Raw genomic sequence first — 115,343 nt, forward strand, 5'->3', positions numbered from 1 at the left:
CTCTTTGAAGCTTCGCCCTTGTTTTTTATGTTCATAGATCTGAACTTTATCTTCATAAGTTAATTTCATAATAAAAACACCCCAAAAGTTAGATTTTTTTCTGTCTAACTTTTGGGGTGCAGTTCAGTTCAGCTCTGGAGGATTTTTGACTCTTCTTGACAAGAAAACGATATTTTGTTAATATCATTAACAAAAAGAAGGAAACTATGAATAAGAAAGAACTGCATAAGTTTAATAATCGTTTTAACAGCTTTGTTTTAGCCTTTGAACGGTTGAAAAAGGATCAGCACAGGAATAGTATTGATAAATCAATCACTATTAATGAAGTCCATTTGATTGATCTAATAGGTCGGAATCAGCCTGTGAATCTAGTGAAATTATCTGAGTTACTTGAAGTATCAAGGAGCGCTATTACTCAGAGTGTTAGACGTTTAACCAAGAAAGACCTCGTTGCTTTTGAATTTGCACAGGATAATGAAAAAAATAAATATCTGATATTATCCAAAAAAGGGGTTGAAGTTTTTAACATCCATAAAGAGCAGCAAGAACATATTGAAAAAGCCATTTTTTCAGTTTTAAGAAACTATAGTGATGAGGACCTTCAAATGGTTATGAAACTGATGGATGATGTTGAACAGGTATGGCGAGAATTACCGTGGTAAAAATCACGGTAATTTTAAAACTACATTGTTAATCACATTAACAAAAAAAGAGGAAGATATGAATATACAAATTGAACTTATCTCAGAGTCTGAGTTAGCAGACGAATCTTTTAATATTGTCATCAATGGCTTAAAACCAAGAGAAACATATCGAGTCGAGATGTACCTAACTGATTATTATTGTATCAATGCTCCCATGCTTTTAGCTCATGATGTTTTATGGAGATCAATAGGGACTTTTGTATCAGATAAGTATGGTATTATTGATATTTCACAAACTCCATCTTGTTCTGGCTCTTATGAAGGCATTTCAACAATGGGACTATTTTTTAATGCTAAGCCCTTGACCAATGAGAGAAAGAAACTTCCAAACTCTCTTTCTGAAATTCCCTTATTAGATCATTTTTTTGTGGATATCAAAATTATGCAAGAAAATACTATCATTGCAGAGAGAACTTTCACAAGACATTACATGAGTTCGCAAATTAGTCATCAAGATATTTACGGGAAATATTTTCAAGGGAGACTCTTCTATGATAAAAAGGCAATAAAAACACCAGCATTGATTATTGTGAGCGGTAGTGAAGGACGGATTGAAAAGGCACAGAATATAGCTCAGCTTTTATCTTCTAGAGGTTATATTTGCCTAGCAGTTGCCTACTTTGGTTTAGAGGGGTTACCAAAACATTTGGAACGTATTCCTTTAGAGTGCCTTGTGGAAGCAAAGGATTATCTACGTCAGCATCCCCAAGTAGATAGTGAAAAAATTGGAATCTATGGACGGTCTAAGGGAGCAGAATTCGTTTTAGCTGAGGAGAGCCTTTTTAATGACGTTCAATGTTTGGTACTAAATTCACCCTCTGATGTGGTATATGAAGGGATAAAAGGGAAATGGAACTCTCATACTTCTTCTTGGACGCATTTGCAAAAGGAACTTCCCTATCAAAAGTTTCGACTTGGAGATTATCTATTCAGTAAATTTTTTAGAAAAACCTTCCCCAAAGATTGCTCTGCTAGGATAGATATTGGTCAAATGCATTCACCAATCTTATTGCTCGGAAGTACTGTTGATGAAATATGGGATGCCTCGTCAGCAATAGCCAATATTGTCTCACATTATAAAGGCCACCACATTACATTTAAAAAATACCATGAAATAGGTCACATGTTGACAGTGGCTTATCAACCCAATCATCGCTATCGAAAAGATTGGCGTTTATTGATGAAAGAGAGTGAGGATTCTTGGTTGGCTACGATTCATTTTTTTGATAGGCATTTGAAGAAGCAATAACATAAGATTATAAATATGCTATAATAGTCCCAACTAAGATAAAAACACAGTTCTGGTTGGTAGTCCAGACGTAGGCAAGCCTATCAGTAACCTTCCTCCTTGGTTGTCCATTCTTAGGGATAGATTTAAGGAGGTGCTGTCGTGGAAACAATTTCAATTGGATTGACAGTTTATTTTGAAGATGGATTTTGGCATGGTTTGTTCGAACAAGTGTATCGAGAAACTTATCAAGTTTGTCGTGTGACATTTGGTCAGGAGCCAAAAGATGATGAAATTTTAGAGATCTTACAGACTCAGTTTACTCATTTATCTTTTAGTCCAGAAGCTACAGTTAAGCAACATGTAAAAATCAAGAATCCTAAACGATTACAGCGAGCTGTGAAGAAACAAGTAAAGAAGAAAATTTCTTCCAAGTCGAAAGAACTATTGCAGTTGCAGTATGAGGAAAGGAAAAAGATTTCAAAACATCAATCTAGTGTCCAAAAGCAATTGCTCAAACAAGAGAAATTTGAACGCAAACAGCAAAAACGAAGGGAGAAGCGTAAAGGACATTAACCCTTATCTCTCTCATCAAAAAAGCTTCGGTAGGAAGAACCTTACCGAGGCTTTTTAACATGTTGAAAACGATTGTTGAATATCTGGATGATTTTCCCAATCAGCTCGATTGTAGCTTCCTGTAATAGTGTGCTCTTCAGAAAAGAGCAGAACCCGTTCCACAATCGGAGCGATTTGCTCGAAATGGTGGGAGGAAATAACAATCGTTTTTCCTGCTGTTTTGAGTTCTTGCAACAAGGCGACAATCAGCTTCTGGTATTTGGGGGAGAGGCCGTTAAAGGGCTCGTCAAAGAGCAAGAGACTAGGATTCATGGTGAGTACACTGGCGATAGCGACTAGCTTCTTTTCGCCACCAGAAAGATGGTAGGGAATGCGATCTCTTAGGTGTTCAATCTCTAGAAGACCGAGCGTATCCTTAACGCGTTGTTCGACTTCGGACTCGTCTAAGCCTAATTGACGTGGGCCAAAAGCCAGTTCATCATAGACGCTTGTATTGAACAATTGGGTATCGCTGTTTTGAAAAATGAGTCCAACCTGCTGGAAGAGTTGCCCAGCACGATGGGGATCTTTCAAGAAGTCTTTGTCAATGGTCCAATCCTTGAAGTGGTACTGACCAGACGAGAGGGGCAAGAGCCCAACCAGAATTTTAAAGAGGGTCGATTTTCCAGCTCCGTTTGGGCCCATCAAGCCCACGGTTTCCCCTTTTTGAATCTGGAGTTGAATATCGTGGACACCAGTTTCTTCGGTATAGTGGTAATTTCCATCCTGAATGGTAATCATAGGGCTTCCTTTCTAGCCAAGTAAGGTCGTGAAGGTCGTGAGAACCGCCAATTCCAATAGGAAAAAGACGTCTTCCTTCTTCCAGTGGAAGGCTTCTTTGCGCTTTGTATCCATACCATATCCTCTCAGTAACATGGCCTCGTAGACCTCTTTGGTATGGTTCTTCGTTGATAGATACAAGAGACCCAGAAGAGAGCCAAAGAGATGGAGGTTCACTTTTTGACCAACGGTCCGGAGTTGGACGCACTCAATTTGTTGGTGAAGGTGTTTTCCCAAAATATAACTATATTTCAGCGTAATATCAATGGTCTGGACAAAGGTCTTGGGGACATGTAGCTGCCTTAGGGCCTCAACCAGTTGGATGCTTGTGGTAGTGGCTAAAAAGAGAGAAATATTGAGGACAATCATCCCTGCACGTAGCAAAAAAAGCCCTCCATTTTGAAATCCTTGAAATAAGATGCTAGGCAAAATCACAATTGTGGAAATCAACAGCACCTTGAACAGGACCTTAAAGAGGTGGAGTAGGACCTCTCCAGGAAGCATGGCAATGTGCATTAACAAAAGGATGCCGATCAACCACAGTTGGATGGGATGGTGGGCAGTCGTAATGAGAATGGCTAAAATTAAGAAGGAAACGAGCCGCATCCAAGACGAAGTTTTGGCCTTGAATGCGGGCGTCGTTTGTTTCATTTTGCCAAGAAAGTGGCGCAATGTTTGAAGATTCATTTGTAAATAGTGATGGCTTTTGGATGCTTCAAGAATCGCTTGCTCTTGATGAAGCCAGTCAGGGAGTTTACGCATGAGAAGTCTTTTCTCCGTTCATTGATCGAATGATTTTACTGATGATATAGAAAATGAGAACAGCTGTAATGGCTGATAGAATATAGCCAATCGCAATTTTTGTTCCAGGAATGGTGTAATCATTGAACAAGGCTTCAAAAGAGAATCCATTTTTGATCCCTGTTGGGACTTTGCCATGAAGCAGGCTACCCAATTCTTCAGTAGACCATTCACCAAAGGCTGTCCCATCTGCGAGAAGTCCAAGTGGGCTGAGGATGATCAAAGCAAGGAGTACCCAGCGAATTTTTTTAACAAATGAAGTTGTATTGACTGTACTTGGTGTGTACAACTCTGTAGGAGCGACTTGTTTGACAAAACGGTAAATCACAACGGTGAAGAAGACTTCGACCCAACCTGCGACAAGGAGGTGAGCACCCAACATAGCAGGCACCGTGATACTCAATCCATAAGGATTATAGAGTGGCTGACCAGCTTCTGACGCGATGAGGGGTTGCAAGCCCAATTCAACACCAGCTAAGAAGGCAGCAGCATTGATCGAAAGGAAAGAACCGATAATAACGCCAAGCGTTTCCTGATGGTGCTTGCGGAACAAGTTATAAATAGCATAGCCAACAAAAGGCATCACAATGGCCATGTTGAAAATATTGGCCCCAAGAGCGAGAATGCCTCCATCTCCAAATAAGAAGGCCTGTAGGAGTAAGGCGACCGTCAGCGCTAGAGAAGCCGCATAGGGACCTATGAGAATGGCAAGAAGGGTTCCTCCGACAGCGTGAGCGGTCGTTCCACCAGGAACAGGAACATTAAACATCATCAATAAGAAGGACAAAGAAGCAGCGATCCCAAGCATCGGAGCTAGCTCTTTGTTTTCTTTTAATTGGACCTTGACTTTTTTGACAGACAAGACAATAACAGGAGCAGCAGCAACCGCTAAAACTGCACAACTTGCAGGACTAAGGTAATTATCTGGTATATGCATAACAAATTCTCCATTAGTATGATTTAATTTCGTTAACAGATTACCACATTATAAAATCAGGTGTCGTTGCAAAACGAGTCCAACATTTGTTACACTTGCTAGAAAGAGGGAGAAAAAACTAGTTTGAAGGGATAGAAAGGCTTTTTAAGGTGAATTTAGATAAAATTATTGGTTCCATATCGAAGCAGTTGACAGATGTAACGAACAGTGATACAATGGCTGTGATATTTCGATATAGAAATAAAAAGGAGACGAAATGGACAAGATGCAAGGGGGCTACCAAGCTTTACAAATACGCTTGTTAAATGGGCGTATCTTTCAAAAACTGCTGAGCAAGGAACCAGATGCCCAATACCGAAGTGAACAGGGGAAAATTTTAACGATTTTGTGGAAGCAAGAGTTGGGGTGCGCTACTGCGACCGATATCGCTCTTGCGACTGGATTAGCTAATAACACCTTGACCAGCATGGTTAAAAAATTGGAAGAACAAGGCTTGGTTACGATTCAACCTTGTACGCAGGATAAAAGGAAAAAATATATTTCTTTGACAGACCTCGGTTGGGCACAAAAGGAAATCGGAGACCGTGTCAGCAAAGAACTGGGAGAGATTTTCTATCAAGGATTTTCGGATCAAGAAATCCGAGAATTTGAGGCCTATCAAGAGCGGATTATCACAAATCTAAAAGCTAAAGAGAATGACATCTAGGGAAAGGAAGTAACAGTTATGATTGGTATTACAGGGGTAACAGGGAAATTAGGTTCTTATGTGGCTAATCTTGTAGATAAGAAAGGAATCGCTCCAGTTCATCTAGCACGAAGCCCAGAGCGTGCAAAAATCTATGCGTCAGCGGAAATTCGTAAAATAGTGTATGCCAATACACCAGAGGTGGTTGAGGCCTTAAAGGGTATTGATATCTTGTTGATGGTTTCTGCTCGGGAAAATCCAGAGCGTGTCAAGGAACACAAGGACTTTTTAGATGCTGCAAAGCTAGCAGGGGTAGAGCATATCGTCTATACCTCCTTTTATGGGGCAGATGAGAAGGCAACTTTCACCTTGTCTCGAGATCATGCCCAGACGGAAGCCTATATCAAGGAGTTAGGGTTCACCTACACTTTTTTGAGAGATAATTTTTACTTGGACTTCCTGATTGATATGGCGCTTGAAAATGGAGAGATTCGTGGTCCGGCAGGCAATGGTCTTGTGTCAGCTGTTGCCCGTAAGGACACATCTAGTGTTGCAGCAGAGATTCTTTTACATGCTAAGAAATGGGAAAATCAAACCTTGAATTTGACAGGGCCAGAGGATCTTTCCATGGAAGAAATCGTAGCGCTTCTCTCAAAAGAGAGCGGTAAAACCATCGCGTATGTAGATGAATCAGTAGAAGAAGCCTATGAGTCACGGAAAAAATGGCCAGCACAAACTTGGGAGTATGATGCCTGGGTCAGTACCTATACAGCGATTAAAGCTGGAGAACAAGCTGGGGTTTCAACAGATGTCGAAAAAGTCCTAGGGTATCCAGCAAGTAGCTTATTGGATATTCTTAGAGACAGAAAACTTATTGAGGAAAAATATGATTGAATACAAACATGTAGCCTTGCGCTACACGGAAAAGGACATTTTGAAAGATGTCAATCTCCGCATTGAAAATGGAGAATTTATGGTTCTTGTGGGACCTTCAGGATCTGGAAAGACCACCATGATCAAGATGGTGAACCGTCTCTTGGAGCCGACGGATGGCAATATCTATATGGATGGGAAACGCATCAAAGAATATGACGAACGGGAGTTACGTCTCAGTACCGGCTATGTCCTTCAAGCCATTGCCCTATTTCCTAACTTGACCGTTGCTGAAAATATAGCATTGATTCCTGAGATGAAGGGCTGGACTAAAGAACAAATCACTTCTAAGACAGAAGAACTCTTGGATAAGGTGGGTCTCCCTGCTGCAGAGTATGCAAATCGCATGCCTAGTGAATTATCTGGTGGGGAGCAACAGCGGATTGGTATTGTGCGCGCTATCATTGGAGAACCAAAAATTCTATTGATGGACGAACCTTTTTCAGCCTTGGATGCCATCTCTCGCAAGCAGTTGCAGGCTCTTACAAAAGATTTACATAAAGAATTCGGCATGACGACCATCTTCGTAACCCATGATACGGATGAGGCCTCAAAATTAGGGGATCGAATTGCAGTGTTGCAGGATGGAGAAATTCGTCAGGTGGCAGACCCTGAAACAATTTTACAAGCGCCTGCGACAGACTTTGTCGCAGATTTGTTTGGAGGTGCTCACCATGTCTAAACTACTTACAACTTTTCAAGAACGTTTTGGGGACTGGCTTACAGCCCTTGGACAACACTTACAATTGTCTCTCTTGACCTTATTGGTCGCTATTTTTCTGACGATTCCGCTGGCAGTTTATCTAAATAGCCATAAAAAAGCAGCGAACTGGGTGTTACAAGTTGCGGGTATCTTCCAGACCATTCCCTCAATGGCTTTGTTGGGTCTCTTTATTCCTTTCATGGGGATTGGAACCTTACCGGCCCTTACAGCTCTAGTCATTTATGCTATTTTCCCGATTTTGGAAAATACAATTACAGCCTTGAACGGCATTGATCCTAGTCTTGAGGAGGCAGGGATTGCTTTTGGAATGACCAAGTGGGAGCGACTCAAGAAGTTTGAAATTCCACTGGCCATGCCTGTCATTGTATCGGGGGTTCGTACAGCAACCGTTATGATCATTGGGACAGCGACTTTAGCCGCTCTTGTTGGAGCTGGAGGATTGGGTTCCTTTATCCTTTTGGGGATTGATCGTCGGAATGCTAGTCTCATTTTAATCGGCGCAATCTCATCAGCCATTTTGGCCATTCTATTTAATGTTATTCTCAAATGGTTGGAAAAGGCAAAGTTGCGTACGATTGTTGCTGCTTTTGCGGTAATGCTCCTTGGTTTGGGAGCGAGTTATGCTCCAAGCATGATTCCTCAGAAAGAAAAAGAAAATCTAGTTATAGCTGGGAAATTGGGGCCTGAGCCTGAAATTCTCATGAATATGTACAAACTTCTCATTGAGGAAAATAGTGACATGACAGTGACGGTTAAGCCTAACTTTGGGAAGACAGATTTCCTTTATCAAGCGCTTAAAAAGGGTGATATCGATATCTATCCAGAATTTACAGGGACCATTACAAGCTCTCTCTTGCAACCAGCTCCTAAAGTCAGCAACGACTCCAAAGAAGTTTTCGAGGTTGCGCGTGATGGTATAAGGAAACAAGACAATCTCGTCTTGCTCAAACCCATGGCTTATCAAAACACCTATGCGATTGCTGTTCCGAAAAAGATTGCAAAAGAGTATAATCTGAAGACGATTTCTGATCTCAAGAAAGTTCAGGACAAGCTTAAAGCTGGTTTCACGTTGGAATTTAACGACCGTGAGGACGGAAACAAAGGGCTTCAATCAGTTTATGGACTAAATTTTAATGTAGCTACCATGGAGCCGGCCCTTCGCTATGAGGCAATCCAACAAGGCAATATCCAAATAACAGATGCCTATTCAACAGACCCAGAAATTGCTCAATATGATCTAGTTGTTCTAGAGGATGACCAACACCTCTTCCCACCTTACCAAGGAGCACCCCTCATGAAAGAAGCTCTTCTTAAGAAACATCCAGAATTGGAAGGTATTCTTAATAAGTTATCTGGTAAAATCACAGAGAGCCAAATGAGTCAAATGAACTACCAAGTGGGAGTAGAAGGAAAACCTGCTGCCAAAGTAGCGCGTGACTTTTTGGTCAAACAGGGATTATTGAAGAAATGATGCAGCAAGAGGAAATACAAGAGACTCTTTTGCGACTCTGTGAGCACTATGGAGAACAAAATTGGTGGCAATCGGAGAACAAACTGGAAGATCTGGTATCGACTATTTTGATCCAACGGACAACAGAGAAGAATGCTAAGTTGGCTTTAGCTGGTTTGATGGATGTCATGACAGTAGAGGGGATCCTGGCTTTACCGCTAGAAGAGTTACAGGAACGTATTCGGCCTGCCGGATTTTTTAAGCAAAAATCTCAAACGATTAGGGGACTTCTGATATGGTTAAGAGAAGTTGGTGGTTTTGAGGTTCTGTCCAAGATTGGAACAGAAGATTTACGGAAGCAACTGTTGGAGTTAAAAGGGATTGGACCAGAGACTGCAGATGCACTTTTACTTTATCTTTTTGATCGTCCAGTTTTTATTTCGGATGAATATGCGAGAAGACTTTTTCGACGCTTAGGATTTGGAAACTATGATACCTATAATGACATGCATGCTGTTTATGGTAACGTCTTGGAAGGGCTCGCTCTCAAACAATGCCAGGAGATCCATGCTGTCATTGATGAACATGGGAAAGCTTTTCGCAAAAGTAAAGGCCAGTTAGACGAAAGTTGGTTACGATAAAAAAGAGCCCGGGACAGTCGTTCCCTGACTCCACAAAAGCAACGGATTTGCCGTTGCTTTTTGCATGGTTTCGATAGCCTTAGTAAAATAGAATTGGTCAATAAGTCATTTAGAAAATCGATCTCATGCATATGAAAAAGTGATGAATACAGTAGAGAATAGTCACTTCTACACTCTCTATCATCACTTTGGCTGCCCTTTTTAACCCCTAAAATGCTTTCAGCAAGCTTTTGTTATAGAGGGAGAGACCTTCTCTTCAAAAACTCTCCATTGAGTCTAGCTTAAAATTGTGTTACAATAAGCCTTGAAAACGAATGAAAGTATATGGAAACAAGTATGAAAAAAAGACCAGTGATTGGAATTACAGGAAATGAAAGACCCTTCCCAGATGATCCAGACGCGAACATGAGTTATGCGGCGACTGGTTTTGTCGAAGCGGTCAAAGAGGCGGGAGGAATTCCCTTGATCTTGCCAATTGGAGATGCGGACATGGCCAAAGACTATATATCGATGATTGATAAGCTCATCATTACTGGTGGTCAAAATGTCTTGCCCAAGTTTTATGGAGAAGAAATCACCATTGATAGCGATGACTACCTCTTAAAACGTGATCTTTTTGAGTTGGCCTTGATTGAGGAAGCGCGTGCGGCTAAAAAAGCTATCTTTACCGTCTGTCGTGGGACCCAACTCTACAATGTTGCATTGGGTGGAACTTTGCATCAAGATATTGAGGATCATTGGCAGGACAATCCAGGTCAGTATACCAGCCAAGAGCTGGTGACCAAGGATCAGACGGTTTTACAAGAGATCTATGGTAAGACCAGTCGCATCAATTCCTTTCACCACCAAAGTATCAAAGACTTGGCAGATGGCTTAGAAGTAATCGCGCGGGATCCCAAAGACGACGTCATAGAGGCGGTTCAATCCATAGATGAAAGTCGTTTTCTCGGCGTTCAATGGCATCCGGAATTGCGTTTTGACAAGAGTCCAGCAGACCACAAACTCTTTGAATATGTCGTGAATGACTTATAATGAGGACCAGCTCTCTTAGGAATTTTTCTAAGGGAGCTTTTTCTTTAATCTGCGTAAGAAAGACTGTAAATTGTGCCTAGGTTTTGGGGGGATATTCGTTACAATAGAGCTAGTAGAATGAGGAGGATTAGGACATGTTTCAATTTCCAAAGGATTTTTTATGGGGGAGTTCGACCTCGGGTCCACAGACAGAAGGGCGTCTAGATCAGGATGGAAAAGGTGACAATCTCTGGGATTACTGGTATAGGATCGAACCCAATCGCTTTTATCAAGGGCAGGGACCAGAGAAAACATCCACTTTTTATGAACACTGGGAAGACGACCTGGATCTCTTGTTAGAAACTGGGCACACCGCCTTTCGAACCTCTATCCAGTGGTCCCGTATTTTCCCAGAAGGCCGAGGGGAGATCAATCAAGCAGGTGTCGATTTCTACCGTCGTGTCTTTGAAAAGATTAAGGAAAAAGGGATTCACCTCTTGGTCAACCTCTATCATTTTGATTTGCCGATGGCTCTCCAAGAGCAGGGCGATGGTTGGGAAAACAAGGAAACCGCCTATGCTTATCAAGAATATGCGCGTTTTTGTTTCAAGACCTATGGGGATCTGGTCGACCAGTGGATCACCTTTAATGAACCCATTGTACCTGTGGAGTTTGGTTATTTTTATGATGCCCATTTTCCTCATAAGGTAGATGCAGCTACAGCTGTAAAAGTAGCCTACCACACCCAGTTAGCAAGCTCTCTAGCGGTCAAGGCCTGTCACGAGGTGGATCCCAATTCCCGGATCGGGATTGTGCTCAATCTGACACCAGCCTACCCTCGGAGCCAGCATCCAGAAGATGTTAAAGCCGCTCGTATCGCCGAGCTCTTCCAAGCCAAATCTTTTTTAGATCCTTCTGTTCTTGGCCATTATCCTCAAGAATTAGTGGAGATCTTGCGGGAGCGTGATCTCTTGCCAGATTATGATCCCTTTGAGTTGCGCTTGATGGAGGAAAATACCGTCGACTATCTAGGTGTTAACTATTACCAACCACTCCGTGTAGCAGCTCCTCGTTATGCTCCGAATCCAGCTTCTCCCCTACTCTTTGAGCAATTTTATGAACCCTATGTCATGCCAGGTCGCAAGATTAATCCCCACCGTGGTTGGGAAATCTATGAGCAAGGCCTGTATGACATTGCCAAAAATATCAAGGAAAACTATGGCAATATCGAGTGGATTTTGACAGAAAATGGGATGGGGGTCGAAGGCGAGGAAAAATTCCGCGAGAATGGGGTGATCCAAGATGACTACCGGATTGACTTTGTCAAAGACCATCTTCGTGAGCTCCATCGGGCTATTCAAGATGGTGCCAATTGTAAAGGCTATTTGATCTGGACCTTTATTGACTGCTGGTCTTGGCTCAATGGCTACAAGAACCGCTATGGCTTGGTTGAATTGGATCTCGAAAGTCAAAAACGCACCCTCAAAAAATCCGGCCATTGGTTCCGTGAATTGAGCCAGCAGAATGGATTTGAAGAGTAGAAAAAGCAACCTATCAACCAAGATGTTGATAGGTTTTTCTTAACCCTTCCTTAACTAGACCAATTTTCTTATATTTCCTAGTTGACAAACTGGAAAAAGCATTGTATACTGACTCCAATGGTTACTTTTTTGGTAAATTAGACTAGACCAATTTACAGTAACTGAGAAATCGACCATGGGTCGTTTGACTAAGTAAAGGGGAAAGTATAGCAAGACTATATCGTAAAGACTATGTGCGGAATCGTTGGTGTTGTAGGAAATACAAATGCTACTGATATTTTGATTCAAGGACTTGAAAAGCTCGAATACCGAGGTTATGACTCTGCAGGTGTTTTTCTGGCTAGTGAAGGCAAGAGCCAATTGGTAAAGGCAGTTGGTCGCATTGCAGAATTGTCAGCTAAGGCAGAAGGTGTCGAAGGGGAAGCGGGAATTGGACATACCCGTTGGGCCACTCATGGAAAACCAACTGAGGACAATGCTCACCCACACCGTTCGGAGACAGGTCGTTTTGTTTTGGTACACAATGGCGTCATTGAAAACTACCTTGAAATCAAGGAAGAATACCTGGCTGGTCACCATTTCAAGGGGCAAACAGATACAGAAATCGCAGCCCACTTGATCGGAAAATTTGCTGAAGAAGAGGGCTTGTCTACGCTTGAAGCCTTCAAAAAAGCCCTCCACATCATCCGTGGGGCCTATGCTTTTGCTTTGATGGATGCGGAAGATCCAAGCACCATCTATGTAGCGAAAAATAAGTCACCACTCTTGATCGGTCTTGGAGATGGTTACAATATGGTTTGCTCTGATGCTATGGCCATGATTCGTGAAACCAACCAATACATGGAAATCCATGACCAAGAGTTGGTCATTGTCAAGGCTGACAGCGTTGAAGTACAAGACTATGATGGAAACGTCAAAGAACGGGCAAGCTACACGGCTGAACTTGACCTTTCTGATATTGGAAAAGGGACTTACCCATACTACATGCTCAAAGAAATCGATGAGCAACCAACTGTCATGCGTAAGTTGATCCAAGCCTATACAGATGAATCTGGTCAAGTAGTGGTAGAGCCAGCTATCATCAAAGCGGTTCAAGAAGCAGACCGCATCTACATTCTTGCAGCTGGAACTTCTTACCATGCTGGATTTGCTTCTAAGAAAATGCTAGAAGAGTTGACGGATACTCCAGTAGAACTCGGTATCTCCTCTGAGTGGGGCTACGGCATGCCACTTCTCAGCAAGAAACCACTCTTCATCTTTATCAGCCAATCTGGTGAAACAGCCGATAGCCGCCAAGTATTGGTCAAAGCCAATGAAATGGGCATTCCAAGCTTGACAGTGACCAATGTTCCAGGATCTACTCTTTCACGTGAAGCAGACATGACTATGTTGCTCCATGCTGGTCCTGAAATTGCGGTCGCTTCCACCAAGGCTTATACGTCTCAAATCGCAGCCCTTGCCTTTCTGGCTAAAGCTGTTGGGGAAGCCAATGGCAATGAGAAGGCCAAAGCCTTTGATTTGGTGCACGAATTGTCTATCGTTGCCCAATCGATCGAATCAACCCTTTCAGAAAAAGAAGTGATCGACGAAAAAGTTCGTGGCTTGTTGGAAACAACCCGCAATGCTTTCTATATTGGACGTGGCCAAGATTACTATGTTGCTATGGAAGCCAGTCTGAAACTAAAAGAAATTTCTTACATCCAATGTGAAGGCTTCGCTGCGGGTGAGTTGAAACACGGTACTATCGCTCTGATCGAAGAGGGTACACCGGTTATCGCCCTCTTGTCTGATCCAGTCCTAGCCAGCCACACACGTGGAAACATCCAAGAAGTGGCAGCACGTGGGGCTCATGTCTTAACCATTGCAGAAGAAAATGTCGCTAAAGAGACAGATGATTTGGTCTTGACAGCGGTTCACCCTTACCTCTCTCCAATCTCAATGGTGGTACCAACCCAATTGATTGCCTACTTTGCAACCCTTCATCGTGGGCTCGATGTTGATAAACCACGGAACCTTGCTAAGTCTGTAACAGTTGAATAAAATTATCTATATAGAAAAAAACATCCTCGTTAGGTTTTTCCTAGCGAGGATGTTTGCTTTATTTATCAAAACCTTGCAAGGCTTTGAGGCGTTCTTCTGTTTGTCCCTTGGCATCTAGTTTTTTACCTTGGTAAACAGCAGATTCCCATGATCCATACATTGGATTTGGGAAGATGATGAATTTTTCACCGAATTCTTTTTGCAATTCGTCCAATTTCTTGTCGCGATCAGCTTCAGAGGTCTTAGAGAAGTCTGCAAAGTCAACCAGGTTGTCCCCAAAGAGCAAGACAAGATTGGTCTTTTCTTGTACAGCTTGGCGACGGCCTTCTTTTGATTTGACGCCATCTTCTAAGAACATGAGGTGGTCACGTCCTTGAACAGGAATGCCTTCTTTTTCAAGGTTCTTGATGGTATCATCTACTTGAGAGGTTGTACGGTCAGAAATGTAGTAGATTTGAACCCCGTTTTGATCCGCATATTGAAGAAAATCTTTGGCACCTGGCACCGCTTTTGCGGCTGCTTTTTTCACCCAAACATCCCAGTCTTTAGGATTGAAGGCCGTACCATCTTTGACGTTTTGAACTTGGTAAGGGCTGTTGTCTAAAACAGTTTCGTCCAAATCCAAGACGATGGAATAAGGCTTATCAGAAGGAGTTTGGAGGATCTCTTTCAAACGGCCAGTAGCGACATTGTAGCCTTGTAAATACAAAGCCTTGGTTTCTGCTGCCTTTTGGTACCAGAGAACAGACATGGTATTTTCTTGTGAGCGCTGTTGATCATAGGTCATCGTCACCTGATTTTTAGTGCTGCTTGCTTTTGTCTCTTGCGTTTTAGTGGTGTTGCTTCCACAACTCGTCAGTAAAATGACAGAAGCAAGAGCAGAAACGATGGTAAAGGTGGTTTTTGTTGTTTTCATAAACCGTACACTCCTTAAAATTATTCTACAAAAATTATACTCCTTTCAATCTTGCCTGACAAGAAAGAGGAGAAGGGGATCCAGGGAATGGTAAAATGAATAGGAAGAAAGAAATGTTGATATGAAGGGCTTTTTCACCTCAATAGATGCCATTTTTCAGCTTAAAAGAAGGGGTATAGTTTTATGCTATAACCGGATCAAGAAAAGATCAAAGCAGCCTTTTTCTTCTAAAATGAAAGAATAAAGAAAGATACTCGCAAGTCCCTATTTTCAAGGACTTGCGTTTTTTTGATGCCTTTCTCAATAAAGAAATTTTAAGGCCTTGATAGGGAAAATATATTAGTCAGCCACTTTTCGAGGTGATATCATGGTTACAAATTCCAGAAGGGAAGTAGTCAATCTTTCTGTTGGAGAAATATTGAGGAGGATGTACAGTATGAGTAAAAAAGAGTTGGTTCTTCGGGCCATTCGAGGCGAAGCAGTAGAGCGAATCCCTGTAGGATTTTGGCTCCATTATGTGACCCAAGAAGAAAAAGAATTGGGGCTAGACAATCCGTCTGTAGTTGAAAAAAGTATTAAGGGGCACCAACACTATGTTGAAGAAATTTCCCCAGATTTTGTCAAGATTATGAGCGATGGCTTCTTCCGCTATCCGAGTGCTCTTTATTCGAGAGAGATCACATCAATCCAAGAATTGAAAGATATTCAACCGATTGGAGAGCATCATCCTTGGATTGAAAAACAAATTGAAGTGGTCAAGGAAATTCGATCCCATTTCCATGAAGAGATTGCTTCTTTCTACAACATCTTCTCGCCCATTTCTTATTTGAAACGCTGGTTCCGTACGGATCAATCTCGTGGAGACCAAGTGATTGCAGACTTTATCAAGGAAGATCCAGAAACCTTGGCCCATGTCCTTGATGTCATCGCAGGAGATATCGCCATTCTTAGTCGCCGCTTGATCCAAGAAGCAGGTGTTGAAGGGATTTACTTCTCAACCCAGCAGGTCCAAGATGAGCGCGTAACCCAGGAAGAATACCGTAAGATCATTGAACCTAGTAACATCGCTGTCCTAGAAGCTGCCAATGAAGCTGGAGGTATCAATATCCTTCATATCTGTGGTTTTGAAGGGGCCAGCAATGAAGTGGAGCTCTTCAAGGGTTATCCAGCTCAAGTCATTAACTGGGCGACCCATCATGAAGGCCTGAGCCTAGCCGCAGGTCGTAAACTTTTCGGCGATCGTGCCGTTTTGGGTGGCTTTGTCAACGGCAAGAAAGGTTTGCTCTACCAAGGGGAACGAGAAGGTATTGAGCAAGAAACGCGTCGCTTGGTGGCAGAAGCCGGAAGTCGTGGTTTGATCCTTGGGGCAGACTGTACCGTGCCAGATGATTTCCAATTGGAACGCTTAGATTGGGTGCGTCAAGCAGCTGTATTGTAAGAAGAAAGGAGAGGGAGATGAAAAAGATCAATGTATGGTGTATCCTGGTAACCGTTTTGTTTTTGCTTCTAGGGCTCAGTAAAGTAGCTCTAGCAAGCAGTCAGGGGAAAGCAAAAAAAGATCCAGATATGGCAAGACTGGAGAAGATTCCAGCTCATAGTTTCTCCCTCATCCGCCCATCTGACCTAGCAGGAATTCTACTCCTTGAAGATCAGTGATAAAAAAAGATGAAGAGCTTGATAAAAAATATATATTAGTCAAACAATTATCGAAGTGATAAGATAACAAACAAGAAAAGATTAGAACGAGGTAAGAACATGTCATCAAAAAGAGAATTAGTGTTAAAAGCTTTCAAAGGAGAAGCAGTTGACCGTGTGCCAGTTGGATTTTGGCATCATTTTACAACAGAAGAAGAATGGTTGAAAGGATTTTCTAATCCGGAAATTATTGAAAAAAACCTCAATGGCCATAAAAACTTCCTTCACAAGGTCAAACCAGACTTTGTCAAACTCATGAGTGATGGTTACTTTGCTTATCCAAATCCAAGCATTCACAAAGGCCTTGAAAATATCTCTGACTTAGCAGGGATTGAACCACTCGGAGCAGATCATCCATGGATCACAGAGCAAGTAGAGCTCGTTAAAAAAATCCGTGCCGGTTTTGAGGAGGACATTGTGGCTATCTACAATATCTTTGCTCCAGTGACCTACTTCAAATGGTTGGTCGGAGAAGTTTCAGGAGGAGATGACTTGATCGCAAACTTCATCGATCAAGATGCAGCAACTCTTAAAAAAGTATTGGATACAATTGGCCAAGATATTGCAAGTTTGAGCCAACGAATCATTAAAGAAGCAGGAGCAGACGGGATCTACCTCAGTGTTCAAAGCATTCAGGATGCACGTGTCAGTCAGGAAATTTACAAACAAGTCATCGCGCCGAGTGAACTCCATGTCTTAGAGGCAGCTAATGAAGCCGGTGGCGTAAATATCCTTCATATCTGTGGCTACGAAGGAGCTCGCAATGATATCTATCTCTTCACAGACTACCCAGCCCAAGTCATTAACTGGGCAGTCGGACCAGAAGGAATCAGCCTAGCAGAAGGACGCGAAATCTTCGGTGGACGCACGGTTCTTGGTGGCTTTGAAAATGGTAAAAATGGTCTTCTTTACACAGGAGATAAGGCTGCGATCCAAGCAGAAACCAAACGCATCATCGCAGAAACCGGAACCACAGGTTTGGTCATCGGTGCCGATTGTACGATTCCAAGTGACATTGATGAAGAACGAATCGAATGGGTTCGTGAAGCTGCAGCAGAATAAGGAAAATAGAAAAGGGAGAACAGAGTATGAGTAAAAAAACATGGATTATCGGTGGGGTAGCAGTACTTGCCATTGCAGGTGCAACCATTCTTGGACGGAGCTTGAACCATGCAAACGACAGCAAAGGCTCAACAGGAACGAACAAGGTAACAACCTTGAAAGTAGCCCACACTCAAAACTATGTACCGTATGATTTCGTTGATGAAAAAGGAGAATCAGATGGCTATGAAGTAGCCGTTCTCAAAGCCATTGACGAAAAACTACCAGACTACAAGTTTGAGTACACTGGAACAAGTGATGACGATCTCTTAATCGGTCTAGAATCTGGTAAATACGATATCGGAACCAAAGGAGCTTGGTATACCGAAGAACGTGCTAAGAAATTTATCATTCCAAAAGAACCAATTGGAGCAAGTATCATCGGATTTACCGTACGGAAAGAAGATGCGAATAAATACAAGAACATCGATGACTTCGCTAAAGAAAAAGGAAAATTGGTTCCAATTTCACCACAAAATGCGCAGTGGAATGTTATTAAAGAATACAATGAAAAGCATAAGGACCAACAAATCGAATTAACAGCTGCGGAATCTTTCAAAGTCGCAGATGCCTATGCTTGGGTTCTTGAAGGACGTTACGATGCCTTCTTTGACATCAAACTTTCCTTTGAAAAAGCTGTCACAGATAAAGATGGTTCTTACCACCAATACGCGGACAAACTTAGCTGGTTTGCCTACAAAGGAATTCCAACTTACCCATTGATCCATAAGGATAAGAAAAACGAAAAATTTGCGGAAGCATACAGCAAGGCTATCAAAGAATTGGAAAAAGATGGGACACTTGCTAAATTGTCGAAAAAATATTTCGGTGAAGATGTCTTCAGTTATGTAGATAAAGAGAAATAAGATGGAACTGGGTGCGCATAGCCCCAGCTTCCTTATTTCTATCCGGATACAGAAAGGAAAAGAAACATGGTCTCATACGACATTTCCAAGGTCTGGTCATTTCTTCCAACCTTGGTCCAAGCTCTACCAGCGACCTTAGCTTTGATGGTGTTAACGACGCTTCTTGGTTCTGCATTTGGCTTGGTTTTGACTTGGGCACAAGTATCAGAAGAGAAGGTAGGAGCAAGTCTGGCAAAAGGCTATGTCTTTACCTTGCGTTGTACCCCTCCAATTGTCTTGCTCTTTTTGGTCTTTTATGGACTGCCCCAATTTTTGAACTGGTGGTTGGGCATTGACATTGACCACTGGTCCAAGTTTGTCTTTGTCCTTGTGGCCATGTTTCTTCTCTTTGCCGCGATGATTTCTGAGGTCTTTAAGGCAGCCTATTTGGCCATTCCCAAAGGTCAGATGGAGGCTGGCTTGAGTATCGGCTTGACGCCAGCTCAAACCATTTGGCGGATTGTCCTTCCCCAAGCCTTTCGCGTGGCTCTTCCAAATATGACGACGGCTATCTTGAACCTCATGCGCGACGCCGCTTTGGCTTATACTATTGGCTTTATCGATATCATGGGAGCAGGAAATAATTTGATCAGCCGCAATCTCGGAAATTATTCCCTCGAGACGTATACAGCCGTAGCAGTGATCTACTGGGCAATTGCCCTTGTGATCTCCTTCTCCGCTCAACTCCTTGAGAAACGACTCAGTGTAACAGAAAGGTAGCTTATGGATTTCAATTTTATTAGTAAAGCATTTCTAGCCACCTTGGGTGGTGTTCCAGTGACCCTTCTGATCATGGTCGTATCGATTCTTTTGAGTTTCTTTCCAGCCCTCTTTTTGGCACTCGGTCAGATCTATAAGGTCAAAGGTGTTCGCAGTTTCTCAGTGATTTACTTAGCCTTTATCCGCGCGACGCCTCCGATTCTCTTGATTCTCTTCTTTTATAGTCTCTTTCCCAGCCTCTTAAATAGCTTTTTTAAGAGTATTGGCAGTCACTTTAATGTCTTTGAGATCAATCCCATTTACTATGCCTTTATCATCTTTAGCTTGATGACAACGGGGAGTCTTGCTGAAATTCTACGGTCAGCCATTCTGACTGTGGATAAGGGTCAGCTAGAAGCAGCGCAAGCCATTGGTTTGACCAATCGCCAAGCCTATATCCGCATTGTTTTTCCACAAGCTCTGCGTTCAGCCCTACCCAATCTGTGTAACCTGGTCATCAACTTGGTCAAAGGAACCTCCCTTGTCTTTGTCATGACCATCAAGGATATCACCGCCATTGCCAAGGTCGAAGCCTCTTATGGTTATCAATATTTTGAATCCTATCTCGTGATTTTTATTCTTTATATTGTCATTTGTGGGGTGATTCAGTGGGGATTCAATCTCTTAGAAAAACGCCTGACACTCGCATAGAAGAAGGAGAAATAAGAAGATGTTAGAAGTAGAACACGTATCGAAAAAATTTAAGGACCACCAAGTCCTGGTAGATGTTAATCTCAAGGTCAACCAAGGGGATGTCGTCGTTATTTTGGGTCCATCTGGATCAGGAAAAACAACTTTCCTTCGTTGCCTCAACCACTTGGAAAAGGCGGATACAGGTCACTTAACCCTAGGTGGAAAAGCATATGACCTCTCAAAACTCAGCAAAAAGGAAATTTTAGAAATTCGTCAAAAGACAGCCTTTGTCTTCCAGCATTACAATCTATTTGCCAACAAAACAGCACTTGAAAATATCTTAGAAGGCCTGGTTGTAGCTCGTAAGATTCCAAAAGAAGAAGCCATCCAACGGGCGGAATCCGCCCTTGAAAAAGTCGGTCTCCTCGCTTACAAGGATTACTATCCTTCTCAATTATCAGGTGGTCAGCAGCAACGGATCGGAATCGCACGTGCCATTGCAGTGAAACCAGATGTGATCTTGCTGGACGAACCGACTTCAGCGCTAGACCCAGAATTGGTTGGGGATGTCTTAGATGTCATGAAACAGCTAGCCCAAGAAGGAGTGACCATGGTTGTCGTAACGCATGAGATGGGCTTTGCGCGTGATGTGGCCAACCACGTTATCTTTATGGATGGCGGACACATCATCGAAGAAAATGAACCGCATGAATTCTTTAATAGTCCAAAGGAAGAGCGAACCAAACAATTCCTTTCACGGATTTTATCTGATGCTACTTATAGCGTCGAATACATGATTTAACAAGAGACACACCTAGTAAGGGTGTGTTTTTTAGGTTCTGGAAAAAATTTTTAAAAATTGGCTCATTTTTTAAAAATCATTACGAATAATATAAGTGAGAGGGAAATATGACTGATAAAAAACAACGATTTGTACTACTATTCTTACTGACTTTATTTCTAGGAGGTTGCGGCCTTTTTACGGATAAAGCTGCTGAGAGAAGAGAAATGATTCAGATCGCAGAAAGCACGAAAATGGAGCGGACGCTGAAACACTTGTTAATCAGTATCGATCCTAAAGCTTTCACTTCAGAAGGTGTCATTCACTCCTATACCCTGATAAAAGGTGAATTGGAATACAATCCAATGGGAGGTATGAACGTCTCTCTCGTTATCAATGGCGATAAAAAGTTAACGATCGATACGACTGTTCAAATGGAAGATTCAGGACAGTTCGAAGCAGGTAGTTACGGTATTTCAGCAAAATTAAGTGATCTGTTAAGTAAAGCAGAAGAGACTGGGAAATAAACTCATTTAGGTAAACACCCCTAATCTAATATAGTTAAATAGAAACATTTATGGATCAAAACCAATATGTTACATCAATAGCTAGTGCTTGTAACGATTTGGCAACATTTTTTAACAAAAGTAACATTTCAGGTATGAATAGAATTTTGTATAATAAATTCTAAGAAACCTGAAGAAAGAATGGGAAGAAGATGAAAAAAAGTAAATTTATTGTGTTGATAATGGTAGTATTTAGCCTGAGCTTAGGGGGATGTAGCTTTTTTAATGGACAATCTGCCAAGAAACAAGAAATGATTCAAATTGCAGAGAGTAAGAAGATGAAAGTGGCGATTGAAAATATGTTAAAGGATATTGATCCTGAAGCATTAACTCCGCAGGGGAAAATACACTCGTATAAAATCTTGGAAAATCAATTGGAATACAATCCAATGGGTGGGATGAATGTATATTTGGAAGTCAATAATGATGAAAAACTAACTATTGATACTACTGTTCATATGGAAGATTCGGGAGAATTTGAGGCTGGAAGTTATGGTATTTCTGCAGAGTTAAGTCGTTTACTGAGGGGAGATGAATATGGTAAATAACACAAATTTTTCAGACAGACAGCATGTAGAAGCATCATTAATTGAATATAGATCATTAAAATTAGGAAAAAATCAAAAAATTAAAGAAGGTAGTGAATATGTTGGCAATGTTTCTCACATCTATGATAGTATAAATGGCAATGAAGAACAAGTCTTCGTACTAACGGATAGTGGCAAGGGTGTTGAACAAGATCCAGTCCCCTATACTGCTTCAGATGAAGAACGTGCCCAAATCCATGACGTGACTGTCTTGATGAAGGGATCTGAAACTGAAATAAGTACACAAAAATTACTCCATGATACATATACGGATTGGGTAAAGACAGATTTGCCAGCAGCTTCCAATATTTTGAACCCTGGTGGTGCGAGCGAGTATGCAACAGAATATGCGAAGAATTATGCGCGAGATAAGGCTAAGGATAGTTTTAATAATTTTGTAGAAGCTTTTGAAGATGCGATTATTCCTACTTCTGTTAATCTTCCTCCGGAGGCCACACCCTTAGGTAGGTTTATGAAAAAAGCGCTGGATAATCCTGTCAGCAATTTCGTACAGGAAAAAGCATCAGATGTGGTCGGCTTTTTTGCAGAAAGAACAGCCGACGAACAGGTTAAATTTCCCGCTTTAGTGGGAGCTGCTTTTTTAAAAAAATACAATGATGAAAACGGGACTTTCCCGCCTCCGCAATTTAAAGATGCTGCAGCTCATTTGAAAGAGGTGATCCGAAAATACCCCAATGCCAAGATCGATCTATACGGTCACTCTCTGGGGTCTATGAATATTCAGTATGCGCTTGCCTGCTTGACGGAAGAAGAAGCGTCTCATATTGGGACTGTCCATCTATACAATGGCCCTAATGCCTATTCCATCTTAACACCCGAGCAAAAAGCGCGTATAGATTCGCTGAAGTACAAAATCTACAACCACATTGACCATAAAGATTTGGTTAGCTTGGGCTATCAGGATTCTGGAAGTAAGGAATCCAGTGGGATTGTCAAGCACCTCAAAACTAAGAATTTGATAAATACTGGCCTGCAGCACATGATGCATGGTTATATCTATGATAAGGATGGAAATTTGGTTCTTGAAAAGGGAACGGAAGCCATCACTCGCAAGGAAATCATTGAAGAGCGGATGAAGGTTTACTATCGCCTAAAGGATAAATTGCAAAAAACAGGTGGTGGACTGAGCTCAAGTGAACGGATCTATCTGGATGCTTTGCAGGCGCGCTTGGCTTCTGATGAGCTGATTCGAGTAGTGGATGAAGGGCTGGAGCAAGCTCATAAATCTAAGGCACAACTGGATACAGATTTAGAAGCTTTGGAGAAAGTATTACATACCGTTCCGAAAGGCTTCATTCTCAATCTTGCGGAAGTAGAAGAGGCCTATGCACAGGCTGGTGCAACAAAGCAAACAGTTGTCACTGAAGTAAGAGAAAGATTCGACAACCGTTTGGCTGCATATCAGTCCTTATCAAATGAATTTCATGCTTTAAACGAGCAAGTGAATGCAGGAATTGAGCTCTTAAAAGCAAAAGACCAAAAAATAGCAGGAGAAATGAACCAGTGGGAACAACTAGCTTATTAATTTCATCTACTCTTTCGAAAAAGGAAAAGAAACTAGATCACTTGGAAAGAGAGTTCCAAAAAGCGCGCTTGAAGCTAGATGAAAAGCGTTGCCTAGTGGAAAGAAAACAGCAGCTCTTCACCCAGATGCTGGAAGAAGAGTATGCGATGGCAGCTTCCTTCTTACAAGAGCAGGAGGTTGATGTCAGTTGTGAATGGGAGTCCCTCCATCGCTGTATCGAAGAGTATGATCTCGAAGCTAGAGAAGCTGCACATGTAGTCTTAAAACAGATCGAAATCGAGGAAGAGAATTTATGGCAATCCTACCGGAAAGATAGATACCAACTGGAAGAGGAGTTTGCACAAGATAAAGTTTCATAGTATAGAAGAGGAGGAAGTATGGGTGATAGTCCAGTCAAAGATTTCTTTGATTTAGATATGAAAGATAAGATGAGGATCATCGAAAGCCGAAAGAAACTTGAAAAAGATTTAATCCGTGTTGTCTATGCGCCCGTTTTATTGACCTGCAAGGCAGGAGTTGAGAAACGTTACAATGATGGCTTGACTGCGATTACAACAGTAGCCGAAGAAGACGTCCAGGTAGTTGGAAAACAACTGGATCAGTCCATGGTGGGGCAATTTGCTAAAAATGTACAGACAGTTATTCAAGAAAAAGCTGGGAAATTTAAATCTATCTAGCCAAGAACTTCTATTTAAAATGGAATCTGGAGTGACTCCAGATTTTTTTAATAAATTTTAAAAATTATGTAAAAAAGTGTTGACAAAGAAATCAGTCTGCGTTATAATAATTTATGTAAACAAAAAGAGGTTGGGAAAACCTACTGGTTTACAAGATCAATAGTGGAAAGGAGATGGTGATATGCTATTTCCAGAATTAAGACAACTAATTGATAAAAGGAAAAATAGAAACTGTTAGCCTGTAGGGCTATTATTAAATAAATGAATTAAAATTATGTAAACAATTAAGTAGCAGCCAATTGGTCTGCTAATTTTCAAGAATGAATTAAAATTATGTAAATTAGAGGTATACAATATGAATAACAACTTTAACAATATGGATGATCTTTTCAATCAACTAATGGGAAACATGGGTGGTTTTCGTTCTGAAAGCCGTCGCTACATGATCAACGGTCGTGAAGTGACACCTGAAGAATTTGCTATTTACCGCCAAACTGGTCAACTTCCAAATGAAGGAAGCGAGCAAGTGCAACACCATCAAGGTAAAGGAATGAAACAAGATGGGATCCTTGCGAAGCTCGGCCGCAACTTGACCGAAGAAGCTCGTGAAGGAAAATTGGATCCAGTCATCGGACGTAATAAAGAAATTCAAGAAACTGCTGAAATCTTGTCTCGTCGTACCAAGAACAACCCTGTCCTTGTAGGGGATGCTGGTGTTGGTAAAACAGCAGTTGTAGAAGGTTTGGCACAAGCTATTGTGAACGGGGATGTTCCAGCTGCTATCAAGAATAAAGAAATCATCTCGATTGATATTTCTGGTCTAGAAGCTGGTACGCAATACCGTGGTAGCTTTGAAGAAAATATTCAAAATCTTATCCAAGAAGTCAAAGCTATGGGAAATGTTATTCTCTTCTTTGATGAAATCCATCAAATCCTTGGTGCAGGTAGCACAGGTGATGGTCAAGGCTCTAAAGGTCTTGCGGATATCATCAAACCTGCTCTTTCACGTGGGGAATTGACAGTCATTGGGGCAACTACTCAAGATGAATACCGTAACACCATCTTGAAGAATGCAGCTCTTGCTCGTCGTTTCAACGAAGTGAAAGTCAATGCTCCATCAGCTGAAGATACGTTCAAGATTCTCCAAGGGATCCGTGATCTTTATGAAAAACACCACAATGTCATCTTGCCAGATGAAGTTTTGAAAGCAGCGGTTGATTATTCGATCCAATACATTCCACAACGTAGCTTGCCTGATAAGGCCATTGACTTGGTCGATGTGACAGCTGCTCACTTGGCAGCCCAACATCCAGTAACAGATGTCCATGCTGTGGAACATGAAATTGAAGAAGAAAAAGCTAAACAAGAAGCTGCAGCTGCTAAAGAAGATTACGAAGCAGCTCTTAATGCAAAAGTTCGTATCGAAGAACTTGAAAAGAAAATTGAAAACCATACGGAAGACCATAAAGTAACGGCAACAATCAACGATGTGGCTGAATCTGTAGAACGGATGACGGGTATTCCAGTGTCACAAATGGGTGCAACTGATATCGAACGTTTGAAAGATATGGGTCACCGTTTGCAAACTAAGGTTATCGGTCAAGATAAAGCCGTTGAAGCAGTGGCACGTGCCATCCGTCGGAACCGTGCAGGATTTGACGAAGGGAACCGCCCAATCGGTAGCTTCCTCTTTGTAGGTCCGACTGGTGTCGGTAAAACTGAGTTGGCTAAACAATTGGCACTTGATATGTTCGGAACCAAAGATGCGATCATCCGTTTGGACATGTCAGAATACAGCGACCGCACAGCCGTTTCTAAATTGATTGGTACAACAGCTGGTTATGTTGGTTACGATGATAACAGCAATACCTTGACAGAACGTGTTCGCCGTAACCCATACTCAATCGTCCTTCTCGACGAAATTGAAAAGGCAGATCCTCAAGTGATCACCCTTCTCCTTCAAGTCTTGGATGATGGTCGTTTGACAGATGGTCAAGGGAACACGGTCAACTTCAAGAACACTGTGATTATCGCCACTTCAAACGCTGGCTTTGGTTACGAAGCCAACTTGACAGAAGCTGCGGATAAACCAGAACTCATGGATCGTTTGAAACCTTACTTCCGTCCAGAATTCTTGAACCGTTTCAACGCTGTTATTGAATTCTCACACTTGAGCAAGGAAGACCTTTCTAAGATTGTTGATTTGATGTTGGTAGATGTCAATAAGACCCTTTCTAAGAAAGAAATCGACTTGGCAGTGAGCGATGCAGCCAAAGAATATATGACTGAAGAAGGTTATGATGAAGTGATGGGTGTTCGTCCACTCCGTCGGGTAGTTGAACAACAAATCCGTGACAAAGTGACAGACTTCCACTTGGATAACTTGGATGCTAAACATCTTGAAGCTGACATGGAAGATGGTGTGCTTGTGATCAGAGAAAAAGACACAAAGAAGGAAGAAAACACTGATAAACAAGCAGATTAAGGCGAATTAGTTTGTGAAAAATAGAGACTGCTATCATATAGCGGTCTTTATTTTTTCTTCCCACCTGGGGGAAATTATTCGCCGTATAAAGCGAAAAAGACCCTATTTGGGCTAAAAAAACATCAATAATTAGTGAAATTAATCCAATTTGAGCAAAATTATTAATAAATAAAGAAAATAAGTATATAATCTATACAAGAATAAAATTTGAGGAATGGAAGTAAGATGAGCAATACAATTGATATCTACTCAACTCCCGAATACAGAAAAGTGGAAGCCGTTGTTCAACTGATGGTTGACGGTCGCTTGACGAGCTATCGTGTCGCAACTGAAACAAACATCAGCAAAATGAGCTTGGCGACTTTGACGAAGGGAACGAGTAAAATCAAAAATATTACCTATCAAACGGCTTTGGCCTTGATTGATTGGTATGATGAGAATCATGAAAAGTATGGCATTACGATTGACTAGTCAGTAGCCCACTTTTCGTGGTTTTTTTCTTTTTCATCAAAACTTGCCTCCTCTCTGAGACTGGAGTCTGATTTTGCTTGAAGAGGATGGGACAAACTTGAAAAGACGGGCGAAATTTGATATAGTATAGCATATATGAAAATTAAAGGAGAAACATATGCAAGGCGGAAGTTTGCTAATTATGCTCGTTCTTATGGTCGGTTTGATGTACTTCATGAGCCGTAGCCAAAAGAAACAGTATCAAAAACGGATGGAAAGTTTGAATAAACTTCAAAAAGGAAATGAAGTCATCACGATTGGTGGCTTGTACGGAACCATCGATGAAGTCGACACAGACCGCAAGACCGTTGTCTTGGATGTTGATGGTGTCTACCTGACCTTTGAATTGGGAGCGATCAAAACAGTTCTTCCTGTATCAGAAGGAATCTCAGCCACTGCTACAGAAGGTGCTAGCTCAGATGCCGATTCAGCCATCGAAGAATAATCATTAAAGAAGAGGCAAGGGCCTCTTTTTTGGTGGGCAAATAGGACGATGTGATGAAGGAAAGTCCTGCTGGTTCAAAAAAGAGGCCAGAGTCCCTATTTTATGGGGATTTATGGTATAATGAAGCGATAAATATTGAAATAGGTAGAAAAACATGTTTCGTTTTAAGAAAAAAGAAAAAATCGAGATACCTTTAGAAGTCCCGAAACACATTGGGATCATTATGGATGGCAATGGTCGCTGGGCGAAAAAGCGGATGCAACCGCGTGTCTTTGGTCATAAGGCGGGGATGGAAGCTCTCCAAGAAGTGACAATTGCAGCAAAAAATATGGGGGTTCAGGTCTTGACTGTCTATGCCTTTTCTACGGAAAACTGGACACGCCCTGAAGATGAAGTCAAGTTCATCATGCACTTGCCGGTCGAGTTTTATGATCGTTTCGTCCCCGAATTGCATCGCAACAATGTCAAGATTCAAATGATCGGTGATACCAAGAAATTACCAAAAGAAACGCTGGAGGCTTTGGAAAGAGCAGAAGCGATGACCCATCTCAATACAGGCTTGATCCTGAATTTCGCACTCAATTATGGTGGGCGTGCTGAGATCACTCAGGCTGTGAAACAGATCGCCCAAGAAGTTTTGGATGCGAAGTTCAGTCCAGAAGATATCACAGAAGAGATGATCGCAGATTCTCTCTATACCGAGAGTTTGCCACGTGTCCTAAGGGATCCGGATTTGATTATTCGTACCAGCGGAGAGATCCGTTTGAGTAATTTCCTTCCTTGGCAGGCTGCATACAGTGAGTTGTATTTCACAGATGTGATGTGGCCAGATTTTGGAGAGGAAGCACTAAGAAGTGCCATAGTAGAATATAGCCATCGCCATCGGAGATTTGGTGGTGTTTAGGAGAAGATGATGACGAAAGATTTACAAAAACGTGTGATTTTTGGAGGAATTGCCCTGCTCTTTTTCATTCCAACAGTAATGGTTGGAGGGGTATTCTTCCAGATTGTGATTGGCTTGATCGCCATGCTAGGGGTTCATGAATTGCTCAAGATGAAGGGGCTTGAGACAGCGACCTTTGAAGGAGCGCTAGCCATGTTGGCGGCCTTCGTCTTGACTTTGCCGATTGAGGACTACCTCCCTTACCTTCCAGCAGATGGCAATATGATTGCCTATGGTTTGGTTGTCTTGATTCTCATGGGGACAACTGTTCTTGCTCAGAATTACAATTATGAAGATGTGGTCTATCCCATTGCCTCTAGCTTTTATGTTGGACTTGGCTTCCATTCCTTAGTAGATGCGCGAATCGCTGGTATTGATAAGGTTTTGTTAGCCCTCTTTATTGTCTGGGCTACTGATTCAGGTGCTTATCTGGTAGGAAGTCGGTTTGGGAAACGCAAGCTCATGCCTGCGGTTTCTCCTAATAAAACGATTGAAGGCAGTCTTGGGGGAATCTTGTCTGCAGTTGCGGTAACTGTGATCTATATGATCGTGGATCGTTCTGTGGCGGGTGGACATGGTTTTCTTGCGATGATCTTCTTTACCATCCTCTTTAGTATTGCAGGTCAGTTTGGAGATCTGGTAGAGAGTGCGATTAAACGCCACTTCGGTGTGAAAGATTCTGGGAAATTTATTCCAGGACATGGTGGTGTTCTAGACCGCTTTGATAGTTTGATTTTTGTCTTTCCCTTGATGCATTTCTTGGGCTTGTTCTAAGACAGAAGAGATAGAAAGGAAACCACGTATAGAACGATGCAGTTTATTGCCTTTATTGTTATTTTTGGAGTGATCGTTCTCGTTCACGAGTTTGGTCATTTCTATTTTGCAAAAAAATCGGGCATCTTGGTGCGAGAATTCTCGATCGGGATGGGTCCAAAGATCTTTGCCCATATTGGTCAAGATGGAACAGCCTATACCATTCGCATTCTACCTTTAGGTGGCTATGTGCGTATGGCTGGCTGGGGTGAGGACACAACTGAGATTAAAACCGGAACGCCTGTCAGCTTGACGCTAAATGAGGCTGGTAAGGTCGTCCGGATCAATCTTTCAGGAAAGAATCTGGATCAGACAGCCCTTCCCATGAATGTTACCCAGTTTGACTTTGAAGATAAATTAGAAATCACGGGCTTGGTTCTCGATGAGACCAAGACTTATGATGTCGATCATGATGCGACTATTGTTGAGGAAGATGGGACAGAAGTGCGGATTGCGCCGAGAGATGTTCAGTATCAGAATGCCAGCATTTGGGGACGGTTGATCACCAACTTTGCGGGTCCTATGAACAACTTTATCCTCAGTATTGTCGTCTATTCACTCTTAGCCTTTATGCGCGGTGGTGCGATTGATTACTACAGCAACAATGTTCAGGTGGCACCCGATGGGGCGCTAGCTAAGGTTGGTGTTAAAAGCAATGTTCAGATCCTTCAAGTCAATAACGATACCGTTAGCAACTGGGATGAGCTGACAGATGCTGTCGAGAAAGCAACCAAGGACAGCAAGACGGCTCCTGAATTGACCCTGAAAGTCAAGACAGACGGCCAAGAAAAAGAAGTCAAAGTGAAGCCAACCAAGTCAGGGAATCGTTACTATTTGGGTGTGACAAACGGCCTCAAGACAGGATTTGTGGATAAACTCTTGTCTGGTTTTACAGATACCTGGAATACAGCGACACGGATTTTGGGAGCTTTGAAAGATATCATTTTCCACTTTAGTCTCAATAAACTGGGTGGTCCGGTTGCAATCTACAATGCCAGCTCACAAGCTGCTCAATTAGGGATTCCGGCAGTCTTGTCTCTTATGGCCATGCTCTCTATTAATATTGGGATCTTCAATCTAATCCCGATTCCGGCTTTGGATGGTGGGAAAATCTTGATCAATTTGATCGAGGTCGTCCGGAGAAAGCCACTGAAACAGGAAGTAGAAACCTATATGACGCTTGCAGGTGTAGCTGTAATGGTTATTTTGATGATTGCTGTCACCTGGAATGATATTATGAAATTATTTTTGAAATAGAAAAGGATATTGTCCATGAAACAAAGTAAAATGTTGATTCCAACGCTTCGCGAAATGCCAAGCGATGCCCAAGTCATTAGCCATGCTTTGATGTTGCGTGCAGGTTATGTTCGCCAAGTATCAGCTGGTGTCTATTCTTATCTGCCCTTAGCAAATCGAGTAATTGAAAAAGCAAAAGGCATCATGCGCCAAGAATTCGAAAAAATTGGAGCAGTAGAAATGCTTGCTCCAGCCCTTTTGAGTGCGGATCTCTGGCGTGAATCTGGTCGTTACGAAACTTACGGGGAAGACCTTTATAAGTTGAAAAACCGTGAAGGCTCTGACTTTATCTTGGGTCCAACTCACGAAGAAACCTTTACCGCTATTGTGCGCGACTCCGTAAAATCTTACAAACAATTGCCGTTGAATCTCTACCAAATTCAACCAAAATACCGCGATGAAAAACGCCCACGGAACGGTCTTCTTCGGACCCGTGAGTTCATCATGAAAGACGGTTATAGCTTCCATGCTAACTACGATAGCTTGGATGTCACTTATGATGAATACAAGGCGGCTTATGAGCGGATCTTTACCCGCAGTGGCATCGACTATAAAGCCATCATCGGTGATGGTGGTGCCATGGGCGGAAAAGATAGCCAAGAGTTTATGGCTGTTACGCCTGCTCGTACAGACTTGGACCGTTGGGTTGTTTTAGACAAATCAGTGGCTTCCTTTGATGAGATCCCAGCAGAAGTCCAAGAAGAAATCAAAGCAGAATTGCTCAAATGGATGGTCTCTGGTGAAGATACCATTGCCTATTCAAGTGAATCAACCTATGCTGCCAACTTGGAAATGGCTACTAACGAATACAAGCCAAGTAACCGTGTCGTAGCGGAAGAAGAAGTGAAACGCGTAGAAACACCAGGTGTCGAATCGATTGATGAAGTAGCTGCATTCTTGAATGTTCCAGAAGAAGCTACTATCAAGACTTTGGTTTACGTCGCAGATGGTGAGCCTGTTGTTGCCCTTCTCGTAGGTAATGATCAGCTCAATGAAGTGAAGTTGAAAAACTACCTCGGAGCAGATTTCTTTGAACCTGCAACCGAAGTGGAAGTGAAAGAATTATTAGGAGCTGATTTTGGCTCTCTCGGTCCAGTTGATCTTCCTGAAAATGTTAAGATTATCGCAGACCGCAAGGTTCAAGATAGTCGCAATGCAGTAGTCGGTGCCAATGAAACAGGCTACCACTTGACTGGTGTCAACCCAGGACGTGACTTTACTGCAGAATACGTCGATATTCGTGAAGTTCGTGAAGGCGAAATCTCACCAGATGGGAAAGGGGTCTTGAACTTTGCACGTGGGATCGAAATCGGTCACATTTTCAAACTCGGCACACGCTACTCAGCTAGCATGGGAGCAGATGTCTTGGACGAAAACGGTCGTGCGGTTCCAATCATCATGGGCTGCTACGGAATCGGTGTCAGCCGTCTTCTTTCAGCCGTTATGGAGCAACATGCACGCCTCTTTGTCAATAAGACTCCAAAAGGGGAATACCGTTACGCTTGGGGGATTAACTTCCCTAAAGAATTGGCGCCATTTGATGTGCATTTGATTCCAGTCAATGTCAAGGATGAAGCAAGCCTTGCTTTGACCGATCGGATCGAAGAAGCTTTGGTGAATAAAGGCTACGAAGTCTTGGTGGATGACCGAAATGAACGCGCTGGTGTCAAATTCAGCGATAGTGATTTGATTGGGCTTCCAATCCGCGTAACAGTTGGTAAGAAAGCAGCTGAAGGTATCGTAGAAGTGAAAATCAAAGCAACAGGAGATACCATCGAAGTTCATGCAGACAATCTCCTTGAAACCCTTTCAATCTTGAACAAATAAGAAAAAGCTTTCTGAGCTCTCACCAGTGTGGTGATGAAACTCAGGAAGCTCTTTTTATTTTTCTTCTTTGAGGCCTTGATCTTTGAAATAGGTAAAGAGATCTTGAGGTTTGCCTTTGAGGTATTTCAACATTTGGGAGTTTTGTTCCCCTCCCTGTTTCTCAATTATTTTGGCAAACTCTTCTTTTTTGATTTGAGAAAAGTCAATATGCATGATGTTGGTATATGTTTTTTTATCATCAGCAATTTGAATGTCTGGATGCAGTCCAGCAACGTTAGTGAATTCATTTTGGGAATTATTACTGTCGATACCAGATTTAAAGGTTTCTTTCAATTCAGCAACATCTGATTTTTGCATATCTTCCGGTATTGGTGCAACTCCCATGATGGTCATGGAAACAATCTCATCATTTTTGTAGCCAATTTGAATTTTGTTTTGGTAGTGATCACCGAGGTCACGAACAAAGGTCTTGGTTTGGATTTGCTCCTTTTTGGTTTGAGTGGCCTCTTGCTTGGGAGAAGCGGCAGTAGTTCCTTTGCCTTGTTGGCCTTGGCTACAAGCGGTAAGAGCTAGTAGACAGACAGAGGCAAGTAGAAATTTTTTCATATATACTCCTTATAGGTTAATGGTGTTCGATCTTGTATGAAACAAGTTTTGAACAGGTTTCATTATACCATAAAAGTTTTAAAAATGAAAAAATATACAAAAAACTTCAAAATTTGCTTTTAAAAACACCTAAAATCAACAATTTTTATCTATGTGTTGAGTTAATATAAAAGGACAGAGTGTCTTCTTTTCTTCTCAGAAATAATACTAGTTGGAGACTACTGGGGCAAGGAATTCAGAAAATATATTACATATTTATGACAAAATGTTACACAATTGTAACAAAGTTACAATGTTTTATCAGTTAGCCCTCTAAACTTGACATTCTGGCAATATTTCATTAAGATATTTTTAAGTAAATAATACAAACAGGGAGCAAAAGGTAAAATATACAGTTATCTGGCATTTTACTAATTCGTACTAAAATGTATTGTTTATGAAAAAAATATAAGGGTATCAGCCCAAAAGGAGAAACATATGGCTCAAATTAAATTAACTCCAGAAGACCTACGTGCTTCAGCACAACGCTATGCACAAGGTTCTCAAGAAATCGATCAAATCCTTACTACTTTGACTCATGAACAACAAGTCATCGACGCAAACTGGGATGGATCTGCATTTGATAGCTTTGAAGCACAATTCAACGAATTGTCTCCAAAAATCAAACAATTCGCTCAATTGTTGGAAGACATCAACGGTCAATTGATCAAAGTTGCTGATATCGTTGAACAAACTGACCAAGATATCGCTGCACAAATCCACTAAGATAGTCTTGGAGGTGATCTTACTTCTTGTAGGTAGATCACCCTTTTGTCTTTTGATATATAGAAAATAGGGGTTAGATTCTTAATTCCTAACCCCTATTTTGTATCTATGAATTAGAAAAAGGAAAAGGTATGGAAGTTAAAAATAAAAAATGGTTAAAATACATCGGTCAGAGTGCGGTTGTGCTCCTTTTGATGGGATCTGTAGTGGGTCTTTATACGACGGTTCAAAAGGACCAAAAGCAAAACGAAGCCAAGACCGTACAAACGACAGAAAACACCAAGCTCAATATTGCAGTTGTCAACGAAGACAAGGCGGTTAAACTGAATGATAAAGAATACAACCTTGGGGCTAGCTATGTAAAGAATATCGAGCGGGATAATTCGCAAAACTGGTCTGTACTCCCTCGTGGAGCTGCTGAGTCAGGGCTTGCAGATGGCAAGTACCAGTTGATGATCGTTATTCCAAGTGATTTCTCAGAGAAGGTCTTGGAAGTGAACGCGGTTAATGCAGAGAAGACAACGGTGACGTATAAGGTCAATGCGGCTGGAAATTCTCAGGTTGAGAACGAGGCCAATAAAGTCGCTAAAGATATCGTTTCAGACTTGAATAGCCAGTTGGTTGATATGTATATGGTCAGCATTTTGAGCAACCTTTATACAGCTCAGAAGAACGTGGAAACAAGTAACAAAATCCAATCGACCAACATTGGTTCATACCGAAGCAACTTGCTGGATTCGGCCTTGGATTCCAAGAATATCTTTCCAAGTCTCTATAGCTTGTCTACGTCTTCTGTCGAGTCGAATAATGCCTTGAAGACAGTCCTTGAGTCTTATACACAGGCTTTTGATCAATTGACCCAATCTCAGGATCAGTACGGTCAAAACTTCGACACATTGATCAAGCAACGCTCTGAGGATAAGATCAGCCATGAAGAGTTCATGAACCAGCTGATGTCTATGAACCAGTCTGTTGTCAGTGAAAAGACCCAAGAGTTGTATAAGAATCTACAACAAAACCAAGAAGCAATTACCAAACAATTGAGTCAACCAACTGAAACAGAAGGAGATGCTTCAGGGACCAAGACCTATGCAGGCTTGACAAAAGATGTGAATGATCGTGTGGCAGACCTCGAAAAAGGGATCAAGGCAGAACGCGACAAATTAGATGAGCACGAAAAGAACATCGAGTCTTCTGTAAAAACGAAGATCCTTGACTATTATGGTCTAAAAGAAGGAGACAAAGTCACTCTTCGTACCTTGCTTGGAAAACCAAAAATCGAAACTATCAGCAAGGCTCGAGATAAAGCGGATGATGACATTCGTCAAGCGATTGAAAAACTTCCGTCTTTAGACCCTGCTAGTCTTAATCTGAATAAGTATGGGAATCTCAACGCAGCGATTAATTTTGATAGTGCTTTTGCTGGAACGAAGGCGCAAGCAAAAGGGAATGCCGATGAATTAAAACGATTGGCTGCAGAAGTGGATGCCAAATCAACGGCAGTTGCGGATGTCCTCAATGCTAAATCTGGAAAACAGAAGGTTAGCATCCAAGTGCCAGCAGGAGTCAAGGTTGATACTTGGACCTATGATGGACATACTTATGCAGGTAGCGGCGAGCAGGAAGTCGAACTGAAAGATGGCAAACAAATTCAAATTCACCTTGTTGAAGATGGAGGAGCTATGCCAAGCGCGATTGATGTTGAAGTCCTTGTGAATGGAGTTTCTTCAACCAGTGTGACCGTATCTGCAGAAGATTTGAAAACAGCTGTCGCTAACTATGCATCGAAAGCTAGTGAAATCGCCTTGGATTATCAACGCGCAGGAGCATTGATCGATGCCTACTATCCAGAAGATGAAAAGGGAGATCGTCATTCGCTCTATGATCCAATCGAAGATATGGATTTGACAAACGCTTTGGTCGACATCGTGAAGGCTGCTGTTTCAAGTAACATGAAGGACTACCGTAAGAGTATTGAAACGGATGAATCTGGGGATGCAACGAAGAGTGTGAAAGCCCAGTTAGATGGTACACTCCAACAGTTGCAAGACTTGGGACCACAATTGCAGGCCAATCTTCAAGCGATCGAAAACACCAACAAGGATCTAACCCAAAATATCAACGATCAATTGACGCAATATGCAGAGCTTCAAAAACGTTTAGAAGAGATCTCAAAATCACAAGAAACAGTGACACAGGCTCAAACCAAGACCGATGCAGATTTGTCAGCCCTTGGTTCTGAATACACGTCATTATTGAGCTCGACAGAAGGCGTTAAGAGCTCATCTCGTAGCAATGTAGAAGCTGCTAACTCTACCAATGAAATCTTTAGTCAATTGAACAAAGAATTGGAAAAAGCCCAAGGCAATACAGAGAAATTGTCTAGCGATGCAGAGAGCTTGATGGGTGAATTCGACAAGGAATTGTCTGAAAACGGGAACTTCGTCGAAGCCTTCCGTAAGGTCTTCAACAATGCCTATGAAAACGGAGTGCCGAATGAAGTCTTGCTTGACTTCTTGTCAAATCCAGTTGCAGAGAAATCGTCTTCTGTGAAAGCGACCATCAACGTCTACCGTCCATTTATCTGGATCTTTATGTTGGAAGTCTTGAGCCTCTTTACAGCTTATCTCTTTGCGACTCAGCCAATCATCCGTAAGGTTAAGGATCGTTTCAAATTGGATCGCTTGCAAGAATCAGATCTCTTGTCTGTCGGTGTCCTTGTGGGACTTTCTCTCATCCTTGGACTGGTGATCGGAATGATTTCAAGTATTCAACTCTCTGTTGGTCGTGAATATGTACCTTCATGGGTATTCTTAGCGGTTCTAGCAAGCTTTGTCTTGGTACAACTGCAATACCTTCTCTTGAAACACTTCCGTGTGATTGGAATGGGACTGGCCTTCTTCATGTTGATCAGCTATGTCTACCTATCAAGTGCGATCGGAACGACCGCGACCTTGTCAGGCCTTCCAGCACTGGTGAAAAATGTTAACCTCCTTTCTATTTTAGAAGGACAGTTTGCGGGTTACTTTGATGGACAAACAGCCGGTATCGGCGTCTTCTTCGGATTGTTGGTCTTCTTCGGACTTTTGGCGGTTGCCAATATCTTCATTCCAAAGAAGTTTACTCAAACAAAGGAAATTGAATCAAGCTTATGAAAAAAATGATGTATCTTCTCTTTGTCTTTAGTCTCATTCCAGTAGTTGCTGTTTCTGCAGATGATTTTATTGATAATCGTCTGCAGGTCAACAACTCACGTCTTGAGACAGAGAAGGAAAAGACACTTGGGGGCCAATTGGATGCGACTGAGTCTCTTTTCAATGAGAAGGATCAGAAAAAAATAGCAGATGAAAAACGCAAGCAAGAGAAACAATTGACCGATTCAGACGGCCAGTTGTTTTCTGCTATAAAGGGAAAGAAAAAAACAGGGCCTGAAGCGGACCTGTTCCAGCCTGAAAATCAAAAATTATCTAAATTTGAGTCCAATGTGGAGGACAATTCGGCTAGTTTGTCGGATTTTATTCCAGCCTTGCAAATGCTGGCTTGGAGTGTCCTTCTCTTTGGGATTGCTGGCTACATTTCCTATCGAATCTATAGAAAAGAGGCCTAAATGGACCAACATATCAATGTCACCTTCCGTATGAATGGTGCAAGCCATGACCTCCGAATCCCAACACGGATGGAGGTGCGACGCTTGATTCGGGAATTGGATCAGATCTTTGGGTCTGCCATGGAGCCTAGAAGCAAGTATCAGTTGCGCGTGGTAAATAAAGGCATCTTGCTAGATGAAGGCAAGGTGGTACAAGAGTATCCGATCACGAGTGGTGATCTGATCGAGATTGAGGAGTGGTAAGGTGAAAGAAGAACAATTTACACTGGAAGAACAAGTCTTCCGTTTTGAAAAAGAAGAAACGAGCTGGCGGCTGGACCTCAAGCGTTCAGAAGTGGATAGCCAGGATTTACGCAATTTATGGATTTTGGATCTCCATCATCCCCTGTTTTTAGAGCAAAGCATGACAGCGGATCAAGACCAGATTCATCTGACCTATCAGACAGACGCGCTAGGCTTGAGTGCAGAAGAAATCCAGGCATTACCGGTTTCAGACCGTCTGCGTCTAGCTATCAATGTCTTGGATTTGGCGCCAGCCTTGGAGCTTCCGGTGACCTTTATGTTGCATCCTATCAATTTGTTTGTGACCAAGGATGCGCAAGTCAAGATCGCTTATCGCGGGGTGCCGGGAATGATGGTGCCACGCAAGTGGGATCAGGTTGAATTCTTGCGGCAGGCCAAGTGCTATGCGGTCACTCTTTTTGGGGACTGGGATTTCATGGAGCTCTATCAAGGCACACTTGAATTAGAAGATCTGCCTGATTTCTTGGTAGAAATCCGTGATGCTGCTAGCTTAGAAGAGATGAAAGCTCTCTTAGAGAAAGCCTACCAAGAACGCAAGGAAGAGGAAGAAAAGACCTTGACCTTGGTTTCAAGTCGTCAACACCGAATCTTTAAGTTGGCAACAGTATGGCTTTCAGCTGTAGTGGCCCTCTTACTCTTGCCCTTGATTTATTTGGTCTTTTTCCAAGCCCCCTTTAAAGAAAAGTTGCTTCAAGCGGATACTGCTTTTCTTAAAGTAGACTACACCGGTGTGATCGATGAGTTGGAGGGAGTGGCTCCAAGCAGTCTTCCAACGACACAGAAATACGAGTTGGCGACGTCTTACTTGCAAGGCTTGAATTTCTCAGAGGACCAAAAGAAGGTCATCCTCAACAACGTCACGCTCAAATCAGACAGTCTCTATCTCCACTACTGGATCTATATCGGCCGTCATGACTTTACCCAAGCGCTGGATACAGCCAAGCGGATCGACGATTCAGACTTGATCATCTATGCCCTTCGTAAAGAAATCAAGGCGACACGTGATAGCGAAAAACTCTCTGGTGAACAGCGCGAGAAGAAACTCTCTGAGCTAGAGGGCGAATACAAGAAATACTGGGATGCCCGTTCTAAACTCTTGGAAGCAGAGACAGATGAAACCAAATCTTCTACTAGCAGCTCAACAACGGCTTCATCTACGGAAGGTTCCTCAACAGAAAGCTCGTCTTCTACAACTGCAAGCTCGACTGAGTCTAGCGAACACAAGGAGTAGTCTATGAAAAAACGTATCATACTCTATAAAAAAGGTTTTCGCTATGAGTTAGCGCTAGAAGAGGGAAAGACAGCCACCGTATCGAATCAAGAAATAGCTCAGTTGACCCTTGCTTCGCAAGAAAATCCCCTTCATTTCCAATGGAGTCAAGGAGAAATCTTCTACCAGTATGGTGAAGACAAGGGTGTGCTTGGAAATAGCAAGATCCTTGGAGATGTGGTCTGCTACTTGGCGACAGGAGAAGTCCATACCTATGAACTGCTAGACAAGGAAGAAATTCTCGTAGCAGATGAAAAGGGTGCGGATGTGCGCTTGCACTATCCAGTACGCTTTCTCCTTGTGAGAAAAGAGCAGACTTGGACTTGCCAGCTCTTATCCGGAAAACTCTACCATAACCACAAACTAGTCAGTGAAGCAACGTTTCCACTAGCCTTTGGGGATGAGCTTGCCATTGGAGATGTGACCTTTAAGCTCTATCCGGAAGAATTTGGCGTGGAAGGGGCTGTCGAAGTGAGTCCTTATCTGGTGCCGCGTTTGCATTCACGCTATGACTTTTACAAGGACTATCCAGAGTACCACCGGTCTCCGCGGATCATCTACCGGAGTTCGGAAGACAAGATCTTGATCAATCCTCCGGGAGCGGAGCCTCAAAAGCCATCAGATGAACTCTTGAAGTTAATCATGCCACCCCTCATCATGGTTGGGGTGACCCTCTTGATCACCATTTTCCAACCGCGGGGGCTCTACATCATCGCGACAGTATCCATGTCTGTGGTTAGTGTGATCTTTTCGGTCCAAGGATTCTTCAAGAATCGTAAGAAATACAAAGAAGACAAGAAAGAGCGCGTGGAGCTCTACCATCTCTATCTCAAGGACAAGGCCAAGGACTTGGAACAGCTATCTCGTAAGCAGCGAGAAGGCATGTTTTACCATTTCCCAGCGATCGAAGATTTGACCAAGATGGTCAAACGCTATGACTCGCGAATCTACGAAAAAACACCGCTTCATTTTGACTTTTTGGCTTATCGTTTGGGCTTGGGCAAGGTTCCAACCAGCTATGAGCTCAAATATGGTCAGGAAGAGCGCAGTGGGAAGAAAGATGCCTTGGAAGAAGAAGGCTATGCTCTTTTCCAAGCTCATCAAAAGATCGACAATCTTCCGATTGTAGCCAGTCTTAATCGGGGACCTGTAGGGTACGTCGGTCCTCGTCCTATCGTGCTAGAGCAGTTGCAACTCCTGGTTTCCCAATTGGCTGTCTTTCACTCCTACCATGATCTGACCATTATTCCGATCATTCCAGAAGAAGAAAAAGAAAGCTGGGATTGGATGCGCTGGTTGCCCCATGCGACCCTGCAAGATATGAATGTCCGTAGCTTTGTCTACAATCAGCGGACACGCGATCAGGTCTTGAACAGTCTTAACCAAATCCTCAAGCTCCGCAAGGCGCAAAAAGAGGAAGAAAAAGCCAATGATACCAAGATCTTCCACCCGCACTATGTGGTCCTCATCACCGATGAAACCTTGATTTTGGACCATGTCATCATGGAGTTCTTCCGTGAGGATCCGACAGAGCTAGGATGCTCTATCATCTATGTGGCAGATGTGCTCTCATCTCTTTCTGAAAATATCCAAACCGTTATCTCCATCAAGGACCGCAACCAAGGGCAATTGCTCTTGCAAGAAGGGGTTCTTCGTGAGCTTGACTTCCAATTGGATCACTTCCCTGAAGGTTATGACAAGGAAGCCATCTCGCGTGGCCTTGCCCCTCTCAAGCATATCCAACAGCTTAAGAGTTCAATTCCAGACTCGGTGACCTTCCTTGAAATGTACCAGGCGGAAACTTTTAATGACCTCAAGGTCTTGAGTCGTTGGGAGAGCCATGCCCCTTACCAAAGTTTGGCAGTGCCGATTGGTCTGCGCGGGAAGGACGATTTGGTCTACCTCAATCTCCATGAAAAAGCCCATGGACCACACGGTTTGATTGCAGGGACAACCGGTTCTGGTAAGTCTGAAACCATTCAGTCTTATATCCTGAGCCTTGCCGTCAACTTCCACCCACACGATGTGGCTTTCCTCCTCATCGACTACAAGGGTGGGGGAATGGCCAACCTCTTCAAGGATCTGCCTCACTTGCTTGGGACCATCACCAACTTGGATGGCGCCCAGTCCATGCGGGCCCTAGCCTCTATCAATGCGGAGATCCATCGTCGGGAACGCCTCTTTGGTCAATATGGGGTCAACCATATCAACCAATACCAAAAGAAATTTAAACTCGGTGAAGCGACAGAACCGCTTCCTCACCTCTTCTTGATCAGTGATGAGTTCGCCGAACTCAAGGTCAACCAACCAGACTTCATCAAGGAATTGGTCTCTATCGCACGTGTCGGGCGTTCCCTCGGGGTGCACTTGATCCTTGCGACGCAAAAACCTTCTGGGGTCGTGGATGACCAGATCTGGTCCAACTCCCGCTTCAAGCTAGCCCTCAAGGTGGCAGATCGTGGGGACTCTATGGAGATGCTGCGGACGGCAGATGCGGCTGAGATCACCCAGACCGGTCGTGCCTACCTCCAAGTCGGAAATAACGAAGTCTATGAACTCTTCCAAACCGCTTGGTCAGGAGCAGACTACCAGCCTGAGAAGGACCAGCTAGGGATCGAAGACCATACTATCTACTTGATCAATGAACTGGGCCAATACGAAGTCCTCAATCAAGACCTCTCCGGTCTGGATATGGCAGAAGAAATCAAGGAAGTGCCAACAGAGCTGGATGTCATCGTGCAAGAAATCAATCACTTGCACCAAGAAGAAGGTATCGCAGCTGTGGCCCAACCATGGTTGCCACCCCTCAAAGAGCGGATCACGCTGGATGAGTTGGAAAAGGTCGTGCCGATCGAGGCTTGGCAAAAACGGACAGCTCCAAGCGTCCTGATCGGGGTCGCCGATATCCCTCAAGCGCAAAAGCAAGAAGCTGTCGCCATCGATCTGTCAAAAGATGGGAATATCCTCCTTTACGGAAGTCCAGGTACAGGAAAGACCACTTTCCTACAGACAGCCGCAATGGATCTGGCTCGCAAGCAGAGTCCAGAAAATCTGACTATGTACCTGCTGGATTTCGGAACCAATGGTCTAGCACCCTTGACTCAATTGCCACATGTGGCTGATAGTCTCTTGCTGGATCAGACGGAAAAAATCCAGAAATTCATCCGAATCATCAACCGCGAGTTGGATCGTCGCAAGAGGCTCCTGTCTGAGCATGGTGTCGGCACCATCGCCCTCTACCGTGAAGTGACCGGTAAGCAAGAGCCAACCATGGTCATCCTCATGGATAGCTATGAGTCTATGAAGGATGAGCCTTATGAGACAGACCTCTTCAAGCTCTTCATGCGGATCTCCCGTGAAGGTCTCAGCATCGGTGTGCACCTGATCATCACAGCTAGCCGTCAGAACAACCTACGGGCTCAGCTCTATTCTAACTTCAAGCACCAGCTGACCTTGCCACAAAATGATATCTCTGAAGTCCGCGGTATCGTAGGAGCAACCCCACTGGCTTCTACGATGGAAGACATCAAGGGACGGGCACTCATGAAGCGTGACGAAGTCGATGTCGTCCAGTTTGCCTTACCAGTCGCAGGGGACAATGATATCCAAATCATCAACAACCTCCGCGATCAAGTCCAAAGCCTCAAAGAGATGTGGACAGGCCGCACTCCAGCAGGCATCCCAATGGTGCCAGATGAGTTGACAGAAGCAGCCTTCTATGGACGTGAGGATGTAGCAGCCTTGCTGGATGAAGGAAAAGTACCACTCGGATTGGATATGGAAACAGTTGAGCCTGTGACATGGGATCTCAAGAAAGGCAACCTTCTTTATCTAACAGATAAGGAAGAGCAGATGACACAATTCGTCAAACAAATCGCCCACAGTAAGCAAAAGGTGATTGTGTTGGCGCCAGCCTATAATGAACTGCCAGAGATGGAAGGTGTGACAATTCTCTCTACGAAGGAAGACTATGTAGCTGGAATCAAGAAAATGGAAGAAAATATCCAATTGAGATTGGAACAGCAGAAATCGCAACATGAAGCAACGATTGTACTATACAATCAACTAGAACTTATGAATGATCTAGGTATGGATCTTCAATCTAGTCTGAACTATGTCCTTGAAAAAGGGGCGCGTGTAGGCTATGCTACCGTAGCTATGAGTGGTAGTCAGTTGAATCGAAAAATTGACGAAGTATCAAAATCTATCAAGCTCTATAAACAAGCGATCGTGGCCATGCGGATTACAGACCAAAGTGTCCTAAATGTTATCAATCGACCAGTTCGTGAAGAACCACTTGATAGCCAGGTGAACTACTATGTAGAAGATGGATTTGTAAGAAAAGTGAAAGTATTAATGAAATAGAAGGGGATGAATTATGGCTAATCAATCGACATTAAATGCCTTAACAAGAGCATCTATTGAAGCAAGTATTGAAGTTACTCGATTATCAGGGGAAGTTTCAAAGTTGAGAGCTATTCATACAAAATTGAACAAACAGTCAACAACTATAAAGTATGAGGTGACACTTTCTGAAAATATTGCAGGTGATAAGTATGACGATGAAGAGCACCAAGAAAAAGCAGATTTAACCGCCTTAGAAAAAATATTAGTGACAAAAAAAGAGGAAATTCTAGGATTACTGAGTGCCAAAATTAAACAGGTAGAAGCAGATTTAGCAACAGCTAATACGAAGGCAACGAATGCTCAGAGTGCATTGATAGCAGCTATGAACTCATAAAGGAAGTGAATGTATGACAGTAAAAGTAAAGAATATTTCTGGTTTAGAGAATTATGCAACTAGCATCCAGGGGTTCGCTGGTAAATTCGAACTAGCTGCTAACGATACAGTTCGTGAATTCAATACGAGTCTAGAAGGTGAAAAAGCAGAGGCTATTAATGCATTCTTTAGTGTATTAAATAATATCCAAACGACCATATTTTCTACAGCTCCTGAGGCTATTCGAACTTACGGGCGTCATATATCCACTTTCACAGATGCGATTAAAGGGTTGGGGTTCTCAAGTTTAGCATACACAGATGATGATGCAATGACTACTCTATTAAATTCTCTTACTACACCTCAACGTAATGAGATTACAATTGTTAAGGATAATTTAGTTACTGTGCTGGATGAAGCTGTTGAAGCTATGGGAGAAGGAGATTCTAGTTTAGGAAGCTTTGATCCTGTAGCAGATATGTATATAGCAACTGAAATTCTTGCCCGATCAGGGACTCATACAGGAATAATACTGGCAGATTCTGTATTAGCAGATAATGTTAACGGTTCGGCCGATTTGTTTACGAATTTAACGAACCAAATTCATAATTTTAAAGCAGTAACTAAAGTATGTGTTCCAAGTATTTTAGAGGGTATCAAGAGTGGAAATCTCACTAAAGATAAGATGGTTTACCTTAATAGAGTAAGTACGGATGCTGATGTTAGGATCTTAAATGCACAATTAAAGGGAAATACAGCAGAAATCGCAAATATAATGTCTGAGGACCCTGCTAAAGTTTCTGACGGGGCGTATAAAAATGTAGCGGAAGATATGACTTCTTGGATGGATGGAAGTAAATCAGGAATTAAAAAAATACAGTTATTTCTAAATGCGCTTGAAAAAGTTGATCAATCCAAAGTAAAAGAAATAGCAACGAATCTTGGCAATGTACAGGTGATTTTGAAAAAACTTCATGCTGCAGATATGCAAGCATTTGAAAAATCTCCTGATTATAATGAAGCTGAATGGGATCAATACAAAAAAGAGTTGAAACAAATGAATGATTTGTCAGGTCTATTAGCTTCAATACGAGTGCTTAAAATTGGAACTGAACATAAAAGGGAAGAAGTATTAGGGAATAGTACTGATCACAAAGTAAAAGATCTTTATACTCGTAATGGATTAAAAATCGCTTTAAATAACGCGGAAAACTCGGAATGGGTGCTAACTAAGAAAACAATTGAAAAAGGAGTCATAAAAAATGCTAGTGATCCGATTAAAGACTTTGATAAAGTTAAAAATGTACCATTTAAAGAAACTACAAAAGAGCATATTTCTCATTTTGAAAATGGTACTTTAGGTTCACTTAGTGGAAAATATAAGAAAGAGTTGGAACAAATTGCACAGGAACAACAAAAAGTAGAAGATGAATTTTGGGCCTCTGTAGGGAAAAATGGTATAAAAACGATTTTAGAATTCGTTGGAGGGCCAGTAGCGTCAGGAACATTCAGTGTATTTACAGATTTAAGAAATTCAAAAATTGGAGATGGTGTAGAAAATACACAGAGTGTATTAGAAGAAATAACTTCAGGACGTTTAAAAACAATTATTAAAAATTCAGGGAATTATGGAGTTTCTCCTTTATCAAATATGTTACAAGATTTTATGGAAAAAAATAGCAAAATCGAGGAATTTAAAAGAGAAAAAAATGATAAAGAGAAGACGATTTATGATATTTTGGTTGGTCAGGGAGGCTGGACATTATTTGAACGTAATTCTGGGAAAACTAAGGTTGCTTCTCATAGCTCACGACTTTATACAGACTATGGAGCATACAAACGAATAGGAGAGCTTAACCAAAATGGAGTAATGGGATTTGTGGAAGATCAACAATCAAAAAAAACAGAGTCGTCACTGGTTACAAGAGCCAAAACTATAATTAATAAACGTTTTAAGGATGACCCTCGTATGAGAGATTTCCTTTTAGGAGTACATCCTGAGGAGAATAGTTTTAATGCTGAGAGCGCATCTCCGGAAGAACGAGTCTTTCATGCAATGACAGAAGCAGTAGGTGAATTATTTAATGATAAGCCATTAACTGTGCAGAATATGACCTCAGAACAAATTTTTCAAATGTATGATGCATTGATCGAAATTGAAGGAGGTAATGTTTTAACCGACTTTGATAATTATTTTAACGAAAAGTATGGTAACTAAGGAGGAATTAAAATGAAAAAAAATATATTTCTTACTGTCTCATTCCTTTTAGTGATTTCAATTGTTATTTTCGGACTTTTTACCTATCAACATCACCAACAGTTGGAAAAAGCCAAACAAGAACGTGAAAAATATGAAAGATCACGCTATTATACTGGAAAATGGGAAATTGATTCCTATCGTTTTATAGAAGATGGTAAAGGAGTAGTAGTTCATTGGAAGTCTCTAACTCCGGAAGAAGATAAGCTATTTGCTAAGTACAATCCAAATGTAAGTGAGAATTTATTGGGTGCTCATGGAGCATCTAACAAGCGTTATATTGTTCGTTACTATTTTTATAATTCAACTCATCGGTATTCGCAAAAATTACCAAAAGAGGATCCGGATGTGTACTTTAGTCTTTCTATTTATCGAATCAAAGATAAAGAATTAGAGGAGAGCAAGGTAGATCTTTATAAGTTAGTAGGAGATTATAATTCTAAATACATACCAGAAAAAACAGGCGGTATTGAGGAGATAAATGGTAAAGATTATTTACCTATAAAAGTTTACGAAAGAGATTGGGAACTTTCGGAGAGTAAAATTTTATGGCTAAATCTTGAAACGAAGAAAATTGAGTGGGAAGATTCAAAAGAACAAGGTGGATCTAATACGCCTTCTGTTGCTTTAGGACAATTAAAGGTTATTCTAGACAATGCTACGGAACCCTTTAGAACTACCAATGCATATGATGACTCATATCAGAATCAACTAACATTCTTTCCTAATAATTTAAAGGGGAGTGTTATAGAAAAGTCTGATCCAAGGGCTTACCAATTACTCCGTAAAAAGAATTCTCAATTATATATTCTGCTTGATGCTAAATTAAATTATGATACTGTCTACGGAAATGTCCAGCAGTTTATCGACTTGTATCAACTCTTTGTCCCCGCTGATACTAATCTCTACGAAGGAATCACGATTCCAGCAGAATTGAGTACGGATGGACAAGTCCATCAAGTGAATACCAAAGAAGAGTTTGAAGCTTATTATGATGTTGATAAAGATTTAGCATTAAATAAAGAACGCCGGGTATTGATAGAACAGGAAAAGAAAAGGGGGTAATATGGATAAGAACCTAAAGAATATTAATCCTGATAATTTAAATAGGGTAAATGGTGCTTTTCGTGATCTGAGCTCTGAGTTAGAAAATAATGCTTCTGATTTCATTGAGTCTAGTGCTACAGAACAAATTCAAAATGCAACAGATAGTTTAAAAAAATTATCTTCTGAAATGAAGGAGACAATTGGATCTTTGGATGAATTCTTGTGTAATGTTGGTGAATCTTTCAGAGTAGCAGATGACTCTATGGCTAATTCAATTGGTCAGACTATGTATACGAAAGCGCCGGAGACTGGATTGCAACGTCAAGAACGGTATATCCAAGGAGGAAAAACGACATCTGATCAACATTTTCGTCGAAAAATGGTGGAGAATACCAATTCACAATTCAACGATTTCCCTGCATAGCACAACCCATTTTATGAAAGAGTAGTTTTTTCCGAAGGTAATTATATCAAGTGAGATGTTTTATCCCACTGAAAAATCAGGATACAAAAAGGTATTGTCAAATAACGGATAAGTATTTTAGTGATTTTAGCTATTGGAGGTTCTCCTATCAATGGAAAAACAAAATAGACAACAAGAGAAGTTGGACGTACTTTACAAGGATCAGATGAGGTTGGATCTGCAGTTAGAGGACAATCAAGATGAGCAAAAAGCGCTTCGTCTGTTGCGTGAAGATCTTGAGTATTCTCAAGGAGATGCTCTCTATCAGCTCAATGATTTACTCTTGATGGGGGTAACACCTTCTCACCGCTCCTTTTATATCCAACTACTAGAACAGATGGATGAGACAACTCGAAAACTCTTTTTAGATTTAGACGAGCAGGAATTGCAACTTAAACAGCAGTATCGTGAGACAGAGCGTCAGCTTGAAATAGTTCAAAAGAAACGCTCTCAACTCTTAAATGAGCTGACTGAAAAAGAAGCGAAGCAAAATAGATTTTAGAGAGAACCGCGGTTCTCTCTTTTTTCATCCTCTTAACTCTCTCTAACTAGTAATTAATTTGATTTTCAAAGTAATTTCAGGTATGATAGTAAGGTAATATTTTTTAGTGGTATTTGTTTTTTACTTAACTAAATGAAGAAAGAAAATAACATTTAAAAATATTTTGGTATTGGATGAGTGAGATTACATTAAAGATCTGAGTTCAATCCGAGCAAAAGGAAAAGTTAACTTCAAACAAAATAGAACGAATTACAAAATGGTCCTAGCTTTATAGAGTTTTCTGTAACCATTCATGTGACTTTGTCATACATGAGGTGAAAGCTCTAAAGAAAGACCGAGTTTCGTATTTGGCTTGTTTGATGAAGATTTATTTTTTAAATCTGACGACTTTTCAATAGTAGACAATGAAACAGGATGTGCGATAAGTAGAGGTTCGCGTCAGCAATTTATTATTGGCAATAACGAATAATAATTAGGTCAATAAAGACTTTATTTAAAATATTAGTATTCGACGACTTCCTTACCGAACATCCCCCTTCAACGAAAGGATAGTAATTTTCTATGGCAATTCAATCAAATGATACAGTTCATTCCTATGCGGATAGTATTGTGTCTGCTTCAAACTCAGTGAGCTCTGCTACTGGGACAAAAGATGATGGCAATGTTTATCAAGGCCAGAAAGGAATGTCAGCCAATATTGATGGTGATAAAAATGCCGGTGAGCAAGTAAAGGAGCGGGCGATCGACTTTATCCAAGTACTCCATGGAATTCATGCAGAGTTCCAGACGACAGACGCTTCGATTGCAGGATATATCAATAGTCATACAGGGACAGGAAGCGAAGAACTGTATAGTTCGGCAAAGCATTGAGAAAGGAAGAGATAGATGGTTAAAGTAAACTACGGTGCCCTTCAGACGATGTCTTCTACAACTTCAAGCGCTTCTCAAGCGCGTGTAGCAGGCTACAAGCAACTGATCAATGCTTTCAGTACATTTAGTGGCTCATATGAACTACAAGGAGATGGTTATGATGCTGCGCGTACTTATGCGTCAGGAATTATGGTTTCCTATTATCAAGCTTGTATCTTATATTCTGAAGCTGTTGCAGACGCTGCAGACTACCTTGCTGACACCTATACAGCGCTATGTGGTTCAGAGAGTTTGGATGAGGAGGAGCTCCAAACTGAAATTAATAACGCAACTAGAGGGAGTATGCAAGTTAGTTCTTCTATTGCAAGTTTTGAACGAAGAGATAAACTCACTGATTCACAGAAAGCTTCATTAGAATCATTACGTAAACAAGCATCTGAACTGGATGAACAAATTAGGGTGGCTACTGAGAAATTAGAGCACTTAAGAGCCTTTGATACTGCTTCTGCTTCAGCCTGCACCGCAGCAAATGATGCTGCGGCAACAATCGCTTCTGCAGAACATACCCTAGGTGTCTCTTTTGGTGCTAGAACTTTTGAATGTACAACAAGTACGGATTGGGCTACCACTGTTGCAACAAAATGGGAAGCTCGTGCAGTTAACCTACAAGAATCCTATGATAAGGCTCTTCAGAAATTATATAACGGAGAGGAGCTAACAGAATCGGATCTTACAGCAATTGAACGGTATAACAGTGAGTATCCAGGAGTGGTAGATCAGGAAATTCTACAATATACCAAAGAAGTGCGATCTTTAAAAGCTGAGGAGATGCGTTATAGAGTAGTTGTAGATAAAGTTATTGAAGGAAAACAATTAACTAGTGACGAAAGAAAGTTTGCCAAAGAATTTGCAGCTAAATATCCTGATTTAGAAATAAATAAGGTTATATTGAGTACAGTAGAGAGACAGGAAAATTATAAGAAGATTATTGAAAAAGCAAATAAGGGCAAAGAATTAAATGCAGGAGAGCTTGACTTTTTAATAAATTATTATAAAGATTATCTAGATGTTTCAGTACCGAAATCAGTATCTAAATCTTTGAAAAATCGAAAGTTTGAAAATAAAATTAGTCAGTCAAGCCTTGCAAATTTAGAAGAAAGCTATGGATATGCTGTGAAAGACTACGAACGCTATCTTAATACTGGCCAGTATGTATATACAAAAGGAGGTGTTACTCTACAAGAAGCGGCATATATTTATAGAGTTTATAACCTTAAAAAGTCTAGTGGAGAGGACACTTTACAAGAAAGAACAGATAAAAAGAAAATGTTTGCAAATCTTCGAGCATCGGATAAAAAGAAGATTGATTCAAAAACATTAGCGGAGCTTAGTTCAGAACATATTGAATTTATGACTGGTCGTACATCTATTGAGTTCGATTATATTATTGGATCAGATGCAGATAAAGCGAAAAAGGATTATGAATATTATCGTTTTAACGAACTGATGAAAAAGCAACCTATTGATTGGCGTGATCCAGATTATATGAATAAACGTAATCAATATATTTTAAAAACAGGGAAAAATCCATCAACAGGGGAAAAAGCAACCAAAGACGAAATATTTGTGGCTAAGAATTATGGATGGGTGAAAGGTACAACAGATGTTGCGACTGCAACAATTGACCTTCTCGATAATTTGGGGATCTTTCAGTTAGCTATGACTAAAATTTCTAGACCTAAAATCGATACTTCAAAAATCGTTAAGGAAATAAATATATCTGATACAGCTACAGTTCCCAATACTCATACGGATGTGAAAATACCAAAACTCAAGCCAGCTAAAACGGTGGATCTGGAGGTGCCAGTAAAACCTAAAGTTGATGTAAAAGTGCCAAAAATCAAACCAGTTGAAGCAGTGGCTGGAACAACAACTATGGTTCCAAAATCCAAGAAACCAGATATTGATGTGTTGACAAAACCGAAAGATTTATCTACTATAAAGGGCGAGGCTGTTGATCATGTAGGAACAGTTAAACCGAAGGTTGAATTGGATGTACCAGAGGTGAAAGATGTCCACGATGTCGAAGCGCCGAAGTATAACAAAGAACAAATCCTGAAGAATCTTGAAGAAAGTAAACTTGCAAGGGAGAGTTCAGGGTTTAAAGACTTTTCAACTCGAGAAAGATATATAGAGAAAGTCTTTAATAAATTATCTCCTGCGGAAAGGGAATTAATTTTTAATATTTCTAAGAATGCACCTAAGGTGGAATATCGCCCTGGTAACACAGCTAAAAGTGTATTATCAATACCGAAAAATGATCGTCCAAACATCGAAAAGGTTTATAGTTCAGAATACATAGAAGCACACAGACAACAATTTGAGAATGGAGCTATTAAATTTCAGAAATTCACACCCGAAGAAGGTGGATACAATAATGGAGCAATTGGTAATCCAAAAGATCATGTTGCCTTTGTTATGCCTAAAGAAGCTGGCGAAACATTGATTAAAGTGACTAAGGGAGATCCGGAATTGTTGGAAGACATATTAGGGCTACATCGAGGAGACTTAGGCTCTTCCCCTGTAGCTATTGAAATTCCACCAGAATCTATAAAAAATCTAAGAATTCCAAGCGGAAATGAAGATTCTGCTTTTGATGGTTTTTGGAAACCAGGAGGACAGACCTTCCCAGGAAATATGCCAGAAGCAGTCATTGATGAAGTTCCGTGGGGAGAATTTACAATTAGAAAATTAGGAGGCGATTAAAATGAGTTTAACTAAAATAACATGGGAAGAATTTGATACCTTTGATAAAATTGAGTCACCGAAAGGATATGATTTTCGAACACATGAAGGGAAATATTACACTTTCGGAGAGTTTGGAATAGCTTCGGTTCGTCGTGTCTTTGAAATTAATCCTTCTGATTTTAATGAATATTTATTAGGCAAGAGGACGGCACGTGAAATTGATTTTAAAGCACAGAATGATCGTTGGCCACCGACGGAAGAAGAAAAGAGAGCTAGTGAGAAACGATTCATAGAAGAGAGCCCTACATCTTTAATTGATTTACCTGAAACTAGAGATTTATTTACTAAAGAAGAACTTGAAAAATTAATTCCGATTGCTGAGCAAATGTGGATTGACTGGAGAGGCAAACTTCCAGATGATTATGTATCGCCATTGAAATAGCCTGCGTGGAACTTGTTTGGCTCTTTATCAACTGTAGTGAGTTGATAAAAAATTACAACCTGGAGAGAACCGAATTGGTTCTCTTTTTTAGTGGTCATCGGGGCTTTCTTTGCCATGTACCGTCCGAACCTCCAAGCGCAAAAAGAACAGGAGGAGAAAGTGGAAATCAGGCAGAAGTTGCAGCCAGCTGTGGAGAATATCCAAAAGCAAGAACAAAGCTCACGAGAAGCGGTCCAGTCTCAGATGAAGGATTTGCTTCGGACACCGAGCTCCAGTTCAGAAACAGAAGCAACAAGTGGGGAATGATCAGGATTGCCTGCTGTTGACCAATCATCGAGAAATCACCGTCCTATCGGTGATTTTTTTGTCTTCACTTCTCCCTCGAATTAATCCTTAAATTGTGATAAAATAAGGGTTACGAATGCTTTTAAATGGTTCTGTTTTTGCTTAGAAGCGGGCTACTCAAAAGCGAGCAAAAGAATCAAGATCAAGGGAGAAACAATGTCCAACACCTTTGAAATTTTAATGGATCAGCTGGATATGCCGCTGGAGATGCGATCTTCCAGTGCCTTTTTGCATGCGGAGATTCAAGAAGTCGTGGTGCACAAGGTCAGCCGGGTCTGGGAGTTCCGCTTTGCCTTTGCGGAAGTCTTGCCGATCACTTTGTTTAAGGAATTGCGCCAGCGCTTGAAGGAAGAATTTTCAAAGACGGGAAACCAGGCAACCTTTACCATACAAGTGGCTAATCCGGATTTTTCTGCGGATTTATTGCAGGCCTACTATCGGGAGGTCTTTGAGGATGGCCCTTGCGCGAGTCAAGGCTTTAAGGGGCTCTACCAAGACTTGCAGGTGCGGGCGGAAGGGCAGGAATTGATCATCTCAGGGCCTTCTTCGGTCGATACGGAGCATTTTCGTAAGAACCATTTGCCCAACCTTGCCAAGCAGTTGGAAGCCTTCGGTTTTCCGCATTTCACCTGTCGAGTGGAGTCTGATGAAGAGCTGACAGAGCAAGAAGTGGCGCGCTTTGAGCAGGAAAATGAAAAGATCTTCCAAGCAGCCAATGAAGAGACCTTGCGAGCTATGGAATCCTTGGCCCAGATGGCTCCGCCACCAGCGGTTGAAGAAAAGCCAGCCTTTGATTTTAAGGCTAAGAAGGTGGCGACTAAACCTAAGCTAGACAAGGCCGAGATCACTCCGATGATCGAGATTACGACAGAAGAGAACCGGATTGTCTTTGAGGGTGTGGTCTTTGACGTGGAGCACAAGGTGACACGGACCGGTCGGGTCTTGATTAGCTTTAAGATGACCGACTATACCTCGAGTTTTTCCCTTCAGAAATGGGTCAAAAATGAGGAAGAAGCCCAGAAGTTTGACATGATCAAGAAGAACAGCTGGCTCCGGGTGCGGGGAAATATCGAAATGAACAATTTCACGCGCGACTTGACCATGAATGTCCAAGATATCCAGGAAGTCGTGCATTATGCCCGCAAGGACCTGATGCCAGAGGGTGAGCGCCGGGTGGAATTCCACGCCCATACCAATATGTCCACCATGGATGCCCTGCCGGAAGTCGAAGAGCTGATCGCCAAGGCAGCCGAGTGGGGGCATAAGGCGGTGGCCATCACCGACCATGGCAATGTGCAGAGTTTCCCGCACGGCTTTAAAGCAGCCAAGAAAGCTGGGATCCAGCTGATCTATGGGATGGAAGCCAATATCGTAGAGGACAAGGTGCCCATCACCTATAATGAGGTGGATCTGGACCTCAATGAAGCGACTTATGTGGTCTTTGACGTGGAAACGACGGGACTTTCAGCCATCTACAATGACTTGATCCAGGTCGCAGCTTCTAAGATGTACAAGGGCAATGTCATTGAGGAGTTTGATGAGTTTATCGATCCAGGCCATCCTCTGTCCGCCTTTACGACCCAATTGACAGGGATCACCAACGAGCATGTTCGGGGAGCTAAGCCCTTGGTGCAGGTCTTGAAGGAGTTTCAGGCCTTCTGTGAGGGAACGGTTCTCGTTGCCCACAATGCTACCTTTGACGTGGGATTCATGAATGCCAACTATGAGCGTCATGGTCTTCCCAAGATCACTCAGCCAGTCATCGATACCCTAGAATTTGCCCGTAACCTCTATCCAGATTTTAAACGGCATGGCTTGGGGCCATTGACCAAGCGCTTTGGGGTAGGCTTGGAGCACCACCACATGGCCAACTATGATGCGGAAGCGACGGGGCGCCTGCTCTTTATCTTCATTAAAGATGTCGCTGAAAAGCACGGGGTGACCAATCTTAAGGACTTGAATATCGATTTGATCGATGAGAATTCTTATAAGAAGGCGCGGGTCAAGCATGCGACTCTCTATGTTAAGAATCAGACCGGCCTTAAGAACATGTTTAAACTGGTGTCACTTTCTGGGACCAAGTATTTCGAAGGAGTCCCACGGATTCCCAAGACCGTGCTGGACGCCCACCGCGAGGGCTTGATCCTCGGATCGGCCTGCTCAGAAGGGGAAGTTTTTGATGCGGTCATGTCGCAAGGTGTGGATGCGGCAGTCGAAGTGGCCAAGTACTACGACTTTATCGAGGTGATGCCACCGGCTATCTACGCGCCCCTCATTGCCAAGGAGCAGGTCAAGGACATGGACGAACTCCAGACCATTATCAAGAGCTTGATCGAAGTGGGAGATCGTCTCGGCAAGCCCGTTCTTGCGACAGGAAATGTCCACTATCTAGAGCCGGAAGATGAGATCTATCGGGAGATTATTGTCCGTAGTCTCGGTCAAGGGGCTATGATCAACCGGACCATTGGCCACGGAGAAGATGCCCAGCCAGCGCCACTGCCAAAAGCGCATTTTAGAACCACCAATGAAATGCTGGATGAATTCGCCTTTTTGGGAGAGGACTTGGCGCGCAAGATTGTTATTGAAAATACCAATGCGCTCGCAGAGACCTTTGAGCCGGTCGAAGTGGTCAAGGGCGACCTCTATACGCCATTTATCGACAAGGCCGAAGAAACAGTTGCAGAATTGACCTACAAGCGGGCCTTTGAGATCTATGGTAATCCCCTCCCTGATATTGTCGATTTGCGGATAGAAAAGGAATTAACCTCCATCTTGGGGAATGGCTTTGCCGTGATTTATCTGGCCTCGCAAATGCTGGTGCATCGTTCCAATGAGCGGGGCTATCTGGTTGGATCGCGTGGATCCGTTGGATCCAGCTTTGTCGCGACCATGATTGGGATCACCGAGGTTAATCCGCTCTCGCCTCACTATGTCTGCAGCCAGTGCCAGTACAGTGAGTTCATCACAGACGGTTCTTATGGATCTGGTTTTGATATGCCGGACAAGGATTGTCCAAACTGTGGCCACAAGCTCAGCAAAAATGGGCAGGATATTCCTTTTGAAACCTTCCTCGGTTTCGATGGGGACAAGGTACCCGATATCGATTTGAACTTCTCCGGGGAAGACCAGCCGAGTGCCCACTTGGATGTCCGCGATATCTTTGGGGAAGAATATGCCTTCCGGGCAGGAACGGTAGGTACGGTCGCAGCTAAGACTGCCTACGGTTTTGTCAAGGGTTATGAGCGGGACTATGGCAAGTACTACCGGGATGCCGAGGTCGAGCGCTTGGCTCTTGGTGCAGCTGGGGTCAAACGGACGACCGGTCAGCACCCGGGGGGAATCGTTGTTATTCCAAACTATATGGATGTCTATGACTTTACTCCGGTCCAGTATCCGGCAGACGATGTGACAGCTGAATGGCAGACCACTCACTTTAACTTCCACGATATCGATGAGAACGTCCTCAAGCTCGATGTCCTGGGACATGATGATCCGACCATGATTCGCAAGCTCCAAGACTTGTCAGGTATTGATCCAAATGATATCCCTATGGATGATCCAGGGGTCATGGCTCTCTTTTCTGGGACGGAAGTGCTAGGGGTGACAGCTGAGCAGATCGGAACGCCGACAGGAATGTTGGGGATTCCAGAGTTTGGGACCAACTTTGTTCGGGGCATGGTCGAAGAAACCCATCCGACGACCTTCGCGGAGCTCTTGCAGCTCTCTGGTCTGTCTCACGGTACCGACGTGTGGTTGGGAAATGCCCAAGATTTGATCAAGGCGGGCATTGCCGATCTATCGACCGTTATCGGGTGTCGGGACGACATCATGGTGTATCTCATGCACGCGGGGCTCAAGCCTAAGATGGCCTTTACCATCATGGAGCGCGTGCGGAAAGGCATGTGGCTCAAGATCTCAGAAGAAGAGCGCAATGGCTACATCCAAGCCATGAAGGAAAACAATGTCCCTGAATGGTACATCGAGTCCTGTGGGAAGATCAAGTACATGTTCCCTAAAGCCCATGCGGCGGCCTATGTTATGATGGCCCTTCGTGTGGCCTACTTTAAGGTGCATCATCCACTTTATTACTACTGTGCTTACTTCTCGATTCGGGCTAAGGCCTTTGACATCAAGACCATAGGAGCAGGCCTTGAGGCCGTGAAAGCTCGGATGAAGGAAATCGCTGAGAAACGTAAGAACAACGAAGCTTCCAATGTGGAGATTGATCTCTACACTACCCTTGAGATTGTCAATGAGATGTGGGAGCGGGGCTTCAAGTTTGGCAAGCTAGACCTCTATCGCAGTCAGGCGACAGAATTCTTGATCGATGGGGATACCCTGATTCCGCCATTTGTCGCTATGGATGGTCTGGGAGAGAACGTTGCCAAGCAAATCGTGCGGGCGCGTGAAGAAGGAGAATTCCTCTCAAAGACCGAGCTCCGGAAGCGTGGCGGTGTTTCGTCTACCCTGGTTGAAAAGATGGATGAGATGGGCATTCTTGGCAATATGCCAGAGGATAACCAGTTGAGCCTCTTTGATGATTTGTTCTAGAAACAAAGGAGGAGAACATGAAGTTAGAAATTTTTGCAGAAGACAAACCAGCTGAAAAAGTCTTTGAGTACAAGCTAGAAGTGGCAGACCATGTGCTGCTCCTTTCCACCGCCATGATCTCAGGAGCGATTGCTCTAGCCGGCTTATTTTCAGCCTTGAAAGATTAACTGATAGCCTCTATTTTCCTTTTGAAAATAGAGGTTTTTCAGTCCTTTCAGATCTGATAAGTGTTTTCTTTGGCACTAGATTGTGTTACAATTTTTAGTGACAAGTGTTTATAACAAGGAAACAGAAAAGATGAAACAGAGGAAAAGCGCGTGGCAAGATATTTAGTAGGGCCTTACAACAATAGTTGGAACTTTATGGATGCGATTGAAAAAGCGCAGGATGGGGATACCATCGAGTTTGAAAATGGGTATGTCTTTCAATGGCCGACAAATAAAGTGATCGAGATCGACAAGAACCTTCATTTTGTGGGGCATGTGGTCCCAAATCCAAATGGCAATGGGCGCATGTTTAACAACATCATTGAGGCTTCCTTCCGATTTGTAGAGGGAGCTCAGGTGACATTTGAAGATCTGTGGTTTAAAGTTGGTGGGAATTATACTACCTTGCTCTTATGGAATAGCTCAGATATCACCTGTAAACAGGTCTATTTTGAAGCAACCACTCCGACAAATAGTGAATTTTTTATCTATATGGATACGCATTCGAAGTTGACACTGGAAGGAGTCGGGATGAAGGTTCCGGAAAAACACCAAAGTGCCATCGGTATGTCCGCTTCGGAATTGACTATTCGCAATTCAACGATCTTTTCTAAGATAGATCTGTCAGAAGGCTCTAAATTGGCCTTAGAAAATGTCCATATTGAAATATTTGGGAATAATACCATCCATGCCAAGGACTCAGAAGTGATTGCAAAAAATTCAACGATTACAGGCGGGGATCTGGAAAAGGATTTTCCACCAGTTTGGTTGAGGAATGTCATCTGGGAGTCTGAAAACTGTAAAATTGAGCTACCTACCGGTACTGGGGTCTGTCTTGATAATAATGTTCAATTCAATTCGGATTCGGATCGTATAACCTCCATCAATTCATTCAATAGTATGATCCGAGCTCACCAGGCTACATTTACAGAATTTTTATGCGTCTATGAAGAGTCCTTTGCTTCCCTGACTGGAGAAACAACCTTCTTGAATGAGAATGCCGAAACCATTTCATTTGGCGTTTTTGATGATGGTGTGCTGATGGCTGAGCATATGATTTGTCATAAGATTGCGGATCCTAATATACGGCTTCAAGGTGGAGCCTTTGCGAAGGTGGGCACCATGACCTATAAGCAAGGGGATGCGCGTGATCTGACCAAGGAAATCGAGGATGACTGTGACTATCTTGTTAGCAGAGAAGTGGCGAAGGGCAATGCGCAAGTCGTTCCTACGGGACAGACGACGGATGCAACGGTGGCTCCAACCACCGCAAGAGACTCTGGACCAGAGAAGAAACAAGATGCTCTTCAAGAACTCAATAGCCTGATTGGTCTTGAAAAAGTCAAACATGAGATCAAGAAAATGATCAACATGGTGGAATTCAATAAGAAACGAATCGCCAGTGGCAAGGCACCTGAAAAGCAAACCTTGCACGCTGCTTTTATGGGAAATCCTGGTACAGGGAAAACCACTGTGGCCCGTCTGTTGGGACAAGTGCTCTTTGATGCAGGTGTCCTCTCAGGGGAAGAATTCCGTTTCGTGGAAGCAACGGAGTCCGATCTGATCTCTTCGAATATTGGAGGAACGGCTGAACAGACCCAGGCCCTGCTTGAAAAAGCGCGAGGAGGCATCCTCTTTATCGATGAAGCCTATAGCTTGGATAAAAAGGACAGCGGTGCGGACTTTGGGATCGAGGCGATCAATACCATCCTTAAATTTATGGAGGACAATCGTGACGATATCATGATTATCTTTGCCGGCTATACCAAGGAAATGGAGGAGTTCTTAAAGACCAATCCAGGCCTTCGTTCTCGGGTGCCAAATAATTTCATCTTTGAAGATTTCACAGGAGATGAGATTGTCCAACTAGGTGAAATGATCCTAAGCAAAGGGGACTACAAACTCGAAGACCGGGATTACTATGCGCGGCATGTTAAGCGGGCTTATGATGGCTCGCTAGATAAGAGCAATGGTCGCTGGATCCGGAACCTGGATGAGCAATTGACCAAGACCATGGCAGATCGGGTGGTGGCCCAAGGTTCCGACGATATTGAGACCATCCTCAATAGCGATATCGATGCTGTCCTTAACCAAGGTAAGTATCAAGCAGGAGCCGACAAGGAAGAAGATGGGATGGCTGCCCTCAACCGTTTGGTTGGAATTGCTAAGGTGAAAGAGCAAGTTGAACAATTCGTGGCCATGGCTGAGTTCAACCAAAAACGGGCTGAACAAGGTGGCATCGTTGAAGATACGACCTTGCACTCTCTCTTTCTTGGAAATCCTGGTACAGGGAAGACCACCGTGGCCCGTATTTTGGGCAATATCCTCTTCCAAAAAGGGGTTATCAAGCAGAAGAAATTCATTGAAGTTTCGCGGAGCAATCTGGTTGGAGGCTACCAAGGTCAAACAGCCTTGAAGACGCGTGAAGTTTTGGAGAGTGCACTGGGTGGAGTCCTCTTTATCGATGAGGCCTACACGCTCTATACCGGTTTAAATGATGATTTTGGGAAGGAAGCCTTGGATGAAGTCCTCAAATTTATGGAGGATCACCGCCGCGATATCGTCATTATCTTTGCTGGTTACACGAAAGAGATGCACGACTTCTTGCAGGTCAATTCAGGTTTGCAAAGTCGGATCCCGACGACATTTGACTTTGAAGACTATAGTCCAGATGAAATCGTCGAGATCGGTCTGTTGGGATTGCGCAAGCAAGGTTACCAGGTCAATGAAGCCCTTTATGGAGAGATTGTGAAAGGGAATTATATGCGTGCCAATGACCATAGTAATGGTCGCTGGGTTCGCAATCTCAATGAAAAACTCTTGCGCCAAGTATCAACTCGGGTAACCCGTGAAGGTAGTACAGACTACAATTCCATTTTGGATCAAGATTTGGAAGCTTTGAGAGAGAATAGCAGTTCTGAACAAGCCCATACCGTGGATGATCAAGGTTATGTTCTTCCTTAAGCTAGAAGGGACAAGAAAAAGGAGGCTGGGACAAAAGTCCTAGCCTCTCAATTATTTTTGGATTGTCGAGCAAGACGCAGTGGTTGAGTGGGCTCTACTACGCTGATTTCATCAGCTTTTACAGCCCTACTCAACTTTGCGGAGGTGGGACGACGAAATCGAATTCTAACGAATTACCGATTTCTGTCCCACTCTCTTTTTGCATGGACTTATGGTATACTAGGAGGAGATCATTCACTTATGAAGGAGAAAACAATGGTTTTACCAAATTTTAAAGAAAACCTCGAAAAATACGCTAAATTATTGGTTGCGAACGGTATCAACGTGCAACCTGGCCATACCTTGGTCTTGAACATTGATGTGGAACAAAGAGAATTGGCCCACTTGATTGTGAAGGAAGCCTATGCCTTGGGGGCACACGAAGTGATTGTCCAATGGGCAGATGATTTCACTACCCGGGAAAAATTCCTCCATGCACCGATGGATCGCTTGGACAACGTGCCTGACTACAAGATTGCAGAGATGAACTACCTCTTAGACCACAAGGCTAGTCGCTTGGGTGTGCGTTCATCTGATCCAGGTGCCTTAAATGGTGTCGATGCAGAGAAACTTTCGGCATCTGCTAAGGCTTTGGGCATGGCCATGAAACCAATGCGCATCGCTACTCAATCCAACAAGGTCAGCTGGACCGTTGCTGCTGCAGCAGGTTTAGAATGGGCGAAAAAGGTCTTCCCAAATGCGGCGAGCGATGAAGAAGCAGTGGATCTCCTGTGGGATCAAATCTTCAAGACTTGCCGAGTTTACGAGGAAGATCCAGTCAAAGCATGGGAAAAGCATGCAGCTATTCTCAAGAGCAAGGCAGATACACTGAATAAGGAACAATTCTCAGCCCTTCATTACACAGCCCCAGGGACTGATTTGACTCTTGGCTTGCCGAAAAACCACGTCTGGGAATCTGCCGGAGCCATCAATGCCCAAGGAGAAAGTTTCTTGCCAAACATGCCGACAGAAGAGGTCTTCACAGCTCCTGACTTCCGCCGTGCAGAAGGCTATGTAACGTCTACAAAACCGCTTAGCTATAACGGAAACATCATCGAAGGGATCAAAGTGACCTTTGAAAATGGAGAAATCGTAGACATCACAGCAGAAAAAGGCGATCAAGTCATGAAAGATTTGGTCTTCAAAAACAAGGGAGCGCGTGCCTTGGGTGAATGTGCCCTCGTACCAGATCCAAGCCCAATTTCACAGTCAGGGATCACCTTCTTTAACACTCTCTTTGATGAAAATGCCTCTAACCACTTGGCCATCGGAGCAGCCTATGCAACCAGTGTAGAAGGTGGCGCAGAGTTCACAGAAGAAGAACTCGAAGCAGCCGGCCTCAACCGCTCAGACGTTCACGTCGACTTCATGATCGGCTCAAGCCAAATGGATATCGACGGCATCCGAGAAGACGGAACCCGTGTCCCAGTCTTCCGCAACGGAGATTGGGCAATATAGGGAGCAGGACAGAAATCGGTAGACGCAGTCTCGATTTCGTAGTCCTGCCCCCACACAGTTGATTAGACTGGACGAAGAACCGAAAGGTTCGAGTACCGTCAATCAACCACTGTGCCGAGAGACAGAAATCGGTAGACGCAGTCTCGTAAAAAAAGTAAGGTAGTAGTGATGATTCACTACTACCTTACTTTTTTGTCATTTGCTCTATTCTAAAATCAAAAGGCCTTCTTTGATTTCAAATGGGTTGTTTGGGTTGATGCGGTCATAGAACATGATGCCGTTGGTGTGGTCAATTTCATGTTGAACGACGATGGAGTTGTAGCCCTTGAGTTTGATGCGTTTCTTTTCCCCATCTTTTGTGAAATACTCAACCGTCACGCGGGCATGGCGAACCACATAGCCAGGGACGTTGCGGTCTACAGAGAGACAGCCTTCCCCGTCGCCAAGCGCAGCATCTTGCACAGAATGGGCGACAACCTTTGGATTATACATGACTTCTTGAAGGCTATAGGCTTCTTTTGGTGGGTTTCCATCGGCATCTTCTGGATTGGGAACTAAAACAGCTATAATCCGTTTTGAGATATCCAGCTGAGGAGCTGCGAGTCCCACTCCTCCACGGAGGCCAAGTTTTTCAGCCATAACAGGGTCTTGAGAATGGTGCAAGAATTGCATCATTTTTTCACCCAGGATAATTTCCTGATCAGACAAAGGGAAGGTCACGTCTTCTGCAACAGCTCGAAGTGTTGGATTTCCTTCGCGGATAATGTCATCCATATCAATCAAATGGGACGCTCTTGTAACTTTTTCAATTGCTTTCATCGTTTTACTCTCACTTTCTTTCTACCCTCCATGATAACACAAAAGAGCCTAAAATTAAAGTTATCTGCCGACGGTTTCCGCATGTTTGATGGACAAGTCATCCATCCTTTTTGCATCTAAAATCGTATAGATCCGTCCTTCTCTTTGGACTAAGCCCTCTTCGATCATCTGCTTGATGACGCGGCTAAGGTGGCGGTAGCTGATCCCAAAACGCAGAGCCAGCTGATTCATCTTGGGCTTGAGGGTCCCATTTTCATCGCAATGCTCCAGAAAATGCGTGGCGAGGCGTTCCTTGACCGAATAATGAAAGTTGGCAGGAGCCAAATAGTTGATCTGGTGCAATTTCTCAGCCAAGGTCTTGGCCGTAGAGCGCAAAAAGGTTGGATCAAGCAGGAGGCGCTTCTTAAAGTGCTGGGCTGGGAGCTGGACGACTAGCGAGTCTTGGTCTGCAATGACCGATGTGATACAAACCCGATCGAGCAGGAGCTCAATCTCTCCTAAGAGTCCAGGTTTTTCTTGGATTTCAAGGATGGTGTCGCTGCCATTTTCAAGACTGTGGACGATATTGAGGCGGCCTTTGAGAAAATAAGGAATGACATCTTGCTCAGAACCTTGGCGGCAGATATACTCTCCAGCCTGATAGAGGACGAGGTCCAGCTGGCTGAGGCAGTCGCCCGGAAAGATCTGGTCCAATTGGTAGTCTGTGATGATTTCCTTGAGTCTTGTAGATGGGGAAATTTTTTTCATCTCAATCTCCTAAAATAGGACAAATGTCCTGTTTTTCTATTTCTAAATTGATTATACTAGGATTCTATTGAAAATACTAGTTTGAATCTTTTCTGAAAAAACTAGTAAAATCAAATGTTACCAGTAAAGTGTAGGAAATAAAAAATGAAAAAAACAATGGAAAGAATCAGTCTCTTGAGTTTGTCGCTCATGCTGATCTCATCCTTTTCAATTACAGCCGGTTTGCCGGCTATGAAGGCCTATTTTAGCCACTTCGGTTATTCAGCAGGTCAGGTGGAACTCTTGGTTTCCCTGCCAGCCTTTGCGGTCGTGGCCATGCTCTTTTTAAATAGCGTGATCGAACGGTGGATGAGTGAGCGCCAGATGATTGTCACAGGGCTCTTGCTCTTTTCAACTAGTGGTCTCGTTCCTTTGGTCGTGCAGGACTATCCTCTCATCTTTCTAAGTCGTTTGCTCTTTGGCTTGGGGACAGGAATGATCAATGCCAAGGCTATTTCAATTATCAGTGAGCGCTACTCGGGCAATGATAAGACTCGGATGCTGGGCTATCGGGGCTCTGCTGAAGTGGTGGGCTCTGCCATCTTGACCTTTATGGTGGGCCAACTCTTACCCCTAGGCTGGCCAGCGATCTTTGCCGTATATGGTGGTGGTTATTTGATTTTACTCCTCTATATCCTTTTTGTTCCCTATCCTAAGGGGAAAAAACAGGCTAGCTTGAAGGAGAAAAAGACGGGATCTGTCCGCCTTCGATCCCCTCAATGGCGTTTTAGTCTGATGCTAGCTGTGATTGCTGGTATCATCATTTGCTTCAATTCTATTATTAGCCTGCGCGTGCCGGATATCATTGTTGATTCCCGTATGGGAACGGCGACAACAGCTGGAACCGTCTTGAGTCTGATGCAATTGACAGGGATTGTAGCAGGGGTAGGCTTTGCCAGTTTGACACATGTTTTCAAAAAGAACTTGCTCATGATCATGTGCTTTGGTTTTGGACTAGCTCTGGCCTTGATTGGCTTGTCCGGACAGCTGTGGAGCCTGGTTTTAGGAACCCTTTTAGCAGGATTTACCTACAGTACGGGGGTCACCAGTATCTTCTATCACTTATCTGAAAAAATCCCGACCAATCTCCTGAACCTTGCGACTTCGCTTGTCTTGATTGGCTGCAATCTCGGATCAGCCCTCTCTTCTTTCTTCATCCAGTTGGTGACGCCACTAGCTCCTACCAATCATCTGCTCTTTGTCTGGATTGGTGCTTTGATGGTCCTAACGGGAGTATTTGCCTCACAATTGTTAGCACGAACGAAATGATGGAGAAATCATTTCGTTTTTTTAATTCAATCTATTGCGTCCTGTCACTAGCTCGTGTTATTATAGGAGGAGTGTGAAAAAAAAGATTAGTTTAAAGGATAGAATAATGAAAAAAATCATGGAGAAAGTGAGTATTCTCGCGCTTTCATTTATTTTGACGACCTCGTTTTCGATTTCGAGTGCGCAGTCGGCCATGTTTGCCTATTACAAGGGAATTCCTCACAGCATGATTGAGCTCTTGGTCTCGCTTCCTTCTGCAGGGATCATGGTTTCACTCATCTTCAATAAATGGATTGGGCGCCTATTTTCAGAGCGTCAGATGATTGTGATAGGCCTAGTCGCTTACGCTCTATGTGGCTTTATTCCCTTAATCAGTCCAGCTTATCCGGTTGTCTTTTTGTCTCGGATTATTTTCGGGATGGCGGTTGGCTTGCTCAATGTTTCTGCCATAGCCATTATCAGTGAGCGCTATAAAGGAAAAGAACGTGTCCAAACACTTGGCATTCGGGGTTCTGCAGAGGTTGTTGGGACGGCCGTTTTAACCTTTGGAGTCAGCCTCTTGATTCGCTTTGGCTGGCAGGCTGCCTTTCTCGTTTACGGCATCAGTATTCCTATCTTACTTTTGTATCTCTTATTTGTGCCTTATGGATCTAAGACAGAAGCAGTGGAGGAAAAACACAAGGATGTGAAGATGACGGGGGGACAATGGCGGACTACGCTCGGCTTAGCGGTCGTTGCGGCAGCTATCGTCTTGTCCAATGTCATGATCACCGTTCGGATTCCAAGTGTGGTAGAACAAGTTGGACATGGCACTGCCCAAACTGCTGGGGTTATATTAGCAGCCATGCAATTTGTTGGGATCTTGGCAGGTTTGGCCTTCTCGCCCTTGACCTATCTATTCCGTGATCGTTTATTATTGGTTTCGGGAGTAGCTTATGGCTTGACCCAAATGTTGATCGGGGTCTCTCCAAATCTCTTGATTCTTGCCCTTGTAACAATTGCTTCTGGCTTCGCCTACAGTGTGGCTTTGACAACAGTTTACAATGTCTTATCTGATAAGATGCCAGCAGGGGTCTTGAGCCAGGCAACGTCCATTGCGGTTTTGGGATGTAGTACAGGTTCGATCGCAACGACCTTTGTCCTTAGTCTATTAGGGACGATCTCATCCGCTCCAGTCTTCATTTTTGGATTTTCTGGTATCCTCATGATCCTGGTTTCCTTTTTTGGTCTTTGGATTGTACGAAAGAGCGGGAAGTAATCATGCGACTAGATAAATTTTTAGTGGATTGTGGCGTGGGGAGCAGGTCCGAGGTCAAACAACTCCTCAAGCAAAAGAAAATCGCAGTAAATGGAAAAAAAGAGACAGCAGGAAAGCTGCAGATTGATCCAGACAAGGATCAGGTGACCTTTATGGGAGAAAACTTGGTCCATGAAACCTTCGTGTATTATCTGCTTAATAAACCAGCTGGAGTCATCTCAGCGACTGAAGATGATCACCACCAAACTGTGCTAGATTTATTGGACGAGACAGCCCGTCACAAGGAAGTATTTCCTGTCGGGCGTCTAGATATCGATACCCATGGCTTACTACTTTTGACCAATAATGGCAAGCTCGCCCATGCCATGCTTTCGCCGAAGAAGCATGTGTCGAAGATCTACCGTGCCCAGGTGGCTGGGATCATGGATGAGGCAGATGTGGCCCGTTTTGAAGCTGGCATTGCCCTCAAAGACTTCACGACCCTGCCTGCGAGATTGCAGATCTTAGAGGTGAATGAGGCAAATACCAGCTCCTACGTCGAAATCGAAATCGCTGAAGGAAAATTCCATCAGGTCAAGCGCATGGTCGCTGCCTGTGGTAAGGAAGTGGTGGATTTAGAGCGGATCTCTATGGGTCCTCTAACGCTAGATCCAACTCTTCCATTGGGAGAATGGCGGAGACTCTATCCTTCTGAACTCAAGTCCCTAGAGGTCTTCGGAGTTCCTTTATAAGCAAAAAACCAAGAGGCTGGGACAAAAGTCCTAGCCTCTCAATTATTTTTAGATTGTCGAGCAAGACGCAGTGGTTGAGTGGGCTCTACTACGCTGATTTCATCAGCTTTTACAGCCCTACTCAACTGTGCGGAGGTGGGACGACGAAATCGAATTCTAACGAATTACCGATTTCTGTCCCACTCTCTATTTTTTCTTTGTTTCAAAAAAATGTACTTAAAATACAAAAAGCATATATATTAGCTTGTCTTCTCAAAGTAAATCGATTATAATGAAAAAAGATAGGTTGTGTATAAATTCACAATATGTAGTGATAATTTTTCTACTCACATACCTTATCTAGTAAACGTAGAAAAAGGAGAAAAATCGTTTATGAAAAAGTGGCTTTATTCTGTTGTGACAACAGTTGCCCTATTTTTACTAGCGGCTTTAGGATTTGCCAAACCCAATAGTCCAGCTAAAGTCCATGCAGATACGATCAATGATGTTGTGACATCTGTAAACATCTCGAAATCAACTGGTGGAGCGATTACAGATCCACTCGGTGTTTGGGAGAGTTTTCAAGTTGAAGCAAACTTTGTGTTGCCAAATGGTCGTGTAAAAAAGGGAGATAAGACCGTTATCCAACTTGGAGATGACTTTAAGGTCTTTGAAACGGACACCATTGACCTGCTGGATCCAAGCGGTCAAAAAGTTGCGACAGCAACAGTAGATGATCAAAGAAAAGTCATCACCGTAACCTATACGGACTATCCTGAAAGAATGGCCAATGTGACAGGGAAACTGCGTTTCTTTGCGCGTGTAGACCACCAAGTCGTCAAAGGACAAAAGACACTTGATTTTACTCTTACGATCGATAAGAAAGTGATTTCAGGTGGGAATATCGATTACAAAGGGGTCAATCCAGGTGAGAATCCTCCTACTCCAGAAGTCTTTAGCAAGTGGGGGTGGACCAACTCAGATGATAAATTAAAATTGACCTATACATTGAACATCAATCAAGGCCACACAGCCCTTCATAATATTGATATTAAAGACCAATTGGCCTTTACAGATGGAAAAATCAAAGCAGATTCTGTCAACATCCATACAGGAACTTGGCAGGTTAGTGACGAAGATGGGGCTTATCATTTAAAAGATACCACAAACGTCACCAAGAATTACTCCCCTGTTGTCAGCGCTGATGGTCGTTCTCTAACGGTTCATATTGGAGATCTAGCTCCTGAACAAGGGATGACTGTTCGCTATGATGTCTATCTGGACAAGGTCCCAGCCATCAATACATCCTACAAAAACAATGCGACAATGACAGCTACAGAAATCAAGGAGCAAAATAAGGTAGCAGACGTTCTGTATCAGTTCCTCGATGGAAAATTCAATGGTGAGAAATATTCCTTCACGATTCACAAAAAAGGTGAAAATGGCCAAGCGCTTGCCGGTGCCGTCTTTGCTGTGACAGCAGATGATACTGGTGAGCAAGTGGGAACCATTACGACAGATGAGAATGGTGTTGGCACTATTACGGGCTTGATCAAACAAGCTTATACGGTTCAAGAAATTCAAGCTCCAACTGGCTATGTTCTCTCAGAAGAACTTATCAAGATCAGCAAGGACGATTTTGGAAATGACCTTGCGATTTCTCGTGATGTTGTGAACCAAAAAGAAAAAACAAGTGTCTCTGGCCAAAAGACATGGAATGACAATGACAACCAAGATGGCAAGCGTCCATCAAAAATCACAGTCAATCTCCTAGCAAATGGTGTCAAAGTCGCTTCTAAAGAAGTGAAACCAGATGCGGTAGGAACTTGGGCTTATCATTTTGATAATCTCGATGTGGTCGATGATGCTGGCAATGTCATTGCCTACACTGTTTCAGAAGAACCTGTTGAAGGCTATGAAGCGACTATTGAAGGAACCAATATTACCAACAGTCGGACACCAGAAGTTGTTGAGATTCCAGTAACGAAAGTTTGGAAAGACAATGATAACCAAGATGGCGTTCGTCCTGACAAGGTCACTGTTCGTCTCCTTGCAGATGGTACAGAAGTAGCTAGCCAAGAGCTAAGTGCAGCGACTGATTGGAAGACAGTCTTTACCAATCTTCCAAAATACAATCACGGCAAACAAATTGTCTACACAGTCACAGAAGACACAGTAGCCAATTACTCTGCTGCGATTGATGGAACAACCATTACCAATAGCTACAAGCCAGGTAAAACCAGCGTTACTGTTACAAAACGTTGGGAAGACAACAATGACCAAGATGGCAAACGTCCAAGCGCCATTAAGGTACAGCTCTATGCAGATGGCAAAGCTCAAGGAAAAGAAGTGGAACTTTCTGCTAAAAATAACTGGACCCATACCTTTAGCAATTTGCCTCTAAAAGCGAAAGGCAAAGAGATTCAGTACCAAGTGAAAGAAGTTGGAACAGTCAAAGGATATACTAGTACGGTCGATGACAGTAACAAGGGAAATGTAGTGATCACCAATAGCCGCACACCAGAAGTAACGGAAGTAGCGGTCAAGAAGATCTGGGATGATGCAGACAATAAAGATGGTCTTCGTCCTGAAAAAATCACAGTTCGTCTCCTTGCGGATGGTCAAGAAGTAGCTGTAAAAGAAATCACAGCTACTGATAATTGGCAGGCAAGCTTCACGGATCTACCTGTATACAAGGAAGGTAAGAAGATTGCCTACACGATTACAGAGGATCCAGTAGCAGGTTATACAAGCAACATTGATGGTTTCACGGTAACCAATCGTCATACACCACCAACAACACCTCCTACCACACCACCAAGTACACCGCCAACGACTCCGCCTACAACCCCACCAAGCACACCGCCAACGACTCCGCCTACAACCCCACCAACAACTCCACCGACGACACCACCAACAACGCCGCCAAGCACACCGGAAAAACCAGAAACTCCAACTACACCAAAAGAAGGAAAGAAAAAATTTCTTCCATCAACTGGTGAAGTTGTTGCTTACGGATTGACCATACTCGGTGCACTCTTAGCAATTTTTGCTTTGGCTTTGCTCTTGCGTGGTAAACGGAAAGAGAAATAAGCTTCATACCGATAAAGGGGCTGGGACAAAAGTCCTAGCCTCTCAATTATTTTTGGATTGTCGAGCAAGACGCAGTGGTTGTGTGGGCTCTACTACGCTGATTCCATCAGCTTTTACAGCCCTACTCAACTGTGCGGAGGTGGGACGACGAAATCAAATTCTAACGAATTACCGATTTCTGTCCCACTCTCTTTTGAATAAGTTGCTTGAAGAATGATCCATCAAATTGTCCAAATTCCCAAGGTTCTTTTTAGAAAAGAGAAAAGCTCCTCTCGAAGGAAACATAAGTGTTTGACAGAAAGATGAAATCTTGGTAGAATAAGAAGGTCGAATAGACAACTAACTCTTTCTTGGTAGCAGGATATGCCAAACCTGCCACTCGGATAGAGCATAAAGAAAAGGAGCTTATCATGGCAATCTCAAAAGAGAAAAAAAATGAAATCATTGCACAATACGCACGTCACGAAGGTGACACTGGTTCAGTAGAAGTACAAGTTGCTGTCCTTACTTGGGAAATCAACCACTTGAACGAACACATCAAACAACACAAAAAAGACCACGCTACTTACCGTGGTTTGATGAAGAAAATCGGTCGCCGTCGTAACTTGTTGGCTTACCTTCGTACAAACGACGTTAACCGTTACCGTGAGTTGATCAACTCTCTTGGACTTCGTCGTTAATCATGATGCTAAGGGCGCCAAAAATCCGTATGAAAATAGGGAAACGACACAGTGTTCGATGAACACAAGGAGTTTCATCTTTTTCACTAGGATTTTAGCCCGAGCTCAAAACAGCTCTCTGAATTCAGGGAGCTGTTCTTTTTTGCCAAGTGCTTAGGCCGTGTTCAATTGAGCATATCTTGAAATAAAGCTACTCTAGTTGAGTAGCTTTTTTGTTTTTTGTCACCTTGCCTCGATATACTCGAGTATAATCTTCGGCTACGGTTCCTAGCATCGTAAGGTAAAATAGACCAGAACTATCTCCCTTCGGGGAGATTTTTTGTTTTCAGAAGAAATCCGGTACAATCTTCGGTTCGTCGCCTTGTCTAGAAACGTTTTATCTAGCAAGAATGGAGCTCTCTGGATTCAGAGGGCTTTTTTCTTGTCTTTTCCTTATCGAACGAGATTCATCATTCTGAGGAAGTCGTTTTATTTGACAGATGTAATGTCTAGAGTTACAATTGATGCATCATAAGAAATAGAGGTTATCGATATGATTGAAATTACATATCTAGACAGTGCAAAACAAGAAAGAGTCATGCATTTTGATTCCTACGAAGAGTTTGAACGCTCCCAACAAGCTTGCTTGATTGGGGTAGCAGATTTTTATCCTGTTGTGAAACTGACCTATAATGGGCATGAGTTGGATTACCAAGGGACTTACGGGGATGTTTTCTTCTATTTGATGAAGCAAGATTTGACGCAGTACCAAAACTAAAGGAGAAAGAAAATGGCAAAAGCAATTACAGACGCAACATTTGAAGCAGAAACAAAAGAAGGTTTGGTCTTGGTAGACTTTTGGGCAACCTGGTGTGGTCCATGTCGCATGCAAGCTCCTATTTTAGAAAAATTATCGGAAGAACTTTCGGAAGATGAGTTAAAAATCCTAAAAATGGATGTGGATGAAAATCCAGAAACAGCGCGTGCTTTCGGCATTATGTCCATTCCAACCTTGCTCTTTAAAAAAGATGGGCAGGTTGTTAAACAAGTAGCAGGAGTGCATACCGCAGCACAAATTAAGGCCATTGTGGCAGAGTTAAGTTAGTAAAAAAGAGTAAGATGGGAACGAATCGTTCTATCTTACTCTTTTTGTATTGACCTTTTAAAATTGGCTTATTGAGTCAAGAGATCCATAATCTCTTCGATACTTGATTTGCTACCTTTTTTTAGATAGTTTTCTTTACTACCTTTTTTAAAAGTTGACAAATTTGGTACCGTCTTGACATTCATATCATGTGCAAAAGCTGTGATGTTTTTTCGCTCCTTTGAGTCGTTATCCAGGTAATAAACGGTCTGATTCGTTTTTTGAATAGCAACTGCTAATTTAGGAGCGAATTTTTGACAGTATGGACAGGATTCGCGACCGATATAGAGAATGAAATCTTCTTTATTGTTGATTTTCTCTTGTACTTCAGATAGCGGAATCTTTTTGACGTAAGTCATTGCTTCCTTGTAAGAATCTGGAGTAATAATTTCTCTCTTTTTGAAATTCAAGTATAAAATAGCAAGCAGAGATGTTGTGCAAATGGACAAAATGAGAATCGTTAATTTCTTATTCACAAGCAACACCGTCACCATCTCTATCTAAACGAGGGCTATAACCAGCTTGTCCTCTGTATAGCGGTGCAGCACCTGCAGCGCGTGCTTCACTACAATTTCGATAGCCCCCTTGTTGAGGTTGTGTGACAAATGCTTGTTGTTGCTGCGTTTGTTGGGCAGCCGCGGCTTGTCTTGCCTGCTCAGCAGCTGCGGCTTGTCGAGCTCGTTCAGCTTCAGCAGCTTGTTGTTCCCTGACAGTAATGGCATTTTGTACTAATCCAACACGATGAGTTAAGCGATCTTTTGTTCCTTGATCAGCTACATTTGCGATGGCAGCTTGGGCTGGGGCGATATTTTCTGTTACTTGATTGTTTTCTAAGGCTTGTACGGCAGCTTCAGCTTGAGCAGCAAGTTGTTTTGCTTCAGCCTCTTTCTTTTCACGCTCTTCTTTTTCTTTTCGTTCCTGTTCTTCTTTCGCCTTTTTCTCGCGCTCTTCTTTTTCTTTTCGTTCTTGCTCCTCCTTTGCTTTTTTCTCTTTTTCTGCTTTCTCCTGTTCGTCGCGTTCTTTTTTTGCTTTTTCTTCTTTTTGAACGAAACCTACCTGTTTTTCAGTTTCTTTTTGAGAAGCTTCATTTTGATTTGAGCAAGCTCCAAATAATAACGCAATTAAGATTGTTAAAATCAACCGTTTTTTCATAATGTTACTCCCTTCGGATATTTATCCAAGAATAATCATACCATAATATAAAAGCGCTTTCAATCACTAACTGGTAATATTTAAATAAAAAATCAGACTTAGAATAAACTAAGTCTGAAAACTGTACTTATTCTCCCAATTCGGCACTGTAAGCAATGATTTGATCGACAGTGTCTGAAAGGAATTGGATGGTATCGCGGAGTGGTTTGTCAGTCGAGATATCTGCTCCGATAATCATAGCTGACTCAAGTGGGGTCTTGCTGCCACCTGATTTAAGGAGGTCTAGCCAATCTTTAGCTCCGTTTTCGGAGTTTTTCAAATGCAAGTATCCCGCTGTTGAGATAACCAAGCCAGCTGAGTAGGTATAGCTGTAAAGCCCCATGTAGTAGTGGCTTTGGCGCATCCAGGTCAAGGCTGCATCGTCATCGATTTCAACGGCATCTCCCCAGAACTCTGTCAAGACTTCCTTCATGATGCTATTGAGTTTGCTAGCGCCGAAGGTGCCACCTTCTTCGATCAAGGTGTAGACCTTGCGTTGGAAGGCTGCTTCTAGCAAGTGGGTGATGAAGTTGTGGAAGTAGGTATCTGTCAAGCGGTGAGCTAGGGCAAAGCGTTTTTGACGAGGATCGTCAAACTGGTGTTCCAAGTAGTCGCTGAGGAGGAGCTCGTTAAAGGTAGAAGGAGCTTCCACATAGTAGGTCGACATGTGGGCGTTGAAGTAGCTTTGGTTGTTGTCTGAGAAGATGAATTGACCAGAGTGTCCAATCTCATGGATCAGGGTATAAACATCGCTCATCCGTCCTGTCCAACTCATGAGGACATAAGGATGGACGCGGTAAGGGTCAGCTGCATACCCACCGGAATCCTTACCTTCATTGGCCGCAAAGTCGACCCAGCGTTCGGTTTGGTAGCGAGCAATTTCGCGAGAATATTCTTCGCCAAGAGGTGCCACCGATTTCATGACCAAGTCATAAGCGTCATCAATAGTAACATCTGGGTTGAGCGCACTGTCCAAATCCAACTTCCAATCAGCGAAAGTCATTTTTTCAAGGCCGTTGACCTTGGCTACGTGTTTGAGGAATTTTTGAGCAACCGGTGCGAAGTCCTTCATGATCAGGTCAATCTGACGATCAAACATAGAACGATCCACTTCCTGCTCAGCCAAGAGATAGTCAAAGACAGAATCGTAGCCCCGCATATCTGCGATCAGCTTTTCAGACTTAACTTGAGCTAGATAGGTAGCAGCAGCCGTGTTTTGGTGCTTGCGGAGGCCTTCTGAGAAGGAACGAAAGGCTTTTTCACGAACTTCCGCATTCTCATGGTTTTGGTAGAAGTTTTCATAGGTAACAAAGCTATTCTTGTAAACTTTTCCATCCACTTCAAAATCAGCCATTTCAAAGTCGCCTGCCCGCATCTTGGTATAGATGTCTTGAGGCCCGTAGAAGACTTCACCCAGGTTGGTCAAGGTCTTTTCCACATCAGCTCCCAAGTAGTGAGCTTTTTTGATTTTAGCCTGACGAATGGCAAAAGTGAGGTGAGGGAGTTGCCCCAGGCGTTCGAGGACTTCTTCATCCGATTCTACCAAAGCATCATCAAAGAAGGAAAGTTCGACGCTGGCCCAAGTTTCGAAATCCATCCCTGCTTGGGCAATTTCTGCAAAAGCTTCGTCGCCAAAGTCAGTGGTTTGTGGCATAAAGCTGTAGTTGCCAATGTGGCTGAGTTGGATCTGAATTTGCTCAAAAATCGCAAAGGCAGCTTCGAAGTCTTCAACGGTGTGGAGGTTGCCCTTGTAATTACGGACAAATTCATTGATTTCTTCACGTGTTTTTTCAATGGCACGCAAGAAGTCTTCCTGGTCTTGGTAGAGGGCTGTGAGGTCCCAGAGTTCGTTCTCAGGAAATTCAGAACGTTTTTTTAATTCCATAATGTTCTCCTTTTGATCGGTATTCTTCCTTAAGTATAGCAGAAAATAGGACAGAAACATAGAGGGAGAGGGGAAAATGCTTATGTAAAAATCTTGAAAAGAGCTGGAAAAATTGACCATTTTTGATATACTAGGATAGATATGAGGAGGTTTTTATGAAAAAGGTTATGATTTCACTACTGGCGGGTGCGTCCGTTCTAGCTCTGGTGGCTTGTACGCCCAAACGCTATGAACGCCAAAGCAAACCAAAGACAGCAACGTCATCATCAGTTAAAAAAGAGAAGAAAGATACAGGTCAGAAGTATTATCAAGATGTATTAGATCGCTATAAATCTTATGCGGTTGCCATTAATACTAAGGACCAAACAGCTTTACAAAATGAACTAAAGAAGATCGAAGCAACTTCAGAAGAATATGCCTATGTCTTTAACCTTCAAACACTTGGAAGCACCAATGAGTGGCAATATGCTTTTGAGGATCTTAATCGTGATGGTAATGATGAACTGCTGATTGGGGATGGCAAAACGATTGCTGCTGTGTATTATTTGAAAGATAACCAGCCAACCTTGTTCCACGTAGCCTATGTGGCTTCTGCAGGTGGTTATCGCTCCAGCTTAGATGTTTTTGACAATGGACAAATCGTCTATGCCACTTGGCAATCCCTTAATCCAGAAATGGAATTGACCCTCTATTCACTAGGAAAAGGGGGAGCCAAGGAAGAAAAGAAAGCAACCATTCAAATTGGTGGGAAGAAAACAGCAGAACAAGCTCTTGGGATTTCAGCCAAGAAGTTGGACCTCAGTAAGCTTGACTGGAAAACGTTTGACGGTTCAGGGGATTCCAAATCAACAGCAAAAGCAGAAGAGAAAAAATCGGAAAGTTTCCAAGTGCAAGTTAGCGTAGCCGATCTTCGTATTCGAAAAGAACCATCTACTTCAGCACCTTCTGCAGGGATGATCGCAAAAGGAACCCATACCATTACGGAAACCGTAGAGGCAGATGGTCATACTTGGGGCAAATTGGAATCCGGACAAGGATGGATCGCCCTTGAATTCACAACGCGTGTGGATGGGAATGCTGAATCAACTCCTGCCCCTGCCAAAACAAGCACTGAGATGAATCTAGATGAAATAAAAGCTGGAAATTTCTCAAGTGTAGCGGGAGTTTGGAAAAATAAGTACGGTACGAGCATTGAGTTTGATGCGCAAGGAATTGTGAAGGTCAATGGTAGTGCTGTCAATGGTGTTCAATTTTCTGGTTTTTACTTCAAGGAGGGTAATCTACACGGAGTTAGTCGGATGCCTGGGGCAACGAATGAAACGCCTATTCTTTTCATTCCTTCAAGAGAAGGTGGCAGTGAATCCATTTACTGGAGTAAGAGTGATGCTACGAATGGGAACGATTTGTACTACCGTGTGAACTAAAAAATAAGGATACAAACATGAAAAAAATTGGAACATATTTACTAGCTGCAGCCCTCTTGCTTTCCCTAGCAGCTTGCGCCCCAAAACGCTATGAGCGTAAGCACAGTCCGGTAGGGGCTTCATCGGTCAAAAAATCATCTGACAAAGCCCAAGAAAAAGAGCAAACAAAAGAAGCTAAGTCAGATGAACATGATAAAGAAGCCATTGGAACCTTGTCAAAAGCAGACCAAGCGGACATCTATTCGATTATTGAAAACAGTGCGTCTTTGACTTATTCACTTCAGGTGCAACCGACTCGTTTGCTGGAGTTGAACAATGATCACGGTGCAGTTGATGGTTACCCACAAGACATGTTCATTGATTACTACAATACCTACACGCCGGGAACTTATAATTTGCAAGATGTCATTGATAAATTGAATGCTGAAGAGACATCGGACTCTATCCGTAGTCTGTCACAAGATCAGCTGATCCAACTAACAAACGAAAAGAAGGACGGCTGGATCTATTCGACAAAAGACAAGGCCTTCTACGAAATTGTACCTGGTGGTCGTGGCGGAGCGATGCCACCGATGGAAATCCCTTCACCGGATGAATGGGTAGTCAATGAAGATTCAGTTGAAGTGACAACGACAATCCAAGGGACTTCCGATCCATATAGACGTTTTGTCTTGAAACGCAACAACAAGAACTACAAGGGTGGAACCCACAAAACACGCTTTTATGTCGACAGCACAGAATTCGCGAAATCTTAAAAATAAATAGAAGCTATACCTGGATCTAAAATTTTTATATAGGTCTCTTGGAAGATTCGCAGAAAAAGGCCCTTAAAGCCTTTTTCTTTTGGGCTTGAATATGTTAAAATAAAAGGTATACGTGCTTGGATACAAAGATGAGGATATAACAGACAGATGGGCTGTGTCAATAGAATGCTATCATGCGTAATTGAACCCGCCGACAACTCTGTGGAAAAAGATAAATCTACCTAGGAGCGTTCGCACCGTCGTTCGATTTCCTATTTTCCTTTGAGTTGCTTAACGGCTTGGTATCTTGAGGATTGAACCCGGCCGAAAAGCTGTGTAAAAAAGATAAACTGTCTTGTCTTCATCGAAGACTTCGCCAGTTTCCTATTTTTACTTTGCTTTTTGCGGCCTTAGTATCTTGATAGTTGAACACGGGCTAAATCCCTAGTGAAAAAGATAGATTTCCTGGTGTGCGTGGCACACTGCGTCAATCTCCTATTTTCATACGGGATTCTACACGCCCTTTGTATCCTGATTTTTGTAGGCAAGTCGTATAATTTTATCAATCCAAAGGGGATTACAATGACAAAACAAGTGTTTCAAACGACTTTTGCGGGTCGTGAGTTAATCGTAGAGACTGGTCAGGTTGCTAAGCAAGCAAATGGCTCTGTTGTCGTGCGTTATGGTGAGTCAACTGTCTTGACGGCAGCTGTCATGTCTAAGAAAATGGCAACTGGGGATTTCTTCCCACTTCAAGTCAACTACGAAGAAAAAATGTATGCGGCTGGGAAATTTCCTGGTGGCTTTATGAAACGTGAAGGACGTCCTTCAACAGATGCGACTTTGACAGCGCGTTTGATCGACCGTCCGATCCGTCCAATGTTTGCGGAAGGTTTCCGTAACGAAGTGCAAGTCATCAACACAGTGCTTTCTTACGATGAAAATGCATCTGCACCAATGGCTGCCATGTTTGGTTCATCATTGGCCTTGTCTATTTCAGATATTCCATTTGACGGACCAATCGCTGGGGTACAAGTGGGTTATGTTGACGGGGAAATCATCATCAACCCAACGCAAGAACAAGCTGAGCGCTCTCTTCTTGAATTGACAGTAGCTGGTACCAAACACGCTATCAACATGGTAGAGTCTGGTGCCAAAGAATTGTCGGAAGAAATCATGTTGGAAGCCCTTCTTAAAGGGCACGAAGCCGTTAAAGAATTGATTGCCTTCCAAGAAGAAATCGTTGCGGCGGTCGGTAAAGAAAAAGCAGAAGTGGAATTGCTTCATGTAGATGCTGACTTGCAGGCTGAAATCATCGCAGCCTACAACAGTGACCTTCAAAAAGCGGTTCAAGTTGAAGAAAAATTGGCGCGTGAAGCTGCAACTCAAGCAGTCAAAGACCAAGTCACAGCAGTTTACGAAGAAAAATATGCAGACCACGAAGAATTTGACCGCATCATGCGTGATGTGGCTGAAATCTTGGAACAAATGGAACACGCAGAAGTTCGCCGTTTGATCACAGAAGACAAGGTTCGTCCTGACGGCCGTAAGGTTGATGAAATCCGTCCTTTGGATGCACAAGTCGACTACCTTCCTCGTGTGCACGGTTCAGGTCTCTTCACGCGTGGACAAACGCAAGCCCTTTCTGTCTTGACCTTGGCACCAATGGGTGAAACGCAAATCATTGATGGTTTGGATCCAGAGTACAAGAAACGCTTTATGCACCACTACAACTTCCCACAATACTCTGTTGGGGAAACTGGACGATACGGTGCGCCAGGTCGTCGTGAAATTGGTCACGGTGCTCTCGGTGAGCGTGCCCTTGCTCAAGTCTTGCCAAGCTTGGAAGAATTCCCATATGCCATCCGTTTGGTAGCAGAAGTCTTGGAATCAAACGGTTCTTCATCTCAAGCTTCTATCTGTGCGGGAACACTTGCCCTTATGGCTGGTGGTGTACCAATCAAGGCGCCAGTAGCTGGTATTGCAATGGGTCTGATCTCAGATGGAAACAACTACACCGTATTGACAGATATCCAAGGTTTGGAAGACCACTTTGGAGACATGGACTTTAAGGTTGCAGGTACGCGCGACGGGATTACAGCCCTTCAAATGGATATCAAGATCCAAGGGATCACTGCAGAAATCTTGACAGAAGCGCTTGCCCAAGCCAAGAAAGCTCGTTTTGAAATCCTTGATGTCATCGAAGCAACCATTCCAGAAGTGCGTCCAGAATTGGCGCCAACTGCTCCGAAAATTGATACCATCAAGATTGATGTCGACAAGATCAAGATTGTCATCGGTAAGGGTGGAGAAACCATCGATAAAATCATCGCTGAAACAGGCGTTAAGATTGATATCGACGAAGAAGGGAACGTATCGATCTACTCGAGCGACCAAGATGCGATTAACCGTGCCAAAGAGATCATTGCTGGTTTGGTGCGTGAAGCCAAAGTGGATGAAGTCTACCATGCCAAAGTGGTTCGGATCGAGAAATTCGGTGCCTTTGTCAACCTCTTTGACAAGACGGATGCCCTCGTTCACATTTCTGAAATGGCTTGGACGCGTACCAACCGTGTCGAAGACTTGGTAGCAATCGGCGATGAAGTCGATGTGAAGATTATCAAGATTGATGAAAAAGGTCGTGTAGATGCTTCTATGAAGGCACTCTTGCCACGTCCACCAAAACCTGAACATTCAGAAGAAAAAGGTGAAAAGGGTCCTCGTCACGGCGATCGTCCTCGTCACCACAATAAAGACCACAAACCTAAAAAAGACTTTACCATTACACAAAAAGATTCAGAATAATCATTAGAAAAGGAGGAGCACGGTATGGGATGGTGGCGTGAAACCATCAATATTGTAAAAGAAAATGACCCAGCAGCGCGTACCTCGCTGGAGGTCCTTTTGACCTATCCGGGCGTCAAAGCACTGGCAGCTCACCGTGTTTCCCACTTTTTGTGGAACCATGGTTTTAAGCTCTTGGCGCGGATTCACAGCCAATTCTGGCGTTTTTGGACCCAGATTGAGATCCATCCAGGTGCGACCATTGCTTCTGGTGTCTTTATCGACCATGGAGCGGGTCTCGTTATCGGGGAAACAGCTATTGTTGAAAAAGGCGTTATGCTTTACCATGGGGTGACCCTTGGGGGAACAGGAAAGGATGTCGGCAAACGCCATCCAACGGTACGTGAAGGAGCCTTGGTCTCCGCCCATGCTCAAGTCATCGGCCCAGTGGAAATCGGAGCAAAAGCCAAAGTCGGAGCAGGAGCTGTCGTGGTCTCAGATGTACCAAGTGATGTAACCGTTGTCGGTGTTCCTGCCAAGATCGTGCGGGTGCACGGTCGAAAAGACGAACCAGTCATTCACCAAGAAGAAGAAAAACGGGAATACTATATGAACAAGCTGGAGCATGCTAAGGAAGCTAGCCATCGGTCTTCGAGTTTGTAAGGAGATCGCTACGTGATTCAATCAACCAATACATTGAATGACCACCAACTACTGGAAGCAAAGGCCCTTATTGCCACCTGTCAGAAGTATGACGGAACGTTTCGGGATCCTTATCTCTCCAATATGCTCAATTTTGATCCCGATATGCCCGCCTTTTTCCTTTATTATGAAAAAGGTGAACTTGTTGGCCTATTAACCGTCTATGCGGATGACCCAGATGTGGATGTAGCGATCCTGGTCCACCCTAATCACCGTCGTCAGGGAATTGCGCGTGCTTTGTATGGAAGTTTTGAGAAAGAAACGGCATCTTATCCAATTGAGTCTGTGACTTTTCAGACAGAGCGTATTTTTCTAGAGAATCATCCTGATTTTGCCAGCAATTGGGGACTGGTTGAGGATGGCGAAACAGAAACCTGGTTAGGACGTGATCGAACCGCTTATGCATTAGATTCCCGTTCGGATGTCGATGTGCTCTTGGCAGAGCCTTCTTATCTTGAAGCCATTGCCCAGCTCCACCACCAAACCTTTGCAGATGAAGTGGAAGCACCGGAAGTGAGCCACAGATACATTTTGGAGGCCTTGAAGGATCCTGATAGTCTGCTTTACATGTTACTCAAAGAAGGTCAAGTGATTGGCGTTTGTACGGTCGATATGTCTGGAAAATGCAATTACCTTTATGGACTAGCGATTGCTGAAGTCTATCGTGGGCAAGGTTACGGAAGCTATCTGGCAAAATCCCTCATCAACCAAGTCATTGAGCAAAATGATAAGGCATTTCAGATTGCAGTGGAAGATAGCAATGTAGGTGCCAAACGCTTGTATGAAAAGATTGGCTTTATCAAACAGACTCAGGCGGTTTATTTGAAGCCAAAAGAGTAGAAACAGAAAGGAAATGAAGCGTGTTAAAAATTTATGATACCATGTCTCGTGATTTGAGAGAATTTATCCCCATCGAGGAAGGAAAGGTCCGCATGTATGTTTGTGGGCCAACGGTTTACAACTATATCCACGTAGGGAATGCCCGCTCAACGGTGGCCTTTGACACGATTCGTCGCTACTTTGAGTATCGTGGCTACGAAGTTGCTTACATTTCCAACTTTACAGATGTGGATGATAAGATCATTAACCGTGCCAAAGAAGAAGGCATTACTCCACAGGAAGTGGCAGACAAGTATATTGCGGCCTTCCGTGAGGATGTAACGGCTCTCGGGGTCAAACCTGCAACCCGCCACCCTCGTGTGGTTGAGTTTATGGATGACATCATTCGTTTTGTCGCTGACTTGATCGAAAAAGGCTATGCCTATGAGAGCCAAGGCGATGTTTATTTCCGTGTGGAAAAATCCCACAACTATGCAAAATTAGCCAACAAAACTCTAGAAGACTTGGAGCTAGGCGCTTCTGGTCGGACAGATGAGGAAACAGCCCGCAAGGAAAATCCAGTCGACTTTGCCCTTTGGAAAGCTGCCAAACCAGGAGAGATTTCCTGGGACAGCCCTTGGGGCCCTGGCCGTCCGGGTTGGCACATCGAGTGTTCGGTCATGTCAACGGAGATTTTAGGGGATACCATTGATATTCACGGTGGTGGTGCTGACCTTGAATTTCCGCACCATACCAATGAAATTGCCCAGTCAGAAGCTAAGACGGGAAAAACTTTTGCCAACTACTGGATGCATAATGGCTTTGTCAATATTGACAATGTCAAGATGTCCAAGTCCTTGGGGAACTTTATCACCGTGCATGATGCTCTCAAGACCATTGATGGCCAAGTGCTTCGCTTCTTCTTTGCGACCCAGCACTACCGCAAGCCCATTAACTTCACAGAAAAAGCGGTGCGCGATGCGGAAACCAACCTCAAGTATTTGAAAAATACCTATGAGCAACCGTTCACAGGAGGAGTAGATTCAGCAGACTTGCAAGGCTTTGTGGACAAGTTTATCGCGGCTATGGATGAAGATATCAATGCGGCAAACGGAATCACTGTCGTCTTTGAATTGGCTAAATGGATCAATTCAGGTCACTACAACCAAGACGTCAAGGATGCCTTGACCAAGATGTTAGAAGTCTTTGGAGTGGTCTTTGTCGAAGAAGTCTTGGATGCAGATATTGAAGCCTTGATCGCTGAACGTCAGGAAGCGCGTGCTAAGAAAGATTTTGCCCGAGCTGATGCCATTCGTGATGAATTGGCTGCGCAAGGAATCAAGCTCTTGGATACAAAAGAAGGTGTAAGGTGGACACGTGATTGATGTCAATCTAATCAATGGGATTGCCCTTGCCTTTGAGGGAGATGCAGTCTATTCCATGTATATTCGCAGACACCTGATTTTTCAAGGGATGACCAAGCCCAATAAGCTTCACCAGGCTGCCACCCGCTATGTCTCTGCTAGAGCTCAGGCCAGCTTGATTGAAGGCATGCTGGAGCAAGAAATTCTGACGGAAAAAGAGTTGGAGATCTACAAGCGCGGTCGCAATACCAATAGCCATACCAAGGCCAAAAATGCCGATGTCGTGACCTATCGGATGTCGACGGGCTTTGAGGCTGTCATGGGTTATCTCCATATGACGGGGGAGCTCTATCGTCTAGAAGAGCTGATTGACTGGTGCATCCAGCAAGTAGAAGAAGGAAGAAAGCAGTGAAAAATATCAGAGAGTGGTTCCCTCATGCAGAGGTGACGGATCAAGCCAATCCACCAGCTGGTTATGTAGCCATTCCCCTTCAGGCTCATCAATGGCTGCTGCTGAAGGAAGAAGAGCTAACCGAGCGAGAAAAACAATTGATTTCCTGGTTGGGTGGTGAAGAAGAGGTTGCCCCTAATCCTTGGTACCAATACCTGATCGATGGAAAGGGAGAAGCCCCTCAAGTCATCAAAAAAATGCAACTCGTCTATTGCCACATCTCGCACTCGACAGCAGAAGGGACAGCTTCTTGGTTGGAGATGATGCAGACACTCTTGCCCAATTTCCGAGCAACCTTGCAACTGAGTGGACAGGACTATGTACTCATTCTAGATCAAGAGCAGTCGCTGGTTGTGGCTGATATCTTAAAAGATACCGTCTCTGCCATGGAGTATGATTTCAACATTCGCTTATCCATCATGGTCGGGCAAATATGGACTGAGTCAAAAGCTGGGAAAGTATCTCCGGTTATCCGAGCAGAACAGGCCGTCTTTCGAGCTTGGATTCGAGAAGGTCATCAAGGTGTCTATCGCTTTTCTCAACTCTATCTGTGGGGAATCGAGCAGGCAGATTTGGATCTCACTCCAATCAAGGCAAGTTTGCATCAGTTGATTGAAAGTCAAGATCAATTGCAAGACATCATTGTCGCTCTTTGGGACAATGGGGCAGTTGTAACCAAGGCCGCCCAGCAACTCTATCTCCACCGCAATTCGCTCCAATACAAGATTGACAAGTGGGAGGAGTTGACGGGTCTTCAGTTGAAAAATCTGACAGATCTAGCCCTGTGCTATCATTTGGTCTTACAAGATGTGATTTAAACGAAATAAATCCAGAGTTTTGTGCAACTTGCACAAAACTCTTTTTCTTTTTTGTGAGACTTGCCATAGATTTGTAAAACGTTTTCATTTACAATAGAACTATAAAAATCAAAGGAGTACCATCATGGTAGAATTGAATCTTAGTCACATTTATAAAAAATATCCAAATAGCGAACATTACTCAGTTGAAGACTTCAACTTGGACATCAAAGACAAAGAATTTATCGTTTTCGTAGGTCCTTCAGGATGTGGTAAATCAACGACTCTTCGTATGATCGCTGGTCTTGAAGATATCACAGAAGGTGAATGTTCAATCGATGGTACTGTTGTAAACAACGTGGCACCTAAAGACCGTGATATCGCCATGGTATTCCAAAACTACGCTCTTTACCCACACATGACTGTGTACGATAACATGGCATTTGGTTTGAAATTGCGTAAATACAGCAAGGAAGATATCGACAAACGTGTACAAGAAGCAGCTGAAATCCTTGGCTTGAAAGAATTCTTGGATCGTAAACCAGCTGACCTTTCTGGTGGTCAACGTCAACGTGTAGCCATGGGACGTGCTATTGTCCGTGATGCAAAAGTATTCTTGATGGACGAACCTTTGTCAAACTTGGATGCGAAACTTCGTGTATCCATGCGTGCTGAAATTGCGAAAATCCACCGTCGTATCGGAGCTACAACGATCTACGTAACTCACGACCAAACAGAAGCGATGACATTGGCTGACCGTATCGTTATCATGTCTGCTACTAAAAACCCAGCTGGTACAGGTACTATCGGACGTGTAGAACAAATCGGTACTCCGCAAGAAGTGTATAAGAACCCTGTGAATAAATTCGTAGCTGGATTCATCGGAAGCCCTGCCATGAACTTCATTAACGTGAAATTGGAAGGTGGACACATCGTTGCCAATGGATTGAACTTGAAAGTTCCAGAAGGTGCTTTGAAAGTCTTGAAAGAAAAAGGCTATGATGGTAAAGAATTGATCTTTGGTATCCGTCCAGAAGACGTGAATACAGAAGCTGCTTTCCTTGAAACATTCCCAGAATCAGTCGTGAAAGCAACCATCTCTGTATCTGAGTTGCTTGGTTCAGAATCTCACTTGTACTGCCAAGTTGGTGACAACGAATTCATCGCTAAAGTAGATGCACGTGACTACCTTGGAACTGGTGAAACCATCGAACTTGGATTTGACTTGAACAAAGCTCACTTCTTCGACAAAGAAACTGAAAAAACAGTATACTAATACCTACTGACACTGTAGAGACTGATACGATATGTCTCAGTCTCTTTCATTTTAAGGAGACAAAACATGGAAAAAGACTGGTGGAAGGGGAAGGTCGCTTATCAGATCTACCCAAAAAGCTTTAAAGATAGCAATGGTGATGGCGTTGGGGATTTGAAAGGAATCACGAAGAAACTCGATTACCTTCAAAACTTAGGAATTGACATTCTCTGGTTATCGCCTATTTACAAGAGTCCGTTTATTGACCAGGGCTATGATATTTCAGACTACTATGCCATTGATCCTATTTTTGGAACTATGGAAGATATGGAGGAGCTAATTGCTGAAGGTAAGAAGCGGGGCATTTCTATCATTATGGACTTGGTGGTTAACCACTGCTCCAGTCATCACGAGTGGTTCCAAAAAGCTCTATCAGATCCAGATGGCCCTTATGCAGATTACTTTTATTTCATCGAAAGTGACAAGGAACCCAACAACTGGGAAAGTTACTTTGGAGGCAGTGTCTGGGAACCAGTTCCTGGCACCAACAAATACTATCTCCATTCTTATCACAAGGATCAGCCAGACCTTAATTGGCAAAATCCTGTCTTGCGCGAAGAAATTTACAAGATGATCAACTGGTGGTTGGACAAGGGAATTGCGGGCTTTAGGATCGATGCTATTATCAATATCAAAAAAGATCTAGAATGGCGTTCGCTTCCGTCTGATCGCGAAAATGGCTTGGTCCCAGTACTGGAGTCTCTAGTGAATGCCCAATCGATTGAACCTTTCTTGCAAGAGTTAAAGGAGCGGACTTTTGCCAAGTACAACGCCTTCACAGTAGGGGAAGTTTTCAATGAAACTGACGAAGAGTTGCACTTCTTTATTGGAAAAGATGGTGTCTTCTCTTCCATCTTTGACTTCAAACAAACCATGCTGGGGCAAGAAGGAAAAGGCTGGTTCGACCATGCTCTTCCAACAGCGGATGAACTCAAGGAAAGTATTTTCCAAGCGCATGAGCGCGCGGATTGCATTGGGGTTCTATCGACCATCATTGAAAACCACGACGAACCTCGTGGAGTGTCCCATTATATTGCGGAAGGTCCAGTAAACGATACCAGTAAAAAGGCCTTAGGAACCATACAGATTTTGCGCAAGGGAATTCCTTTTATCTATCAAGGCCAAGAAATTGGGATGGAAAACCAAGTCTTTGAATCGGTGGAGGACTTTGATGATATCGCGACCATCAATGGCTACCATGTGGCGAAAGAAGCTGGTTTGACCGAGGAAGAAGCCTTGGCCGCGATTGCCAAATACAGCCGGGACAATGCGCGAACACCCATGCAATGGTCAGCAGAGCCAGGTCTGGGCTTTAGTGATGGACCAGCTTGGTTGATCAGTCCCAAACCAAATGTTGCCATCAATGTGAAAGATCAAGAAAAGGATCCAAATTCCATCTTGAATTACTATCGCCAGTTGACGGCCTTGTATCGCCATCCCCTTTATGGAAATACCATCCGATTCGGAGATATGATCCCAGCGTATCGGGACCGTGAAAACATCATCGCCTTTGAACGCCGTGGGGACAAGCGTCTCTTGGTTGTCAGCAATTTCCAAAATCGCCAGGCTACCTTGGAGTTGCCAGCTCCGATTAAAACAGTCGTTTTAAATAATACAGCAGGATTATTCCAAGAAGGAGACCAAGTGCTCGAATTAGTCCCTTACCAAACGGTTGTGTTGGAATTGGCAGAATAGAAAAGAACCTTCGCATCTGCGAAGGTTCTTTTCATGTCATCCAGGTCTAAATCTGGAACTTACTCAACTTCTTTCTTTTTCAAGAGGAGGAAGCCTCCGCTAACGGCTAGCAAGAAGCCTGAAAGAATGAAGTGCGCCGTTGTGTCTTCTCCAGTTTGTGGCAATTGTGCCTTGGCTGGACTTTCTTGGAAGCTTTGTCCTACTTGGTAAGTCAAGGCTTGCACGCTTTCTTCTTTAGTTGTCATTTCTTTTTGTGGAAGGAGCACTTTAGGAGTGTCCTTCTTGGCCAAGATTGGCTGTGGATTGGTTGTTTGGTTATGAATTGGTACCACCACTTGATCTGGTTCTTTAGCTGGAACGTAATCCATCAAGCTTGCTAACTTGCTGCCAAAGATCGCATTGGTTACCCAGCGGAAGAAGTGGACAGGGTGTTGACGGTTGGTTGGATTTCCTGCATAGACAAAGAGTGGTTGTCCCATCAGTTCTCCAGAGATGGCCATGACTTTGTTAGCCAGAACATCATTATGTGGCCACCAACCTGCAATATAATAATCGCTCGGAGCGATGCTCATCAAGGTCTTGAAATGTTCTGGAACCTTTTCAATCCAGTTTCCTGAGTTGGAGTAGAAGAGGGTATTCTTCTTGTAACCGCTGGTCAGTGGATCTTGGTCATCGATGATGGCCTTCATCAAGCCCTCGTAGTCACTGCCACCTTTTAGTTTTTCAGCATCAAAGCCTGCAAGAACTCCCAATTTTTCCAGTTTCTGCATGGCTTCCCCACCGATGACAAGGGTCGGTTTCTTGCCAAAGATGGAAGCATCAAAACGATTGCTTTCCAAAATAACAACATCCGCTTCTTCTGGAGTATTGACAATTTGGAAGCCTAATTTTTCAAGGACCAGACTGGTATGAGCAGGCGCATCGACTCCAGCCCAATTATAGTGGTAGTTTGGAGAGTAGACCTTCATCGGTTTCAAGGTTGGCCCGCTTGGCACCTTGTAGAGGGCATCACCATAGATGGCATAGTTTGGCAGGAGCGAAGCAAAGGTATCGCGGTCAACGATGTAGCCATCATCTGTTAGGTAGACAGATTTTCCTTGGGAAATGGCCTGGTTGATAGCTTTAACGGCACTGGCTGAGGTATTTGCGATTACATAGTAAGGAGCTTTTGGATCGATCTCAGAGGTACGAGTGGCGCGGGTGGTGGTGACTTCTCCTAATTTTCCGTTGAAAAGACCATCCGCAAAGACAGGTTCGGACTTGAACCCTCTCATATCTGGGAAGTTTACCAGCAACTCTGCGTACATAGCAGCCCAGGCAGATTCGTTGGAACCCTTGTAGAGAATGTGGTTAGCATAGCCACGTTTGGCTTGGGCCATGTCAATGACTAAGTCCCCTTTTTTATAGTTGCCAATATCTTCTTTGAGTTCCTTGACGAGGACACCATTGCGTTTGAAGTAGTCGATCATATTGAAGGCTTCTTGGGCATCGTTGTCTTTGTCGAGGCTCATTGGGATGACGTAGTAGTCTGGGAAGAATTTCGGACGACCATTTTTCACACGTCCAACGATTTCTCCATTTGGGCCGACCAGTTCATTTTCGGCTTTTGGATCTTCGGTTTTATTGAGACCGCGCAGGTAGAAGTTGAGACGCATCTCAAGGAGACGGTCCGGATCTTGGTTGAGGAAGTCAATCCCTCCTAGGACAGCATTGCGACCTGCTTTGTAGGATTCTTCATTTCCTTCCGGAATTTCGATAGTATGGCCTAAGATACCATGGTAGACAGCATAAACTCCTGTATAGCCAGAGAAGGAGTCATCCCAGCCATCGCCCCAATCCAGTTTTGGAATGATGTAACTATCGTATTTAGAATTGGCAACTCCTGCCCGTCCCATATGATGGGCATTTTCTAGCATCAGATCTGACAGAAGATCGTATTCGAAGTTCGGATCATGTGGTGGAGTTGCAGGTTCGATCAAGAATTCTTTGACAAAACCGTGTAAGTCGTAGAGAGCGATTGGATTCCATTTGTTGATCATTTGGATAACCGTGCGAACTTCAGGGTTGGTTTGGTAGCTGGCATCCCGGTTTGGATCGAGCCCGTTTGCTAGGGCCCGCAGGTTGAGAGCATCCCCATCTGGGTTTTCCGTGAAGTCAAATAAGAAGATGAATTTATTGAGCAAGGTTGGAATATCTAGCGTGACTGTTTTAGCATTTCCAGCTTCATCGGTGGTGTTAAAGGTCACCTTTTCCTTGGTCGCAAAAGTATTGAAGAGGCCTGTGATGATATCAATGCCTGGTTGTTCATCCGCGTGGGTGTTGTGGACTAAGACAGGTAATTTGTAATCCAAGGTCTTGTCCTTCAGAGCTGCCAGCATTTCGCTTGGCTTGGTCAAGGCTGTAGGGTTGGTACTAGAAAGGTAGTGATCAATGCTAGCTTGGTCCTTGCTCACGATCCCCATCTTCATATCCCGGCCTTGGGCACTCTTACCAAGGGTTTCCAGCTGCACCAAACGATCGGGTTTCGCTTCTTCCTTGGATTTTTCGATAGCAGCTAGCATCTCTTCATGTGTATGGTAGTCTTGGTAAGGTCGAAAAACAAGGGTCTTATTGATGGTGATCCCTAAGTCTGCATTGGTTCCGACTAGCTCATGGTTGCCGATGTAATTGCGATAAGTCCGGCGAATATTATTTGGGCTACGAAGACTGAGATCTTCACCAAAGAGATCCTGCACGTCAATGTGGAGATCCAGATCATTGCCGTTTGCGGTCTCTGTGATCGTAAGGAATGGATCCTTGCTCAGTGTTCCTGTCTCCATATCCCAAGTTTTCCACTCAGAGAGAGGCTTATTGTCTAAGGTCCAGTTGATCTTGCCAGCAGCTTGAGCTTTTTCTTGGACTTTGTCATCAATCGTACTCTTTTCAGAGAGATAAATGGTGCTATCCGCCAATCGAGTCGCTTGGTCAGCGGTCGTTGTAGCACGGTTAGTGCTTGGACTAGCGGCTGGCGCAACTTCTGTAGTAGAAGTCCCATCAGAAGTCGCTGCTGTTTCTGCAGGACTAGCAGGAGTTACTTCTGTGGCTGTAGCCGGACTGGCAGTATCAGCTGTCACAGGTGGCTCAGTAGTAGGTGTCGCTTCAAGGACCGTGCTTGGTTCCGTTTGAGGCGCTTCTACGCTATCGGCTGAAGCTTGGCCATGACCGATAACGGAAAGCAAGACAGCAGCGGAGAGGCTGAGTGTTGTAGTGTACAAATGTTTCTTATACGAAGACTTCATATAGAAGACCCTCCTTAAAAAGTTATTTTCCAGTTCTAGTATACCATTTTAGGAAAGCGTTTACAACAACTGCCTGAATAAAAAAGCCTTTGCATCTTGCAAGGGCTTCTTTGTCTATTCTGTTTCCTCATGGAATTGTTGGTAAAAATCAACCTTAACCTGGATAAAAGTTTCTAAGTCTCTTAAGAGTTGGAGCAAGGTGGCGCGTGTTTCGAATTCTTCACGGGTCTTAGGAAGAGGGCGTTCGCGAAAGATCGCTAAATACTGACTAATATCATCAAGAAGATCTTGGGCAGGATTTTCCTGACTTAACTGTTGGGCTGTCTTCTTAAATAGTTGTGCTAGGATTATGCTTTCACTCGCCGCTAACTGACAACGGTTGACGTTTTCTGCCATATCTCGCAGAATATCGTTTTGCCGCTTGCGCATTTCAAAGTAGTGAATATGGTAGTTGGTTTGGTGAAAGAGGTGGTTGGAATGGTCCAGATAGACTAGATTTAAAGCGTCCTCTAGGATACCATCCAACTCCTTGATCAAGCGAGCATCATTGCGACCATCCCCTTTACCAAGAAATTCCGCAAAACGATCAAGGATCTTCTTTAGTTGGTCTTCGACCACATCATGGTAATGATCGATCGCAGCCTGATTCGAAGGCATATAGAGATTGGCCAGCAGGGCAAAGCTGGTTCCAATTAAAAAGAGAGCAAGTTCATTGAGCAAGAGCCCCCAGGAAGTAGACTGCTCAATCAAGAGATGGGTGACCAGCACCGTACTTGGCGTGATGCCGATCTGCCAACCCAATAGAAAGGCGCAAGGAACATAGAGAGCGATAAAGACTCCCAGTGCCCAAAGGTTGAATCCAAAAAAGGAAAAGGCGAGACTTCCGATAGCAAGGGCCAGCAAGGTCGACATAAAGCGCTGGTAGGCCTGCTTGATGGTGCTGCGACGCGTATCCGAGATACTCAAGATGGCAATGACGCCAGCTGAGATGGCATAGGTCAAGCCCAGAGCATAAGCAAGGGCCGCTGCTAAACAGGTGGCCAAGGTGAGCTTGATGGTTCGTTGAAAAAGAGGCATGGCTTCCTTTCTAGTTTGGTTCGTTCATTAAGATAGATTTCATTTCATTATATCATGAATTGGCATCATCCTCCTTTCTTGTGGTATACTAGTTCTATGGAAAATAACGATATCGTATACGGTGTCCACGCAGTCACCGAGGCTTTACAAGCCAATACAGGCAATAAATTATATATTCAAGAAGACCTCCGAGGAAAAAATGTCGACAAAATCAAGGCCTTAGCAGCTGAGAAGAAGGTGTCGATTTCTTGGACGCCAAAGAAAACCCTGCAGGAAATGACGGAAGGAGCCGTCCACCAAGGCTTTGTTCTTCGTGTGGCAGCCTTTGCTTACACAGACTTGGCAGCGATTCTGAAACAGACAGCCCAAGAAGAGAACCCACTTTTATTGATTCTCGATGGTTTGACAGATCCGCACAATCTTGGATCTATCTTACGGACAGCTGATGCGACCAATGTCTCAGGCGTCATCATTCCTAAGCACCGTGCAGTCGGGGTAACTCCAGTGGTTTCAAAAACTTCTACCGGAGCGGTGGAACACATTCCCATTGCGCGTGTGACCAATCTCAGTCAAACTCTAGACAAGCTAAAGGAAGAGGGCTTCTGGATCTTTGGGACCGACATGAACGGCACGCCATCTCACCAGTGGAATACGGCTGGTAAATTGGCCTTGATCATTGGCAATGAAGGAAAAGGGATCTCAGCCAATATCAAAAAGCAAGTCGATGAGATGATCACCATTCCCATGAATGGTCATGTGCAAAGCCTCAATGCCAGTGTGGCAGCAGCCATCCTCATGTATGAGGTCTTTCGCAATCGACTATAATTCTAGAAAGGCAATGATATGAAACGAAAAATCTTATTGGTTGACGGCTACAATATGATTGCCTTTTGGCAGGAGACCCGCCAGCTCTTTCAAAAGAGTGAGCTCGATGCAGCCCGCAATATCCTTCTGCAAAAACTGAGCCACTATGCTAGCTTTGAAGGGATCGAAGTCATCTGTGTCTTTGATGCCCAGTATATGCCAGGAGTGCGGCAGACCTATGAGGAGTTCAATGTTCAGGTGGTCTTTACCGGTGAGGATGAGACGGCAGATGACTATATCGAGCGCTTGGCGGCAGAGCTTAACACGCCCCTCCACCAAGTATCAGTAGCGACCAGTGACTTAAATGAGCAATGGACCGTCTTTGCTCAAGGAGCTCTTCGGGTATCTGCCAGAGAGTTAGAAAAACGGGTCGCAGTCGTCAAAGGAAACCTCAATCAAGCGCAGCGAGTGGTTAACGATCAAAAACCACCCATGCGACCGCTCGATCACGAAGTATTGCGACAATTACAAGAAATGATGGGAGACAAGTAATGACATTTGCTATTTTAACCGATTCGACCGCAGATTTAGACCAAAACTGGGCCAAGGAACATCAGGTGACCATTCTTGGCTTGACCATTGAGTTAGATGGGACGGTTTACCAGACAGTAGGCGAAGCTCAATTGACCAGCCCTGAGCTTTTAGAAGCCATGAAAAATGGGGCCAAACCGACAACCAGTCAGGTCAATGTGGGCCAATTTCAGGAAACCTTTAAACAATTTGCCAAAGAAGGAAAAGATCTGCTTTATGTGGCCTTTTCATCGGTCTTATCTGGGACCTATCAGAGTGCAGTCATGGCACGAGACCTGGTTTTAGAAGACTACCCGGAAGCCGTGATCGAGATTGTCGATCCGAAGGCTGCTGGGATTGGAGAGGGTTATCTGGTCATGCGAGCAGTAGCTGCGCGTGATGCGGGTCGTTCATTAGCAGAAGCCAAAGAAGAGATCATGGATCTAGCGCCAAAACTGCGGACTTATTTCCTCGTCGATGATCTCTATCACCTTATGCGGGGAGGCCGTCTCTCAAAAAGTGCTGCGATCATGGGAAGTTTGGCCAGCATCAAACCCATTCTCTGGATTGATGCGGAAGGGGAATTGGTCCCAATTAGCAAGGTTCGCGGACGCAAAAAAGCTGTCCGAGAATTACTGGAGCTGATCAAAGCCGATATCGGTGAAAGCACAGCCTTGGTATCTTATACCAACGATCTAGAAGGAGCCGAAGCACTGAAGCAAGAAATGCTTGCGCTTGAAGGCATCGATGAAGTCCTCGTGATGCCTCTTGGACCGGTTATTTCAGCCCACGTCGGCCCGAATTCCTTGATCGGATTTGTCATTGGAAAAGAAAATCGTAAATAATTTTCCAAATCGGTTGACTTTTATCTTAGAATTTTGATACAATAGTAGGCGGTATTGTTTACCCCATTTGTAAGGCCCCGGAACCTTTCAAATAACTCGCGGACCGGAACATCCGCCCTGTAAACAAAAACGACATTCATATAGGAGAAATCATGAACAAAACTACATTCATGGCTAAACCAGGCCAAGTAGAACGCAAATGGTACGTTGTTGACGCAACTGATGTACCTCTTGGACGCCTTTCAGCAGTTGTTGCTAGCGTGCTTCGTGGAAAAAACAAACCAACATTCACACCTCACACTGATACAGGTGACTTCGTAATCGTTATCAATGCTGAAAAAGTTAAATTGACTGGTAAAAAAGCAACTGATAAGATCTACTACACTCACTCAAACCACCCAGGTGGATTGAAATCAATCTCTGCTGGTGAACTTCGTTCTAAAAATGCAGTACGTTTGATCGAGAAATCAGTTAAAGGTATGCTTCCACACAATACTCTTGGCCGCGCTCAAGGTATGAAATTGAAAGTATTCGTTGGGGCTGAGCACACTCACGCTGCACAACAACCAGAAGTTCTTGATATTTCAGGACTTATCTAAGGAAAGGAACAATAAAGTATGTCACAAGCACAATATGCAGGTACTGGACGTCGTAAAAACGCTGTTGCACGCGTTCGCCTTGTTCCAGGAACTGGTAAAATCACTGTTAACAAAAAAGATGTTGAAGAGTACATCCCACACGCTGACCTTCGTCTTGTAATCAACCAACCATTCGCAGTTACTTCAACTGCAGGTTCATACGACGTTTTCGTTAACGTTGTAGGTGGTGGATACGCTGGTCAAGCAGGAGCAATCCGTCACGGTATCGCTCGTGCCCTTCTTCAAGTAGACCCAGACTTCCGCGATTCATTGAAACGCGCAGGACTTCTTACACGTGACTCACGTAAAGTTGAACGTAAGAAACCAGGCTTGAAAAAGGCCCGTAAAGCATCACAATTTAGTAAACGTTAATTCGTTACTGGACAGCAGAATACAAACGAAAACACTTTGCATCTTGCAAGGTGTTTTTTTCTATGAGAACTGGCGGTGCGCAATTAGGATAGCTCTAGCGACTTTAGTCGCATAGAGATATGCTATGCACAGTTGCCTCAAGAAAACAATGCTTCTTGGTCCACCCTGTTAGACAAGCTTCAAAACCAAGGAATCCAACAGATTTCTCTTGTAGTTACAGATGGCTTTAAGGGGCTTGAGCAGATTATCAGTCAGGCTCACCCATTAGCTAAACAACAATGTTGCTTAATTCATATTAGTCGAAATCTAGCTAGTAAAGTGAAACGAGCAGATAGAGCGGTTATTCTGGGGCAATTTATAATGATTTATCGTGCTGAAAATTTAGAAATGGCAGGACAAGCTTTAGAGGACTTTCTCGCCGAATGGAAACCAAAGTATAGGAAAGTCATGGAAAGTCTGGAGAAGACGGATAATCTTTTAACTTTTTATCAGTTTCCCTACCAGATTTGGCACAGCATGTATTCGACAAACCTCATTGAGTCTCTTAACAAAGAAATCAAACATCAAACGAAAAAGAAGGTTCTTTTTCCTAATGAGGAGGCTCTGGAACGTTACTTAGTTACGTTGTTTGAAGATTATAATTTCAAGCAAAGTCAACGAATCCATAAAGGGTTTGGTCAATGTTCTGATACACTTGAAAGTTTATTTAATTAACACTCCGTAACTCTACTTAAGTGTTTACACATAATTATTTACAGTATCAAAAAATAAAGTATATTGTTTTCATCATAATATAATTAAATATCAGTATAGAGAATTTTATCTATATATCAGATATCAGCAATTGCTTTTGCTGTCATTTTTCGCTACAATAGTTACAAGGAGGAAATAAACATGTTAAAAGAAGTATTAAACGTCGCAAAAGTTGCGAAAAAATCATCTCTCTTCTTAGGAGGGGTAGCATTTGGGACGCTTGGCTTGAAAGTCTTAGCAAGTAAAGAAGCTAAGAAAGGCTATTCTAAGGCCTTGGCTAAAGCTTACAAATTGAAAGATGGACTGGATGCATCTGTTTCTGTTGTAAAACAACACGGTGATGATGTTTTACAAGACGCTAAATATTTATACGAACAGGAAAAGAAAGAAGAACAATTAGATAGCCTGACAGGTGAATAATATGTCTTTTAAAGTGCTACACAGAGGATATCAACATATCCGATTATCGTCCTCGTTTTCACTGACCTTGGATATTCAAGATTATCTTCGTTCCTTGGCTAAAGATGAAAAAGGGATCGACTCTATTCAGTTTTATATGGATCAGCAGCACTTTACTCTACGTATGAAAGAAGGCTTCTCTGTATTAGAAAATGCAGAGGCCTTTTTAAAAAAAATTGACAAGGGGAAAGTTTCGGACTTGATGACTCTTCCCATTCGTAGAGAAGAGAGTGCTTATTCAATTGTATCGGGTGCAGCGATTAAGCGTTTGCTGTTTCGAAGTTTTGTACCCTACCCTATTCGTTATATTTGGACTTGTTATCAGGCTTTGGGTTATGTCAAAGAAGCCTATCAAACTTTAGCGCGCAAGGAACTAACCATGGAGGTCTTGGACTGTTCGGCCATTTTGTTGTCCTTGTTTATGAACCAATCCAAGACAGCTAGCAACATCATGTTTATGCTTGATTTGGGTAATCATCTGGATCAGTGGTCTTTAAAAAAAACAGCAACAGATTTGGAACAAAGCCTTCTTGCTAAAGAAAGTGATGTTTTCTTAGTGCGGGGAGACATGGTCATCAGCATCAAGAGTTCTGATGTTCAAGTAGGTGATGTATTAGTTGTCTCCCAAGGGAATGAAATCTTGTTTGACGGCCAAGTGGTTTCAGGATTAGGCATGGTCAATGAGAGTTCCTTGACTGGAGAGAGCTTCCCTGTTGAAAAGAAAGAGGGAGATTCTGTATGTGCGAATACTGTTTTGGAAACAGGAGAGTTAAGAATTCGTGTGACTGATAATCAGATAAACAGTCGTATTTTGCAACTCATCAATCTGATGAAAAAATCTGAAGAGAGTAAGAAGACAAAACAACGTCATTTTATTAGGATGGCAGACAAGGTTGTAAAATATAACTTCTTAGGTGCTGGTTTGACTTATCTGTTAACAGGTTCGTTTTCAAAAGCCATTTCCTTTTTATTGGTGGATTTTTCATGTGCTCTAAAAATATCCACACCTGTAGCCTACCTTACGGCCATAAAGGAAGGTCTAAATCGAGAAATGGTTATTAAAGATGGTGATGTATTAGAAAAATATCTGGAAGTGGATACTTTCTTGTTTGATAAAACGGGTACCATCACGACGAGTTATCCTTTGGTTGAAAAGGTTCTTCCTTTCGGAGATTATACTGAGAAAGATATTTTAAGAATAAGTGCATGTTTGGAGGAACATATCTATCATCCTATTGCCAATGCAATTGTTAAACAAGCTGAAATTGAAGGCATTGAACACGAAGAAATGCATGGCAAGCTTCAGTATGTTGCAAGCAAAGGGATTAAATCGCAAATTGATGGTCAATCGGTTGTCATTGGAAATTATGTACTAATGCAAGACGAACAGGTAAGAATTAGTTCTGAGCAGCTGGCCTTGATTGAGCAATATAAGACTCATTACAATTTATTGTTTTTGGCTTATAAGAAAGAATTAATTGGGATGTTTTGTATCCACACTCCCTTGAGAAGCGAGGCGAAAGTTGCATTGAAAAAGCTAAAGCGCCAAGGGAAAAAACTGATTCTGGCAACTGGTGATACGTTGGCTAGAACAGAAGAGTTGGTTAAAGATCTGCCATTTGACAACGTTTATACTGATTTAAAACCAGATGGTAAGTTTCAGTTGGTTCAGGAATTACAGAAAGCTGGCCGAACTATTTTGATGGTTGGAGACGGGTTAAACGACTCTGCTGCCTTGACGCTTGCAGATATTGGGGTTGTGATGAATGAAAGTGCTGATATTTCTAAGCAGATGAGTGATATTTTATTATTAGATAATCGTTTAGATTTCTTCGAGGAATTGAATTCTTTATCTGAATCGTTGCAGAAATTAATTCAAAGAAATATTCAAGAAACAGTTGTAATAAATGGAAGTTTAATTGGATTTGGGTTGTTAAATTGGTTAAGCCCATCTAATCTTTCGATATTGCACAATCTGACTACTTTAAGAATCGTCCTTCGTAGTCTTTCTATTAAAAGTAGGTAAGAGACCGAGAAGCTGAGGTTATAAAAACTAAAAGGAGTTGTCTCATTTGAGAATAACGGTTCTTTGTCAACTGTAGTGGGTTGGTGGAAAATTATACCCTGGAGAGGACCAAATTGGTTCTCTCCTTTTAAATATTGAAAAAACCATTGGCAGTGGACATACTTTAAGACTATATATTTCTGAAACTAGTTTCACAATACAAATATTGACATGCAATTATTAATTGGTGGATTTTAAGTTGACATCTACAAAGGTTAATGTTAGAATACATTCAAAAATATATTTGAATGAGGTGTTTTATGATTCAAAATATTGTTACTTCAATAATCCTGTATTCTGGGACAGCCGTAGACTTACTTATTATCCTAATGTTATTTTTTGCCAAAAGAAAAAGCAGAAAGGACATCATTAACATCTATTTAGGACAATTTCTAGGCTCTGTTAGTCTAATATTCCTAAGTTTGCTTTTTGCATTTGTCTTAAATTATATTCCTAGTAAAGAGATTTTAGGTTTACTCGGTTTGATTCCAATTTTCCTAGGCCTCAAAGTTTTGCTTTTAGGAGATTCTGATGGAGAAGCTATTGCAAAAGATGGTTTGCGAAAAGACAATAAAAACCTGATTTTTCTAGTCGCTATGATTACTTTTGCAAGTTGTGGCGCTGACAATATTGGTGTCTTTGTCCCATATTTTACCACCTTAAATTTAGCGAATTTGATAGTGACTTTACTTACTTTTCTAGTCATGATTTATCTCTTGGTTTTTTCTGCCCAAAAATTAGCACAAGTCCCTTCTGTTGGAGAAACTTTGGAAAAATATAGCAGATGGTTTATTGCCGTTGTCTATTTAGGATTGGGGATGTATATCCTGATTGAAAACAACAGCTTTGACATGCTATGGGCTGTGTTAGGCTAGGAGAAAAAATTATGAAAAAAGATAGTATCTGTCAAGTGGATGTTATAAATCAACAAAATGTTACAACCGCAACGAACTACCTTGAAAAGGAAAAAGTCCAAAAATCACTTCGCATTTTATCAAAATTTACCGATAATAAACAGATAAATATCATCTTTTATCTCCTTGCTGTTGAAGAACTCTGTGTCTGTGATATAGCCTGTTTACTAAATCTCAGTATGGCATCTGCCTCTCACCATCTTCGTAAACTAGCCAATCAAAACATCTTGGATACTAGAAGAGAGGGGAAAATTATATATTATTTTATAAAAGATGAGGAAATCAGAGATTTTTTTAATCAACTAGGATAACAACTATTTTTACTACTTTTCCATGATTATATATAGGACTTATCTATGAAATTTTTTGATGAAAATTACTCACAAGAAAGACCTGCTCGTAGCAAATGTTTAAGAAAAAAGTATAATTTAAAGCAAAGCGACCTAGGTAATGCAGGTCAAGTTAGCCAAGTTGAAAAGGGTGAAATCTGAAAGAAAATGTATCTTTGATAGTAGTCATTTATTGTGAAATATGATATATTTATTTTTTAGATGGATGAATATTTCTAAAGTTAAATAGAATATGACAGATACATGCTTTTTAGTGTATCTTGTTTGTACTCAAAATATGAAGTGACTATCCAATATTTAAGATTAATAAATATTATACGATGAGATAGAATACTACAAAATGAAAGGCAATGTAATCCGATGAAGAAAGATAGATTAATTGCATTGACAGATGCTGTTCTAGCAATTATTATGACCATTTTGATTTTAGAGTTAGAAAAACCAACGACACCAAGTCTTCAAGCTTTTTGGGATTTACGGCAAAATTTCTTTGCTTATTTTCTTTCCTTTTTCTGGTTGGGATCGTTATGGATGGCACTAAATACATTGTGGGAAAAGGTTGAGAAAATTTCCCCACAAATTGTTTGGTGGAATTTGTATCTTTTATTTTTTGTTTCATTTATGCCCTATGCTACTGGAATAGTTAGTAGTCATTTCATGAATCATACGGCACAGCTCTTTTATGGACTGATCGTTATTGTTTCAACGGTAGCAAACTGGTTTTTACATAAAGTAATTGATAAACCCAATATAGATCAGAAAGAATTACTTGAAGCTACCGCACAATATAGGAAGTTATTGATACCTGACCTAATAATTAAAGGAGTGGGATTGATTCTGTCCTTAATTCTCTATCCTCCGATTATGATGTATAGTGTTTTAATTGCGGCATTTTACATCATAACTTTAAAAACACTATCCGAAAAAAGAGTGAATAACTAAAAAAAGGTGACCAAAGTTAGGTGTATTATTTTAATGCTTAGAGACCTAAACTATTCCCTATTTTAAAAATATTGATTCAGATTTTATGAAATTAAAAAGTAGATATTGTTCAGAAAATCCTTGATATTACGCTGTTTTTAGTCCAACTGAAATCCATACTTTCCAAACCAGGTCTTAAGAAAGCTCGTAAAGCATCACAATTCTCAAAACGTTAATCAATACGATACTATCAACGTTTACAGACATTCAAGAGTATTCTCTTGGATGTCTTTTTTGTCTAAAAAATAAGAGTTTCCCTGAGAATTTCCCTGAAATTTCCCTGATTACTTTTTAATATTTAAAATTCATTTTGAGTTTAAGTTTTTTCTTATTAGTAGTATAATATATTAAAAATTGTTATAAAATTTAAATACTTATTTTAATTTATAAAATACTAAGATAAGTATTAGCTTTTATGGAGGTTTTCATTATTTTATGGTGAAGTATAAGAGAAAAAAGGATGAACTGAAAGAATATTGGGATGACCAAATTAATTTTTTGATTAGAGAGGTTAATGAATTTGATAATGGTAGTGAAAATGAAGCAAGACGAATCGCTTCTTGTTTAAGGATATTACTGCATGAAACTAAGTATTCTAAGTCCTTGGTAGGACAAATAGGTATTAATTTAATTTATTTTTCGTCTAGCAGTTTTTATAATCCTGCTAATTTATTGACATCATGGACATTATTAACACTAAGGCTTGGCCCTGATGGTATCCAGTATTTACCAAATATTATTTATGATAAGGATAGTCGCTATTTTTGTTATACATTTGATGACTGGTGGAATGAAGTGATATTTGACGATAAGAGTAATGTTTTTACTAGAAAGGACATTATTCTATTTGTAGCAAATAATGATGGTGGTGCACATGTTGACCCTGAACTAAAGGAATCTTTTTTCTTGTTATCAAAACAAAATTCTCTTGGTATTGTGGATAATTTCGATCAGGCTCCAGAAAATAATCCTATTTATCAGGCTGTCAGATCAATAGCAGAGGAGTTTTTGATAAGTTTGAAAATAAGGGAGATAGGTCTTAAAACGCGAAAGCAGTGTAAAGATAAGACTTTTGAAATGAGATTTTTTGATGATAGTAGAAGATATAAATGGTCAAGTACGGAGATTAATGTTTCAGAAGAAATAATGGAAATTGTAAATCAACACAGAGTCGAAGATAGAAAGCTCTATTTGCAAGTATTAGGGAATGGTATGAAAGTAGAATTTGTTGGGAAATAAAATATTTTTGTAATCAGAAAATTTTATCGAAAAAAAATTAGTACTAGGAAAAATGTAAATAGTCAATTGATCTATTTCATTATTTTTTCAGATTTCTAAAAGCAATCTCCCCAACTGTTTGATTGACTGTGTCTGTTGTATTCACGTAGATCTTGGTGACTTGTTTATCACTATGGGTAAGTGCTTCTGAAATATCTTCTAAGGATACGCCAGCACGTCTTGCCAAAGTAGCACCAGTATGTCTTAATTTGTGTGGGGAAGCTGGTGAAAGTTCAGGATGTCGTCTTCGTATAGAGTTCATTCTATGATTGAGATAGTCTATATGAAGAGGAACATTAACTCCATTTGATCGATTGTTGTATGTGAAGAGAAATTGTTTTTCACTCTGCTTAATTCCATATAATTTAAGTTGTCTTCTTTGTTCTTTTTTCCATTCTTTTAGAATATCTATAAGTTCTTTTGGTGCTCTAAACAAAGTTATTTTGTTACCTTTTGTAGATTTTAATTTTCCAAAACGATCTAATGCTTGTTCAATTAAAATTTCGTTATTATTAAAATTTATATGTTTCCATTGGAGGGCATAGGACTCAGATTTTCTATCTGATAAGAAGAACGTAGTATAGAATAAAGCATAATCTTTTAATTCTATCTGATCATGTTTTAGATCTTCATCAATTGCTTGTAGCCATTGTTTAAGTTCCTCCTCATTTAAAGTTAAATCTTCATATTTTTTACTCTCCTTTAGAGCTAATTTTTTGTTAGCTTTTATCCTGCTGATAGTCTTTTTTAATTTATTGACTTGAATATATTCAAGTTCTTCTGCCCAATCAAATACAGAATTTATATATCCTCGTATAGCCTTAAAATTAGCATATGAGTTTGATAAGGGGGTGAGGAGTGAAAGCATTAATTGTTTGCTTTCATTAAGATAATTTATGGAATAATTGCCTAATAGTGGAATAACTTGAAGGCGGAAGAGATTTTCTGTTTGAAAAACTGTAGCTTTTGTGGGTGGTTTAATAGTGGTAGTTGCTTGACCAGCTTTATAGGGTTCTAACCATACATTTTTGTAAAAGTCTTTAAACAAGATGTCTCCCTTATTTTTGGAAGTAACTGTAGATCGTCCCAGTCGAGTATTTTCGATATCAACAGATATTTTTAATTCAGCCTCTTTTGCTTCTCGACGAGTCTTATATCTTTTTTCATAGTATTGACCTAAACCAAGTTTTCCTTGTACATCTGAAGGGATATATATTTTTACTTGATATGTTCCATTTTTCGTTTTCTTAATAGCCATTTTTACCTCTTTATGCGCTGATTTCTAATCGAGTCATCCATTGATTTATACTTTCTTTGTTGAAACGAATAGATTTTCCAATTCGAATATAGGGTAGCCCCATTGCAATCCAAATATCTAAAGTATTATTAGATACTCCTAAATAATTACAAGTCTGCTTTTTGTTCAGGAAAGGACTATCTGCTCCAATATCTTCTTTAAAGTGATGGATTTCATCTTTGATTAGTGTTGCAATCATTTGCTGAATTTCTTGAGTTTGTTCTTGTGGTAATATTACCTGCATAACGTCCTCCTTTAACGCAAAAAAGCCAAGGTACAAGACCTTGACTAAGGAGATTATGAAAAGAAAAATTTTTAGGATTGATACAATTATAGTATAATTAAATGAAGTAGTAAAAAGGGATGGATTATATGCAAAAAATTATTAGAACAGTTTTTATAACAAGACCAATGACAATAAATTATATATCTACATTAGTATTGAATTTAAGTGCTTTGTCATTTTTATGTTATTTAATGTTATTTGAACATAATATGATTGATCTAAACTGGTATAAAGTTTTAACACTTATCTATTTTATTATAGTAGTCGTATTTGTAATCCATTACAGAAAGGATTGTACTATTAATTTAGGAACATACAGTGAACAGTTGAAAGTAGATTTTAAACCGTCACTTCCTTTTTATGTTATAAAAAGTTTTTTAATATCTTCGTACTATATTTTTACTAATATAATTATAGTTTCTTTAATAGAAAAAATTTCAACTGATAAATGTTGTGAGAAACTCCATATCTTAATTCCATGTATATCCATATTTGTATTTGTTTTAGCAATAACGAGAATTATTTTTGAATTAACTAAAATTTCGCCATTTATACTTTTAGGTTTTATAATAATTCCATTACTAATGTTTTCTTTTGTCGGTATTGAAAAAGCTATATTAGGTTGGACATTTTTAGCAATGTTTTTAGGAATGATTGCAAATCAATTCCTAAGCATGGATTTAAGACAGTTAGTACCTGAAAAATTTAAAATTTTTATCAAAAATGAAGAAGAATTAGAAGAAATAATAAATAAAAAGAAATACACTCTGATTGTTTTCATACCAATTTTATATGTATCGTTATTAATTGCAGAAAAAATTTTGGATAGCGCTCCATATATATATATGATAAATGCTATTCATTCGAAGCATTTTCAGTCTGTTCCAACAGATTATTTTTCAGAGTTTTTAATTTGGAATGCTTTCTTAAAGTTACTCATAGTACTGGTAGCTTGGGCATGTTTTCAAACTTGTAAGGACTGGATATTTGAAACGTTATCTATGAAATTATTAAATGTTAATATTTCCTTAAATGATATTTCTCTCAAAAATGGTATATATTATCTTGTTAAATATAAAAGGTTAAATCATAAATGGAAAATCAATGAAAATCATTATTTTTATCTTGCAGGAAATGTAATTATAGAAAGAAAATTAAAGAGGAAGATACACAAAATATACAATATATCAGATAATCTTCTTCTGCCTGAAAAAGGGAGAAGTAAAATAATCAAATATGTTTCTAATGATATTCTAAAAATCGGAGATGACTTCTTTGTCTTAGATAAGTCAGATTCTAAAAGTGAAATATCAGATTCAAATAGACAAGTTGGTTTAAATATACTTCAGATTAACCACTATAATATTTGGAGTATTTTATTTTCATTTATATTTATATTTTCAATTTTGACTATGTTGATAACCTGTAGTATGAAAAATAGTTATAGAGGAGAATATTTTTATAACATTTCTGGTGATATCAACAAACCAAAACTCGATAAAAACGATCAAATTTTTTTCTGTAGAGAAGATATTTATATCATTAAAAGAAATAAATTATTTGGTAACCATGATATTGTATCAAAATATAAATATGACGATGTAACTTTGACAATAAAAAATAGCAAAGGAGAGAGAATTGGTGAGATTGAAACTAATCAAAATAATACATATGCTCAGAGGTTAATAGTAATTCATGATAATAATATTAAAAAGAAATATTATCCTAAATAGTCAAGTGAAAAAAATAAAAATCATTCCTCTGATTGATTAGGTGTTTTCCGAGTTGTTTGAGTTAACTAAAATATCTTTTTGTGGACAGCTAACCAGGAGCTCATTTTACTCTGTCATTGATATCTTCTGTGTGTCCTCTATAAGGGGGTGGATTTTGTTCTTTAAGTGAAACTTTCGTTGAAACGAACTCTTTTAGTTATCCATTGAAATTCACATTTATGCCTCGTTCATAAGATGTATTAATTGTACAACAAATTATAAGCAATTTTTTTACTTAACTATTAGATAAGAATTCTGAACTATTCGCTTCAAAAAACATCAAATAAAAGTTTGAAAATAATCTATTGTGCGCAAAAAACTACCTATTCGATTAAAGTAGGTAGTTTTTTCTTATTTGTAACCAAATTCTCTTAGAGCGTTATTATATGCTTCGCTATCTTTAAGATAGTAGTCGTGCTTAACTCCACTAATGTCAACAGAAAAGACCCCATCTTTAAATGAATATTCTTCTGTTCGACTTGCAATATTTTTTCCAGTTAATTCGATCGTATTCTTTTGTTTGTTAATGGTAAAGCTATCGGCTTCTCCATGCTCAATGGAAGCATTATCTCCTTTAATAGTAAACGCTAACTCGTTTCTTTCACTTGAGATCCAATAATACTCACCATCTAAAGATTGGTAGTTATTTTTAGAGCAAGCAATTAACGTAATAATTGATAATGAAAGTAGTAGTATACCTATTAATTTTCTCATAATCTTTGCCTCCTTCTATAATTTTAATTATACCAAAATATTATTACAAGAGTATATCAGTGTCTGTTATAACGAAAAAATGGAAAAATGTCTATTATAACAACAAATATTAAACTGTCGGGAAAAATGATATTTCTTAGAAAGAAAACTAAAAAATTGATATAATTAGCTATATTATAAACTAATCAAAGGAATTTCTTCTATGACTACATCAATAAATGTTGACAAAAGAAGCGTCAAACAACTATTAGAGACTGGAAAGAATAAAAGATTTATTATTCCTGAATATCAAAGACCATATGCTTGGTCAGACGAACAAATCCAAGTTTTATTCGATGATCTTACTGAATACACACTCAATACAACAGAAGATGAAAATAATACTTATTTTCTTGGCACAATAGTTTCATATGAAAATGATAATAAAGAACAGGAAATAATCGATGGGCAACAGCGTATTACAAGCCTGTTTTTGCTGTTGAGAGCTATCTATACTAAATTAGAAAGTGGCGGTCCTGAGACTAATTTCTTGAAAAGTCAAATCGAACCAACAATTTGGAAACAGAATCCAACTACAGGGGTAGTTAACTTTAATGAAATCCTTATTAGTTCCCGAGTTATGGGAGAGGAAGGAAATCAAGAATTTGCTAATATACTAGTCTCTGGAAAAGCAGATGAAAAATCAAATAGTAACTATGCTAAAAATTATAGATTGCTCCAGCAACTTGTTAATGAATATGCTGCAGATAATCCATTGTCCTTTTATAACTTCATCAGTAATATATTAAATCAAGCTATTCTTCTTCCTATTACAGCCGATAGTCAAGAAACAGCACTAACTATTTTTTCAACTCTAAACGATAGAGGACTAGCATTATCAGATGCCGATATTTTTAAAGCAAAAATTTATAATCACTTGAATTCAGATGAAAAAAAGGGATTTATAGAACTCTGGCAAGAACTAGATGAACAAGCTACAAATGCTGGGGAAAGTATTCAAAAGTTGTTTTACTACTATATGTTTTACTTGAGAGCAAATGAAAACGATCGCAAGACAACCACTCCTGGTATTAGAAAATATTATGCAAAAAATAATTTCGGAAAACTGTACTCACAAGATTTAATGCAAAATTTAAATACTATTTTAAATTTGTGGATTGTGATAAATAATAGAGTCTCACTAGAAAATGAAAAATGGTCCGAAAATATTGAAATAAAACAAACTTTGGATACTTTGACCTCTTATCCTAATGAGTTTTGGAAATATCCTGTTGTCATCTATTACTTACACTATCATTACAAAGATACATTTGAAGGTGACTTTCTTATTTTTTTAAAAAGATTATTAGCAGTTCTATCGGCAAAATACATCATAACACCTACAATTAATGCCGTTAAAACTGGAATCTTGAATTTAAATGCAGAAATAATTAACTCAGCACAACCCAAATTCAATTTCGGCGAAATTGATGAGAAAGAATTATCGGATAAAATCAAAACTGCACATCGTAATACAGTGAGGATGATATTAAAGATCTTAGCTTATCAGCATCAATCAGAGTTATTACCAGAAAAATGGGAGATTGAGCATATCCTTCCTCAAAAATGGCAATCAAGTTATTTTCCAACGAATTCAAATTCTGAAGTCAAAGAATTGATTGAACATATTGGAAATAAGATTCCCTTCGAAAAGAGGCTCAATATTATCGCAAGTAATGGATACTTTGCTAAGAAAAAAGAAAGCTATAGGAAATCTAAAGTTGGTATATTACTTGAGCTTTCTCAAAGTAATAACAACTGGGGACTTGATGAAATTAGAGAACGTGATATTCGTATTTCTGATGAATTAGTTGGAATACTAAACGACTGGGGCCTGAATCAATCTGAAGCTAATGTTGAAGAATTATTGATATGTATCCCAGAAGAACGATTTTCAGACTATCTTGATTTTATAAGAATTTTCAAAATGGAAGATTCAAATGAGGCAAGAGAAAAATTTTTGAGCATGTAGCAATTTAACAAAGCACTTTAGCTGATAACACATACTCTGTTACTATCGACTAAAGTGCTTTTTCATGCATTTAGTGGCAATTATGGATACGATTATCTATTTGTATCGTCCCCAATAGTTAATAAGTTTCCGAAAAATAGGTCTTTTTCGGAAAGTTTATGAATATCATAAAACACATTGAAGCCTTTCAAGAATTGTATAATAAAAAATTTAAGATTATATGAATTAAAGTTACATAATTATTTAGAGTAATGCATTATTCTTTTAGTAATTTCTCATGTTTTTCACGTATTTTTTGAAGTTGGTCTCCGTGTAGTTTTTTATGTACTCGTTTATCTATGAACTCTTTGATTTTGTTGAATTGATTTTCATCTATTACTATCTTAGGATAACCTCTAGGACCTCCTTTTATGGTTGAAAAGTCTAATTCGGGTATTTCATGGCAGAGCTCATCCATGCAAATTAAGTTATTATCACTATCTAGTGGTTGAAAACTTTCTTTCGGGTTTGCAAAAAGAGTAATTCTTTTATGGGCATTTTCCCCCTTTGGATGATCTATACCTGCCCAATAGAAATGATCTCTTCCCTCTCTTTTGTGAGTAATATATTTAGTGATATCTGATAATCTATAATCGTTTTTATAATCAAAACCACCATAACCTGGTAAAGGGTTCCAAATTTTAATTTCATCGATAACGAATATTAAATCACAAAACCACTTTCCTTTTTGCGAATTGTCTTTAGTAAGCCATATAACTGTATCCCCTTTTTTCATTTTACTAATGGGTAAGCTGTTAATTTTACAATAAGAGTGTAGGAATCTCGGGGCAAAAATATAAGGATCTTGATTCCCCTTGAAACTGTCACAATAACAAATATTGTTTTTTTCTAAAATTAGTTTATAGCGCTCTGCATGAAACATTATAAATACATTCATTAAATCGTCTTTCTAATAAAAATTACTGTATCGATGGAGTATGCAATATATTATTTTAAAAAATTTAAAATTATAGCCTTTTCGACTAAAAATGTATCATAAATCCCAAAATATAAACAAAATATTTTAATTTATTGATAGAACTAGAAGCATAATTTAAAATTAAATGTGTGATATACTTGGAGTAAATAGTTGGTTAAAAAAGGAGATATTACTAATGGTTAAAAGTCAAATAATTAAAGATCTTGCCCAGGATAAGATAACAATTGAAAGTGCCCTTCGAAGATTGTTGGTTATTTCTTATGAATTAGATAACTCCGAACTTCAAAAATGGATAGAAAATGAGTTGAATGGTTATACGAATAATAGTATTATACCTGATTACCGTAAGAATGTAACTTATATGATTATGTACAGTGGATATAATGCTAGCACTTTAATAAGACAACAACCCTTATCAGAATCATATTTTGATAAGGAATTACAAGATATTATAAAAACTAGAGTAATAAAAGATGGAGTGAATATATTGGAAAATTCGATTAAAAGCAAGAGTGAGATTATCTTTAATTTAATAGATTTTGCTGGAGTTGTAAGTCATAACAGTGGAGGTTTGATAAGATGCATAAGATTAGAACAAATCATCAGTAAGACAACATTTTTACAAATTTTAAGTAACGTTAAAACAAAGTTAATACAGTTATTATTGGAGTTAGAAAAAGAATTTGGTTTGCTGGATGATCTTGATATCGACCTCTCTGACAAAAGTAAAGATGAACTTAGGGAGGTAAATGACAAAATTACAAATAAGATATATTTTAATGGAAAAAGTGAGGAATTTTTCTAATGGGAATTTTTAAAAATAAAGAATTTGTTTTGCTCATAGTGGGGGCGTTAATATCTTTGGTTTCAACTTTAATTGGCTTCTTTGCTCAAACTTATTTTACATACTTACTATCTAATAAAGGAAAAGTCATTATCTATATAAAATCTGTCTATAGTAAGTCAACAAAAATGGCATGGGGTTTTAGCGCAACATCAGATGGAATTTTATTTAATGTTCCTTTATGGATTGAATTACATAATACAAAATCTACTAAACAAATTATTAGAAATGTCAATCTATCTCTTTACTCGTGTAATAAATATGTGTGTACTATGAAACAAGCAACTCATTATAGTACTAAAGAGGAAAAAGAATATTTTGGAGATAATGGTTCAAATTCTTTCTTACTAGATGGTGGTGAAATAAAAAGATTTGATCTAGAATTTTTTTTACTACAAAAAGATTTTAAAGGTGAAAGTTTTGACGATGTAAGATTATCATATTATGATACATCGGATAAACATAAAGAAATATCTATTTTTAAGATTAATTCTGCTTGGAAAATAACTAATAATAGTATTGATGAAGACTGGCGCAAATTAAACTAAGTAATAAATTTTGTTACTTAGTTTAATTTTACCTTCTGAATCAAAAGTTTTTTAATAGTTAAAAGATATTAATTAGTATTTTGTTATGAAGCACTCCGAAAATGATTCATTACCGCCTAATCTATGATATAATGAATCGATTATGAAAAGTCATTTTGTAGGGAAGGCCCTTTAGCATGAATGCTATAAGAAGAGTTTTGAAATGGAGAAAATAAAGTATGTATGATTTTAATAGAAAATTACTTACAGGGTGGGCTACATCTGTTGTAGTGATTGCTATCATGATTGTCAGTTTAATAAATTCTGGTAGTACCAGTATGAGTTATTCAGAGCGCCAAGAACAATTATTAAGAGAACAAAATAATCCATTGGGATATCAGGATAATGAGATTATGGAGAAAATCATTATAGATAAATGGACTAACAACTCTTATATCGATCATAATAAAGAAGATGAAGATAAGATGAAACGCTATTATATTGTGGTATGGAAGGAACTTAATAGCATAAAATACTATGAAAAAGTTGACAGTGATTATTTTAAAACAGTAAATATAGGAGATACATGGGACGGAAAAACAACATTGGAAGAGGTATATGATGATGACTATAGTTCAACCGATCCTGACGAATGGTAGAATTGGGATCAAACCTTTCTAATTGGTGATGTACCATAGGTCGATTATGAGAAAGGAGCTAGAAATTTGAATATGAGTAAAGAAAACAAATTCATTCTAATCGGACTGATCTCCACTGTTATATTAGGTATCATTCTTATATTTCCTTTGATAAATACGATGAAAAAAAACGCAGCGATTAAAGAACGGATTGAATACTTAGAAAAGAGACAGACAAAGCCTAGTTATAAGGATGGAGAAGTCATTGGATTTGCAGATTTAGATGGTGATAGTTTTGTTGTGTATTGGGATAACCTGAACAATGCCAAAGTATACGGATATCCATCTCCCCAAACGTTTCCAAAGGTTGGTGAGATTTATAGATGATTAAATTATATGTTGATGAATAATATATTCGGTACTATTCAAAGCAGATGAGAAAATAATTTAGTTTAGAAGAGGAAGTGAGAACATGGTATTATGGGAAGTTTCAATCATTTCAGAAAAAATGATTAAGCGAATTAACTCACGATGTAAGTTTCAACATAAAGGATATACACTTTGTACAGTTTGTCAATTTTGGCATTATTTTGGTTGCATCCCCTACTCGGAGGTGGTAGGAAAAATTGATGAAAAATACATGGAAGAAATATTCTATTGGCGTTGCTATCCTATGTCAACTAAAAAAGAGGAAGAGGAACTCTCGAAAAAATATATTTTTATAGAGCCTCTGAGATTTTGGAAAATTTTTCAGAGAAAATTTCCAAATGGTTATTTTGATACGTTCAAACAAGAAATTCAAAAAGATGAATTATTAAGTCAAATGCATGATGGTTTTCAAGGTTTTGTCGATGAAAATTACGTTTGGCTAGCATTAATGTTGTCAATAACTGTAAGAGAACAAATAACAGGATCTGAAGTATGGAGAGGTATGGCTTTACCGAATGATTGGTGGGAAGATAACATTGGATGGGAGAAATTATTAAAAGATATGGATGAATCTAGCTGTGAAGGTTTAGCTCAGGATGATGTTTTAGTATTCAGAAAACTTGAGTCGTAATAAAATAGAGTATAAAAGAAAGCATTTGTGCTTTTGAGGTGAAAATATTTTATTATTTAGTTCAGCTAATAGAAAGTTAGGATGTTTACATTCGGTACCGCATGATACAAGAAAAACTTTTCTATGAAGTTAAAAAAATAGATCGTAATTAATATTAGTTACTTTGTTCAATATCTTTCACTTGGAATCATATAACCTATTTATAAAAATCTGTTTGAGAGAAAAGTAGTGATTGATTTTATAAAGTGGAATATTTCATATTTGATAAGAAGAAAAATAGTTGAAAATATGCTATTTCTTCATCAGAAACAAAAGGGAAATTTCCCTCATACAATATAACTTATACAAATTTTTTGAAATAAAAAGGCAGTAGAAAACTATCGGATATTGAAATCAAGGTGTTTTGAAATCGCCTAAAACAGAACCTTGTCAAACCAGGTCTTAAGAAAGCTCGTAAAGCTTCACAATTTAGTAAACGTTAATTCGAAAGAATTACAATACTTACAAAGAGCACCTTTCGAGGTGTTCTTTTTGTATTTTCATACTAAATTGTGGTAGTTGACGTAGTTGTTGTGGCTTTAGCCGCTTACAATTACGGCTGTCATTCGACGAAGTCAATTACCTCAAAACGTTAATCAACACGATACTATCAACGTTTACAGACATTCAAGAGTATTCTCTTGGATGTCTTTTTTTGTTTCAAAAATACAAAGTTGACCCCGTTATTTTTTTGATTTTAAGTATCCATTTCACCTCTATTTAGAAAAATATCAAATCAATTCTTATTCAGGATAAGAGTCTTGACCTAAATCATTTACAAAATGACAAAAATAATGATATTTTTGACTAATATCATTGTCAAAAATAAAAAGATATGTTACAATGTAATCAAGTTAAAGAAATAAGACTTTGAACGGAGAAACTATGAGGATATCGGTAATAATATCTTATATAATAACAAAGGAGGAAAAATCAGATTCTACCATTTTGGGGATATCTAAGCGAAGTGGCTGAATTTGATAGACAATCGGTAAATATGAAGCTAAAAAATCGTTTAAAAGAGCTTCGCGCTCGTGATGGTTTAAACCAAACTGAGCTTGCCAAGCTAGCAGGTATATCTAGGCAGACCATTAGTTTGCTAGAGCGTGATGAGTATACCCCCTCTATTATTATCGCCTTGAAAATCTCTCAGATATTTCATGAGCCAGTAGAGTCGGTATTTCGCTTAGAGGAGGAAGAATCATGAACAAATATAGAGTAATTTATTATCTTTGTATCATTGCCTTTATAGCAAATGTTTCGATGATGATCGGGACCTTGCTGGGATGGTTTCAGATTTTAGACAGTAATTATTTTTTCTGGAGTAGCTTGATTTTTAGTTTAGTATTTGAGCGGATAGAAAAGAAAGTAAAAGAAAGAGTATAAAAGGAGTAAGATTATGAAAGAGTTTTTGGCAGATTTTCAAGTAGATACCGAACATAAAGAAATTGCAGGGGTTTGTGCCGGTATCGCCCGTTATTTCAATGTAGACCCTCTGATGATTCGTGCATTAGCCGTTTTGCTTTTTCTATCTTCGATAGAAATTAGTCTTCTCACAGTGATAAGTTATGCTTTTTTAGCTGGCTGGATGGGAAATGAATCTCTTGAAGTAGTCATCAAAAAATCAGGGTACAAGATTCTATTTTTCTATCTAGTTGCCATTCTCCTGAATAGTTTTGGTGATCAAGTTTTAACGGCTACTTTTGGATTTGGGCATGCTCTGGTTCAAGGACTGCTAGGTTTATTTTAGAAAGAAGATAGAAAATGAAAAAGAAACATTTATTACTATTGTTAGGAAGTTTATTGTTGGGTGGTTTAATCGGAATGTTTGGTGCTACCTTTACGAATCTTCATTTAAACATTTCTCAAGAGCAAGTACAGTTTATTTTGACGACCATCTTTTTCTGTCTGGGAATACTATCGACAATAGTAGCTCTCTATTTTATCATGAATAGTAGGAAAGTTTATGCTAGCTACCTAGCAGAAGAAGATGATGAATTAAACGAGCTAGCTTATATTAAGATGTATCGCTCTCTAGATTATGGGACAGTTGCTTACAATGTTTTGCAAGTTAGTATGCTTTTTAGCTTGCTTACAGTGTTGCCTAGCCACGATTTACCGATATCAGCTTTTCTCTTAGCAGTATTAACCATTCTTGTTGGAAGTTTCTGCATCAAAACAACGAGCAAAATTCGTAATTACCAACTCTCTATTTTAGCCACACCAAAAGAGGTATTAGATTATCTAGAAACCTATGACGAGGGAGAGAAACAAGCGGAAATGGAAGAGGCTTATTTAATCTTGTTCAAACTCAATCAGCTAATCTTACCATCTGTCTATATCATCTTGTTTGCCCTATCCATTATTCTTGGAGAAGTACAGTTAGTTGCTGCCCTTATAACTGCTGTCATCCATCTCTATATCAATATTGCACAATTAAGAAAAACAAAACGTTACTTTAAATAACAGGGGTTTCTATGAATCGTGTCGCAAATGTAGGTGACGATGTTGAAAGGAATGAATCAATCAAAATAAATCTCATTCCAAGATAGAGCTAAACACAAAATTCTAAAAAGTTTGTAAAGTAGCTTTAGTAAACGTTCTTTTAAAAGAATGCTAATCATTACAATGAGCACCCTTCGGGGTGTTTTTTCTACACCCAAACTAAATGAAAGATAAACAAAAACCCACCCTATCTTTCACAGTCAAATGTGACTGTAGAAAATAGAGTGGGTCTAGGATGTTAAAGACTATTTGTCGTCTTTATGAAAGATATTTTTAACGCCCTTGATAGCTCCTTCAACAGCTTCTTTTGCATCCTCAGCAACTTCTTTTGCTTTTGAAGCAACTTTTTCAGCAGTGCCTTCAGCTTCTGTTTTTGTATCGCCGGTTAATTTACCAAAGCCTTCTTTAACAGAGCCTTTTACTTGGTTCAATTTTTCTTCTAATGACATAGCGTCACCTCCATGAAGTTAGTCGTTTATTTCTCTGAATGCAATACTGTTGATTTAAAAAAATAAAAAATATTTGTTTCAGATTAGAATGAGTATATTCTTTTTAAAATGGAAAGTCAAATTTTTGCTACGGCTAAAAAACAGGATCGCTTTCCGGTCACGAATAATGACCGACTAATAAGTCACGATATTTCGTTTTTCCAGCAAAGATTTGAAACGAAAGAAGCAAAAACTTTTCTGTCTACAATGAAATAAATGGTATAATGGTCGTGAATGGAGACATCGTAACGCTGTTTTTTGAAAAAGAGAAGATAAATATGAAAAGAATCCTTACAACCTACCCTGTTATCAGTACTTTAGCTCTAATCTGTTTATCGCTCGGTCTATTGACTTCCTTTTATGGGGATGCTATGTATGACCTATTGGCTTTTCATTCAAAGCCGGCCTATGCTTGGCAATATGTCAGTGGGACCCTGATGCACGGTAGTAAAGGAGCCCCTATCTGGTTTTTATGGGTCCATTTGTTGTTAAATGGACTCATGATCCTTCCCTTCGGAGGACTGCTAGAAAGAAAAAGAGGCTCCGGACAAGTCTTAATCGTTTTTGTGACGGCGACAGTCCTCTCTTCCATCGTTTTTCACTTTTTAACCCAGGAGCAGGACATTCAGGCAACAGGGATCTCTGCTGTAGGATACGCCTTTGTGACCGGAGGGATTATGCTCCTGCCAAATGTGTGGAAAGAGTTCTCACGCACCGTAAAATGGTTTTATCTATTTTTAATTTTTCTATCTGGCCTCATGCTCTTACCAGTAATCACCGGATGGATCTCAACGCTATTGCATCTTTCAGGGATTGTTAGTTATCTGTTGGTCTTTATCGGAAGTAAAGGCTTGAAGAGGAGAAGCTAACTATTAAGACAGCTCCTCAGTAAGGTTTTCATCGTACTTCCTTGACTCTTCTTCTACCAGGCCGTATAATATTCTATATCAATGAAGAAATCACCTTTTGTCATTGTGCAAAGGGTGATTTTATAACGAAAAAAAGGAGACACAATGGGGTATATCTCTACTATTAAAACGGCTGTTCAGCTCTTTCCTTTCCTGGCATTTTTGCTGACCTTGCCCTACATGATTTTGAATTATCGAAAATATGGTTCGGTCAATAAATTGCGGGTGCTGATTTTCTATTCTTT

The 115,343-nt window shown here is 41.2% G+C and carries 108 protein-coding genes and 1 pseudogene (1 of these 109 running past the window's edge); 92 read left to right on the forward strand and 17 right to left on the reverse strand.

The annotated features are described in order from the left end of the window. Positions 1-206 precede the first annotated feature (206 nt). From QM870_RS05350 to QM870_RS05360, 3 genes are all read left to right on the forward strand, one after another. Positions 207-662: a MarR family winged helix-turn-helix transcriptional regulator gene (locus QM870_RS05350; RefSeq protein WP_070594755.1), complete on the forward strand. Its 456-nt coding sequence runs from the start codon at positions 207-209 to the stop codon at positions 660-662. Between the two features lie 58 nt (positions 663-720). Continuing rightward, a complete protein-coding gene (locus QM870_RS05355) occupies positions 721-1,953 on the forward strand; it encodes an acyl-CoA thioesterase/BAAT N-terminal domain-containing protein (protein WP_414368917.1) in 1,233 nt (410 codons plus the stop codon). A 141-nt stretch (positions 1,954-2,094) separates the two neighbouring features. Continuing rightward, complete coding sequence (locus QM870_RS05360; RefSeq protein WP_061591276.1) at positions 2,095-2,508, forward strand: YjdF family protein; 414 nt, start codon at positions 2,095-2,097, stop codon at positions 2,506-2,508. A gap of 54 nt (positions 2,509-2,562) precedes the next feature. Here QM870_RS05360 and QM870_RS05365 read toward each other — a convergent pair whose 3' ends face one another. From QM870_RS05365 to cbiM, 3 genes are read right to left on the reverse strand one after another with little or no spacing between them, the layout of a single operon-like run. Further along, a complete protein-coding gene (locus QM870_RS05365; RefSeq protein ID WP_049474416.1) occupies positions 2,563-3,288 on the reverse strand; it encodes an energy-coupling factor ABC transporter ATP-binding protein in 726 nt (241 codons plus the stop codon). Positions 3,289-3,300: 12 nt separating this feature from the next. Beyond that, positions 3,301-4,089 carry an energy-coupling factor transporter transmembrane component T gene (locus tag QM870_RS05370; RefSeq protein ID WP_061591277.1) on the reverse strand — a complete coding sequence of 263 codons (789 nt, stop codon included), beginning with the start codon at positions 4,087-4,089 and terminating at the stop codon, positions 3,301-3,303. Beyond that, positions 4,082-5,065: a cobalt transporter CbiM gene (cbiM, locus tag QM870_RS05375; RefSeq protein WP_061591278.1), complete on the reverse strand. Its 984-nt coding sequence runs from the start codon at positions 5,063-5,065 to the stop codon at positions 4,082-4,084. Before cbiM ends, QM870_RS05370 begins: the two co-directional genes overlap by 8 nt. Before the next feature lie 256 nt (positions 5,066-5,321). Here cbiM and QM870_RS05380 point away from each other — a divergent pair, with 256 nt between their 5' ends. From QM870_RS05380 to glmS, 8 genes are all read left to right on the forward strand, one after another. Next, entirely contained in the window at positions 5,322-5,771 is a 450-nt protein-coding gene (locus QM870_RS05380) for a MarR family winged helix-turn-helix transcriptional regulator (RefSeq protein WP_061591279.1), read from the forward strand. An 18-nt stretch (positions 5,772-5,789) separates the two neighbouring features. Further along, a complete protein-coding gene (locus QM870_RS05385; RefSeq protein ID WP_414368921.1) occupies positions 5,790-6,644 on the forward strand; it encodes an SDR family oxidoreductase in 855 nt (284 codons plus the stop codon). Further along, complete coding sequence (locus QM870_RS05390; RefSeq protein ID WP_414368923.1) at positions 6,637-7,365, forward strand: ATP-binding cassette domain-containing protein; 729 nt, start codon at positions 6,637-6,639, stop codon at positions 7,363-7,365. The genes QM870_RS05385 and QM870_RS05390 overlap by 8 nt, the downstream gene beginning before the upstream one ends. Further along, complete coding sequence (locus QM870_RS05395) at positions 7,358-8,878, forward strand: ABC transporter permease/substrate-binding protein (RefSeq protein ID WP_223345473.1); 1,521 nt, start codon at positions 7,358-7,360, stop codon at positions 8,876-8,878. The genes QM870_RS05390 and QM870_RS05395 overlap by 8 nt, the downstream gene beginning before the upstream one ends. Continuing rightward, a complete protein-coding gene (locus tag QM870_RS05400; protein ID WP_024056208.1) occupies positions 8,875-9,498 on the forward strand; it encodes an endonuclease III domain-containing protein in 624 nt (207 codons plus the stop codon). Before QM870_RS05395 ends, QM870_RS05400 begins: the two co-directional genes overlap by 4 nt. 336 nt (positions 9,499-9,834) lie before the next feature. Further along, positions 9,835-10,530 (forward strand): gamma-glutamyl-gamma-aminobutyrate hydrolase family protein, encoded by a 696-nt coding sequence (locus tag QM870_RS05405; protein ID WP_414368925.1) that lies wholly within the window; start codon positions 9,835-9,837, stop codon positions 10,528-10,530. A gap of 134 nt (positions 10,531-10,664) precedes the next feature. Further along, entirely contained in the window at positions 10,665-12,050 is a 1,386-nt protein-coding gene (locus tag QM870_RS05410) for a glycoside hydrolase family 1 protein (RefSeq protein ID WP_070660975.1), read from the forward strand. A 231-nt stretch (positions 12,051-12,281) separates the two neighbouring features. Next, positions 12,282-14,090 (forward strand): glutamine--fructose-6-phosphate transaminase (isomerizing), encoded by a 1,809-nt coding sequence (gene glmS / locus QM870_RS05415; protein WP_070660972.1) that lies wholly within the window; start codon positions 12,282-12,284, stop codon positions 14,088-14,090. 58 nt (positions 14,091-14,148) lie between these two features. On the opposite strand, the gene QM870_RS05420 is transcribed toward glmS, so the two are convergent. Then, a complete protein-coding gene (locus QM870_RS05420; RefSeq protein ID WP_031574953.1) occupies positions 14,149-15,006 on the reverse strand; it encodes a 5'-nucleotidase, lipoprotein e(P4) family in 858 nt (285 codons plus the stop codon). Between the two features lie 427 nt (positions 15,007-15,433). Between QM870_RS05420 and QM870_RS05425 the strand changes: the two genes are divergently transcribed. From QM870_RS05425 to QM870_RS05515, 19 genes are all read left to right on the forward strand, one after another. Next, the gene (locus QM870_RS05425) at positions 15,434-16,444 is read left to right on the forward strand and encodes a uroporphyrinogen decarboxylase family protein (RefSeq protein WP_414368928.1); all 1,011 of its coding nucleotides are present in this window, start codon (positions 15,434-15,436) and stop codon (positions 16,442-16,444) included. A 17-nt stretch (positions 16,445-16,461) separates the two neighbouring features. Next, entirely contained in the window at positions 16,462-16,662 is a 201-nt protein-coding gene (locus QM870_RS05430; RefSeq protein ID WP_021154358.1) for a hypothetical protein, read from the forward strand. 99 nt (positions 16,663-16,761) lie between these two features. Then, positions 16,762-17,763, forward strand: coding sequence for a uroporphyrinogen decarboxylase family protein (locus QM870_RS05435; protein WP_414368931.1), 1,002 nt, complete (start codon positions 16,762-16,764; stop codon positions 17,761-17,763). A gap of 26 nt (positions 17,764-17,789) precedes the next feature. Next, positions 17,790-18,668, forward strand: coding sequence for a transporter substrate-binding domain-containing protein (locus tag QM870_RS05440; protein WP_023919545.1), 879 nt, complete (start codon positions 17,790-17,792; stop codon positions 18,666-18,668). Positions 18,669-18,734: 66 nt separating this feature from the next. Next, positions 18,735-19,427 carry an amino acid ABC transporter permease gene (locus QM870_RS05445; RefSeq protein WP_155200101.1) on the forward strand — a complete coding sequence of 231 codons (693 nt, stop codon included), beginning with the start codon at positions 18,735-18,737 and terminating at the stop codon, positions 19,425-19,427. Between the two features lie 3 nt (positions 19,428-19,430). Then, the gene (locus QM870_RS05450) at positions 19,431-20,117 is read left to right on the forward strand and encodes an amino acid ABC transporter permease (RefSeq protein ID WP_195623500.1); all 687 of its coding nucleotides are present in this window, start codon (positions 19,431-19,433) and stop codon (positions 20,115-20,117) included. A 19-nt stretch (positions 20,118-20,136) separates the two neighbouring features. Continuing rightward, complete coding sequence (locus QM870_RS05455) at positions 20,137-20,901, forward strand: amino acid ABC transporter ATP-binding protein (protein WP_070448946.1); 765 nt, start codon at positions 20,137-20,139, stop codon at positions 20,899-20,901. 107 nt (positions 20,902-21,008) lie between these two features. Further along, positions 21,009-21,407 carry a DUF1310 family protein gene (locus QM870_RS05460; RefSeq protein WP_414368934.1) on the forward strand — a complete coding sequence of 133 codons (399 nt, stop codon included), beginning with the start codon at positions 21,009-21,011 and terminating at the stop codon, positions 21,405-21,407. A gap of 191 nt (positions 21,408-21,598) precedes the next feature. Continuing rightward, the gene (locus tag QM870_RS05465; RefSeq protein ID WP_155200103.1) at positions 21,599-21,994 is read left to right on the forward strand and encodes a DUF1310 family protein; all 396 of its coding nucleotides are present in this window, start codon (positions 21,599-21,601) and stop codon (positions 21,992-21,994) included. Next, positions 21,984-23,579 (forward strand): lipase family protein, encoded by a 1,596-nt coding sequence (locus QM870_RS05470; protein ID WP_414368935.1) that lies wholly within the window; start codon positions 21,984-21,986, stop codon positions 23,577-23,579. Before QM870_RS05465 ends, QM870_RS05470 begins: the two co-directional genes overlap by 11 nt. Continuing rightward, positions 23,558-23,938 carry a type III secretion protein gene (locus QM870_RS05475; protein WP_414368937.1) on the forward strand — a complete coding sequence of 127 codons (381 nt, stop codon included), beginning with the start codon at positions 23,558-23,560 and terminating at the stop codon, positions 23,936-23,938. The genes QM870_RS05470 and QM870_RS05475 overlap by 22 nt, the downstream gene beginning before the upstream one ends. An 18-nt stretch (positions 23,939-23,956) precedes the next feature. After that, positions 23,957-24,256 (forward strand): hypothetical protein, encoded by a 300-nt coding sequence (locus QM870_RS05480; protein ID WP_049523162.1) that lies wholly within the window; start codon positions 23,957-23,959, stop codon positions 24,254-24,256. Between the two features lie 355 nt (positions 24,257-24,611). Next, positions 24,612-26,741, forward strand: a complete 2,130-nt coding sequence (locus QM870_RS05485; RefSeq protein WP_414368939.1) for an AAA family ATPase — start codon at positions 24,612-24,614, stop codon at positions 26,739-26,741. A 225-nt stretch (positions 26,742-26,966) separates the two neighbouring features. Continuing rightward, positions 26,967-27,212 carry a hypothetical protein gene (locus QM870_RS05490; protein ID WP_003009969.1) on the forward strand — a complete coding sequence of 82 codons (246 nt, stop codon included), beginning with the start codon at positions 26,967-26,969 and terminating at the stop codon, positions 27,210-27,212. Positions 27,213-27,369: 157 nt separating this feature from the next. Then, positions 27,370-27,696: a preprotein translocase subunit YajC gene (yajC, locus tag QM870_RS05495; protein WP_003004444.1), complete on the forward strand. Its 327-nt coding sequence runs from the start codon at positions 27,370-27,372 to the stop codon at positions 27,694-27,696. A gap of 154 nt (positions 27,697-27,850) precedes the next feature. After that, a complete protein-coding gene (locus QM870_RS05500; protein WP_003009971.1) occupies positions 27,851-28,600 on the forward strand; it encodes an isoprenyl transferase in 750 nt (249 codons plus the stop codon). 9 nt (positions 28,601-28,609) lie between these two features. Continuing rightward, positions 28,610-29,413 (forward strand): phosphatidate cytidylyltransferase, encoded by an 804-nt coding sequence (locus QM870_RS05505; RefSeq protein WP_023919527.1) that lies wholly within the window; start codon positions 28,610-28,612, stop codon positions 29,411-29,413. 36 nt (positions 29,414-29,449) lie between these two features. Beyond that, positions 29,450-30,709, forward strand: a complete 1,260-nt coding sequence (rseP, locus tag QM870_RS05510; protein ID WP_021154371.1) for an RIP metalloprotease RseP — start codon at positions 29,450-29,452, stop codon at positions 30,707-30,709. Between the two features lie 15 nt (positions 30,710-30,724). Continuing rightward, the gene (locus tag QM870_RS05515; RefSeq protein ID WP_414368941.1) at positions 30,725-32,575 is read left to right on the forward strand and encodes a proline--tRNA ligase; all 1,851 of its coding nucleotides are present in this window, start codon (positions 30,725-30,727) and stop codon (positions 32,573-32,575) included. Positions 32,576-32,629: 54 nt separating this feature from the next. Here QM870_RS05515 and QM870_RS05520 read toward each other — a convergent pair whose 3' ends face one another. Continuing rightward, entirely contained in the window at positions 32,630-33,181 is a 552-nt protein-coding gene (locus tag QM870_RS05520) for a hypothetical protein (protein WP_414368943.1), read from the reverse strand. 477 nt (positions 33,182-33,658) lie between these two features. Here QM870_RS05520 and QM870_RS05525 point away from each other — a divergent pair, with 477 nt between their 5' ends. The 19 genes from QM870_RS05525 (at position 33,659) to QM870_RS05615 (ending at position 61,738) form a co-directional block, all read left to right on the forward strand. Then, positions 33,659-33,946 (forward strand): WXG100 family type VII secretion target, encoded by a 288-nt coding sequence (locus QM870_RS05525; protein ID WP_003016069.1) that lies wholly within the window; start codon positions 33,659-33,661, stop codon positions 33,944-33,946. 131 nt (positions 33,947-34,077) lie between these two features. Continuing rightward, entirely contained in the window at positions 34,078-37,101 is a 3,024-nt protein-coding gene (esaA, locus tag QM870_RS05530; protein ID WP_414368945.1) for a type VII secretion protein EsaA, read from the forward strand. After that, positions 37,098-37,553, forward strand: coding sequence for a type VII secretion protein EssA (essA, locus tag QM870_RS05535; protein ID WP_340281551.1), 456 nt, complete (start codon positions 37,098-37,100; stop codon positions 37,551-37,553). The genes esaA and essA overlap by 4 nt, the downstream gene beginning before the upstream one ends. After that, positions 37,554-37,796, forward strand: a complete 243-nt coding sequence (locus QM870_RS05540; protein ID WP_003013697.1) for an EsaB/YukD family protein — start codon at positions 37,554-37,556, stop codon at positions 37,794-37,796. A 1-nt stretch (position 37,797) separates the two neighbouring features. Further along, positions 37,798-39,087, forward strand: a complete 1,290-nt coding sequence (gene essB / locus QM870_RS05545; RefSeq protein WP_414368947.1) for a type VII secretion protein EssB — start codon at positions 37,798-37,800, stop codon at positions 39,085-39,087. Positions 39,088-39,090: 3 nt separating this feature from the next. Further along, positions 39,091-43,491, forward strand: a complete 4,401-nt coding sequence (essC, locus tag QM870_RS05550) for a type VII secretion protein EssC (protein WP_414368949.1) — start codon at positions 39,091-39,093, stop codon at positions 43,489-43,491. 13 nt (positions 43,492-43,504) lie between these two features. Next, a complete protein-coding gene (locus QM870_RS05555; protein WP_414368951.1) occupies positions 43,505-43,867 on the forward strand; it encodes a hypothetical protein in 363 nt (120 codons plus the stop codon). A 13-nt stretch (positions 43,868-43,880) separates the two neighbouring features. Next, positions 43,881-46,064 (forward strand): hypothetical protein, encoded by a 2,184-nt coding sequence (locus QM870_RS05560; RefSeq protein WP_223325210.1) that lies wholly within the window; start codon positions 43,881-43,883, stop codon positions 46,062-46,064. A 12-nt stretch (positions 46,065-46,076) separates the two neighbouring features. Next, positions 46,077-47,168 carry a hypothetical protein gene (locus QM870_RS05565; RefSeq protein WP_223325209.1) on the forward strand — a complete coding sequence of 364 codons (1,092 nt, stop codon included), beginning with the start codon at positions 46,077-46,079 and terminating at the stop codon, positions 47,166-47,168. A gap of 1 nt (position 47,169) precedes the next feature. Beyond that, positions 47,170-47,574, forward strand: coding sequence for a hypothetical protein (locus QM870_RS05570; protein ID WP_414368953.1), 405 nt, complete (start codon positions 47,170-47,172; stop codon positions 47,572-47,574). A 151-nt stretch (positions 47,575-47,725) separates the two neighbouring features. Further along, complete coding sequence (locus QM870_RS05575) at positions 47,726-48,115, forward strand: hypothetical protein (protein ID WP_414368955.1); 390 nt, start codon at positions 47,726-47,728, stop codon at positions 48,113-48,115. A 561-nt stretch (positions 48,116-48,676) separates the two neighbouring features. Beyond that, entirely contained in the window at positions 48,677-48,985 is a 309-nt protein-coding gene (locus QM870_RS05580; protein WP_414368956.1) for a TIGR04197 family type VII secretion effector, read from the forward strand. A 15-nt stretch (positions 48,986-49,000) separates the two neighbouring features. Continuing rightward, positions 49,001-51,751 carry a hypothetical protein gene (locus QM870_RS05585; RefSeq protein ID WP_414368958.1) on the forward strand — a complete coding sequence of 917 codons (2,751 nt, stop codon included), beginning with the start codon at positions 49,001-49,003 and terminating at the stop codon, positions 51,749-51,751. A gap of 1 nt (position 51,752) precedes the next feature. After that, the gene (locus QM870_RS05590) at positions 51,753-52,175 is read left to right on the forward strand and encodes a hypothetical protein (RefSeq protein ID WP_049473070.1); all 423 of its coding nucleotides are present in this window, start codon (positions 51,753-51,755) and stop codon (positions 52,173-52,175) included. 159 nt (positions 52,176-52,334) lie between these two features. Then, a complete protein-coding gene (locus QM870_RS05595) occupies positions 52,335-52,481 on the forward strand; it encodes a hypothetical protein (protein WP_160312937.1) in 147 nt (48 codons plus the stop codon). A 195-nt stretch (positions 52,482-52,676) separates the two neighbouring features. After that, on the forward strand, positions 52,677-57,071 hold the full coding sequence (locus tag QM870_RS05600) for a PolC-type DNA polymerase III (protein WP_414368960.1): 4,395 nt from the start codon (positions 52,677-52,679) through the stop codon (positions 57,069-57,071). 17 nt (positions 57,072-57,088) lie between these two features. After that, positions 57,089-57,238 (forward strand): hypothetical protein, encoded by a 150-nt coding sequence (locus QM870_RS05605; RefSeq protein ID WP_118095917.1) that lies wholly within the window; start codon positions 57,089-57,091, stop codon positions 57,236-57,238. 150 nt (positions 57,239-57,388) lie between these two features. Continuing rightward, positions 57,389-60,241 carry an AAA family ATPase gene (locus tag QM870_RS05610; protein ID WP_414368962.1) on the forward strand — a complete coding sequence of 951 codons (2,853 nt, stop codon included), beginning with the start codon at positions 57,389-57,391 and terminating at the stop codon, positions 60,239-60,241. Positions 60,242-60,496: 255 nt separating this feature from the next. Then, positions 60,497-61,738 (forward strand): aminopeptidase, encoded by a 1,242-nt coding sequence (locus QM870_RS05615; RefSeq protein ID WP_371475462.1) that lies wholly within the window; start codon positions 60,497-60,499, stop codon positions 61,736-61,738. 204 nt (positions 61,739-61,942) lie between these two features. On the opposite strand, the gene def is transcribed toward QM870_RS05615, so the two are convergent. Together def and QM870_RS05625 are read right to left on the reverse strand one after the other, a co-directional pair. Beyond that, entirely contained in the window at positions 61,943-62,557 is a 615-nt protein-coding gene (gene def, locus QM870_RS05620; RefSeq protein WP_003004253.1) for a peptide deformylase, read from the reverse strand. A 60-nt stretch (positions 62,558-62,617) separates the two neighbouring features. After that, positions 62,618-63,304, reverse strand: coding sequence for a cyclic nucleotide-binding domain-containing protein (locus QM870_RS05625; protein ID WP_414368965.1), 687 nt, complete (start codon positions 63,302-63,304; stop codon positions 62,618-62,620). 144 nt (positions 63,305-63,448) lie between these two features. On the opposite strand from QM870_RS05625, the gene QM870_RS05630 reads away from it, so the two are divergent. The 7 genes from QM870_RS05630 (at position 63,449) to trxA (ending at position 71,437) form a co-directional block, all read left to right on the forward strand. Continuing rightward, positions 63,449-64,612 carry an MFS transporter gene (locus QM870_RS05630; protein WP_414368966.1) on the forward strand — a complete coding sequence of 388 codons (1,164 nt, stop codon included), beginning with the start codon at positions 63,449-63,451 and terminating at the stop codon, positions 64,610-64,612. A gap of 106 nt (positions 64,613-64,718) precedes the next feature. Further along, the gene (locus QM870_RS05635; RefSeq protein ID WP_155125073.1) at positions 64,719-65,870 is read left to right on the forward strand and encodes an MFS transporter; all 1,152 of its coding nucleotides are present in this window, start codon (positions 64,719-64,721) and stop codon (positions 65,868-65,870) included. 2 nt (positions 65,871-65,872) lie between these two features. Then, positions 65,873-66,601 (forward strand): pseudouridine synthase, encoded by a 729-nt coding sequence (locus QM870_RS05640; RefSeq protein WP_155125074.1) that lies wholly within the window; start codon positions 65,873-65,875, stop codon positions 66,599-66,601. Between the two features lie 372 nt (positions 66,602-66,973). Next, positions 66,974-69,673, forward strand: a complete 2,700-nt coding sequence (locus QM870_RS05645) for a Cna B-type domain-containing protein (RefSeq protein WP_414368968.1) — start codon at positions 66,974-66,976, stop codon at positions 69,671-69,673. A 410-nt stretch (positions 69,674-70,083) separates the two neighbouring features. Beyond that, the gene (gene rpsO / locus QM870_RS05650; protein ID WP_003004251.1) at positions 70,084-70,353 is read left to right on the forward strand and encodes a 30S ribosomal protein S15; all 270 of its coding nucleotides are present in this window, start codon (positions 70,084-70,086) and stop codon (positions 70,351-70,353) included. A gap of 532 nt (positions 70,354-70,885) precedes the next feature. Beyond that, positions 70,886-71,110, forward strand: coding sequence for a DUF4649 family protein (locus QM870_RS05655; RefSeq protein ID WP_049475182.1), 225 nt, complete (start codon positions 70,886-70,888; stop codon positions 71,108-71,110). 12 nt (positions 71,111-71,122) lie between these two features. Further along, on the forward strand, positions 71,123-71,437 hold the full coding sequence (gene trxA, locus QM870_RS05660) for a thioredoxin (protein WP_003013593.1): 315 nt from the start codon (positions 71,123-71,125) through the stop codon (positions 71,435-71,437). A gap of 68 nt (positions 71,438-71,505) precedes the next feature. On the opposite strand, the gene QM870_RS05665 is transcribed toward trxA, so the two are convergent. From QM870_RS05665 to pepF, 3 genes are all read right to left on the reverse strand, one after another. Next, positions 71,506-71,835, reverse strand: coding sequence for a thioredoxin domain-containing protein (locus QM870_RS05665; protein ID WP_229056572.1), 330 nt, complete (start codon positions 71,833-71,835; stop codon positions 71,506-71,508). Between the two features lie 109 nt (positions 71,836-71,944). After that, positions 71,945-72,628 (reverse strand): excalibur calcium-binding domain-containing protein, encoded by a 684-nt coding sequence (locus QM870_RS05670; protein ID WP_049491642.1) that lies wholly within the window; start codon positions 72,626-72,628, stop codon positions 71,945-71,947. Between the two features lie 127 nt (positions 72,629-72,755). Continuing rightward, on the reverse strand, positions 72,756-74,552 hold the full coding sequence (gene pepF / locus QM870_RS05675; RefSeq protein WP_049516399.1) for an oligoendopeptidase F: 1,797 nt from the start codon (positions 74,550-74,552) through the stop codon (positions 72,756-72,758). A gap of 155 nt (positions 74,553-74,707) precedes the next feature. On the opposite strand from pepF, the gene QM870_RS05680 reads away from it, so the two are divergent. The 10 genes from QM870_RS05680 (at position 74,708) to QM870_RS05725 (ending at position 86,646) form a co-directional block, all read left to right on the forward strand. After that, the gene (locus QM870_RS05680) at positions 74,708-75,976 is read left to right on the forward strand and encodes a DUF6287 domain-containing protein (protein ID WP_414368971.1); all 1,269 of its coding nucleotides are present in this window, start codon (positions 74,708-74,710) and stop codon (positions 75,974-75,976) included. A gap of 17 nt (positions 75,977-75,993) precedes the next feature. Further along, on the forward strand, positions 75,994-76,731 hold the full coding sequence (locus QM870_RS05685; RefSeq protein WP_414368973.1) for a hypothetical protein: 738 nt from the start codon (positions 75,994-75,996) through the stop codon (positions 76,729-76,731). Positions 76,732-77,301: 570 nt separating this feature from the next. Continuing rightward, positions 77,302-79,524, forward strand: coding sequence for a polyribonucleotide nucleotidyltransferase (gene pnp, locus QM870_RS05690; RefSeq protein WP_021154408.1), 2,223 nt, complete (start codon positions 77,302-77,304; stop codon positions 79,522-79,524). A gap of 24 nt (positions 79,525-79,548) precedes the next feature. Continuing rightward, on the forward strand, positions 79,549-80,166 hold the full coding sequence (cysE, locus tag QM870_RS05695) for a serine O-acetyltransferase (protein ID WP_414368975.1): 618 nt from the start codon (positions 79,549-79,551) through the stop codon (positions 80,164-80,166). A gap of 12 nt (positions 80,167-80,178) precedes the next feature. After that, entirely contained in the window at positions 80,179-81,045 is an 867-nt protein-coding gene (locus tag QM870_RS05700) for a GNAT family N-acetyltransferase (RefSeq protein ID WP_414368977.1), read from the forward strand. Positions 81,046-81,065: 20 nt separating this feature from the next. Beyond that, positions 81,066-82,409, forward strand: a complete 1,344-nt coding sequence (gene cysS, locus QM870_RS05705; protein WP_049491652.1) for a cysteine--tRNA ligase — start codon at positions 81,066-81,068, stop codon at positions 82,407-82,409. Next, a complete protein-coding gene (locus QM870_RS05710; protein WP_049487795.1) occupies positions 82,402-82,800 on the forward strand; it encodes a Mini-ribonuclease 3 in 399 nt (132 codons plus the stop codon). Before cysS ends, QM870_RS05710 begins: the two co-directional genes overlap by 8 nt. Next, complete coding sequence (locus QM870_RS05715) at positions 82,797-83,657, forward strand: helix-turn-helix domain-containing protein (protein WP_414368979.1); 861 nt, start codon at positions 82,797-82,799, stop codon at positions 83,655-83,657. The genes QM870_RS05710 and QM870_RS05715 overlap by 4 nt, the downstream gene beginning before the upstream one ends. Positions 83,658-83,781: 124 nt before the next feature. Further along, positions 83,782-84,912 carry an ABC transporter ATP-binding protein gene (locus tag QM870_RS05720; RefSeq protein ID WP_003010064.1) on the forward strand — a complete coding sequence of 377 codons (1,131 nt, stop codon included), beginning with the start codon at positions 83,782-83,784 and terminating at the stop codon, positions 84,910-84,912. 66 nt (positions 84,913-84,978) lie between these two features. After that, positions 84,979-86,646 carry an alpha-glucosidase gene (locus tag QM870_RS05725; RefSeq protein ID WP_414368981.1) on the forward strand — a complete coding sequence of 556 codons (1,668 nt, stop codon included), beginning with the start codon at positions 84,979-84,981 and terminating at the stop codon, positions 86,644-86,646. A gap of 59 nt (positions 86,647-86,705) precedes the next feature. Here the strand turns inward: QM870_RS05725 and QM870_RS05730 are convergent, their stop codons facing one another. Together QM870_RS05730 and QM870_RS05735 are read right to left on the reverse strand one after the other, a co-directional pair. Beyond that, complete coding sequence (locus QM870_RS05730) at positions 86,706-89,924, reverse strand: LPXTG-anchored zinc carboxypeptidase (protein WP_414368982.1); 3,219 nt, start codon at positions 89,922-89,924, stop codon at positions 86,706-86,708. Positions 89,925-90,038: 114 nt separating this feature from the next. After that, positions 90,039-91,001 (reverse strand): aromatic acid exporter family protein, encoded by a 963-nt coding sequence (locus QM870_RS05735; RefSeq protein WP_049491663.1) that lies wholly within the window; start codon positions 90,999-91,001, stop codon positions 90,039-90,041. Positions 91,002-91,097: 96 nt separating this feature from the next. On the opposite strand from QM870_RS05735, the gene rlmB reads away from it, so the two are divergent. The 13 genes and pseudogenes from rlmB to QM870_RS05800 all read left to right on the forward strand — a co-directional run bounded on the left by rlmB (position 91,098) and on the right by QM870_RS05800 (position 100,991). After that, positions 91,098-91,826, forward strand: a complete 729-nt coding sequence (gene rlmB / locus QM870_RS05740; protein ID WP_003010074.1) for a 23S rRNA (guanosine(2251)-2'-O)-methyltransferase RlmB — start codon at positions 91,098-91,100, stop codon at positions 91,824-91,826. A gap of 18 nt (positions 91,827-91,844) precedes the next feature. Next, positions 91,845-92,357: an NYN domain-containing protein gene (locus tag QM870_RS05745; RefSeq protein WP_003004212.1), complete on the forward strand. Its 513-nt coding sequence runs from the start codon at positions 91,845-91,847 to the stop codon at positions 92,355-92,357. After that, complete coding sequence (locus tag QM870_RS05750) at positions 92,357-93,220, forward strand: DegV family protein (RefSeq protein WP_049491665.1); 864 nt, start codon at positions 92,357-92,359, stop codon at positions 93,218-93,220. Before QM870_RS05745 ends, QM870_RS05750 begins: the two co-directional genes overlap by 1 nt. Before the next feature lie 152 nt (positions 93,221-93,372). Next, positions 93,373-93,819: a 50S ribosomal protein L13 gene (gene rplM / locus QM870_RS05755; protein WP_002876943.1), complete on the forward strand. Its 447-nt coding sequence runs from the start codon at positions 93,373-93,375 to the stop codon at positions 93,817-93,819. Between the two features lie 18 nt (positions 93,820-93,837). Next, a complete protein-coding gene (gene rpsI, locus QM870_RS05760; protein WP_002893764.1) occupies positions 93,838-94,230 on the forward strand; it encodes a 30S ribosomal protein S9 in 393 nt (130 codons plus the stop codon). 123 nt (positions 94,231-94,353) lie between these two features. Continuing rightward, positions 94,354-94,944: pseudogene (locus QM870_RS05765) on the forward strand (IS256 family transposase); the annotation flags it as partial. 180 nt (positions 94,945-95,124) lie between these two features. Next, a complete protein-coding gene (locus tag QM870_RS05770; protein ID WP_002893755.1) occupies positions 95,125-95,403 on the forward strand; it encodes a DUF6110 family protein in 279 nt (92 codons plus the stop codon). Between the two features lies 1 nt (position 95,404). Next, positions 95,405-97,468 (forward strand): heavy metal translocating P-type ATPase, encoded by a 2,064-nt coding sequence (locus tag QM870_RS05775; protein ID WP_002893754.1) that lies wholly within the window; start codon positions 95,405-95,407, stop codon positions 97,466-97,468. Positions 97,469-97,767: 299 nt separating this feature from the next. Beyond that, a complete protein-coding gene (locus tag QM870_RS05780; RefSeq protein ID WP_002911684.1) occupies positions 97,768-98,382 on the forward strand; it encodes a CadD family cadmium resistance transporter in 615 nt (204 codons plus the stop codon). 11 nt (positions 98,383-98,393) lie between these two features. Beyond that, positions 98,394-98,732 carry a Cd(II)/Zn(II)-sensing metalloregulatory transcriptional regulator CadX gene (cadX, locus tag QM870_RS05785; RefSeq protein ID WP_000711078.1) on the forward strand — a complete coding sequence of 113 codons (339 nt, stop codon included), beginning with the start codon at positions 98,394-98,396 and terminating at the stop codon, positions 98,730-98,732. 45 nt (positions 98,733-98,777) lie between these two features. Beyond that, positions 98,778-98,912 (forward strand): hypothetical protein, encoded by a 135-nt coding sequence (locus QM870_RS05790; RefSeq protein WP_414368985.1) that lies wholly within the window; start codon positions 98,778-98,780, stop codon positions 98,910-98,912. A 219-nt stretch (positions 98,913-99,131) separates the two neighbouring features. Beyond that, positions 99,132-99,713, forward strand: a complete 582-nt coding sequence (locus tag QM870_RS05795; RefSeq protein WP_002908714.1) for a TMEM175 family protein — start codon at positions 99,132-99,134, stop codon at positions 99,711-99,713. 474 nt (positions 99,714-100,187) lie between these two features. After that, on the forward strand, positions 100,188-100,991 hold the full coding sequence (locus QM870_RS05800; RefSeq protein ID WP_118095897.1) for a hypothetical protein: 804 nt from the start codon (positions 100,188-100,190) through the stop codon (positions 100,989-100,991). A gap of 79 nt (positions 100,992-101,070) precedes the next feature. Here the strand turns inward: QM870_RS05800 and QM870_RS05805 are convergent, their stop codons facing one another. Both QM870_RS05805 and QM870_RS05810 read right to left on the reverse strand, forming a co-directional pair. Beyond that, entirely contained in the window at positions 101,071-102,288 is a 1,218-nt protein-coding gene (locus tag QM870_RS05805; RefSeq protein WP_414368987.1) for a tyrosine-type recombinase/integrase, read from the reverse strand. Between the two features lie 10 nt (positions 102,289-102,298). After that, positions 102,299-102,571, reverse strand: a complete 273-nt coding sequence (locus QM870_RS05810) for a helix-turn-helix domain-containing protein (RefSeq protein ID WP_414368989.1) — start codon at positions 102,569-102,571, stop codon at positions 102,299-102,301. Positions 102,572-102,699: 128 nt separating this feature from the next. On the opposite strand from QM870_RS05810, the gene QM870_RS05815 reads away from it, so the two are divergent. After that, a complete protein-coding gene (locus QM870_RS05815; RefSeq protein ID WP_414368991.1) occupies positions 102,700-104,346 on the forward strand; it encodes a hypothetical protein in 1,647 nt (548 codons plus the stop codon). Between the two features lie 390 nt (positions 104,347-104,736). Here QM870_RS05815 and QM870_RS05820 read toward each other — a convergent pair whose 3' ends face one another. Then, complete coding sequence (locus tag QM870_RS05820; protein WP_414368992.1) at positions 104,737-105,099, reverse strand: hypothetical protein; 363 nt, start codon at positions 105,097-105,099, stop codon at positions 104,737-104,739. Positions 105,100-105,301: 202 nt separating this feature from the next. Between QM870_RS05820 and QM870_RS05825 the strand changes: the two genes are divergently transcribed. After that, positions 105,302-107,110, forward strand: a complete 1,809-nt coding sequence (locus tag QM870_RS05825) for a DUF262 domain-containing protein (RefSeq protein WP_414368994.1) — start codon at positions 105,302-105,304, stop codon at positions 107,108-107,110. A 256-nt stretch (positions 107,111-107,366) separates the two neighbouring features. Here the strand turns inward: QM870_RS05825 and QM870_RS05830 are convergent, their stop codons facing one another. Next, positions 107,367-108,047, reverse strand: a complete 681-nt coding sequence (locus QM870_RS05830) for a hypothetical protein (protein ID WP_414368996.1) — start codon at positions 108,045-108,047, stop codon at positions 107,367-107,369. A 217-nt stretch (positions 108,048-108,264) separates the two neighbouring features. Here QM870_RS05830 and QM870_RS05835 point away from each other — a divergent pair, with 217 nt between their 5' ends. The 9 genes from QM870_RS05835 (at position 108,265) to QM870_RS05875 (ending at position 113,663) form a co-directional block, all read left to right on the forward strand. Continuing rightward, positions 108,265-108,894 (forward strand): AbiTii domain-containing protein, encoded by a 630-nt coding sequence (locus tag QM870_RS05835; RefSeq protein WP_414368998.1) that lies wholly within the window; start codon positions 108,265-108,267, stop codon positions 108,892-108,894. Then, entirely contained in the window at positions 108,894-109,481 is a 588-nt protein-coding gene (locus QM870_RS05840; protein WP_414368999.1) for a hypothetical protein, read from the forward strand. Before QM870_RS05835 ends, QM870_RS05840 begins: the two co-directional genes overlap by 1 nt. Positions 109,482-109,699: 218 nt before the next feature. After that, positions 109,700-110,119, forward strand: coding sequence for a hypothetical protein (locus QM870_RS05845; RefSeq protein WP_414369001.1), 420 nt, complete (start codon positions 109,700-109,702; stop codon positions 110,117-110,119). Between the two features lie 72 nt (positions 110,120-110,191). Beyond that, positions 110,192-110,485, forward strand: a complete 294-nt coding sequence (locus QM870_RS05850; RefSeq protein ID WP_414369003.1) for a hypothetical protein — start codon at positions 110,192-110,194, stop codon at positions 110,483-110,485. Between the two features lie 85 nt (positions 110,486-110,570). Beyond that, a complete protein-coding gene (locus QM870_RS05855; protein ID WP_414369004.1) occupies positions 110,571-111,158 on the forward strand; it encodes a hypothetical protein in 588 nt (195 codons plus the stop codon). A gap of 1,036 nt (positions 111,159-112,194) precedes the next feature. After that, positions 112,195-112,404: a helix-turn-helix transcriptional regulator gene (locus QM870_RS05860; RefSeq protein ID WP_031576108.1), complete on the forward strand. Its 210-nt coding sequence runs from the start codon at positions 112,195-112,197 to the stop codon at positions 112,402-112,404. Further along, complete coding sequence (locus tag QM870_RS05865) at positions 112,401-112,583, forward strand: hypothetical protein (protein WP_049516043.1); 183 nt, start codon at positions 112,401-112,403, stop codon at positions 112,581-112,583. The genes QM870_RS05860 and QM870_RS05865 overlap by 4 nt, the downstream gene beginning before the upstream one ends. Positions 112,584-112,596: 13 nt before the next feature. Next, entirely contained in the window at positions 112,597-112,947 is a 351-nt protein-coding gene (locus QM870_RS05870) for a PspC domain-containing protein (protein ID WP_049499704.1), read from the forward strand. A 14-nt stretch (positions 112,948-112,961) separates the two neighbouring features. Next, positions 112,962-113,663 carry a DUF3169 family protein gene (locus QM870_RS05875; protein WP_049516041.1) on the forward strand — a complete coding sequence of 234 codons (702 nt, stop codon included), beginning with the start codon at positions 112,962-112,964 and terminating at the stop codon, positions 113,661-113,663. 284 nt (positions 113,664-113,947) lie between these two features. Here the strand turns inward: QM870_RS05875 and QM870_RS05880 are convergent, their stop codons facing one another. After that, complete coding sequence (locus tag QM870_RS05880; RefSeq protein ID WP_003014014.1) at positions 113,948-114,151, reverse strand: CsbD family protein; 204 nt, start codon at positions 114,149-114,151, stop codon at positions 113,948-113,950. Between the two features lie 317 nt (positions 114,152-114,468). Between QM870_RS05880 and QM870_RS05885 the strand changes: the two genes are divergently transcribed. Together QM870_RS05885 and QM870_RS05890 are read left to right on the forward strand one after the other, a co-directional pair. Continuing rightward, a complete protein-coding gene (locus tag QM870_RS05885; RefSeq protein ID WP_230310787.1) occupies positions 114,469-115,059 on the forward strand; it encodes a rhomboid family intramembrane serine protease in 591 nt (196 codons plus the stop codon). A gap of 144 nt (positions 115,060-115,203) precedes the next feature. Beyond that, positions 115,204-115,343, forward strand: the beginning of a protein-coding gene (locus tag QM870_RS05890) for a VanZ family protein (RefSeq protein ID WP_070590493.1). 982 nt of this gene lie beyond the right edge of the window; only the first 140 of its 1,122 coding nucleotides appear in the window; the start codon lies at positions 115,204-115,206; its stop codon lies off the right edge, out of view.

It is taken from the genome of Streptococcus parasanguinis, from assembly GCF_047463195.1.
GTDB lineage: Bacteria > Bacillota > Bacilli > Lactobacillales > Streptococcaceae > Streptococcus > Streptococcus parasanguinis_R.

Coding starts and splice junctions, on each gene's coding strand:
- QM870_RS05350 (WP_070594755.1), top strand. CDS start 207: ATGAATAAGAAAGAACTGCATAAGTTTAATAATCGTTTTAACAGCTTT.
- QM870_RS05355 (WP_414368917.1), top strand. CDS start 721: ATGAATATACAAATTGAACTTATCTCAGAGTCTGAGTTAGCAGACGAA.
- QM870_RS05365 (WP_049474416.1), bottom strand. CDS start 3,288: ATGATTACCATTCAGGATGGAAATTACCACTATACCGAAGAAACTGGT.
- QM870_RS05370 (WP_061591277.1), bottom strand. CDS start 4,089: ATGCGTAAACTCCCTGACTGGCTTCATCAAGAGCAAGCGATTCTTGAA.
- cbiM (WP_061591278.1), bottom strand. CDS start 5,065: ATGCATATACCAGATAATTACCTTAGTCCTGCAAGTTGTGCAGTTTTA.
- QM870_RS05380 (WP_061591279.1), top strand. CDS start 5,322: ATGGACAAGATGCAAGGGGGCTACCAAGCTTTACAAATACGCTTGTTA.
- QM870_RS05385 (WP_414368921.1), top strand. CDS start 5,790: ATGATTGGTATTACAGGGGTAACAGGGAAATTAGGTTCTTATGTGGCT.
- QM870_RS05390 (WP_414368923.1), top strand. CDS start 6,637: ATGATTGAATACAAACATGTAGCCTTGCGCTACACGGAAAAGGACATT.
- QM870_RS05395 (WP_223345473.1), top strand. CDS start 7,358: ATGTCTAAACTACTTACAACTTTTCAAGAACGTTTTGGGGACTGGCTT.
- QM870_RS05400 (WP_024056208.1), top strand. CDS start 8,875: ATGATGCAGCAAGAGGAAATACAAGAGACTCTTTTGCGACTCTGTGAG.
- QM870_RS05405 (WP_414368925.1), top strand. CDS start 9,835: ATGAAAAAAAGACCAGTGATTGGAATTACAGGAAATGAAAGACCCTTC.
- QM870_RS05410 (WP_070660975.1), top strand. CDS start 10,665: ATGTTTCAATTTCCAAAGGATTTTTTATGGGGGAGTTCGACCTCGGGT.
- glmS (WP_070660972.1), top strand. CDS start 12,282: ATGTGCGGAATCGTTGGTGTTGTAGGAAATACAAATGCTACTGATATT.
- QM870_RS05420 (WP_031574953.1), bottom strand. CDS start 15,006: ATGAAAACAACAAAAACCACCTTTACCATCGTTTCTGCTCTTGCTTCT.
- QM870_RS05425 (WP_414368928.1), top strand. CDS start 15,434: ATGTACAGTATGAGTAAAAAAGAGTTGGTTCTTCGGGCCATTCGAGGC.
- QM870_RS05430 (WP_021154358.1), top strand. CDS start 16,462: ATGAAAAAGATCAATGTATGGTGTATCCTGGTAACCGTTTTGTTTTTG.
- QM870_RS05435 (WP_414368931.1), top strand. CDS start 16,762: ATGTCATCAAAAAGAGAATTAGTGTTAAAAGCTTTCAAAGGAGAAGCA.
- QM870_RS05440 (WP_023919545.1), top strand. CDS start 17,790: ATGAGTAAAAAAACATGGATTATCGGTGGGGTAGCAGTACTTGCCATT.
- QM870_RS05445 (WP_155200101.1), top strand. CDS start 18,735: ATGGTCTCATACGACATTTCCAAGGTCTGGTCATTTCTTCCAACCTTG.
- QM870_RS05450 (WP_195623500.1), top strand. CDS start 19,431: ATGGATTTCAATTTTATTAGTAAAGCATTTCTAGCCACCTTGGGTGGT.
- QM870_RS05455 (WP_070448946.1), top strand. CDS start 20,137: ATGTTAGAAGTAGAACACGTATCGAAAAAATTTAAGGACCACCAAGTC.
- QM870_RS05460 (WP_414368934.1), top strand. CDS start 21,009: ATGACTGATAAAAAACAACGATTTGTACTACTATTCTTACTGACTTTA.
- QM870_RS05465 (WP_155200103.1), top strand. CDS start 21,599: ATGAAAAAAAGTAAATTTATTGTGTTGATAATGGTAGTATTTAGCCTG.
- QM870_RS05470 (WP_414368935.1), top strand. CDS start 21,984: ATGGTAAATAACACAAATTTTTCAGACAGACAGCATGTAGAAGCATCA.
- QM870_RS05480 (WP_049523162.1), top strand. CDS start 23,957: ATGGGTGATAGTCCAGTCAAAGATTTCTTTGATTTAGATATGAAAGAT.
- QM870_RS05485 (WP_414368939.1), top strand. CDS start 24,612: ATGAATAACAACTTTAACAATATGGATGATCTTTTCAATCAACTAATG.
- QM870_RS05490 (WP_003009969.1), top strand. CDS start 26,967: ATGAGCAATACAATTGATATCTACTCAACTCCCGAATACAGAAAAGTG.
- yajC (WP_003004444.1), top strand. CDS start 27,370: ATGCAAGGCGGAAGTTTGCTAATTATGCTCGTTCTTATGGTCGGTTTG.
- QM870_RS05500 (WP_003009971.1), top strand. CDS start 27,851: ATGTTTCGTTTTAAGAAAAAAGAAAAAATCGAGATACCTTTAGAAGTC.
- QM870_RS05505 (WP_023919527.1), top strand. CDS start 28,610: ATGACGAAAGATTTACAAAAACGTGTGATTTTTGGAGGAATTGCCCTG.
- rseP (WP_021154371.1), top strand. CDS start 29,450: ATGCAGTTTATTGCCTTTATTGTTATTTTTGGAGTGATCGTTCTCGTT.
- QM870_RS05515 (WP_414368941.1), top strand. CDS start 30,725: ATGAAACAAAGTAAAATGTTGATTCCAACGCTTCGCGAAATGCCAAGC.
- QM870_RS05520 (WP_414368943.1), bottom strand. CDS start 33,181: ATGAAAAAATTTCTACTTGCCTCTGTCTGTCTACTAGCTCTTACCGCT.
- QM870_RS05525 (WP_003016069.1), top strand. CDS start 33,659: ATGGCTCAAATTAAATTAACTCCAGAAGACCTACGTGCTTCAGCACAA.
- esaA (WP_414368945.1), top strand. CDS start 34,078: ATGGAAGTTAAAAATAAAAAATGGTTAAAATACATCGGTCAGAGTGCG.
- essA (WP_340281551.1), top strand. CDS start 37,098: ATGAAAAAAATGATGTATCTTCTCTTTGTCTTTAGTCTCATTCCAGTA.
- QM870_RS05540 (WP_003013697.1), top strand. CDS start 37,554: ATGGACCAACATATCAATGTCACCTTCCGTATGAATGGTGCAAGCCAT.
- essC (WP_414368949.1), top strand. CDS start 39,091: ATGAAAAAACGTATCATACTCTATAAAAAAGGTTTTCGCTATGAGTTA.
- QM870_RS05555 (WP_414368951.1), top strand. CDS start 43,505: ATGGCTAATCAATCGACATTAAATGCCTTAACAAGAGCATCTATTGAA.
- QM870_RS05560 (WP_223325210.1), top strand. CDS start 43,881: ATGACAGTAAAAGTAAAGAATATTTCTGGTTTAGAGAATTATGCAACT.
- QM870_RS05565 (WP_223325209.1), top strand. CDS start 46,077: ATGAAAAAAAATATATTTCTTACTGTCTCATTCCTTTTAGTGATTTCA.
- QM870_RS05570 (WP_414368953.1), top strand. CDS start 47,170: ATGGATAAGAACCTAAAGAATATTAATCCTGATAATTTAAATAGGGTA.
- QM870_RS05575 (WP_414368955.1), top strand. CDS start 47,726: ATGGAAAAACAAAATAGACAACAAGAGAAGTTGGACGTACTTTACAAG.
- QM870_RS05580 (WP_414368956.1), top strand. CDS start 48,677: ATGGCAATTCAATCAAATGATACAGTTCATTCCTATGCGGATAGTATT.
- QM870_RS05585 (WP_414368958.1), top strand. CDS start 49,001: ATGGTTAAAGTAAACTACGGTGCCCTTCAGACGATGTCTTCTACAACT.
- QM870_RS05590 (WP_049473070.1), top strand. CDS start 51,753: ATGAGTTTAACTAAAATAACATGGGAAGAATTTGATACCTTTGATAAA.
- QM870_RS05600 (WP_414368960.1), top strand. CDS start 52,677: ATGTCCAACACCTTTGAAATTTTAATGGATCAGCTGGATATGCCGCTG.
- QM870_RS05605 (WP_118095917.1), top strand. CDS start 57,089: ATGAAGTTAGAAATTTTTGCAGAAGACAAACCAGCTGAAAAAGTCTTT.
- QM870_RS05615 (WP_371475462.1), top strand. CDS start 60,497: ATGGTTTTACCAAATTTTAAAGAAAACCTCGAAAAATACGCTAAATTA.
- def (WP_003004253.1), bottom strand. CDS start 62,557: ATGAAAGCAATTGAAAAAGTTACAAGAGCGTCCCATTTGATTGATATG.
- QM870_RS05625 (WP_414368965.1), bottom strand. CDS start 63,304: ATGAAAAAAATTTCCCCATCTACAAGACTCAAGGAAATCATCACAGAC.
- QM870_RS05630 (WP_414368966.1), top strand. CDS start 63,449: ATGAAAAAAACAATGGAAAGAATCAGTCTCTTGAGTTTGTCGCTCATG.
- QM870_RS05635 (WP_155125073.1), top strand. CDS start 64,719: ATGAAAAAAATCATGGAGAAAGTGAGTATTCTCGCGCTTTCATTTATT.
- QM870_RS05640 (WP_155125074.1), top strand. CDS start 65,873: ATGCGACTAGATAAATTTTTAGTGGATTGTGGCGTGGGGAGCAGGTCC.
- QM870_RS05645 (WP_414368968.1), top strand. CDS start 66,974: ATGAAAAAGTGGCTTTATTCTGTTGTGACAACAGTTGCCCTATTTTTA.
- rpsO (WP_003004251.1), top strand. CDS start 70,084: ATGGCAATCTCAAAAGAGAAAAAAAATGAAATCATTGCACAATACGCA.
- QM870_RS05655 (WP_049475182.1), top strand. CDS start 70,886: ATGATTGAAATTACATATCTAGACAGTGCAAAACAAGAAAGAGTCATG.
- trxA (WP_003013593.1), top strand. CDS start 71,123: ATGGCAAAAGCAATTACAGACGCAACATTTGAAGCAGAAACAAAAGAA.
- QM870_RS05665 (WP_229056572.1), bottom strand. CDS start 71,835: ATGACTTACGTCAAAAAGATTCCGCTATCTGAAGTACAAGAGAAAATC.
- QM870_RS05670 (WP_049491642.1), bottom strand. CDS start 72,628: ATGAAAAAACGGTTGATTTTAACAATCTTAATTGCGTTATTATTTGGA.
- pepF (WP_049516399.1), bottom strand. CDS start 74,552: ATGGAATTAAAAAAACGTTCTGAATTTCCTGAGAACGAACTCTGGGAC.
- QM870_RS05680 (WP_414368971.1), top strand. CDS start 74,708: ATGAAAAAGGTTATGATTTCACTACTGGCGGGTGCGTCCGTTCTAGCT.
- QM870_RS05685 (WP_414368973.1), top strand. CDS start 75,994: ATGAAAAAAATTGGAACATATTTACTAGCTGCAGCCCTCTTGCTTTCC.
- pnp (WP_021154408.1), top strand. CDS start 77,302: ATGACAAAACAAGTGTTTCAAACGACTTTTGCGGGTCGTGAGTTAATC.
- cysE (WP_414368975.1), top strand. CDS start 79,549: ATGGGATGGTGGCGTGAAACCATCAATATTGTAAAAGAAAATGACCCA.
- QM870_RS05720 (WP_003010064.1), top strand. CDS start 83,782: ATGGTAGAATTGAATCTTAGTCACATTTATAAAAAATATCCAAATAGC.
- QM870_RS05725 (WP_414368981.1), top strand. CDS start 84,979: ATGGAAAAAGACTGGTGGAAGGGGAAGGTCGCTTATCAGATCTACCCA.
- QM870_RS05730 (WP_414368982.1), bottom strand. CDS start 89,924: ATGAAGTCTTCGTATAAGAAACATTTGTACACTACAACACTCAGCCTC.
- QM870_RS05735 (WP_049491663.1), bottom strand. CDS start 91,001: ATGCCTCTTTTTCAACGAACCATCAAGCTCACCTTGGCCACCTGTTTA.
- rlmB (WP_003010074.1), top strand. CDS start 91,098: ATGGAAAATAACGATATCGTATACGGTGTCCACGCAGTCACCGAGGCT.
- QM870_RS05745 (WP_003004212.1), top strand. CDS start 91,845: ATGAAACGAAAAATCTTATTGGTTGACGGCTACAATATGATTGCCTTT.
- QM870_RS05750 (WP_049491665.1), top strand. CDS start 92,357: ATGACATTTGCTATTTTAACCGATTCGACCGCAGATTTAGACCAAAAC.
- rplM (WP_002876943.1), top strand. CDS start 93,373: ATGAACAAAACTACATTCATGGCTAAACCAGGCCAAGTAGAACGCAAA.
- rpsI (WP_002893764.1), top strand. CDS start 93,838: ATGTCACAAGCACAATATGCAGGTACTGGACGTCGTAAAAACGCTGTT.
- QM870_RS05770 (WP_002893755.1), top strand. CDS start 95,125: ATGTTAAAAGAAGTATTAAACGTCGCAAAAGTTGCGAAAAAATCATCT.
- QM870_RS05775 (WP_002893754.1), top strand. CDS start 95,405: ATGTCTTTTAAAGTGCTACACAGAGGATATCAACATATCCGATTATCG.
- QM870_RS05780 (WP_002911684.1), top strand. CDS start 97,768: ATGATTCAAAATATTGTTACTTCAATAATCCTGTATTCTGGGACAGCC.
- cadX (WP_000711078.1), top strand. CDS start 98,394: ATGAAAAAAGATAGTATCTGTCAAGTGGATGTTATAAATCAACAAAAT.
- QM870_RS05790 (WP_414368985.1), top strand. CDS start 98,778: ATGAAATTTTTTGATGAAAATTACTCACAAGAAAGACCTGCTCGTAGC.
- QM870_RS05795 (WP_002908714.1), top strand. CDS start 99,132: ATGAAGAAAGATAGATTAATTGCATTGACAGATGCTGTTCTAGCAATT.
- QM870_RS05800 (WP_118095897.1), top strand. CDS start 100,188: ATGGTGAAGTATAAGAGAAAAAAGGATGAACTGAAAGAATATTGGGAT.
- QM870_RS05805 (WP_414368987.1), bottom strand. CDS start 102,288: ATGGCTATTAAGAAAACGAAAAATGGAACATATCAAGTAAAAATATAT.
- QM870_RS05810 (WP_414368989.1), bottom strand. CDS start 102,571: ATGCAGGTAATATTACCACAAGAACAAACTCAAGAAATTCAGCAAATG.
- QM870_RS05815 (WP_414368991.1), top strand. CDS start 102,700: ATGCAAAAAATTATTAGAACAGTTTTTATAACAAGACCAATGACAATA.
- QM870_RS05820 (WP_414368992.1), bottom strand. CDS start 105,099: ATGAGAAAATTAATAGGTATACTACTACTTTCATTATCAATTATTACG.
- QM870_RS05825 (WP_414368994.1), top strand. CDS start 105,302: ATGACTACATCAATAAATGTTGACAAAAGAAGCGTCAAACAACTATTA.
- QM870_RS05830 (WP_414368996.1), bottom strand. CDS start 108,047: ATGAATGTATTTATAATGTTTCATGCAGAGCGCTATAAACTAATTTTA.
- QM870_RS05835 (WP_414368998.1), top strand. CDS start 108,265: ATGGTTAAAAGTCAAATAATTAAAGATCTTGCCCAGGATAAGATAACA.
- QM870_RS05840 (WP_414368999.1), top strand. CDS start 108,894: ATGGGAATTTTTAAAAATAAAGAATTTGTTTTGCTCATAGTGGGGGCG.
- QM870_RS05845 (WP_414369001.1), top strand. CDS start 109,700: ATGTATGATTTTAATAGAAAATTACTTACAGGGTGGGCTACATCTGTT.
- QM870_RS05850 (WP_414369003.1), top strand. CDS start 110,192: ATGAGTAAAGAAAACAAATTCATTCTAATCGGACTGATCTCCACTGTT.
- QM870_RS05855 (WP_414369004.1), top strand. CDS start 110,571: ATGGTATTATGGGAAGTTTCAATCATTTCAGAAAAAATGATTAAGCGA.
- QM870_RS05860 (WP_031576108.1), top strand. CDS start 112,195: ATGAAGCTAAAAAATCGTTTAAAAGAGCTTCGCGCTCGTGATGGTTTA.
- QM870_RS05865 (WP_049516043.1), top strand. CDS start 112,401: ATGAACAAATATAGAGTAATTTATTATCTTTGTATCATTGCCTTTATA.
- QM870_RS05870 (WP_049499704.1), top strand. CDS start 112,597: ATGAAAGAGTTTTTGGCAGATTTTCAAGTAGATACCGAACATAAAGAA.
- QM870_RS05875 (WP_049516041.1), top strand. CDS start 112,962: ATGAAAAAGAAACATTTATTACTATTGTTAGGAAGTTTATTGTTGGGT.
- QM870_RS05880 (WP_003014014.1), bottom strand. CDS start 114,151: ATGTCATTAGAAGAAAAATTGAACCAAGTAAAAGGCTCTGTTAAAGAA.
- QM870_RS05885 (WP_230310787.1), top strand. CDS start 114,469: ATGAAAAGAATCCTTACAACCTACCCTGTTATCAGTACTTTAGCTCTA.